97 protein-coding genes, 2 tRNA genes, 1 other RNA gene, 7 pseudogenes and 1 riboswitch (1 of these 108 running past the window's edge) are annotated in these 115343 nt (G+C 57.2%); of the genes and pseudogenes, 56 read left to right on the top strand and 51 right to left on the bottom strand.

From position 1 onward, the window contains the following. From BMX68_RS12515 to BMX68_RS12505, 3 genes are all read left to right on the top strand, one after another. Nucleotides 1-550: the 3' portion of an NAD-dependent epimerase/dehydratase family protein gene (locus BMX68_RS12515; RefSeq protein WP_017133185.1), read on the top strand. 344 nt of this gene lie to the left of the window's left edge; 550 of the gene's 894 nt are visible here — the last part of the coding sequence; its start codon lies off the left edge, out of view; its stop codon occupies nt 548-550. A gap of 175 nt (nt 551-725) precedes the next feature. Beyond that, nucleotides 726-2015, top strand: a complete 1290-nt coding sequence (locus tag BMX68_RS12510) for a hypothetical protein (protein ID WP_143063284.1) — start codon at nt 726-728, stop codon at nt 2013-2015. Nucleotides 2016-2027: 12 nt separating this feature from the next. Further along, the gene (locus tag BMX68_RS12505) at nt 2028-2507 is read left to right on the top strand and encodes a CesT family type III secretion system chaperone (RefSeq protein WP_017133183.1); all 480 of its coding nucleotides are present in this window, start codon (nt 2028-2030) and stop codon (nt 2505-2507) included. A gap of 178 nt (nt 2508-2685) precedes the next feature. Here the strand turns inward: BMX68_RS12505 and BMX68_RS12500 are convergent, their stop codons facing one another. The 5 genes from BMX68_RS12500 to BMX68_RS12480 form a co-directional block, all read right to left on the bottom strand. Next, nucleotides 2686-4608, bottom strand: coding sequence for a HAMP domain-containing methyl-accepting chemotaxis protein (locus BMX68_RS12500; protein WP_017133182.1), 1923 nt, complete (start codon nt 4606-4608; stop codon nt 2686-2688). A 182-nt stretch (nt 4609-4790) separates the two neighbouring features. After that, the gene (locus BMX68_RS12495) at nt 4791-6620 is read right to left on the bottom strand and encodes a gamma-glutamyltransferase family protein (protein WP_176987692.1); all 1830 of its coding nucleotides are present in this window, start codon (nt 6618-6620) and stop codon (nt 4791-4793) included. 179 nt (nt 6621-6799) lie between these two features. Continuing rightward, nucleotides 6800-8257: an MmgE/PrpD family protein gene (locus tag BMX68_RS12490; RefSeq protein ID WP_211208502.1), complete on the bottom strand. Its 1458-nt coding sequence runs from the start codon at nt 8255-8257 to the stop codon at nt 6800-6802. Between the two features lie 61 nt (nt 8258-8318). Beyond that, nucleotides 8319-9179 carry an amidohydrolase family protein gene (locus BMX68_RS12485; RefSeq protein ID WP_017133179.1) on the bottom strand — a complete coding sequence of 287 codons (861 nt, stop codon included), beginning with the start codon at nt 9177-9179 and terminating at the stop codon, nt 8319-8321. 233 nt (nt 9180-9412) lie between these two features. Then, a complete protein-coding gene (locus tag BMX68_RS12480; RefSeq protein ID WP_017133178.1) occupies nt 9413-10273 on the bottom strand; it encodes an HpcH/HpaI aldolase/citrate lyase family protein in 861 nt (286 codons plus the stop codon). A 125-nt stretch (nt 10274-10398) separates the two neighbouring features. Here BMX68_RS12480 and BMX68_RS12475 point away from each other — a divergent pair, with 125 nt between their 5' ends. From BMX68_RS12475 to BMX68_RS12465, 3 genes are all read left to right on the top strand, one after another. Beyond that, nucleotides 10399-11289 carry a LysR family transcriptional regulator gene (locus BMX68_RS12475; protein ID WP_017133177.1) on the top strand — a complete coding sequence of 297 codons (891 nt, stop codon included), beginning with the start codon at nt 10399-10401 and terminating at the stop codon, nt 11287-11289. A 147-nt stretch (nt 11290-11436) separates the two neighbouring features. Then, a complete protein-coding gene (locus tag BMX68_RS12470; protein ID WP_017133176.1) occupies nt 11437-12651 on the top strand; it encodes a CaiB/BaiF CoA transferase family protein in 1215 nt (404 codons plus the stop codon). A 134-nt stretch (nt 12652-12785) separates the two neighbouring features. Continuing rightward, on the top strand, nt 12786-14150 hold the full coding sequence (locus BMX68_RS12465; RefSeq protein WP_017133175.1) for a short-chain fatty acid transporter: 1365 nt from the start codon (nt 12786-12788) through the stop codon (nt 14148-14150). A 301-nt stretch (nt 14151-14451) separates the two neighbouring features. Here BMX68_RS12465 and BMX68_RS12460 read toward each other — a convergent pair whose 3' ends face one another. From BMX68_RS12460 to BMX68_RS12430, 7 genes are all read right to left on the bottom strand, one after another. Continuing rightward, entirely contained in the window at nt 14452-14973 is a 522-nt protein-coding gene (locus tag BMX68_RS12460; protein WP_017133174.1) for a DoxX family protein, read from the bottom strand. A 150-nt stretch (nt 14974-15123) separates the two neighbouring features. Continuing rightward, nucleotides 15124-16170 carry an FkbM family methyltransferase gene (locus tag BMX68_RS12455; RefSeq protein ID WP_218145910.1) on the bottom strand — a complete coding sequence of 349 codons (1047 nt, stop codon included), beginning with the start codon at nt 16168-16170 and terminating at the stop codon, nt 15124-15126. A gap of 45 nt (nt 16171-16215) precedes the next feature. Beyond that, a complete protein-coding gene (locus BMX68_RS12450; RefSeq protein ID WP_017133172.1) occupies nt 16216-16950 on the bottom strand; it encodes an ABC transporter ATP-binding protein in 735 nt (244 codons plus the stop codon). A gap of 1 nt (nt 16951) precedes the next feature. Beyond that, nucleotides 16952-17773, bottom strand: coding sequence for an ABC transporter permease (locus tag BMX68_RS12445; protein ID WP_017133171.1), 822 nt, complete (start codon nt 17771-17773; stop codon nt 16952-16954). 5 nt (nt 17774-17778) lie between these two features. Next, the gene (locus BMX68_RS12440; RefSeq protein WP_143063283.1) at nt 17779-19026 is read right to left on the bottom strand and encodes a glycosyltransferase; all 1248 of its coding nucleotides are present in this window, start codon (nt 19024-19026) and stop codon (nt 17779-17781) included. Nucleotides 19027-19202: 176 nt separating this feature from the next. Next, complete coding sequence (locus tag BMX68_RS12435; RefSeq protein WP_017133169.1) at nt 19203-20384, bottom strand: glycosyltransferase family 4 protein; 1182 nt, start codon at nt 20382-20384, stop codon at nt 19203-19205. An 80-nt stretch (nt 20385-20464) separates the two neighbouring features. Beyond that, a complete protein-coding gene (locus tag BMX68_RS12430) occupies nt 20465-22834 on the bottom strand; it encodes an AGE family epimerase/isomerase (RefSeq protein ID WP_082712641.1) in 2370 nt (789 codons plus the stop codon). Between the two features lie 457 nt (nt 22835-23291). Between BMX68_RS12430 and BMX68_RS12425 the strand changes: the two genes are divergently transcribed. Genes BMX68_RS12425 through BMX68_RS12415 form a run of 3 tightly spaced genes read left to right on the top strand, consistent with a single transcriptional unit; the run spans nt 23292 to nt 28877 of the window. Then, nucleotides 23292-24098 carry a response regulator transcription factor gene (locus tag BMX68_RS12425; RefSeq protein ID WP_017133168.1) on the top strand — a complete coding sequence of 269 codons (807 nt, stop codon included), beginning with the start codon at nt 23292-23294 and terminating at the stop codon, nt 24096-24098. Further along, nucleotides 24098-26500, top strand: a complete 2403-nt coding sequence (locus BMX68_RS12420) for a hybrid sensor histidine kinase/response regulator (RefSeq protein WP_017133167.1) — start codon at nt 24098-24100, stop codon at nt 26498-26500. Before BMX68_RS12425 ends, BMX68_RS12420 begins: the two co-directional genes overlap by 1 nt. A 1-nt stretch (nt 26501) precedes the next feature. Next, nucleotides 26502-28877 (top strand): TonB-dependent receptor, encoded by a 2376-nt coding sequence (locus BMX68_RS12415; protein ID WP_026013307.1) that lies wholly within the window; start codon nt 26502-26504, stop codon nt 28875-28877. A gap of 80 nt (nt 28878-28957) precedes the next feature. Here BMX68_RS12415 and BMX68_RS12410 read toward each other — a convergent pair whose 3' ends face one another. From BMX68_RS12410 to BMX68_RS12390, 5 genes are read right to left on the bottom strand one after another with little or no spacing between them, the layout of a single operon-like run. Then, the gene (locus BMX68_RS12410) at nt 28958-29914 is read right to left on the bottom strand and encodes an isoaspartyl peptidase/L-asparaginase family protein (protein WP_017133165.1); all 957 of its coding nucleotides are present in this window, start codon (nt 29912-29914) and stop codon (nt 28958-28960) included. After that, on the bottom strand, nt 29911-30687 hold the full coding sequence (locus tag BMX68_RS12405; protein WP_017133164.1) for an amino acid ABC transporter ATP-binding protein: 777 nt from the start codon (nt 30685-30687) through the stop codon (nt 29911-29913). The genes BMX68_RS12410 and BMX68_RS12405 overlap by 4 nt, the downstream gene beginning before the upstream one ends. Further along, nucleotides 30684-31778, bottom strand: coding sequence for an amino acid ABC transporter permease (locus BMX68_RS12400; protein WP_026013306.1), 1095 nt, complete (start codon nt 31776-31778; stop codon nt 30684-30686). The genes BMX68_RS12405 and BMX68_RS12400 overlap by 4 nt, the downstream gene beginning before the upstream one ends. 2 nt (nt 31779-31780) lie before the next feature. After that, on the bottom strand, nt 31781-32926 hold the full coding sequence (locus tag BMX68_RS12395) for an amino acid ABC transporter permease (protein ID WP_017133162.1): 1146 nt from the start codon (nt 32924-32926) through the stop codon (nt 31781-31783). 39 nt (nt 32927-32965) lie between these two features. Then, nucleotides 32966-33997: an amino acid ABC transporter substrate-binding protein gene (locus BMX68_RS12390; protein WP_017133161.1), complete on the bottom strand. Its 1032-nt coding sequence runs from the start codon at nt 33995-33997 to the stop codon at nt 32966-32968. A gap of 145 nt (nt 33998-34142) precedes the next feature. Between BMX68_RS12390 and BMX68_RS12385 the strand changes: the two genes are divergently transcribed. Next, nucleotides 34143-35024 carry a LysR family transcriptional regulator gene (locus BMX68_RS12385; protein ID WP_017133160.1) on the top strand — a complete coding sequence of 294 codons (882 nt, stop codon included), beginning with the start codon at nt 34143-34145 and terminating at the stop codon, nt 35022-35024. A 66-nt stretch (nt 35025-35090) separates the two neighbouring features. On the opposite strand, the pseudogene BMX68_RS12380 reads toward BMX68_RS12385, so the two are convergent. The 6 genes and pseudogenes from BMX68_RS12380 to BMX68_RS12355 form a co-directional block, all read right to left on the bottom strand. Next, nucleotides 35091-36130 (bottom strand): annotated as a pseudogene (locus BMX68_RS12380) (DMT family transporter). Between the two features lie 305 nt (nt 36131-36435). Next, complete coding sequence (locus BMX68_RS12375) at nt 36436-36906, bottom strand: Lrp/AsnC family transcriptional regulator (RefSeq protein ID WP_017133158.1); 471 nt, start codon at nt 36904-36906, stop codon at nt 36436-36438. Between the two features lie 26 nt (nt 36907-36932). Beyond that, a complete protein-coding gene (locus tag BMX68_RS12370; protein WP_017133157.1) occupies nt 36933-38237 on the bottom strand; it encodes an NAD(P)/FAD-dependent oxidoreductase in 1305 nt (434 codons plus the stop codon). Between the two features lie 74 nt (nt 38238-38311). Further along, a complete protein-coding gene (locus tag BMX68_RS12365; protein WP_017133156.1) occupies nt 38312-39151 on the bottom strand; it encodes a transporter substrate-binding domain-containing protein in 840 nt (279 codons plus the stop codon). Nucleotides 39152-39253: 102 nt separating this feature from the next. Further along, a complete protein-coding gene (locus BMX68_RS12360) occupies nt 39254-40024 on the bottom strand; it encodes an amino acid ABC transporter ATP-binding protein (protein WP_017133155.1) in 771 nt (256 codons plus the stop codon). Nucleotides 40025-40039: 15 nt separating this feature from the next. Then, the gene (locus BMX68_RS12355) at nt 40040-41005 is read right to left on the bottom strand and encodes an amino acid ABC transporter permease (protein ID WP_017133154.1); all 966 of its coding nucleotides are present in this window, start codon (nt 41003-41005) and stop codon (nt 40040-40042) included. A 304-nt stretch (nt 41006-41309) separates the two neighbouring features. On the opposite strand from BMX68_RS12355, the pseudogene BMX68_RS25930 reads away from it, so the two are divergent. From BMX68_RS25930 to BMX68_RS25485, 6 genes and pseudogenes are all read left to right on the top strand, one after another. Beyond that, nucleotides 41310-41693 (top strand): annotated as a pseudogene (locus tag BMX68_RS25930) (IS21 family transposase); the annotation flags it as partial. Beyond that, nucleotides 41682-42084: pseudogene (locus tag BMX68_RS25925) on the top strand (ATP-binding protein); the annotation flags it as partial. The pseudogenes BMX68_RS25930 and BMX68_RS25925, both read left to right, overlap by 12 nt. 250 nt (nt 42085-42334) lie before the next feature. Then, nucleotides 42335-42823 carry an Hcp family type VI secretion system effector gene (locus BMX68_RS12340; protein WP_017133151.1) on the top strand — a complete coding sequence of 163 codons (489 nt, stop codon included), beginning with the start codon at nt 42335-42337 and terminating at the stop codon, nt 42821-42823. A 9-nt stretch (nt 42824-42832) separates the two neighbouring features. Next, a complete protein-coding gene (locus BMX68_RS12335) occupies nt 42833-43810 on the top strand; it encodes a hypothetical protein (RefSeq protein WP_017133150.1) in 978 nt (325 codons plus the stop codon). Beyond that, nucleotides 43803-44177 (top strand): hypothetical protein, encoded by a 375-nt coding sequence (locus BMX68_RS12330; RefSeq protein WP_017133149.1) that lies wholly within the window; start codon nt 43803-43805, stop codon nt 44175-44177. The genes BMX68_RS12335 and BMX68_RS12330 overlap by 8 nt, the downstream gene beginning before the upstream one ends. 296 nt (nt 44178-44473) lie before the next feature. Further along, nucleotides 44474-44581 (top strand): annotated as a pseudogene (locus BMX68_RS25485) (integrase core domain-containing protein); the annotation flags it as partial. 457 nt (nt 44582-45038) lie between these two features. Here BMX68_RS25485 and BMX68_RS12315 read toward each other — a convergent pair. The 3 genes from BMX68_RS12315 to BMX68_RS12300 all read right to left on the bottom strand — a co-directional run bounded on the left by BMX68_RS12315 (nt 45039) and on the right by BMX68_RS12300 (nt 48089). Beyond that, nucleotides 45039-46076 carry a hypothetical protein gene (locus BMX68_RS12315; RefSeq protein WP_017133147.1) on the bottom strand — a complete coding sequence of 346 codons (1038 nt, stop codon included), beginning with the start codon at nt 46074-46076 and terminating at the stop codon, nt 45039-45041. Beyond that, complete coding sequence (locus BMX68_RS12310) at nt 46054-47241, bottom strand: Arm DNA-binding domain-containing protein (protein WP_051000664.1); 1188 nt, start codon at nt 47239-47241, stop codon at nt 46054-46056. The genes BMX68_RS12315 and BMX68_RS12310 overlap by 23 nt, the downstream gene beginning before the upstream one ends. A gap of 482 nt (nt 47242-47723) precedes the next feature. Then, a complete protein-coding gene (locus BMX68_RS12300; RefSeq protein WP_026013303.1) occupies nt 47724-48089 on the bottom strand; it encodes a hypothetical protein in 366 nt (121 codons plus the stop codon). Nucleotides 48090-48231: 142 nt separating this feature from the next. On the opposite strand from BMX68_RS12300, the gene BMX68_RS12295 reads away from it, so the two are divergent. Together BMX68_RS12295 and BMX68_RS12290 are read left to right on the top strand one after the other, a co-directional pair. Beyond that, on the top strand, nt 48232-49068 hold the full coding sequence (locus BMX68_RS12295; RefSeq protein ID WP_017133143.1) for a hypothetical protein: 837 nt from the start codon (nt 48232-48234) through the stop codon (nt 49066-49068). Between the two features lie 167 nt (nt 49069-49235). Further along, nucleotides 49236-49856, top strand: a complete 621-nt coding sequence (locus tag BMX68_RS12290; RefSeq protein ID WP_017133142.1) for a recombinase family protein — start codon at nt 49236-49238, stop codon at nt 49854-49856. Nucleotides 49857-49858: 2 nt separating this feature from the next. Here BMX68_RS12290 and BMX68_RS12285 read toward each other — a convergent pair whose 3' ends face one another. The 4 genes from BMX68_RS12285 to BMX68_RS26380 all read right to left on the bottom strand — a co-directional run bounded on the left by BMX68_RS12285 (nt 49859) and on the right by BMX68_RS26380 (nt 53901). Continuing rightward, nucleotides 49859-50866 (bottom strand): hypothetical protein, encoded by a 1008-nt coding sequence (locus BMX68_RS12285; protein ID WP_017133141.1) that lies wholly within the window; start codon nt 50864-50866, stop codon nt 49859-49861. A 590-nt stretch (nt 50867-51456) separates the two neighbouring features. Next, the gene (locus BMX68_RS12280; protein ID WP_017133140.1) at nt 51457-51801 is read right to left on the bottom strand and encodes a hypothetical protein; all 345 of its coding nucleotides are present in this window, start codon (nt 51799-51801) and stop codon (nt 51457-51459) included. Between the two features lie 97 nt (nt 51802-51898). Then, on the bottom strand, nt 51899-52159 hold the full coding sequence (locus tag BMX68_RS25480; protein WP_143063282.1) for a hypothetical protein: 261 nt from the start codon (nt 52157-52159) through the stop codon (nt 51899-51901). Between the two features lie 701 nt (nt 52160-52860). Beyond that, nucleotides 52861-53901, bottom strand: a complete 1041-nt coding sequence (locus tag BMX68_RS26380) for a hypothetical protein (RefSeq protein WP_017133138.1) — start codon at nt 53899-53901, stop codon at nt 52861-52863. A gap of 112 nt (nt 53902-54013) precedes the next feature. On the opposite strand from BMX68_RS26380, the gene BMX68_RS12270 reads away from it, so the two are divergent. The 3 genes from BMX68_RS12270 (at nt 54014) to istB (ending at nt 56810) form a co-directional block, all read left to right on the top strand. Continuing rightward, a complete protein-coding gene (locus tag BMX68_RS12270) occupies nt 54014-54277 on the top strand; it encodes a hypothetical protein (protein ID WP_017133137.1) in 264 nt (87 codons plus the stop codon). Between the two features lie 239 nt (nt 54278-54516). Then, the gene (istA, locus tag BMX68_RS12265) at nt 54517-56067 is read left to right on the top strand and encodes an IS21 family transposase (RefSeq protein ID WP_017133136.1); all 1551 of its coding nucleotides are present in this window, start codon (nt 54517-54519) and stop codon (nt 56065-56067) included. Continuing rightward, the gene (gene istB / locus BMX68_RS12260; protein WP_017133135.1) at nt 56064-56810 is read left to right on the top strand and encodes an IS21-like element helper ATPase IstB; all 747 of its coding nucleotides are present in this window, start codon (nt 56064-56066) and stop codon (nt 56808-56810) included. Before istA ends, istB begins: the two co-directional genes overlap by 4 nt. 171 nt (nt 56811-56981) lie before the next feature. Here the strand turns inward: istB and BMX68_RS25470 are convergent, their stop codons facing one another. After that, nucleotides 56982-57191 carry a hypothetical protein gene (locus BMX68_RS25470; protein WP_143013305.1) on the bottom strand — a complete coding sequence of 70 codons (210 nt, stop codon included), beginning with the start codon at nt 57189-57191 and terminating at the stop codon, nt 56982-56984. Nucleotides 57192-57481: 290 nt separating this feature from the next. Next, a riboswitch (adenosylcobalamin (AdoCbl) riboswitch) is annotated at nt 57482-57621 on the top strand. A 1-nt stretch (nt 57622) separates the two neighbouring features. Between BMX68_RS25470 and BMX68_RS12255 the strand changes: the two genes are divergently transcribed. Continuing rightward, nucleotides 57623-57835 (top strand): CbtB domain-containing protein, encoded by a 213-nt coding sequence (locus BMX68_RS12255; RefSeq protein WP_017133133.1) that lies wholly within the window; start codon nt 57623-57625, stop codon nt 57833-57835. An 18-nt stretch (nt 57836-57853) separates the two neighbouring features. Beyond that, a complete protein-coding gene (locus BMX68_RS12250) occupies nt 57854-58585 on the top strand; it encodes a CbtA family protein (protein ID WP_074862223.1) in 732 nt (243 codons plus the stop codon). Nucleotides 58586-58686: 101 nt separating this feature from the next. On the opposite strand, the gene BMX68_RS12245 is transcribed toward BMX68_RS12250, so the two are convergent. The 5 genes from BMX68_RS12245 to BMX68_RS12220 all read right to left on the bottom strand — a co-directional run bounded on the left by BMX68_RS12245 (nt 58687) and on the right by BMX68_RS12220 (nt 63985). Continuing rightward, complete coding sequence (locus BMX68_RS12245) at nt 58687-59196, bottom strand: flavin reductase family protein (RefSeq protein WP_026013302.1); 510 nt, start codon at nt 59194-59196, stop codon at nt 58687-58689. Nucleotides 59197-59199: 3 nt separating this feature from the next. Continuing rightward, nucleotides 59200-60234 (bottom strand): methionine synthase, encoded by a 1035-nt coding sequence (locus tag BMX68_RS12240; protein WP_017133130.1) that lies wholly within the window; start codon nt 60232-60234, stop codon nt 59200-59202. A 27-nt stretch (nt 60235-60261) separates the two neighbouring features. Further along, a complete protein-coding gene (locus BMX68_RS12235) occupies nt 60262-61245 on the bottom strand; it encodes a DUF1852 domain-containing protein (RefSeq protein ID WP_017133129.1) in 984 nt (327 codons plus the stop codon). A gap of 489 nt (nt 61246-61734) precedes the next feature. Beyond that, nucleotides 61735-63198 carry a methylenetetrahydrofolate reductase C-terminal domain-containing protein gene (locus BMX68_RS12225; protein ID WP_017133127.1) on the bottom strand — a complete coding sequence of 488 codons (1464 nt, stop codon included), beginning with the start codon at nt 63196-63198 and terminating at the stop codon, nt 61735-61737. A gap of 112 nt (nt 63199-63310) precedes the next feature. Continuing rightward, complete coding sequence (locus tag BMX68_RS12220) at nt 63311-63985, bottom strand: epoxyqueuosine reductase QueH (protein ID WP_026013301.1); 675 nt, start codon at nt 63983-63985, stop codon at nt 63311-63313. 182 nt (nt 63986-64167) lie between these two features. On the opposite strand from BMX68_RS12220, the gene BMX68_RS12215 reads away from it, so the two are divergent. From BMX68_RS12215 to BMX68_RS12195, 5 genes are all read left to right on the top strand, one after another. Further along, the gene (locus BMX68_RS12215) at nt 64168-65088 is read left to right on the top strand and encodes a LysR substrate-binding domain-containing protein (protein WP_026013300.1); all 921 of its coding nucleotides are present in this window, start codon (nt 64168-64170) and stop codon (nt 65086-65088) included. Between the two features lie 395 nt (nt 65089-65483). Next, a complete protein-coding gene (locus tag BMX68_RS12210) occupies nt 65484-67460 on the top strand; it encodes a type I restriction-modification system subunit M (RefSeq protein WP_074862221.1) in 1977 nt (658 codons plus the stop codon). Next, nucleotides 67457-68863: a restriction endonuclease subunit S gene (locus BMX68_RS12205; RefSeq protein WP_017133124.1), complete on the top strand. Its 1407-nt coding sequence runs from the start codon at nt 67457-67459 to the stop codon at nt 68861-68863. The genes BMX68_RS12210 and BMX68_RS12205 overlap by 4 nt, the downstream gene beginning before the upstream one ends. Beyond that, complete coding sequence (locus BMX68_RS12200) at nt 68863-72072, top strand: type I restriction endonuclease subunit R (protein ID WP_017133123.1); 3210 nt, start codon at nt 68863-68865, stop codon at nt 72070-72072. The genes BMX68_RS12205 and BMX68_RS12200 overlap by 1 nt, the downstream gene beginning before the upstream one ends. A 9-nt stretch (nt 72073-72081) precedes the next feature. Then, entirely contained in the window at nt 72082-72993 is a 912-nt protein-coding gene (locus tag BMX68_RS12195; protein ID WP_017133122.1) for a restriction endonuclease, read from the top strand. 174 nt (nt 72994-73167) lie between these two features. On the opposite strand, the gene BMX68_RS12190 is transcribed toward BMX68_RS12195, so the two are convergent. Both BMX68_RS12190 and BMX68_RS12185 read right to left on the bottom strand, forming a co-directional pair. Next, the gene (locus BMX68_RS12190) at nt 73168-74673 is read right to left on the bottom strand and encodes a YfjI family protein (RefSeq protein WP_017133121.1); all 1506 of its coding nucleotides are present in this window, start codon (nt 74671-74673) and stop codon (nt 73168-73170) included. Then, nucleotides 74670-74918 (bottom strand): helix-turn-helix transcriptional regulator, encoded by a 249-nt coding sequence (locus tag BMX68_RS12185; protein ID WP_017133120.1) that lies wholly within the window; start codon nt 74916-74918, stop codon nt 74670-74672. Before BMX68_RS12185 ends, BMX68_RS12190 begins: the two co-directional genes overlap by 4 nt. Nucleotides 74919-75279: 361 nt before the next feature. On the opposite strand from BMX68_RS12185, the pseudogene BMX68_RS12180 reads away from it, so the two are divergent. Further along, a pseudogene (locus BMX68_RS12180) lies at nt 75280-75613 on the top strand (cell wall hydrolase); the annotation flags it as partial. On the opposite strand, the gene BMX68_RS12175 reads toward BMX68_RS12180, so the two are convergent. From BMX68_RS12175 to BMX68_RS26365, 9 genes and pseudogenes are all read right to left on the bottom strand, one after another. Beyond that, nucleotides 75597-76376, bottom strand: a complete 780-nt coding sequence (locus BMX68_RS12175) for a hypothetical protein (RefSeq protein WP_074862217.1) — start codon at nt 76374-76376, stop codon at nt 75597-75599. The pseudogene BMX68_RS12180 and the gene BMX68_RS12175 sit on opposite strands and share 17 nt — an antisense overlap. Before the next feature lie 51 nt (nt 76377-76427). Beyond that, nucleotides 76428-76636, bottom strand: a pseudogene (locus tag BMX68_RS25465) (hypothetical protein). A 56-nt stretch (nt 76637-76692) separates the two neighbouring features. Beyond that, nucleotides 76693-77250, bottom strand: a complete 558-nt coding sequence (locus BMX68_RS26650) for a pyocin activator PrtN family protein (RefSeq protein ID WP_017133116.1) — start codon at nt 77248-77250, stop codon at nt 76693-76695. Between the two features lie 28 nt (nt 77251-77278). Next, complete coding sequence (locus tag BMX68_RS12165) at nt 77279-77593, bottom strand: hypothetical protein (RefSeq protein ID WP_017133115.1); 315 nt, start codon at nt 77591-77593, stop codon at nt 77279-77281. A 161-nt stretch (nt 77594-77754) separates the two neighbouring features. After that, nucleotides 77755-78144, bottom strand: a transfer-messenger RNA (tmRNA) gene (ssrA, locus tag BMX68_RS12160). A gap of 84 nt (nt 78145-78228) precedes the next feature. After that, nucleotides 78229-78510 carry a PA2433 domain-containing protein gene (locus BMX68_RS12155; protein WP_074862214.1) on the bottom strand — a complete coding sequence of 94 codons (282 nt, stop codon included), beginning with the start codon at nt 78508-78510 and terminating at the stop codon, nt 78229-78231. Between the two features lie 103 nt (nt 78511-78613). Continuing rightward, a complete protein-coding gene (locus BMX68_RS12150) occupies nt 78614-81421 on the bottom strand; it encodes an FAD-binding and (Fe-S)-binding domain-containing protein (protein WP_017133113.1) in 2808 nt (935 codons plus the stop codon). A gap of 80 nt (nt 81422-81501) precedes the next feature. Then, nucleotides 81502-82647 carry an FMN-dependent L-lactate dehydrogenase LldD gene (lldD, locus tag BMX68_RS12145; RefSeq protein WP_017133112.1) on the bottom strand — a complete coding sequence of 382 codons (1146 nt, stop codon included), beginning with the start codon at nt 82645-82647 and terminating at the stop codon, nt 81502-81504. A gap of 95 nt (nt 82648-82742) precedes the next feature. Beyond that, nucleotides 82743-82890: pseudogene (locus BMX68_RS26365) on the bottom strand (hypothetical protein); the annotation flags it as partial. Nucleotides 82891-83144: 254 nt separating this feature from the next. Here BMX68_RS26365 and BMX68_RS12140 point away from each other — a divergent pair. After that, entirely contained in the window at nt 83145-83912 is a 768-nt protein-coding gene (locus BMX68_RS12140) for a GntR family transcriptional regulator (RefSeq protein WP_017133111.1), read from the top strand. Nucleotides 83913-83973: 61 nt separating this feature from the next. Here the strand turns inward: BMX68_RS12140 and smpB are convergent, their stop codons facing one another. Then, nucleotides 83974-84456 carry an SsrA-binding protein SmpB gene (gene smpB, locus BMX68_RS12135; protein ID WP_017126797.1) on the bottom strand — a complete coding sequence of 161 codons (483 nt, stop codon included), beginning with the start codon at nt 84454-84456 and terminating at the stop codon, nt 83974-83976. 127 nt (nt 84457-84583) lie between these two features. Between smpB and BMX68_RS12130 the strand changes: the two genes are divergently transcribed. After that, on the top strand, nt 84584-85018 hold the full coding sequence (locus tag BMX68_RS12130; protein WP_017133110.1) for a type II toxin-antitoxin system RatA family toxin: 435 nt from the start codon (nt 84584-84586) through the stop codon (nt 85016-85018). After that, entirely contained in the window at nt 85011-85316 is a 306-nt protein-coding gene (locus tag BMX68_RS12125; protein WP_017133109.1) for an RnfH family protein, read from the top strand. The genes BMX68_RS12130 and BMX68_RS12125 overlap by 8 nt, the downstream gene beginning before the upstream one ends. Before the next feature lie 224 nt (nt 85317-85540). Here BMX68_RS12125 and BMX68_RS12120 read toward each other — a convergent pair whose 3' ends face one another. Continuing rightward, entirely contained in the window at nt 85541-86068 is a 528-nt protein-coding gene (locus BMX68_RS12120) for an outer membrane protein assembly factor BamE (RefSeq protein WP_017133108.1), read from the bottom strand. A gap of 97 nt (nt 86069-86165) precedes the next feature. On the opposite strand from BMX68_RS12120, the gene fur reads away from it, so the two are divergent. Further along, complete coding sequence (gene fur / locus BMX68_RS12115) at nt 86166-86570, top strand: ferric iron uptake transcriptional regulator (protein WP_026013299.1); 405 nt, start codon at nt 86166-86168, stop codon at nt 86568-86570. A gap of 75 nt (nt 86571-86645) precedes the next feature. On the opposite strand, the gene recN is transcribed toward fur, so the two are convergent. Further along, the gene (gene recN, locus BMX68_RS12110; RefSeq protein ID WP_017133106.1) at nt 86646-88319 is read right to left on the bottom strand and encodes a DNA repair protein RecN; all 1674 of its coding nucleotides are present in this window, start codon (nt 88317-88319) and stop codon (nt 86646-86648) included. Between the two features lie 232 nt (nt 88320-88551). On the opposite strand from recN, the gene grpE reads away from it, so the two are divergent. The 8 genes from grpE to BMX68_RS12070 all read left to right on the top strand — a co-directional run bounded on the left by grpE (nt 88552) and on the right by BMX68_RS12070 (nt 99079). Beyond that, nucleotides 88552-89118 (top strand): nucleotide exchange factor GrpE, encoded by a 567-nt coding sequence (gene grpE, locus BMX68_RS12105; RefSeq protein ID WP_017133105.1) that lies wholly within the window; start codon nt 88552-88554, stop codon nt 89116-89118. A gap of 100 nt (nt 89119-89218) precedes the next feature. Beyond that, nucleotides 89219-91135 carry a molecular chaperone DnaK gene (gene dnaK / locus BMX68_RS12100; protein WP_017133104.1) on the top strand — a complete coding sequence of 639 codons (1917 nt, stop codon included), beginning with the start codon at nt 89219-89221 and terminating at the stop codon, nt 91133-91135. Nucleotides 91136-91468: 333 nt separating this feature from the next. After that, nucleotides 91469-92593: a molecular chaperone DnaJ gene (gene dnaJ, locus BMX68_RS12095; RefSeq protein WP_017133103.1), complete on the top strand. Its 1125-nt coding sequence runs from the start codon at nt 91469-91471 to the stop codon at nt 92591-92593. Between the two features lie 10 nt (nt 92594-92603). Beyond that, complete coding sequence (dapB, locus tag BMX68_RS12090) at nt 92604-93410, top strand: 4-hydroxy-tetrahydrodipicolinate reductase (RefSeq protein WP_026013298.1); 807 nt, start codon at nt 92604-92606, stop codon at nt 93408-93410. A gap of 295 nt (nt 93411-93705) precedes the next feature. Next, entirely contained in the window at nt 93706-94842 is a 1137-nt protein-coding gene (gene carA / locus BMX68_RS12085) for a glutamine-hydrolyzing carbamoyl-phosphate synthase small subunit (protein ID WP_017133101.1), read from the top strand. A 103-nt stretch (nt 94843-94945) separates the two neighbouring features. Further along, nucleotides 94946-98167, top strand: coding sequence for a carbamoyl-phosphate synthase large subunit (carB, locus tag BMX68_RS12080; protein ID WP_017133100.1), 3222 nt, complete (start codon nt 94946-94948; stop codon nt 98165-98167). A gap of 2 nt (nt 98168-98169) precedes the next feature. Further along, nucleotides 98170-98646: a transcription elongation factor GreA gene (gene greA / locus BMX68_RS12075; RefSeq protein WP_026013297.1), complete on the top strand. Its 477-nt coding sequence runs from the start codon at nt 98170-98172 to the stop codon at nt 98644-98646. 28 nt (nt 98647-98674) lie between these two features. Then, nucleotides 98675-99079, top strand: coding sequence for a hypothetical protein (locus tag BMX68_RS12070; protein ID WP_017133098.1), 405 nt, complete (start codon nt 98675-98677; stop codon nt 99077-99079). 13 nt (nt 99080-99092) lie between these two features. Here BMX68_RS12070 and BMX68_RS12065 read toward each other — a convergent pair whose 3' ends face one another. Further along, nucleotides 99093-99401: a YhbY family RNA-binding protein gene (locus tag BMX68_RS12065; RefSeq protein WP_017133097.1), complete on the bottom strand. Its 309-nt coding sequence runs from the start codon at nt 99399-99401 to the stop codon at nt 99093-99095. Nucleotides 99402-99508: 107 nt separating this feature from the next. Here BMX68_RS12065 and rlmE point away from each other — a divergent pair, with 107 nt between their 5' ends. The 15 genes from rlmE to pnp all read left to right on the top strand — a co-directional run bounded on the left by rlmE (nt 99509) and on the right by pnp (nt 115030). Next, a complete protein-coding gene (gene rlmE / locus BMX68_RS12060; protein WP_017133096.1) occupies nt 99509-100138 on the top strand; it encodes a 23S rRNA (uridine(2552)-2'-O)-methyltransferase RlmE in 630 nt (209 codons plus the stop codon). A 201-nt stretch (nt 100139-100339) separates the two neighbouring features. Next, nucleotides 100340-102250, top strand: coding sequence for an ATP-dependent zinc metalloprotease FtsH (gene ftsH / locus BMX68_RS12055; protein WP_017133095.1), 1911 nt, complete (start codon nt 100340-100342; stop codon nt 102248-102250). A gap of 8 nt (nt 102251-102258) precedes the next feature. Beyond that, on the top strand, nt 102259-103110 hold the full coding sequence (folP, locus tag BMX68_RS12050) for a dihydropteroate synthase (protein ID WP_026013296.1): 852 nt from the start codon (nt 102259-102261) through the stop codon (nt 103108-103110). Nucleotides 103111-103126: 16 nt separating this feature from the next. Beyond that, nucleotides 103127-104464 carry a phosphoglucosamine mutase gene (glmM, locus tag BMX68_RS12045; RefSeq protein ID WP_017133093.1) on the top strand — a complete coding sequence of 446 codons (1338 nt, stop codon included), beginning with the start codon at nt 103127-103129 and terminating at the stop codon, nt 104462-104464. A gap of 66 nt (nt 104465-104530) precedes the next feature. Further along, complete coding sequence (tpiA, locus tag BMX68_RS12040) at nt 104531-105286, top strand: triose-phosphate isomerase (RefSeq protein ID WP_060783487.1); 756 nt, start codon at nt 104531-104533, stop codon at nt 105284-105286. Nucleotides 105287-105290: 4 nt separating this feature from the next. Further along, nucleotides 105291-105674, top strand: a complete 384-nt coding sequence (gene secG, locus BMX68_RS12035; RefSeq protein WP_017133092.1) for a preprotein translocase subunit SecG — start codon at nt 105291-105293, stop codon at nt 105672-105674. 29 nt (nt 105675-105703) lie between these two features. Next, nucleotides 105704-105789 (top strand) — tRNA-Leu (locus BMX68_RS12030). Nucleotides 105790-105885: 96 nt separating this feature from the next. Further along, nucleotides 105886-105962 (top strand) — tRNA-Met (locus tag BMX68_RS12025). Between the two features lie 143 nt (nt 105963-106105). Continuing rightward, nucleotides 106106-106564, top strand: a complete 459-nt coding sequence (gene rimP / locus BMX68_RS12020; protein ID WP_026013295.1) for a ribosome maturation factor RimP — start codon at nt 106106-106108, stop codon at nt 106562-106564. Nucleotides 106565-106611: 47 nt separating this feature from the next. Further along, nucleotides 106612-108093 (top strand): transcription termination factor NusA, encoded by a 1482-nt coding sequence (nusA, locus tag BMX68_RS12015; protein WP_017133090.1) that lies wholly within the window; start codon nt 106612-106614, stop codon nt 108091-108093. A 27-nt stretch (nt 108094-108120) separates the two neighbouring features. After that, entirely contained in the window at nt 108121-110646 is a 2526-nt protein-coding gene (gene infB / locus BMX68_RS12010) for a translation initiation factor IF-2 (RefSeq protein ID WP_017133089.1), read from the top strand. A 157-nt stretch (nt 110647-110803) separates the two neighbouring features. After that, a complete protein-coding gene (rbfA, locus tag BMX68_RS12005; RefSeq protein ID WP_017133088.1) occupies nt 110804-111220 on the top strand; it encodes a 30S ribosome-binding factor RbfA in 417 nt (138 codons plus the stop codon). 3 nt (nt 111221-111223) lie between these two features. Then, nucleotides 111224-112141 (top strand): tRNA pseudouridine(55) synthase TruB, encoded by a 918-nt coding sequence (gene truB / locus BMX68_RS12000; protein ID WP_017133087.1) that lies wholly within the window; start codon nt 111224-111226, stop codon nt 112139-112141. 142 nt (nt 112142-112283) lie between these two features. After that, nucleotides 112284-112553 carry a 30S ribosomal protein S15 gene (gene rpsO, locus BMX68_RS11995; RefSeq protein ID WP_002555121.1) on the top strand — a complete coding sequence of 90 codons (270 nt, stop codon included), beginning with the start codon at nt 112284-112286 and terminating at the stop codon, nt 112551-112553. A 371-nt stretch (nt 112554-112924) separates the two neighbouring features. Beyond that, nucleotides 112925-115030, top strand: coding sequence for a polyribonucleotide nucleotidyltransferase (gene pnp / locus BMX68_RS11990; protein WP_017133086.1), 2106 nt, complete (start codon nt 112925-112927; stop codon nt 115028-115030). Nucleotides 115031-115343: the final 313 nt, after the last annotated feature.

Here is a 115343-nt window from a genome sequence, read left to right as displayed (position 1 = left end):
CTATGACGAGAACAACCTGCCGCAGCCGACTGTCGACAAGGCGGCCCGCGTAGCCATCGACAACCTGGTTCTCGCCGCGGCGAAGTCCGGTGTGCGTTCGGCGGTGTTGTGCAATACCTTGATCTACGGTCACAGCTTGGGCGTGAGCCGCGACAGCGTGCAGTTACCGCGCTTGTTGGCACAGGCTCGCAAGAGTGGTGTGGTGCGCCATGTCGGCAGCGGCGCGAGCATCTGGTCCAATGTGCATATCGAAGATGTGGTAGCGCTGTACCTGCTGGCTCTGCAGAAAAGTCCGGCGGGTACGTTCTATTTCGTCGAAAGCGGTGAAGCGGCGTTTATCGATATGACCACCGCGATGGCCAAGGCCCTGAACCTGGGCGAACCACAAGACTGGCCGCTGGCGGATGCCGAAGCCGAGTGGGGGTATGAAATGGCCAACTACGCCCTGGGCTCCAACAGCCGGGTGCGCGGCACCAATGCCCGCGAGTGGCTGGGTTGGGCACCGAAGCGCACCTCGGTCACCGAGTGGATCCTGAACGAGATGATTTGACTGACGATGGGTCGGTATCGAGCATGATTCGATAGGATGGGGATGGAACCAGTTTGCGTGCTAGAACCACTCAGCAGCGTTCTACTCCTCTCGAATCAATCTCATGCCTCTATCGACGGGTTTAACTTTTAGGGGCGATCCCCGATATTTCAACACCGGTGATCGCAATCACACAGTGTCGGCACGCCGAGTCTTGGCCCCAGGCGACCCGCAGCATTTCAAGGCTACGGTCACCGTGCCCGTAGCGCAGATGAATGCGCTGCTGCTATCCAACCAGGCCATCGACGACACTTGGCGAATCCTCAATTACGGTTCGGGTAACCAGAGAAGGCATGTCCGGGCGACTCAGGCCGAGTCCTTCAAACGCACGGTCGTGAGCTACGATGCCGACAAGAGTCAAGGCTACCCCGGCTTTGCGCGGAGTGCGGCGCGGTTCGGGGCTGGCAACTGCGACCAGATGGCCATGGTGAATGCGTTGCTGTTGGCGAGCGCCAAAGATCAACACCAGCAGGTGTCCGTTGTGCTGGCCGCGGATGTTGGCCATGTCTTCGTGGAGGTCGGCGACTCGCGGGAGAGCAACAATACCGTGATTTCCGATGCCTGGCCGGAGTTCGGTCGAGCGTTGCGCCGCCAGGATTTTTCGTTGCTGGGCGCTCATCCCGAGGTTCTGTATCGTTATCAACCGCGCTACAACCCAGATGAGCGCGAGCAACTGTTACGCGGCCCCAAGGCCAGCCAACAGGAGATCGACAGGGAGTTTGCCCGTTTGCGACCGAACGAGCCATCGGACAAGGCACAACTGACGGATTTCTTGCTGGCAAACACCAAACTCTATACACAGGTCCATGCGTCGAAGAACCTGGGGCTGCGCTATGAGGGTGACTCGAGTCGGGGAGATGAGAGACGCATTGACCAGAATTTTTCGGAGCGCCAATTCCGCAAACGACTGGACCAGTTGGGTATCAACCCCTGGGACGGCACGGAGGTGCCGCATAACCCGCCACCGGCACCGATCGTCGCTACCCTGGATTTTCCGTCGCTGAATGAGCGCTCCCGTGGGCGCAACGCCTCGTCCAGGGTGCCGGCCGCTCCGCTGGGCCGCTCGGAGACGGTCGATACGCGTAGCAGCCCGGTCGTCACGCCTTATGTTGCGCCTCGGGACGATCGTCGTTGGGTGCCGCCCACCGACGCCCGGCATTACCGACCGCCCGTGGACAACGGCAATGCCTCCCGTGGACGGGTTCCGCCGCCGCGTGCCCGCGCAGAGTCGCTCAGTACCCGCGAGCGACCGGTGATTCCCCACTACGCGCCCGCTCCCGTGGAGCGTCGGCATGCGCCCTCGGTCAGCGTCCGGCGGGAGCGCGTACCCACCCACGACGGTGCTCGCTACCGTGACACGCCGCCGGCCCGTCGCGAACGTTCCAGCTCATTAATGGCGCGGGTGCGCAATTTTATCACTCGATAAGGTCAATAGCCGATGGCGAGCCAGTTGAAACAAGTACTGTCCCCGGTGTTTCACCAGGTGGGCGTCGATGAGCGAGCGCTGGAGCTGTCAGACAGCTATGTCATGACTTTGCCGAGCGGCCTGGTGCTGGAGTGGCGCGAGGCGCCCAATGATTTTCTGACGGTCAGTTGCCTGCTGCCCGTGTCGGAGCAACGCTTCGATGACCCGCAGACCCTGGCCATCCTGCTCCAGGCTAATTTGCTGGGGCTGGAGCACCCGCCGATCCTGACCGGGGCGATTGTCGAGCAGAAGAAAGTCATTCTGTGGAGCCGTCAACCCTTCCTCATGCTCGATCACAGTGCCATGCTGCGCCTGTTCGAGCGTTTCACGGAGCAGGCCGACAAGATGGGCAACTGGCTGGCGCTGACGCTGGAGGAGTTGGCGGCACGCGAACAGACCCCGCCACGCCCCGCGCAAGAGACCCCGTTGCGTGGAGCCGTGCCGCTCGCTTAAGGCGTTTGTAGCGTTTCGCCGAGGTGGGCCATTTGGAAGGTCAATCGGGTCCGGCAGCCCGAGTCGAATTACTTGTGGACGATAAGGCCAGGGCAAGACGCTCCTGCGACTACTTGGAGGTACAGCTACAACCCTTTATCTACAAGGCCTGTAGCTGAGTTTATCGATCTTTGGCGGTTCAGACCCGGAAGTGGCTGACCATCATCTGCAACTGATTGCCCAGGCGGGCCAGTTCGACACTGGAGGCGGCGGTTTCATCGCTGGCGGCAGCGGTCTGTTCAGACACGTCGCGGACATTGATGATGCTGCGGCTGATCTCTTCGGCTACCGTGCTCTGCTGCTCGGCCGCCGCGGCGATCTGCTGGTTCATCGATTGAATATTCGACACCGTGCGGGTGATGTTTTCCAGTGAGGTTCCGGCCTGGCGGGTCAGTTCGACGCTGCTATCGGTCAGGCCACGGCTGTTGTTCATCATGTTCGCCACTTGCTGGGTACCGTTCTGCAAGCCTGCCACCAGGCCTTCGATCTCTTCGGTGGATTTCTGTGTCCGTTGGGCCAGGCCGCGTACTTCATCAGCCACCACGGCAAAACCACGTCCGGCTTCACCGGCGCGGGCCGCTTCGATGGCAGCGTTGAGCGCTAACAGATTGGTCTGCTCGGCCACGGCCTTGATCACGTCCATGACGCTGCCAATCTTGTCGCTTTCGCGTTGCAGCACTGTCATGGCCTCGGTCGAGCGTAGCACTTCGGCAGCCAGGCGCTCGATCTGGGCAATGGCTTGGCCGACCACCCGATCACCTTCACGGGCTTCACCATCTGCCGCCGCCGCCGCGAGCGAGGCTTCTTCGGCATTGCGCGCGACTTCTTGCACGGTGGCAGTCATTTCATGCATGGCCGTGGCCACTTGGTCGGTTTCGATTTTCTGGTTGTTGACCCCGGCGCTGGTCTGCTCGGTCACCGCTGACAACTCTTCGGCGGCGCTGGCGATCTGGGTGACACCGTCGCGAATGCCGCTGATCAAGTCACGCAGGGTGCCGCTCATGCGCTGGATGCCTTGCTGCAGCACGCCCAACTCATCGCGGCGGCTGATCAGCAGCTCCTGTGTCAGGTCACCGGAGGCAATGCGCTCCACCACACCGAGGGTCTCGCGGATCGGCCGATTGATTTGGCGGGTGATGACCACGGCGGCAAGAATGCCGAATAGCAGGGCGAGCAACGTGCTGCCCAATTGCAGGTTGCGGGCCTGGGCACTTTCGCTGTCACGACGCTCCAGTTGGATCTGGTAGAGATCGCTGCTGCGTGCCACGATGCCATTGCCCTGGTCGGTCATTTCCTTGCGCGCCAGTATGACGGCGCTGTTGGCAGTCTTATAGGCTTGCACCGCGACCCGGTAATTGTCCAGACGTGTTTCCAACTGCTGCAGCTCATTCTGCTGGCTGCTGCTGAAATGCTGCTGGAGTTGTTTCAGGCCGGCAATTGTTTCATTTAGCTGGTTGATGGCTTTCTGTTCGGTATCCGGGGTACTGCTGGCGGTGTAGCCACGCACTTCGTAGCGGGTCAGGTGGAATTGTTCCTTGGCCTGGATAATGGCTTGGAAGCGCTCGAAACGACCTTCATCGTCCGGCGCCATTTGCAGGACGTTGTTGTGGATCGTGGCAATCAGTTTCTGGATGACCTCGGCGTTTTCGCCCATGGTCTGGCGAGCGCTGTTGCCGGTGCGATAAGCGTCGCGCATTTTGTTCAGCGACTGCTGGTAGCTACCAATGAACGCGGCCTGCTCGTTGAGCAGCTTGAGATTCTCCGGGCTTTTGAAGCTGCCGAGCAATTTCTGCTGCTGGGCGATAAAGGCGTCGAGGTTGACCTGCACGTTCTGTGCGGCGGTCTCGTCGCCGTTGGTCAGCATGTACTGCAAACGGGCCACGCGCAGTTTGGTCAGCGAGGCATTGAGCTGGGTGATGTCGCTCATCCAGTTACTACGGTCGATCAGGCCACCGAGGCTGGTCCAGCCTGTCAGGGCCAGAATAGTAGTAAGCACCAGGACCAGGCCGAAGCCCAGACCCAGTTTCAGGTTGATGCTGATATTGGCAAACCAGCTATTCATTGAATTCCTCCAGGAACGTAGTGTTGCTTGCTCGTCGGGTGGCTGGAAGGTGTTGTTTTTAGTGCCAGCTGAATTTGTTCGTAAGGGGTGTATCGGCGGCAGTTCCGATAGCTGAACCCTTTTTCTCTTGAACGGGTGCTTCACGACGTACAGTGGAGGGTGCTGTTTTGCGCGTTAGCTATTTAGTCCCCCAGCGCCTCGCCTTCGCGCCGTGGATCGGCGCCGCCGGCCCAGGAGCTGACGCCCTGTGGATCGCGTACACGCATGATCGCCTGAGTGCCGCTGGTCATCTGCGGTTCGTCGAGTTCATGGCCCTTGTTCTTTAGTGCAGTGATCAATTGTGGAGAGAACAGCCCCTGCTCCAGTTCGGTAGGGCCATTGCGGCTGCCGAAGTTGGGCAAGTTGATCGCCGCCTGTGGGTCGAGCTTCCAGTCCAGCAGGCCGACCAGGGTCTTGGCGACATATTCGACGATTTGCGAACCACCGGGAGAACCGAGCGTGCCAAGAAACTCGCCGCTCTGGCGGTCGAACAGCAGGGTCGGCGCCATCGACGAACGTGGGCGCTTGCCGGGCTCGACACGGTTGGCCACGGGTTTGCCGTTTTCGCTGGGGATAAACGAGAAGTCGGTCAATTGGTTGTTGAGGATAAAGCCCCCCACCATCAGGTGCGAACCGAAGGAGCTTTCCACCGTGGTAGTCATGGACACGGCTCCGCCCAGATCATCCACCGCGACGATCTGCGAGGTAGAGATGCGCATGGGCGAGCGGTCGGGGGCGAGGGCGACCTGGAGTCCGGCGGGTATGCCGGGTTCGGCCTTGCCCAGACTGCGTTCGCCGATCAGCGTGGCGCGCTGGGCCAGATACGCCGGGTCGATCAGACCGGCCACCGGTACCGCGACAAAATCGCTGTCGGCGACGTACAGGCCGCGGTCGGCATAGGCCAGTCGCTCGGCCTCGGCGATCAGGTGAACGGCTTGGGGGTGCGGCTCAAGACCGGCTGCGGTCGCGCTCTTCAGTGGCGCCAGGGGCGGCAGCGCCCAGTTTTTGTCTCGGGCCTCCAGCGCCTGCAAGGTGCCGAAAATCTGCGCGATGGCAATCGCACCGGAGGATGGTGGCGGCATGCCGCAGAGCTTCCAGCGCTTGTAGTCCGAGCAGATCGGCGTGCGCTCCTTAGCCTGGTAGCCCTGTAGGTCGGCCAGCGACAGGCTGCCAGGGTTGGCACTGCCGTTGACCGCCGCAACCGTCTCTTGGGCGATGGTGCCTTTATAGAGCGCGTCGCTGCCTTCCTGGGCGATGCGCTTGAGCCCTGCGGCCAGCGGCGGGTTTTTCAGGATCGTGCCGACGGCTTTCGGGCTGCCGTCGGCGTTGAGGAAATAGGCCGCCATGGCGGGGGATTTCGGCAGGAACGGACTGGCGGCAATCTGTTTGTGCAAGCGCGGCGAAATCGGGAAACCCTCTTCGGCCAGATGGATCGCCGGCTCAAACAGCCTGGCCCAGGGCAGCCGGCCATTGTTGCGGTGGGCCAGTTCCAGGGCGCGCATCACCCCCGGGGTGCCCACCGAGCGACCGCCGATCTGGGCTTGGGTAAACTCCATGGGACTGCCGTCGGGGTTCAGGAACAGCTTCTCGGTAGCGCCCGCTGGAGCGGTTTCACGTCCGTCATAGGCGCGCACCTGCTTGCCGTCCCAGACCATGATAAATGCGCCGCCGCCAATACCGGTGGCCTGGGGTTCGACCAGCGTCAGCACGGCTTGCATCGCGATGGCGGCGTCCACGGCGGAGCCGCCTTGACGCAGGATTTCCCGCCCGGCTTCAGCCGCCAGCGGGTTGGCGGCAGCCGCCATATGTCGGGTCGCATGTTGCGTGACCATCGCGGTGCGATAACCCGTGCCGATTTCCGGGGCAGCGGGCAGGGCTGTGCTGGTGGGCGGCGGGGCATGGCAGGAGACAAGCGAGAGCGCGATGGCCAGAGAGCAAAGCGGACGGAGATAGAGGCGAGGGGTGGAAATTATCGAGTGCACTGCGTAGGGCTCCTGCCTTGAACGTGCCTGGCACTATAGTCCGTGCCGGGACGGCGAAACAACACGGGTGTTGCGCGGATAGCGGCTGCGCGCCATGGCCCCGGCGCGATCTGGCAATCGCACCGGCTCACCCGACGTTTTAGGTTATGTGGCGCGGTGGTATTAACGGCTCAGGCCAGAGTCACCATGTGTTTGAAGAGTTCCTTCAAGTCATGTTGCTGGTCAAGATTCCAGGCTATTTGAAAAAACGCCTGGGATTGTTTGTCTTTCCATATGCCCTTGACCGAGCGCAGGAATTTTTCCTCGGTGCCCAGGCGGGTAAGCGGCTTGCCGCCGAAACCGGGAAGGTCATCGACCTGTTCGCTGATGACCCGGCCATCGTTTAGCGTCACCGTGACCCGAGTAGGCAGCCGTTGTGGGGACATTTGGGTCAAGGCATCGTCTTCCTCTACCGTGAGTTTTTTCAGTAGAGCCACCAGACGCGGGTCCTTTAACGCTGTATCCGAATAGCTGGAGTCCTTGATTTCATGGTCGAGCATCGCCCGCACCACAATGTAGGGCAGGCTATGGTCAGCGGTTTCCCGGGTCTTGGGGGCGAATTTTTCGGGTGACTCGGCCGAGTACTGATGGCCGGCATGGGAGGTGGCGATGACGATGGATTTGACCTTTTCCGTGTCCGGGATGGCCTTGCCCACTTTGGCGGCGGCGGCAATCGCGGTCTGCAACAGCGCCTGAGCCGGGTAGGGTTTGATCTGGCATTCAGCGATCTTGAAGGTCCCGGAACGGCCACCGAATTGCTCGGTGTCCAAAGTGAACGGTCCCGACACTTGTTTGAAGAACCCGGCATTGCCTTCGAATGCCGGCGCAGGCCCGGTGAGTCCAGCGCGGGCCAGTTGAGCGGCAAAAATGGCGGTGCGCCCGGCTTCGGCATCAGCCAGGCCCTTCCAGTTTGACAGTACTTGCAGACGGGTCTGGTTCATCGCCAGATGCCCGGCGAATGACAGATTGATGGCTTCGGTCAGCTGTTGGGTTGAGAGGTTCATGAGCTTGCCGGTCGCCAGCGCGGCGGATGGCAGGCTGAAGTTTGGATGATCCCAGCCGCGTGCGCTGATTTGCACCGTGTCGAGCAGGCGGCAATCGATTTCATAGGCCAGCGCTATGGCCAGGATCAACGCTTGACCGGAACTTTTTTGCGCCTCGGCCACGGCCAGGCAGGGCGTGATGTTGTCGCTTGGGTGCCCGACTTCTTTCCCGGCGTAGGAGTCGTTGAGATCGAAATAACGTACCGCCGCGCCGTTGGCGAAGGACGCCAGGTCCATGTTGCTTTTGCGCGTGCTGCCGATCAGTGTCGATACGCCGCCCGGTATCGCCAGCGCCACCTCGCGCACCTTCTGCACTTGTGGCTGGTTCAATGCACCGATCGCGCAGCCCATGGCGTCGATGAAGTGTGCTTTCACGCGCTCGACGATGTTGGCCGGTAGGCTGGCGTATTGCATAGCGGCCACGTAGTCGGCCAACTGTTCAGCGAGGGAGGGTGCAGACGCAAGGTTTTTATCCTGCGCGAATGCAAAGGCCGGGCTCAGGGCCAGGCAGGTCATTGTCCCTAGCAAGCGACGTCTATTGATCATGTACGGCATGAGCACTCCAGCTTCTTTTGTTTTTAGGGATGAATCCGTGGGCAAGCGTGGTTCAATCGGTAAAGCCGTAGAAGTGGGCTGGGTTGTCCACCAGGATGGTCTGGCGATGTTCACCGGCCCAGTCGTTCAGCAGATTGACCAGTTGAGCATCGTCGGGCTTGTGCTGTTCGGTGATGTGCGGCCAGTCACTGCCCCAGAACATCCGGGTTGGCGCCCATTGCACCATCTGCCGTGCGGTCTCCAGCGTCGGTGCATAGTTGGGCGCGCCGCTGTCGCTGTTCAGATAGGCTCCCGATAATTTGATCCAAGTCTTGCCGGCCTCCAGCCAGCGGCGTAGCAACCGTGCGGCGGGGTGAGCCAGCCCGGCGTGGGGCGGCAATCGGCCCATGTGATCGATCACCAGCGGTGTTGGCAGGTGGGCGATCAGTCGTTCATGCGCCACGAGTTGATCGGCTGCCGCGTGCAACTGGATATGCCAGCCCAGCTCGGCGATCCGGGCCGCCAGGGGCGCGAGGGTGTCCCAGGAGGCGACTGCATTGGCGTTGTTCCACAAACTGAAACGCAGCCCGCGAACGCCAGCCTGGTCGAGACGTTCCAGTTCACGGTCGCTGATATCGGTCGCGACCACGGCGATACCGCGTGCTTTGCCCTGGCTGCGGGCAATGGCATCCAACAGACAGGCATTGTCAAAGCCGTAGTGCTTGGCTTGCACGATCACCGCGCGACTGCTGCCCAGATGCTTTTGCAGCAAGCCATAGTCATCCCAAGTCATGTGAGTCGGGGTTGGCGTACCGGCAATGGCCGGGGCGAAACGCGCATCGAGGATGTGCAAATGGGCATCGCAGGCGTTGTCCGGCAACGCTGGCCGTGGGCGCTCGACGCTTGATGAATGAGGTACTGATGAGGCAATCATAAGCAGGGCTCCTGGAGCGGACGGGCGACAATGGTGCAAACAGCGGCGTCGGCCTGGCGGCGATCGCACCGTCGATGCGGGCGACGGCTGCCAGTCAGAGGCGGATGAGGTCTGCCGCTCACGTCGAGCCGCTCGCAAATCATGATCGCTCACGGGCTGCTCAATGCCACCTCTCTATTATTGTTTTTGCGGCGGCGTTGAAGTCGCCGCACTCACGCGTATCGCGCCGCGATCTAGCCGAGCAGGCCGGCGCTACGCGCTCGTGCCAGCAGTGTCTGGGCGCTGCGCACGAAGGGGCCGTCGACCATCTGGCCATCGACCCTATACGCGCCAATGCCCGCTGCTTCGGCTTTGGCGGCGGCCTCGACCACACGCGATGCGTGGGCGATTTGCTCGGCGTTGGGTAGAAACGCCTGATTGGCCAGGTCGATCTGGGTCGGGTGGATGCATGACTTACCGACATAACCCAAGCGCTGGGCAGTGTCGGCTTCAGCGCTGAAACCCTGGGGGTCGTCGATCCGGGCGAAGGCTGAATCGTAAGTCGCCACCCCGGCTTCACCCGCCGCCAGGCGCAGGCTCAGGCGGATCTGGTGCAGCGCCCATTGATCCTGGCGGTCGATGCCCAGCGGCTCGAACAAATCGGCCAGGCCCAATTGCAGACCGTTGACCCTGGGGCTGGCGGCAGCAATGGCCGCTGCATTACGCAGGCCCTTGGGGGTTTCGATAGTCGCCAGGATCGCGATGGGACGGGTCATGCCGTGCTGTGTTTCGAGCTCATCGAGTCGCTGGGCGAGGGCCTGAATCTGCTCGGCGGATTCGACTTTCGGCAGGTTGATGACCTGCATCGCGGTGCCGACCAGCGCGCTCAGATCATGCTCGTAATGGGGCGAAGACGAGTCGTTGACCCGTACCACGATGATTTTGTCGGTGGGCTCTAGGGTACCCAGGAAGTCGCAAAGCCATTGGCGCGCACGGTCTTTCGCGCAGGGATCGACCGCGTCCTCCAGGTCGAAGCTGACAGCGTCTGCCTTGGAAGCCAACGCCTTGGCGAAGAGTTCGGGGCGCGAGCCGGGCACGAAGAGTTTGCTGCGCATTGACGATCCTCGGTGTTCTTCTTATGGGCCACGCCGAAGGGCGACGCAACGGGATCTATATTGCAAATCAGAGGAAGATAACTAAAGTGACTATTACTTGAATTAGAGTCCAAAAAAAATTCACTATGGATACTCGCTATCTGGAAAGCTTCCTCCAAGTCGCTCGCCTGGGCTCCACCGCCGCTGCCGCCCGTCTGCTCAATCTCACGCCCACTGCCGTGGCGCAACGAATCAAAGCGTTGGAGCATGAGATCGGTGCGACCTTGCTGACCCGCGCCGGGCGCAACATGCAGGCGACAGCGGCCGGAATGGCGTTGATCGAACCCGCCGGCGAACTGGTGCGGCGTACCCGCGACCTGAGTGCTATCGCTGCGCTGGATGTGATAGCCGGAGATTTGCGCATTGGCTGCATCTCCACCGCCCTGGCGTATCTGGTGCCCAGGGTGCTGGCGACGCTGATCGAGCGTCACAAACACTTGCACACACACCTGGAACCTGCGGTGTCCACCGAGCTGTACCGCAAGGTGGTGGCAGGGGATATCGACGTTGGCTTGATGGTACGGCCTGGTTTTGATCTGCCTAAGGAGTTCACCTGGCGCGCACTGTACGATGAACCGTTCATTGTGCTGGCCCCCGCGCAATTGATTGGCCGTCAAGCGCATCAAGTGCTGGCGAGCGAGCCGTTCATTCGTTATCACCGCCGTTCATGGGGCGGCTTGCTGGCTGACCGCTATCTACTGGAAGCCGGTATTGCTCCTCGCGAACGTTTCGAGATCGATGCGCTAGACGCGATTGCCGCGATGGTCGGTGGCGGACTCGGCGTGTCATTGGTGCCACGTTGGCATCCGCTGCACGCCAACCTCGATGCACTGGCGCAACTGCCGCTACCGGGCGCGGGTTTGCGTCGGCCGATTGGCTTGCTGTGGAAACGCAATTCGCCGAAGGTCAATCTGATCAATGCGTTTTGCGAGGCGTTGTACGAAGGGGCATCCGGGCGAGTGGGACAATTGTTATAATCCAGTTTTATTTCACTCTGAAGCTATTGAAAACTATTTTTAATCTCTTGTCGCTGAGCTCAAACTTTATTCCAACGCCGTGCGGTCGCGCCCTCCAGCGAAACGACTGACGCCATACGAATTAAGCAGTACAGCGGAGATATTTTCATGAGTGAGCGCCTCACCCCCGCGTCACGCCTCGAACACTCGGGATCCGTTGGCCCCTTGAGTGGGATCAAGGTGTTGGACCTGAGCGCTTATATCGCCGGACCTTATGGCTGCTCGTTGCTGGCCGACCAGGGCGCCGAAGTCATTAAGATCGAACCGCCCACCGGCGACAACTTGCGCAAATACCCCTCGACCCTGTCCAGCGAAAGCCGTGCCTTCCTCGGCGTCAACCGCAGCAAGCTAGGGGTTGTGCTCGACCTCAAACGCCCTGAGGGCCTGGAGACGCTGCGGGCCTTGGTACGTGAAGCTGACGTGCTGGTGCACAACTTTCGCCCCCGCGTGCCGGACCGGCTGGGGATCGGTTACGAGCAACTCAAGGCGCTCAACCCGCGCCTGATCTATTGCGCCGTCACCGGTTATGGCGAAAGCGGTCCGCTCAAAGACAAGGCCGGATACGATCAGGTGCTGCAAACCATGACCGGCATGTGCGCCGCGCAAGGCAAACCAGGCGGTCCGCCGGAAGTGCTGTATGGCTCGGTGGTTGATTACTATGCCGCCGCGCTGGTCGCCGGGGGGGTATCGTCGGCTTTGTACGAGCGAGAAAAAACCGGGGAAGGCCAGTATGTCGGCGTGTCCTTGTTGCGTAGTGCCTTGACCATGCAATCGGCGCGGCTGATCTGGGCTGAGGGCGAACCGGCCAAAATGGATCGCGACATGCGCTCCGGTGGCATTACCGGTATTCATCCGACGCGGGAAGGGCACTTGTACCTCTCGGCCAACACCCCGCATTTCTGGCAGGCGTTGTGCGAGAAGACCGGCCTGTTGAACCTGCTCGATGCACGCTATGACAGCGTGCGCAAACGCGCCGAGCACCACGCGGTGATCGTTCCGCAATTGCATGCCAGCTTGCAGGCACGTACCGCGCTGGAATGGGAAATAGAATTTGGCGATGCGGTGCCCTGCGCCGCGGCGCGTCGGATCGAGGGCATGTTCGATCATCCGCAATGCCAGGCGGAGGACTTGATCGCCGATTATCAGCACCCGGTGGTAGGGCATTATCGCGGCTTCACCCGGCCCATTCATTATGGCCGCACCCCTGGCCCGCAGCCGTTCGCGGCGCCGACCTTCGGCCAGGATTCGGATCGGGTTCTGCGCGCCCATGGATTCACCGATGAACAAATCAGCGGGCTGCGTGACTGTGGCGCATTGCTGTAAGCCGAACCCTGCATGAACGGGTGCGTTGAGCGCCCTGGCTGTTCCATCCATAACAATCACAATAGGATTTTCTTCATGCCAAACGACCTGGTGCAACACTGCGCGTTAGTCCTCCACACGTGGAGGATGGCCAAATGACCGTGGCGCTCAACACACCTCGCAGCCTGCGTACCCGGCTGACGGACAACACGATCCGCGTGTTCGAACGGACCATTCCCGACCCGTTCGTATTAGCGATCTTCCTGACCTTTGTGATCGCCCTCGCGGCACTGATCTGGGGGCCGCAGGCGTCCGTCAGCAATGTGTTGTCCGGTTGGTACAAAGGCTTTTTCAATATTTTCACCTTTGCCTTGCAGATCACGTTGGTGCTGGTGCTGGGGCACGCATTGGCCCACGCGCCTATCGTGCAGCGCTTCTTCACTCGGCTGATCGGTTTGGCACGCACTCCGGCACAGGCCGGCGCGCTGATTTTCGTCAGCGTCGCGGTGACTTCGTTTTTCAACTGGGGTTTTGGTTTGGTGATGAGTGCCCTGCTGGCGCGTGAAATCGCCAAGCGTATGCAGGTCGATTTCGCCTGGATCGTCGCGGCGGGATTTTCCGGCTGGGTAGTCTGGGCCGGTGGCCTCTCCAGTTCGATCGTGTTGGCGCAGTCCACGGCCGGCAGCCCGATGAACGTGGTGGAAAAAGTCACCGGACAGGTATTGGGGGTGGGCGAGATGGTGTTTGCGCCGTTCAATATGGTGCCCACCCTGGTGATGCTACTCGTCATCCCGTTCGTGATGGCCGTATTGCGTCCACGGGGTGACGATGTTGTCGCACTGGATATCAGCAAGCACCCGGACCCGGTACCGGAACGTAAGCCCGAGGGGCCATGGACGTTCGCCCAACGCCTGGAGTACTCGTGGCTTGGTAGTGTGTTGATGGGCGCTGGCGGCATCGCGGTGATGGTCTTTGCCTACTTTGGCCACTTGCAGTTCACCGGCGTCAACGCGGTGATTTTCGTGATGTTCACCGCGGGTATCCTGCTGCATCGCTATCCGTTGGCCTATGCCAATGCGGTGAAGAACGCCGCCAGGCAGAGCGGCTCGATGATGCTGCAATACCCGCTGTACGGCGGCCTGATGGGGATCATGGAAGCTACCGGGTTGCCAGGAGTGATCGCCAATTCCTTCGTCGCCATTTCCAACGAGCACACACTGCCGTTCTGGAGCTACGTCTGCTCGCTGGTGGTGACGTTTCTGATTCCCAGCGGTGGCGGTCATTGGGCGGTGCAGGGGCCTTTCGTGATTCCCGCCGCGGTCACACTGCATGCCTCCTTGCCGGGAACTACCATGGCCGTGGCCATGGGCGAGCAGGTTTCCAACATGCTGCAGCCTTTCTGGGCGGCGCCGGTAGTGGCGATGGCCGGGGTAGGAGTTCAGCGCGTGCTGGGCTTTACGTTCGCGACGTTCCTGGTCGGTGCCGTCGTTTATGGTGCGGCGTTGCTACTTCTTTTGTAGCGGGGCGCAGGAGGAAGTTGTGCGGCGCCCTGGCGGCTACGAAGTCGAAGCTTGCGGCCGGTGCGATTGGTGATGAGGCGATCCCCGGTGTGTATCGCCATCACCGTCGAGGTCCTGGCGTCGGCGAAGTCTACAGCTGAGCCTTTTCATACCTCAGTGCTCCACGAGACTCTATTCCAAGCCGATATTTGTTGTCAGCCGCGCTCCCAAGTTTTTCTGAATCGCTACCGTAACCGGGTGAAAATTCTTTACTGGGAGCGCAACGGCTTCTGCCCGTAACTCCAGCGACTGGATACTGGATTCATCGGCCAAAAAAAGAGTCGAGGGTCCATCGATTCGAGCCAGCGAGGCCCAGAAATAGGGCGCAGAACATCGCGGAGGGTACGGAGTAGTCGAATGGCGACTTGATCCCAAACGAGATCGCCATGGCTGCACCGAACAGCAAGAGCAGACCTGCGCTGCCGAAGGCCGCCCACCGCTGCGCGAGTCCGAGTATCAGCGCAACGCCAAATAGGAGTTCCAGCACCGTCGAGGCAAAGCCGAGAAAGGCGATCGTCGATGCCGGTGCAAACGCATTGACTTTGGCCGCATAGCCCAGAAATCGCTCGAATGTACCCCAGGAAACTCCGCGATCTCCCGGATTGCCGTAGAGCCCGAGCCGATCGCAGGCCGATAACAGGAACGAGCCACCCAATGCGACACGGCTGCCCAGCGAAAGAAGATCGAGGGCAAGAGCACCACCTAGCGTCGCGGGTTGTAGCTTGAGAATCGGTTGACCCTGTGAAGTGCTTAGGATGCTGCGAATCTTTTTGGTTGTTATCATGAGTCCTGGTTCCTAATGTCCTGTGTTGCTAGTGGTCTGTGTGGTTAGTTCTCTTAGTCAATTTCGACGCCACACCCCCTGGCCTGCGTTGTCGGCAATCCGCAACCGCGCTGGCTTGTCTGCTTTCGCCGGCCTTCACCCTACGCGTATTCATTTTTGCGCAGGTCGTTCAGCAAAATAGTCACCGTGCTCCCCGGCAATAAAATCTGCGTAAGTCAGTGGCTCGGATAGCTGAATGGCCCCATCCGGGTGAAGAAATGGCATAAGCCGGCGAATGGAAAAACCTTCAGATTTCAACAGTTCCCACATATCATTTACCGCTTGCCGATATTCCTCAGTACCGTGGTCGAAGCTGTAGCTTGACCATTCGAAAATGATTCTTAATCGAGGAGAATGCCTGATCATAGCTTGTGCTCCCGCTATGACATACGGCTCAGCTGCTTCGACATCACAATGAAGCAGATCAACTTGCTTTGTGCCTATGATATCGTCCAAGGCCAATGTCTTGGCGTTGACTTTATTCATGATTCCTTTGCCGGGAAGCCACTGACCGTTATGATCGAGAATAGACGGTACAGAGTCTTTTGACCAAAATGGGTCTGCAGAGCTCGGTTGTTCTGTTACATTGAGTTCCAGGTGACCTCCACCGGCGAACTGATAATCAAACACAAATCCCAATTCTTCTCCTGTTTCTCGATAAACGGCACGATTGAACGCAGTCGTTCGATCGGGAATGCCCGCATACATTATCGTTTTTAGCAAAGTGGCAAAGACTGCCGGATTTGCTTCGAATGAAAAGACCTTGCCCTTGTTGCCGACAATTAAGCCGCCAAGGCTGGTGTAGTACCCGAAGTTTGCGCCTACGTTGACATAGGTGTCGCCGAGTTTCAGCGTCTCTTGCACTAGCCGAGTTGTCCAAGGTTCATGCACGCCATCACGAATGATCCCTATTGCAACGTCAACATTATAGGACGGTACGACGACGTGTCCTCCCCATCGGGTTCTAACCAGGCAGAGATCCCGCCCCAGGTAAGAAACGCTGTGATCGCTTGAGGGGTTCGAATGTATTTCGTTCAGGTTGCGATTAATCTTTCGAGCGGGAAGGGTCATATTTGTGATGACATTCCGTCCGCGTATCGCAAATTTCGCTGTGTTCTTTATACCTTTAATTAATGTTTTTATCCGATTGTCGACCAAAATCCTTCCCCTCATCTCTTGTCGATTAATCTATAAAATGCGCGATCAAACGTTTCTGCGATGTTTAATTTTTCGCAGATATAATTCAGGATCTTGATTGTCTTCCAATCTACCGTTGATAAGACGGATAGTGCGACTTGTCATACGTTTCAGCAGTTCTTCATTATGTGAGGCAAATAGAAAGCCTTCATTTCTTTGAATATAGTGTTCAAGACGATCATTTGCCTTATCTTGGAATGCCTGGTCAGCAACACCAATCCATTCATCTAACAGGAGAATATCTGCCGGCTCCACCGTGCTCATGGCAAATTGCAGGCGACTGTACATGCCAGGGGAGTAGGTTCCCATGGGCATGTCAAAGAACGCACCGATATCGGAGAACGCTTCAACGTCGGAAACATATTCCGATTCCGTGATGCTTTTAATCCCAAGAAGGGCATAGCGCATCTTTACATTCTGCCTTCCAGTCAGCGCCGGCACCGTACCCGCACCGATGGTAAGCAGAGTACGTATAGATCCATAAACCTCCACCGTGCCCGATACTGTCGGTAGCATCCCTCCTATTAATTTGAGAAGAGTGGTCTTTCCGTTACCGTTTCCACCGACAATGCCAATGCGTTCACCCCGGCGGACCTCAAGGGATATGTTTTCCAATGCCCTCAGGACGATGGACCCATTGCGTCGGCGGATTATCCGAGGATCTGTGCCAACGACCTCTTCCTTGACTCCCCTCAAAGGAATTTCGACAGTGGCGTTACAAATCCGAATTACGATATCCATGCTAAGACATCCATCTGTAGACAACAAGACAGCGATTTGCCGGAAAAAGAAGATACGACACAGTGAACCCCATCGCGATCAAACCGACGCTAATCAAGATCGAGGTAAGGGGAAAGTTTCCATCAATAATAGGGGATCGAGCCAGCTCTATGAGGTGATAAATTGGATTAAAGTCGACCAGCCATCTGTGAGACTCAAGGCGATCGGGTGCCCAAAGAATCGGAGTCACTAGGTATATCGCAAATAGGATTTGAGGTAAAAAACCCCGAAGGATCCTCACCCTGTCGAAGAGATAGGCTAGGGGAAGGGACCAAGTGAGCAAAACCAGCGTTAGCAGAAATAGACCTACGGCAAACGCTAAGTAACTAGCATTGAATATAGTTGTCGAGTTCGCAAAAAGAATAATTACAAACGATCCGCAGATTTTCAACAGCAAGGCAACTACAAATTCGTAAGTTGAAGAGAGATTGCTTATGAAGCCAGAAATGTTGGGGAACGATATGTAACGCATGGCCTTGTCGTTGGAATAGGATATGTCTGAAACGAAAATCGAAATACCTTGCCAGATGGAAAACGATACGGCGAAAAATGGAATGAATTTTTCCAAGGGCTCGTTGAAAACGAGCCCCATAACTGATCCCAAAAGGAGAACGTGGATCAATACCGAGATGAAGGGGGCGATGAGCCCCAACCCCGAATTGCGTTTGTTTTCCGCAATATCCGCCAGATAAAGCTGCCATGCCAGCTTTCGTTGTGATACGAGAACATGTATGTCTGTAAAAAAATCACGTTCAACCCATCGCCATTGATTGCGCTTTAGCATGGGGTTTAGTTCTCCTTTATCAGTCGCCTCGCCGCAGCAATGTAACTTGCTGAGCGATGCTCGACGCTAAATTTTTCAAGATAGTTTTTTCGAGCATTAATGCGATCGGCTCGATCACCGTCGGTCAGCAACAATTTTTCCGCCAACTCCATATGATTTCCGATTTCAAAAAAGGAAATCGCGCCGGGCTGATACCGATCCAGTTCGCCGAAACACTTCGTGCGTGAACAATATAAGGGGCGCAACATATCAAGTGCCAGAGCCGCGGGTCCTGATGACGTCTGACCCACCTCTGCATATGGAAGTACCACGGCGTCGCACGCTAACATCACCTGATTGAACTCTTCATTTCCAAGCGCACCGCAAAAATGCACTCGCTTGCTCAACCCTTGATGTTTTTTGATCACCTTGAGCAGTTTCTGGATATAGGGCCGTTCAACGCTTCCTCTGTCGACTCCCTCGGGGTGCAGACCGCCCACTACAAGTAAATGATAGTGGCTTGGCAATGCGCTCAAGGCTTTAATTGCGATTTCGATTCCCTTGTAGGGTGATAAAAATCCGAAGCAACCGACTAATGTAGCACCGCTGCCGATGTTCATCTGCGCCAGGATTTTTATTTTGGCAGCATCATGACTCATGTGTTCTCTAACGCCCTTGCTGATGAAAGCAAGCGGTTGGTGTGTAATGTTGTCTTTCCGGACGCCGAGCAATGTAAAGTTCTTTGCTTCACGCGCAGTTTGAACAATGTGATGAAATTTTCCAGGGTTTCTGCGGAATTTTGCAAATAACCTATTAAATACGTAGTTACCTCGCCACGCCCGCAAATAATCGACCATGCCCTGCCGGCTGAAATGGAACCTTGGGCTGTCAAAAGAAGGGACTGTATGGTAAGTAATGATCACCTTTTTACTCTTTCGAATTATGGCGTTTAGATTGCTCCAAATCTGCGTTGGCACGAAACCCAGAAGACCGGGTTCGAATTGAATGTTAATAATATCGGCGCTCTCAATTTTTTGCAGGAGAATATTAAATTCAGCTCGCGCCGCGCGTTTTGCATAGGGGGATTGGGATCTGAGAAGATCAACAGGCAATGACGCGATTTCTACATCGAAGTCATTCTGTTGACGCAAAGGCAGTTCCAGGAACTCAACGTATTGGGCTATTCCACACGCACGGCGATAACTGGAAACGATCAATAATTTTGGTAATTTCACTGTTTGATCAAACCGCGATTTTATATCTAAATATTCCATAAAGCTCCCCGCAGACGAATGGCTGCAGCATTGCATAGACCGATGAGCAAAGGTCTGTCGGATTCAGAACGATGACTTTTTGAGCGTCCGATGTAATGAAGCCATCAAGGCATTCAAATTTGGTGAATTGGAGTACGGGCCTTCAGTGAGGGTGGGCACCTGGTCTTCGGCACAGTTCATGTTGATGCCAATCTTTGCTGACGCGATAGATGACCGTCGGCAGGCATTGTTAACTCTCCTGGTTTTCCCCCAGACATCATTTCTCGGTACATTTCGGCGTATGCGCGACCCATAATCGTTCCCGAAAAGGTCTCTTCGAAGCGGCGGCGAGCGGCCTTGCCAAAACGTTCCGACTCAATCGTCTCGTGAGCCAGTCTATTTATGGCATCGGCGAGAGCCTGGACATCATTGGCCTTGACCACCAGGCCCGTTTCTCCCTCCAGGTTTACGAAGCTGGTACCTGTACCTATTTCGCAGGTGATCATTGGTTTACCGAACATGGCAGCTTCAACTAACGAGAGGCCAAAGGCTTCCGAACGCCTGTTTGACGGGAAGACAAATGCGCTACATTGTTCAAGCAATGCGGTCTTTTCTCGATCGGAAAGCGCACCTACAAAGTGTACATTTTTCAGGCCGAGTGTCGCGGTGCGTCTCTTCAGATCCTTTTCCATCGGCCCGTTTCCAACTATAACCACGTCAGAATCAATCCTTGCTGCAGCCTCCAAGAGGATGTGCAGGCCCTTGTAATAGCGAAGCACGCCAACAAAGAGAAAAAACGGCCTCGGAAATCGAGAGCGCCATGTTTCTTTTTCTTCTAACGTTGATGGAGGATAGTCGGCCTCATCCAGTCCAAGGGGTATAACCGTTGTCTTTGATTTGTAACGCTGCAGCACCAGGCTCGTTTCGATATAGCGAGGTGATGTCGCGACAATACGGTCAACGCTTGATAAGAACCGATGCATCAGTATCGTATAAATCCGCAACAAAAATTTTTGCTTGACGATATCCGAATGATAAGTGACCACTGTCGGCTTGCCGGGAGGGGAAGTTAGGTGAACGATGTCCATCATGGGCCAGGGAAAATGATAATGAATGATGTCCGCCTTTGAGGCCAATTCACGAAAATGTGTGATCACTTCCCGCGAAAAGCCGGTGGAGGCGAATTCAAAATCAAGCTTTGACTTATAAGCTATATGACCGCCAAACTCGATGGTGGCGTTTTCGGGATTTCTGCTCAGGGAAAGCACATCGGATTTTATGCCGTAATTCGCGGCTCCTCTGGCAATAGCGTGGATCGCACGTTCGATACCGCCAAAAGTATCCGGCCAATAGGTCTTATAGAAATGCAGAATCCGCATAACGCTCCTGTGCTGGCCTCGAATGGCGAGCGACTTTTTCGAAGGGTATATCCGTTGTGCCTGGTTTCCCTCGCATAGGCTCAGGGAGGCGTCGCGAGAGAGATTGGTTGGGCGCGTGGATCCCGGGTCTTTCCGGCTTGCGATGGCCCTTGAACCGCCCTGATCATGTGTTTGTCGAAGGGGGCGCGACATTTCAGCGACCGGCGTTGAGTTGCTGCGACATAATCGAGATATTGCGTAAGAGCGCTGACGAGGTGATAGAAGATCGAGGCGGGTACGTCTTCGGCCCTGGGTCTGCCCTTTTCATCGATCACGTCAATCCACAGACCCCGCGGGGCTTGTTCGATATGCCAGCGGAATAGACGCCCCACCCGCGCCTCGACTTCTGGCTTGAGATCGGGTCCTCCATTGCCATCGAGTGCAATAGCTGCCCTCACAGCCTCGGTCTGGGGCCAACTACGCGATTGGGTATCAAGCGCCAGGCCATGGCGAGAAACAGCGCCATAGGCGAGTTCCGTGGTGCGGTTCAGGCCGTTGGCAATGGCTGAGGCATACAGTTTGCGTGCGTGGCGGATGACATCTTTCTGACCGGATGCCGCGGCAAAACTAGACAAAAGATGGGCCCATTCAAAATGATGTCCAGGCTCCGTCCACTCGCCTTTTTCGCCCGGTGCGCGCTCCCAATCGTCGGTAAAATACTCGCCGAGTGTCCACGTCTCTGCATCGAAGAGGTGCTGGCGGAACAAATCGACAATTCGTGCGGCCTGCTGAAGATAATCCCGGTTCCCCGTTACGTCGTACCAGGCCAGGAACGACTCAAGTAGATGCATATGTGGATTGGATCGACGTAGGCCGGTATCCCCCGGTACTTCCAGAAAACCCCGCAGCTTGGAATCGGCAAGATACTGGTCGAGGAAGGTAAAGGTTTGCGTGGCAAGATCGAGCGCCTGCGGATGGCCCGCCCGATGGGCATGTGCCAGTGCCAAAAGCACGCAGGATTGATCATAGGCATCTTCTGTCCCATCGAGGACCGTACCATCAGGATTGAATGTCTTGATCCAGCCGCCACGATCCGTCCGGCCATTGGCCGTGATGAACTGTATACCGTGATCGATCAGATCATTGGCCGGTCCGTCCCAGCCCATTTCATGCGCCACTGCGAAGGCGTAGATCTGCCGCGCCGTGGTGCGCATCCGCTTGGGTCTGGTGATGGGGGTGGCATCGAAAGTCAGTGCCTCGTGGAAGCCGCCGTAGCGGCGGTCGACACCGACCGTCGACCAAAGCGGCAATGTTTCCTCGAACAGCCAATGGCGAACCCGCTTCTCATAGGCACCGATTAGCGGCAGGCGGTCCTGCGCCGGTGTGAACTGGGTTTCAAGGCGGCCGGTTTTCTCCAACTGCTCGACGATCTTGCGAACATTCTGACTTTCGGTGACAGGCGCAATGAATGTTGCATCGCAGGTCGACACGACAGCGAGATCGCGAAGGCCGATGGCGGAAAGCAGGCGACCATCGCTGCGCAAATAGCTGTTCTCGCAATCGATGGCGACGACATCGCCAACGATCACATTACCGTTGCTGTCGGTGGCGCTGACTTCGAGCAGCGATTGCCACGATCCGAGATCGTTCCAGCGAAAACGTGCCGGAACCAGCGCAATGTCTTGCGCATATTCCATGATGGCGTAGTCGAAGGAAATGGCCGCCACCTGCGCATAGAGATTATGTGGCAGATAGGTTCCACAGACGTTGCTTGTCGCTTCGTCGAGCGCTGCCACGGCCCCATCCCAGATCTTCGGCGCATGCGCCCGGAACGCATCGCGCATCGTGCTGGCACGGAAAAGAAAGATGCCGGAATTCCAGAGGAAATTCTTGGAGGCGAGGTACTGGGCCGCAGTTTCCTCATTGGGTTTTTCCACGAACTTTATAACGTCACGGATGTTTCCGTTCTGCGGACCCACCTCAATATAACCATAACCGGTTTCTGGCCTGTCCGGTTGGACGCCGAAGACCACGATACGACCGGCCATGGCCGCGTCTGTGCCGGCTTCTACAGTGTTCCAGAAACCGCGATCCGTGGTAATTTCGTGATCGGACGGAACGACGAGCACCAGATCATCGCCATGTTCGCGCAGCGTCGTCTCTGTTGCCAACACAATGGCGGCAGCCGTGTTACGTCCTATCGGCTCGAAAATCGCTCGCCCGCCCGACAAGTCGACGCCGCAAAGGTCTCGGCTGATGCGCTCCGCATGACGTTCTGAGGTGAGTAGATAAACCGGAACGCAGGTATCGCCTTCTCGTGCACTCATACGTTTGACCGTGCGCAAAAGCATGGAGCCCTGGCCGGACAGGTTGTGAAACTGTTTAGGGAAGTCTTCACGCGATAAAGGCCACAGACGTGAGCCCACCCCGCCGCTCATGACAAAGCTGATGATCGTTGCTTGTTGGGTCATTTTTATACAGCAATCAAATTAGTTGAGAAGGAGTCGGGATAATGGTTGTCGCCCTTTTTCCGTCCCGAGGTATCGAGCCACTTGATCTTCAGTCCCTGGACCGGACACCCAGGTGAACCCACCAAACCGAGTGCCCTCCATTGACAAGCTATGCCCCTTATTTGCCTGCCACTTGGCGTTATCATTCAGTGGATGGAGTTTTGTGACGCAAGTTGGCAGGGGCGTATTATCATCGCGAAAATTTGCCCAGGTCTTTGGGATAGCTGACGGAGCTTTTGTTGGAGAGGACAGAAAATAAAAAATCGGCGGCGCTAAGGTCTGACTCAATGCCGTTCGGTTCACCGACGGCATGTAGATAGATGTCGCCATCGGCGCCAGAGGCTCATGACATCTTGACAAGAAAAATACTAAGAGAATTTAGCTAATGGATGACGGGCGATACGAAAGGCGGCCGGCTATGGTGGGGCATGCAGCTGCGTTATCCGACCCGCTGCCACATATTCTGCTTATCGACGACAACCCGGAAGATATCCGCGCGACGCTCATTCTGCTAAAGACGCAATCATGGCGCCTTTCGGTGGCCTGTGATGCCAGCCAAGGCTATCAGCGGGCGTTGGCATTGCGTCCGGACTTGATCGTTCTGGATGTCTATATGCCGCAGATGGACGGTTTCAGCCTGTGTCGGCTATTGCGCGAGGCACCGGCTACCCGGCAAACACCCATCCTCTTCTTGTCTTCGGCGAACAGCTCTGTCGAGCGTCTGGAAGGGCTGACATTGGGCGGGGTCGACTATATATCGAAGTCCTGCGAACCCGAGGAGGTGCTGGCGCGCATCCGTATCCATCTGCAATTGACTTGGCGCGAACGACCGGCCCGCCAGTGCGACCCGACAGATCCGGCATTGGAAGGTGATGAGATCGTTCTACGTGCGGCGATGCGCCTGATTGGAAACCAACTGGACGACATGCCCTCGCTGGCTGAAATCGCACAAAAAGTCGGCACCCATGAGAAACGCCTCTCTCGTATATTCCGCGAGCATCTGGGACTGACGGTGTTCTCCTACATTGGCGATGCACGATTGCGTCGCGCTCAGGAGTTGCTGGCCGAAAGCTCCATGAGCATCCAGGATATCGCCGAACTGGTGGGTTTTCGCAGTGCCTGTAATTTCGCCACGGCGTTCCGACAGCGACGAGGTATGGCACCCAGCCAGTTCCGTCAGCAAGCCCAGGGCGTTGCTGACGAAGACTTGGCTGGACGCACATAGTGTTGCCGTTACAGTCTTTGCTGCTGATGGTGGGCTTGTTGTTCGCCAGCCTTCTGCATGCGGCTCAGGTGCCACTCTGCCAAGCTAATTATCTGAACGTGCTGTCTGCTACGCAGATTTTCGAAGACCCGCAAGCAAGGCTGAGTTTGGAGGACGTTACGCAGCTTCCCGCCGCGCGTTTCAAGGCCACGACCACTGACTGGCCGACTCGGGGTTACAGCCACTCGGCGTTTTGGTTGCGGCTGCAGTTGACTAATTCGAGCGATATGAGCTGCTTGCGCTGGCTGGTGGTCGGCGCTCCACGCCTGGAAGATATCCAGGTGTACCAATGGAACGCCGGGCGCTGGAGCCGTTCGCATGCGGGAAGCGCCTATCCCCTGGACGAATGGCCGCAGCCGGCGGCGCGCCAGCCTGCCTTCCAGGTCTCGCTGCCGGCGGGAGAGACCGTCGTGCTGTTGGTCCGGGTGACCAGCACCTCACAGCTATTCCTCGGCCCACAACTCTGGGCGGAGCGAGTGCTTCTTCGAAGTCAGCAACATACCTATCTGGTCGATGGGCTGACGCTCGGCATTGTCTTATTGATCGTCCCGTGCGGTCTCATCGTTGGCTGGATTTTGCGTTCTCGGTTGTTGATGGTCAATGCGAGCGCGGTACTCGGCTATATTCTGCTGACTTGTATCGTAAACGGCTATCTGGTGTTTTGGCCCGCCGCGCTCGGCTGGGCGCGAGAGTTACTGACGTTCGCCAGTGTCGCCACGTTCGCACTTTTTCTTGCTTATATGCGCGTGCTGCTACAGGTCTCTCGGTTGCCCGGCATCATGGGGTGGATATATGGCGTGCCCCTATTGGGTTGTGCGCTCGGTAGGCTTTGGTGGTTGAAGGTCGATTCGGTTCAGGGCGCGTATTTTGTCCAGATGTCCCTCTTGAGTTTCTACGGGGTGTTGCTGCTTACGTTATTTTTTGGCTGGCGAAGAAGGCTGACCTACAACTGGATGGCGTGGTTGGTCTCGGGGCTGCTGTTGCTACAACTGGCGATTCGATATTTTTTCCGGCTGGATCAGTTGCCCTGGCAGTCGCCCGAAGACAAATACGATTTATCCTCGACCTTGCCTGGCGTGGCTTTGCTGGTGTGTACATTGATCATGGAAGTCAGCTGGAGTCGAAGCCGGGAAAAGCACGCGCTGTCCAGCCTGGAACAACAACGACAAGCCGAGCATGAGCGTCTTGAAAGCACCGTGGCACTGCGCACCGCGCAGTTGCGTGAGTCGCTGGCGGCACGCAGTGGGTTGATGGCTCGGATCAGTCATGACCTGCGTTCGCCGCTGGTGCGCATCATTGACTATGCACGCCTGTTGCGTGCCGGGCCAAACCGGGATTATCAGGCCAATATCGAGCGCAATGCTCGCCAGCAACTGGAGCTGATCGACGAGATGCTGGAGTTCTCCCAGGGAGAGCTGGAGCAGATGCAGCTAGCTCTCGCGCCAGGGTATCTGTACGGCTTCCTGCGGGAGATCGAGGACGAGGCAGGCTTTCTCGCATCGCGCCAGGGCAATAGCTTTGAGGTCGTTCTGTCGGATGACCTGCCGGTACTTGTGCAGGCGGATTTCAAACGCCTTCGGCAGATACTGATGAATCTTTTGGCAAACTCGGCGAAATTCACGCGCAACGGACATATTCGCTTCGAAGTGACTTGTTGCCCAGGAGCGACCCCTGAGACTGTGGAGTTGTGCTTCGGTGTAGTCGACACAGGAATCGGCATTGATCCGGGAGAGTTCGACCAGTTACTTCAGCCGTTTCGCCGTGGACGCAATGCGCAACGCTACGAAGGCTGCGGGCTGGGCTTGTCGATCGTCACTCAATTGCTGGAACGTATGAACAGCCGGCTGGAACCGCAGACCACGGAGCAGGGCGGCAGTCGCTTCAATTTCCGTCTCCAGTTGAAATATGCGCGAGAACAGGAGCTGGAGAACGGCATCCTCGATAACAATACCGCGCCCTTTGATGGACAGGGTAAACATATCCTGTTGGTCGATGATATCGGGCAGAACTGCGAATGGCTGTACGACCTGTTGGCCGGTTACGGCTTTGAGGTGAGCATTGCGGCGACCGGACAAGAGGCTTTGGTCGGTCTGGGAGAACAGCAGGTCGATCTATTGATCAGCGATCAGATAATGCCCGGTATGAGCGGTTGGGAACTGCTGCGACGCGTGCGCGGTCGGTGGTGCAGCTTGCCGGTGATGCTCTATTCGGCGGTCCCGGCCCGCCGGCCCAACGATCATCCGGCTGATCTGGTATTCGATGCGGTATTGCTTAAGCCTGCGGATAGCAGCGAATTACTGGCTTGCGTCAAGGCACTGACCCTCTCAGATACAGTGCGGCGCGCCAGGGCAGGGGAGCAATAATATGCTCGGTTTGGGAGGGAGATTGCTCTTGCTCGGCAGCCTGTCAACAGTGCCCTGGGCGTCGGCCAATGTGGTGGATGAGGCGCTGGCGCGACGCATGTCATCGTCGCCAAACAAGCTGGTGCTCGACGAGACGCCGGTGACCGCTCGGCGGCGCGAGGAAAACCCGCAGCAAGTGCCGATCGCCATTAACGTGCTTTATGGCGAACAACTTGAGGAGGCCGGCCTGCATAGTCTGCAAGACATTCAGCAGCGGGTGCCCGGACTGGTGGTGTCTGGCCACGACAGCCGCTATACCGGTATCGGCCTGCGTGGGTTTGGCGCTAGCGCATACAACGATGGCTTGGAAGGCAGTGTCGGCACCTACGTCGATGGCGTTTATCTGGCGCGCCAGGGCATGGCACTTACCGAGTTGCTGGATATCGAGCGCATCGAAGTGCTGCGTGGACCGCAGGGCACGTTGTTTGGGAAGAACACCACCGCTGGTGCGTTGAATATTGTGACTCGACAACCGACTTTTTATCCCGAAAGCCAGCTTGAAGCCAGCTACGGCGAGCATGGCATGCGCCAGTATCGTGGGACGATTTCCGGGGCGGTGCTCGACGATGTGCTGGCCGGGCGCCTGAGTATCTTTGACCGCACGGTCGACGGGCGAGTGGAAAACCTGGTGGACGGAGCCCGGCTCGGTGATGCGGACAGCCAGGGGCTGCGCGGGCAATTGCTATGGACGCCGAACGTGGACTTCAGTGCGCGCCTGATGGGGGATTACGCTCAGCAGAACGAGGCCGGCAATGTCCTGCTGGTCAATCACTACGGCACGCAGACACGCGAGCGGGCCAAATTCTTCGGTTATCCGCTGTCGGAGCCCGACCCTTACCGGCGCCAGACGCGAATCGACGCACCGGGGCGTCCCCGCACCCTACAAAACGGCCTTTCGCTGGAGTTGAACTGGGACCTGGACGATGCGATGCGCTTCACCAGCATCACGGCTTACCGTGACTGGGACTACCGCGCCGGGCGCGACGGCGATAGCAGTGCCCTGGCGGTGGCGCAGTCAGACACTGAGCTCGGGCACCGGCAATTCAGCCAGGAACTACGGCTGTCCGGCGCGGCAAGCTCGTCGCTCGATTATGTGGTCGGACTGTACTATTTGCGTCAGCACCTTGACCGTGAAATTGACGTCGAATTCGGCAAGGATGCCGCGCCCTGGTTCGTTGGCGACCAACTGGCGGTATTGCACGACCTTTATGGCATCACCTTTACCGATCCCTCCCAGGTTCCGGCCTTACTGTTGGAGGGCGCCCGACAGCGCTTTGACGGCGAGCAGCGAAGCGACAGTCGAGCCCTCTACGGTCAACTTTCCTGGCGCCCCCTCGAACGCCTGGAGCTGACCGGCGGGCTGCGTTACAGCCGCGAGCGCAAGGACGGTTGGATTTCCCGAGACACCAGCAACCTCGCTTCGCTGGCCGGTTTGCCTGCGACTTTCCAAGCGGGTGGCCAACTGTTGCGTGACATCGCTCTGGGTGGCGGCTATTACCGCCAGGATTCGATGGCGCAAGGTAACCTTTCCAGCCTTCTGAGTGCCAGCTATCGCGTTAGCGATGCGGTGATGGGATACGTCAGTTGGTCGCGTGGCTACAAAGCCGGCGGGATCAATTTCGATGTGGTCGGTCCATTCACTGCGCCCACCTTCGATGCCGAACGTGCGACGTCGCTGGAGCTGGGCATGAAGACGCGCTTTTGGGATGAGCGGGCGATGCTCGATCTCGCCCTCTACCAGACGGATGTCGACAGCTATCAGGCGCTCACTTATAGCCCCCCGGCCTCCCTGTTCGCGCCACCGCTACGCGACAACCTGATCAATGTCGGCAAGGTGCGCCTGCGCGGTATCGAACTGGATTCAGCCTGGCAACTGCATCCCCGGCTCAACCTGCGCGTGGGCCTGGCCTGGAGCGATGCGCGCTATCGCAGTTTCGCCAACGCACCTTGCCCGCCGGGCTCGGGGCAGTGGACCTGCGACCTCAGCGGTGACCGGCTATACAACGCGCCAGAATGGAATGTCAGCAGTGGCTTGGACTATACCCATCCACTGCCCTACGGACTGGAAGCTTACAGCGGTCTGGATTACAGCTTCAGGAGCGGGTACTACGGCACTCTCGAAAGGGGCGAAGGGAGCTATCAGCCCAGCTACGGCCTCACCCACTTGCGCGTGGGGCTGCGTAGCCAGGACCGTACATGGGAGGTGGAAGGCTGGGTGCGTAACCTGTTCGACCGTCGCTACATCACCGCCGTTTATTCGCTGCTAGGGGCCGGCGACTATGGGGTAGTGCCCGGCGATCAACGGACAATAGGCACCACCGTTCGGATGCGTTATTGATTGCCTCTGACGTTTATTGCATGCGGCACCGTCTCACTATAGCTGTAGCCGCTGGCGCAGCCCGGCGGCTACACAAGCCTCTAACAATGAAGACGATCATCCCCGGCATAGATCGCAGTATGCAAACCGCCCTCGGCATCGCGCCAGGCGCGGTACATGCCGGGGGTATTGAAGCTGAGCACCGTCTCACCGGAAGGCGAAACCGCCACCACTCCGCCGTTACCTCCCAAGTCCTTGAGTTCGCCCAACACGACTTGCTCACAGGCCTGATTCAGGCTCGCGCCGGTCAGGCGCACTCGGGAAGCGATGTTGTGGGCCACCACCGTGCGTATAAAGAATTCGCCATGGCCGGTGGCTGAAATCGCCGCGCTGCGGTCGTCGGCCCAAGTACCGGAACCGATCAGCGGCGAATCGCCTATTCGCCCATAACGCTTGTTGGTAATGCCCCCGGTAGACGTGGCGGCGGCAACATGCCCGTGACTGTCCAAAGCCACCGCGCCGACGGTCCCGAACTTCTTTTCGACACCGCCCGGCTCCAACGATACAGTCTGCGGCTGCTCTTGTTGCGCGGCCCATTGGCGAAGGCGTAGCGGGGTGTCGTACCAACTGTTGCTGACGTGCTCCAAGTCCGCTTGTTCCGCCAGGAAGCGGTCAGCTCCGACACCGGCCAGGAGCACATGCTCACTATGCTCCATCACTGCCCGTGCGCCGCGAATCGGGTTGCGCAGGTGATGAATACCGGCCACGGCCCCGGCTTCCAGATTGGCGCCATTCATGATTGCCGCGTCCAGTTCATGGTCGCCGTTTTGGGTAAACACCGCGCCCTTGCCTGCGTTGAACCAGGGGCACTCTTCCAGTTCCACCACACTGGCTTGTACCGCGTCCAGGCTGCTGCCGCCCCGCTCCAATACGACCACTCCGGCTTTGAGCGCTTGTAGCAGCGCCTGGTGAATCGCGTCCTCGTCGGTCGGGTCGAGCAGGCCGGGGGTCAGTACACCGGCGCCGCCATGCAAGGCCATCGCAATTGAATGGGTCATAGCGTGTGTACTCCGTGATCAATAATCTGGCTCAAGAAACGTTGGGTGCGGGGGGATTTCGGCGCGGAAAAAAATCGTTCGGGCGGTGCCTCTTCGACGATTTCGCCCTGGTCCATAAACACAATGCGGTCGGCGACCTTACGGGCAAAACCCATTTCGTGGGTGACGCAAATCATGGTCATGCCCTCTTCGGCCAAGCCGGTCATCACCTCCAACACCTCGGCGATCATCTCCGGGTCCAGGGCCGAGGTCGGCTCGTCGAACAACATGACCTTGGGCTGCATACACAGTGCCCGGGCAATGGCGATACGTTGCTGTTGGCCACCGGAAAGCTGCGCTGGGAACTTGTTGGCGTGGTCGCGCATCTGGACCTTGTCGAGCAAGCCCAGCGCTCGCTCAATGGCCTGGGCTTCTGGTACGCCGAGGTTAGAAGTTTGCGGCAGGGTGCAGTTCTTCAACACCGTCAGGTGGGGAAACAGGTTGAAGTGTTGAAAGCACATGCCGACCTGGCGGCGAATCCGCTCCAGACCTTTGACGCTGGCGTTGAGTTCTTCGCCCAGCACTTCCACCAAACCCTGCTGATGCTGCTCCAACTGATTGATGCAGCGAATCAGGGTGGATTTGCCGGAGCCGGAAGGCCCGCAGATCACCACTTTTTCACCGGTTCGCACGGTCATGGAGACGTTTTTCAACACCTGGGCATTGCCGAACCATTTGTTCAATTGCTCGATGCGCACGATAGGTACGGCATCAACCTTGGCAGTCACTTTCATGAGCGGCTCTGCTCCATTCGTTGTTCAAGGTGTCGGGCATAGCGCGACAGTGCAAAACAGATGACGAAGAAATAAAGTGCCAGGAACACGTAGATCTCATGGCCGTAGTTGACCCATTCCGGCGCTGCGGCGGTGCTCATGGCGATGCCGACGATGTCCAGCACACCGACGATCATGACCAGCGTGGTCTCCTTGAACAGGCCGATAAATTGCGTGAGCAAGGGCGCGATGGATTGCTTGAGCACTTGCGGCAGGATGATCTGCCCCATGGCTTTCCAGTAACCGAAGCCCAAGGCCTGCGCCGCTTCGTACTGGCCCCTGGGCAGATTCTGCAAGCCGCCGCGCAGGGTCTCGGCCATGTAGGCGGCGGTGAACAGGATCAGCACCAACTGCACGCGCAGCAGAATGTCGAACGCCGAGCCGGGTGGCAGGAACAACTGGATCATCAGCGAAGCCATGAACAGCAACGAGATCACCGGCACCGAACGCACCAGCTCGATGTACAACACGCTGAGCAGGCGAATCACCGGCAATTTCGAGCGTCTACCCAACGCCAGCAGGATCCCCAGCGGCAGCGCAAAAACCATCCCCACCACGCCGAGAAACACGGTCACCAGCATCCCGGCGAACTGGGTCGAGGACACGGGCGTCAAACCGACACCACCCTTGAGCAACCACCACATCAACACTGGCAGCACGGCCAGGTAGCCCAATAACAGACGCCGATCCAGGCGCTTGAAAAACAGTAGGACAAACGTGGCGCCGGCCAGTATCAGCGAAAGGCTGACTCGCCACTGCTCGGCCTCTGGATAAAAGCCATAGACAAACAGGTTCCAGCGCTGGGTAATCGGCAGCCAGCAAGCGCCGGCGGGATTGCAGTCCTTGCCGCTGGTGCCGACGAAAGTGGCGTTGAACACCAGCCAGTTCAGCGCGGTCGGGATGCACCAGGCCAACAGGGCGATTGTGCCCAGGGTCAGCAGGCTGTGGCCCGGACTGGGAAATAGCTGGCTGCGACTCCAGGATAGGGCCCGTTGTGTCCAAGGCAAACGCGGCGGCAATTGGATGGGCAGGACTGGATTTATTGCGCTCATGTTCAGTGTCCCCTCTGGCTGATATGATGGTTGTAGAGGTTCATCGCCAGGGAGATCAGCAAGCTGATCAGGCAGTAAGTCCCCATCACCAGAGCAATGCATTCGATGGCCTGGCCGGTCTGATTCAAGGTGGTGCCGCCGGTCGAGGAGACCAACTCCATAAAGCCGATCACCACCCCCAGCGAGGAGTTCTTGACGATGTTCAGGTAGGTGTTGGTGACTTGCGGAATCATCGGGTACACCGCTTGCGGAACGATCAACTGACGCATAGTCGGACCTTGCTTGAAGCCCAAGGCCTTGGCCGCTTCATATTGCCCCCGATGCACCGACTCGATGGCGCCCCGGACAGTTTCCGCAATGTAGCTGGCGCTGTAGAACGATAGGGCCAGGCACAGCGCCAACAACTCTGGCACCAGGACGATCCCACCCTTGAAACCGAATCCACGTTTCACCGGGATTTCCCACTGCCAATGGGCGCCACTGATCCAGTACACCAATAGCGGCAACAACAATCCTCCAGCCAGTAGCAGCGGCCAGCGGGGCGGCGTGAAATCTCTCCAGGCGCCACGACGCTCCTTGAAACGACACGCCAAATAAGCCAGCAGCATGCCCAGGGCAATCAAGGCCAGACCCCAGCCGACCAGATTGCCCTGTCGCGGCCAAGGCAGCATCAAGCCGCTGTTGTTCAGATAGACCACGTCAAACAACGACACCGACTGCTGGACCCCTGGCAACGCCAGGGCCAGGCCGTACCACCAGACCAGATGCACCACCAGCGGCACGTTGCGCAGGAACTCGATGCAGGTGCTGCTCAGGTGCCTGATCAGCCAGTTCTGTGAAACCCTGGCCAGACCCAGCGCGACACCCAGCAGGGTCGCCAGCACGATACTGAGCGCCGAGACCAGCAACGTGTTGAGCAGCCCTACCCAGTAGGCCCGTGCGTAACTCGCGTCCGGGGTGTAGTCGATCAGCGAGAAACTGATGTCATAGCCCGCACGCTGAGACAAAAAGCCGAACCCGGAGGCGATGTTCAACTTCGCCAGGTTCGCCGCCGCGTTGCTGACCAACAGATAGAGCACCGTCGCTACCAAGACCAGGACCAAGCCTTGCTGCAAGAGGCTCATGATGCGAAAACGAGGAGTCAACATGACCGGCATTCCGTTCGGTTAATCAAGGGTACGCAACCATCAACGAATCGGCGGCGCATACAGCAACCCTTGGTCCTTCCAGCTTCGGTTGAGCCCACGCGGGAAGTTCAGCGCGGTCTGTTGGCCGAGGTTACGGTCATAAATTTGCGCGTAATTACCTACCTGCTTGATCGCACGATAAGCCCACTGGTTGTCGAGGCCAAAGGCTTCGCCGACAGTGCCTTGGCTGCCGAGCAAGCGAGCGATATCCGCTGGCGCCTCTTTTTTCCCGCGCAACTCATCGACGTTGTTGGACGTGACGCCCAGTTCTTCGGCGGTCATCAGGGCGTAGGCGGTCCAGGTCACGATGTTGCGCCAGGTGGTGTCGCCCTGGGCCACGAACGCGCCCAGGGGCTCCTTGGAAATCACCTCCGGCAACAGCGCATAATCCTTGGGATTGCTCATCTGTGTGAGGCGCGAGGCCAGGCCGGACAAATCATTGGAAATGGCATTGCAGCGCCCGTGCTGGAACGCGGCGAAGAGTTCCGGGCTCTTCTCGATGACCACGGTCTTATAGGTCAGGCCGCGCTGGCTGAAATAATCCTCCAGATTCTGCTCGGAGGTGGTGCCCGGCGACAGGCAGAAGGTGGCACCGTCCAGGTCCGTAAGCTGCTTGATGCCGTCCTTGGCATGGGTCATAAAACCCTGGCCGTCGTAGAACCAGACGGTGGTGAAATCCACTCCCAGGCTGGCAATCCGGTCGGCGGTCCAGGACGTGGCACGCGAGAGAATGTCGATTTCGCCAGAGGCGAGGGCGGTGAAACGGTTTTTCGCGGTGGTAGCCAAATACTCGACCTTGTTCGCATCGCCCAATACGGCGGCGGCCACGGCGCGACACAGATCGACGTCCATGCCAGCCCAGTGGCCTTTATCGTCAATCAGCGAGAAACCGGGCTTGTCGCTGGCCACCCCACAGCGCACCGCGCCGTGCGCCTTGACCTTATCCAGCACACCCGCCTCGGCAGTGCCGGCCAGGGTCAACGCCAACGCCGAGGTTGCGAGTAAAACCTTCACCTTGTTCAATTTATGCATATTATTTGCCCTTGAGAGTTTTTCTTCTTGTTCACCCACGGACGGCAGGTGGCGTGTTTACGCACAATAGACACTGGGGCGGGCATTGGGATAGCAACTCTTGATCCACTATGCTGGCCGCGCTATCGAATTTTGGAATAACTTTATGAATATCGACTGGTATGAAGATTTTCTCGCCCTAGCCGATACCGGCAAGTTCACGGCGGCGGCCAGCATGCGCGGCTCATCGCAGTCGGCATTGAGTCGGCGCATTCAATTACTGGAAGCGCGCCTGGGGACCACCCTGATAGATCGGGACAAGAATCCAGTACGCCTGACCGCCGCCGGCGAAGCCTTGTTGCCCAACGCCGTGGAACTGGTACGCATGGCCCGCGACTGCGAGCAAAGTGTGAAAATCGTCAACCGCCCCTTGACCTTCGCTTCGTTGCACACCTTGGCCTGCAACTTTTTCCCGGGCTGGATCAGCCGCCTCAACCGCCCCGAAACACCACTATTCACCCGCATCGATACCGGCTATCGCAGCACCGATGACTACTACATGGCACTGATGTCGGGACGTTGTGACTTCATCCTGTTCTACCGCGATGCCAAGACCGGCCCCTACTCACGGCAAAGCGAGTTCGAGGTGAAATCGCTGGGTCATGACGAACTGTATTGGGTTGCCACGCCGGCCTTGGCCGAGCATTGCGCGCGCACCGACGAACCGATCCCGTTGTTGAGCTACGCGCGCAGCGCGCAATTGCATGAACTGTCGCGCACCCAGATCAAGCGCCACCCCCAGCCCCAGCGCTTGCGCCAGGTGTTCGAAGCCACCGTCTCGGAAGCCCTCAAACCGATGGTGGCCAGCGGTCAAGGCGTGGCGTGCATGCCCCACAGCATGGTCGCGCCACTGATCGAACGACAGGAGCTGGTGCGCCTGTACCCCGATATGGAGTCCGATCATCTGGAAGTGATCCTGGTGCGCTGGCGGGATAACCGTAATCCTCATACCGAGGCTTTTTGGCAACGACTGGTCGAGGAGTGTTGAGGATTTGGAGGGGGGGGAGGTGGCGATAGGCGGCGTGCGCCTCGACAAGAGGACGGGTTCTGCTGCTCAGTGTCGGTGCCTGTGATGGATATCGGGAAAGTGAGCATGACTGTGTCGGATGGGAGCATGGTGATGTAAATGGCTATGAGGTTGAGTGTCGCCCCACTCAAAGGCGTGCTTATGTTGATGTTGTTCGTCGTGAACGTGCTGATGGTCATGCGTCTGCGGATTATGTTGATGTTCGTGTAAATGACTCTCGGTGAGATGTATCCAGACTCCAATCGCCATTAGGCCCGCAGCGCCCCAAAACACCCATGACACGGTTTCGCCTAGAAACAGGATTGAAATAGCTGCTGCTAGGAATGGTGCGGTAGAGAAGTACGCCCCCGTCCGCGCTGTTCCGAGCCCTCGCAAAGCCAGCACGAAAAGTACCAGGCTTACGCCGTACCCTAAGAAGCCTACGAGCAGCGTTGGCCCGAGCAGAGAAAATTCCGGGAGATGCATTCCCAGGGCAATCCCCAAAGTGCAGTTGATGACCCCGGCGACCAGGCCCTTGATGCCTGCGATGAACAACGCATCCGACGCTGAAACCTTCCGGGTAAGGTTGTTATCGATAGCCCAACAAAAACAGGCGATTGCTACTGCGAGCGGACCCATCCACCCGTGGATCTTTGGTGAGGTTTGAGGCCAGCCCAACAACCCCCCCCCTGCAACAATTGCGATCATTGCAATGACGATTCGCCTATCGGCGTTCTCCTTGAAAACCATCCATGCAAGAAGGGCGGTCAACACCGTCTCAAGGTTCAGCAACAGCGAAGCCGTGGTGGCAGATGTCAGGGAAAGTCCGAACATCAACGCCACCGGACCCAGCACTCCACCTAATGCAATAGCGCCAAGGAGCCATGGCCATTGCGATGTAGTTAAGCCGGAAGGCTGCCAGCCGCGATCACGGATCAGTCTGCTGACCGTCAAGCCTAAGCCGCTTCCCAGGTACAGCAACCCGGCGAGCAGGACTGGAGAGACGTTAAGCCCCAGAACCTTGGCCAGAGGGGTGCTGGCGCCTTGAGTGCAGCAGCACTCAAGGCGTAGAAAATGCTTTTGGTCATCATCCAATCCGTAGCAAGGGTATTGATGTGACACACGATACTCGTCGCAAGCGGATAGCGTGTTGAATCGCCGTTTGGGGGCGATGAAAAACGTGGGGCCCCGAGGACGACTTAAGCATACGGGGTGGAAACCTGCGACATCGTGGTAGCGACGGGCTTTCGAGCTTACTGAAACTTCAGCGTTGAAATGGCAAGGATCAAAAAAAGGTCATCGATTTAACAGACGATAAATCACCCGTGGAAGGGAGCTTGCTCGCGAAGCGGACAGTACATCCAAAATACCTTCGCAGTGGCGAGATGACCCTCTACAACATCAGGCGCCGGTTGAATTTGGTTTCCATGACGATATAGGACGATGTATGGGCCACACCCTTGATCAAGTTGATCTGCGTGAGTTCGCCGTTGAGCTCGCCTAACGTATGGGTGGCGACGTGAATGATAAAATCCGATTCGCCGGAGACGGCATAGACTGCCTGGACCGAATCCATCTTACGCAGTGCGGCCATGACATCGGTATAACTTTTGTTGGTGCAGGAGGTCATGGTGAAGCAATTGACGGTTTGTTGCAGCTTGTCCTGGTTGATTCGGACGCTGTAGCCGGTGATCACGCCAGCCTTTTCCAGGCGATTGATCCGCTCCTGCACCGCTGAGCGCGAGACCCCAAGCTTGCGTGCCAGAGAGGCCGTTGGCTCGCGGGCGTGAAGCTGCAAAAGCGCAAGCAGTTGCTTGTCCTTCTCAGTCAAACGAAACAACGAAGTGGGACGCTGCTCATCCATGGATAGGTTCGCACTCTTGATAGGGTTCAGTGTCTAGCCGCTCGGCGTGTCGAGCGCGCTTCCTGGAACATATCCATCAGTTTTAATCCGGCGTAGACCGTCTGCGCTGCGGCAGGCCCAAAAGGTCCACCATTCCACTCCAGGCCATAGGCATCGAACAGACGGTAACGATCAGATTCGTCGCAAATCGCCTCGGCGACAACCCGTGCACCGATTGGCGCGGTGTTCATACCATGACCACCAAATGATGTACAAGCCCACAGCCCCTGGCCCAGCATACTTATGTGCGGCATTTTGTGGCGAGCGTAGCCCATCAGTCCGGACCAGGCTTTTTCGATTTTCAAGCCGCGCAATTGTGGGAAGACGTTGAGAATATCGTTGGTCAGCATGTGCGCCAAACGCTTTTCATCCTGCACATCTCGCGTGGTGATGTGCCCGCCCCAGAGCAGGCGATCACCCTCGACCACCCGGTAGTAATCCGAGGCACGGCGACTATCACCAACGGCATCGGTGGTGCGTATCGAATCCCGCAGCCGGTCGCCCAAGTGTTCGGTGAGCACCACATACGTCGCAATCGGCAAAAAAGCGCGCCGCAATCGGCCGAACTCAGGGCCGCCATAGCCGCCACAGCAGTGCACCACGTTGCCGCAGTCGACCATCCCTTGCTGAGTCATGACTTGATGGCGGTTGCCTTGGCTTTGCACCCCAATCATGGGCGAATTTTCATAGAGAACGCCGCCCTTGGCCTCAATCAACTCGGCCAAGCCCAGGCAATAGTTCAGTGGATGGAAGTGAAACCCATGGCTGTCGCGCAACCCATGAAAATAGCGTTCAGTATTCAATCGCGTCCGGATCGCCTGGGTATCCAGATACTCCATGTCGAAATTGAACGCCTTGGCCATCCGATCACGTAGGCGTTGGAGATTATCGCCATCGTCGTAGCGCAATACGCTCAGCTTACCGCTGGTGGGCGCGCAGCCCTGTAACTGATGCTGATCGATCATCTTGCGAACGATGTCCACGCCTTCTAGAGAAAGCTTGAACAGCGCACATGCCGTCTCAGGGCCACACCGGCGCTCAATTGATGACAACCCTTCGGACCAGCCCTGCAGCACGAAGCCGCCATTGCGTCCGGAAGCCCCCCATGCAACCCGCGCGGCTTCCAGCAACACCACCGAGCGTCCCCGGGAAACCAGCTCCCACGCGGTGCTCAACCCTGCCAAACCGCCACCGATCACACAGACATCAGCCTGAACATGGCCAGTGAGTGTCGGGCGCGGCGATGCGTATCGCATCGTAGCGGTGTAATAACTGTTGCTGTATTGGGACATGAATCGGTCATCCTTTGGCAGGAGCAAAAACATGCCGTACACCCGCCGTCAGGATGGGTGTACAAGCGTGTTGGTTATTGCACGGTGGTGAGGTCGTTGCCGTACCACTTCTCGGAAAGTTTCTTCAGCGTGCCGTCGGACTTCATGTCTTCGACGATCTTTTTCAGCTCAGCCGAAAACGCTTCGTCGCCCTTGTCGACCGCTAGCGCCAGAGGTTCGTAATACGCCGGTTTGCCTTGCGCCTGAACGATGGGGTAGCCATGTTCCACGGCGCCTTTGATCGTCGGCAGTGCAGACAGCGTGGCATTGAGTCGAGTGCCATTGCCCAGGCGCAAGTCATCCAGCGGCCCCATGCTGTCGCCGTAAGTCCGGACCTCACCTGGCTCTACCTCATAGCTGAAAGGCGGAACACCTACCGCATCGATCTTTAACCGGCGATTGATGTAGTCCTCGGAAGTGGTGCCTGCCTCCACACCGATCACCTTGCCGTTAAGGTCAGCGACCGTGGTCCCGGCGGCATCCTTATGCACCGCAAACACATACGGGGTGTAGTAATAGATTGCAGGGAAATCCAGGACACGGGCACGCTCGGTAGTCGGGGTCATGGAACCCACCGATATGTCCCAACGGCCTGACCAGCGCCCTGCGGTGATGATGCCCCACTCCGGCGTGACGAACGTCACCTTGGCGCCCAGGCGATGGCCGATCTCGGTAGCCACATCAATATCGAAGCCTTTTAGCGCATTGTCGTCTCCCAGGAACGACTGCGGCGGCCAGTTAGCGGCAGTCGCTACTTTCATGACCTTGCTTTGATGGATGCGGTCGAGCGTTGCGCCAGCCCAGGTAGAGCCTGTGGTGACGAATACAGCGCTGGCGACAGCTGCGGCAGCGAAGAAGCGAGTGACAGAGGTCATCGGTAAGTCTCCAGGTGTTGCAGGTTGACGCGGATGGTCAGGCTTATCCGCTGATGAGTGCATGGCGATTGCGCCGACTGCGTCCTGGCGCCCCTGCGGCCATTAATGGCTGAGGATTTGCGAAAGGAATTCCTTGGCCCGTTCGTGTTGCGGGTTATCGAAGAAAGCCTGTGGTTCGCCCTGCTCGATGATTCGCCCCTGGTCCATGAAGATGACCCGGTCAGCCACCCGCCGAGCGAAACCCATCTCGTGGGTCACACACAGCATGGTGATGCCTTCCTCTGCCAGCTCGCCCATTACGTCGAGCACCTCCTTGACCATCTCTGGGTCAAGCGCCGAAGTTGGCTCATCGAACAACATGATCCGGGGTCGCATACAGAGGGCGCGGGCAATGGCGACACGTTGCTGCTGCCCGCCCGAGAGTTGGCCGGGATACTTATCGGCCTGGTTACCGATTCTCACTCGCGTGAGATATTCATGCGCCAGTTGGCGGGCTTCTGCCTCGCTCAGCTTGCTCACCAGACGCGGCCCCAGTATCAGGTTTTCCAGCACGGTCAAATGCGGGAATAAATTGAATTGCTGGAAGACCATGCCGACATGCCGCCGAACGGCAGCCACACTCGCCGCGCTACGGGTCAGTGCCGTGCCGCTGATGAGCACTTGGCCTTTCTGGAAGTCTTCAAGCAGATTGAGGCAGCGGATGAGTGTCGATTTGCCCGACCCGGAAGGCCCGCAAATGACGAGGATTTCCCCGCAAGCAACGTCCAGGTCGATGTCTTTGAGAACGTGAAAATCGCCATACCATTTTTGCAGCTTGCGAACTGACACAGCTGATCGAGGGGTAGGGCGGAGGGGATCGAGGGCGCCATTCATGGTGTTGATCCTTGTTCAGCGGTGAGCACGGTCAAAGCGCTTCTCGAGGCGAGACTGGACGGTCTCCAGGACAATCGACAACAGCCAATAAAGCACGGCGGCGGTGATCAGCATTTCCAGATGCCGGAACTCGGCACGTCCCTGTGTACGCGCCAGGAACATCAACTCCCAGACCCCAATGACCGACACCAACGAGCTGTCCTTGAGCATTGAAATGAACTGGTTGCCTGTTGGCGGAATGATCAAGCGCATGGATTGCGGCATGATCACGCGGGTCATGACCTGAAAAGGCGTCAAGCCGATAGCCCTGGAAGCCTCCCATTGGCCGCGTGGAATGCTATGGATGCCAGCACGGAAGATCTCGGTCATGTAAGCGCCGTAGCAGAGCGACAACGCCAGGACACCAGCCGGAACCGCACCGACTACATAACCAAGCTGGGGAATGCCCAGGTAGATGAGATAGATCTGGATCAGCAATGGCACGCCGCGAAAGAACGAGGTGTAGAAGTTCGCAATTGCAATCGCAAAGCCGTTGGAAGATAACTTTGCCGTCGCTCCCAACAGCGCCAGGACGAAGGCAATGCTGATAGAAATAGCGGACACGTACACCGTGGTGAATACCCCTTGGGTGATCATGAATCCGACTTTGCTGAGGATGAAGCTGTAAGACAAATTGAAGCTGTCGAAAAACAACAGGAACAATAGAAGCAGCTCGCCCCAGACGGTGATGATCTGTGCCCGCAATGGGAATCGGCCTAGGATAAACAGGTTGGCGACCAGCGTGACGGTTAAGGTGAACGCCACAGCGAGATCACGCAACAGGGGCGACGTGAGGTCGGCAACGATGGGGGCCATCAGCTTTGCTAAGCCACCCTCTCCAGCGCCAGCAAAGAACGCGATGACAAATATCGCAACAGCAACCACCCCCATGAACGCGATGTTGTCGGTCGCCCGACTTCTAATGATGTTGTCTTTGTACATCGTCTTTCGTCCCCTAATGGAGTAGAAATGCCAACGTGTTCCATTTCCATTATGGGGGTGCAACCTGCTGTGGAATATCTTGCGATTTGTGCTTATTTTGAGATTTTTTTGAGCATTTACAGGGTGTATAACTGTAAATATGACGGTATTACCTTTTCAGCACACGGGTTGACCAAACGTCTGTTTCATCTGTGACGTGGGAATAAGAGTAATGTCTGCGCCGAGCATTTCTTGAATGTTGAAAGGCGCTTCAAGTGAACGAGCCCCATGAAAGGCAGGACCCCGCTCCTCCCTTAAGATAGCCGCTGAGACCGTCGAGTGCTTCCACGCCAACCAGCGCGTGGCTAGCCATCTGCGCTCGCCGCACAAAGGCCGCCACACCACCCAAACCGAGCACATGCCCAAAAGTCCCCGCGAACATGCCGAACGGACGCCGCAGCAATTGATCCACTGGGCAGAGCAGACAGGCTCGAGTGCGGCTGGCGTCATCGCCTACATCCTCGCGCGCCGAATCTACCCGCGGCACGGCTTCCGCGCCTGCCTGGACATCCAGCGCCTGAGCAAGCAGCACGGCGAAGATCGGCTGGAAACCGCTTGCCAGCGTGCACTGGCACTGGGCGCGTGCAGTTACAAGAGCCTCGAATCGATCCTGCGCCAAGGCCCGGAACGGCTGCCGCTGGTCCACAAAGCTTGCCGCGACGGTTACAGCGTGCGCTATTTACGCCTGTCCCGCTTGATGGAAGAGCTGGGCTTGGCCCACGGCGACGTCCGCTTCGCGAAACTGATGGCGAGTTATACCGAGACCGACTTGCTGATCCTGGACGACTGGGGCTTGGCGCCGTTTACCGCAGCGCAACGGCGCGACATGCTCGAACTGCTGGACGACCGTTACGACAACCGTTCGACACGGTGACCAGCCAAAAATAACAGTGGACAACGGGCATGCACTGATCGGCGATCCGACCTTGGGCGACGCGATCCTCGACCAGCTGGTGTACAACGCTTATCGAATCGAGCTGAAGGGCGAATCGATGCGCAGGCGCGCAACGAAATTGACGACGGCAGAGGCTTCAGACTAACAATGCAAACCTGCGTCGGTGCGCTCCGGCTGCTTGTCCGAATGAGCGTGGAGCGAGTGTCCAGATGTTGGTGGGCCGAGTGTGCGGATGGCATGGAGTCGGCAACCTGAGAATATGACTGCCGAGAACTAGTGCGCGATAATTGCCGAGATAGGTAGTCTTTCCGGAACTGACGTTGTACTTTACTGTCACAACGGAGCTTTATTCCAAATTTACGGATGGCAAATTAGCTACCAAGGAGAGGTAGAGGATGGCTTTCGACGCGTTTATTCAGATCGCAGATATTCCAGGCGAATCTGTGGACGAGAAGTACAGCAACTGGATTGAAATTACCGGCTATAACTTTGGTGTCAGCCAAAGCACCTCCGCCACCGCAAGTTCCTCAGGCGGTGCTTCATCCGATCGTACCACCATGACCAACTTCACCTTTACCAAATACCTCGACAGCGCCAGTTGTAAGCTGATGCAAGCCAGCTGCACGGGTCAGCACTTGAAGGACGTAAAGCTGGTGCTCTGTCGAGCGGGCACCGACAAGCTCAAGTATTACGAAGTGGCGCTTGAAGAAGTCATCATCGCTGATTATACGCAGAGTGCGAGCTCCGGTATTCCCATGGAAATCGTACAGCTCAATTACGGCCGGATGAAAACCACTTACACGCTGCAGAAACGTGTCGATGGCGCTGCGGGCGGTAACGTGACCGGTGGATGGGACCGGATCAACAATAAAAAGTATTCGTGAGGCACGACCATGGCCGAAGTACGATCCTTTATTAATGCCAGAACACAGACCTTCGACTCTCTGATAGCGAACCTTGTGCTGCCAAAGAATGCTAAGGCCAAGTTGGTTGCCCTCAACTCCCATATCTCGGGCGGTGTTGTCCTCGCAGGCGATCTAGTGATTGTGGGCGACGCGTCCACTCCATCCTCTACCGCGCAGGAAGCCGCGCTGATGGCTAAGGCTGCTGAGGTACACACAGCGTTGATGGTAAACGGAGAGGGTGCAGACGACTTTTTTCTAGAGAACTTTGAACTGCTCAAGACCACGATTTCCTATACCTCTATGGGTGTTGGTGCTGCAAGTGATGGTTGGAGCAAACACCTGAACTCCATCAAAGAATCGCTTCAAAGCATTGAGAAATTGTACCGGGAACACATGGGCTCCGGCACCATGACCCAAAGGGACGCCTTCTATACCAAGAGAACAGAACTGTTCATGAAGCTTGAAAAGCAGCTTGACAGTTTCGCTGCATTTGGATCTCGGTTGCGTAACGAAGGCTCGATAAAGAGACTGCTGGGGCTTTCGACGAACAGCTACATGCATACAGGGGAAGTTGCAGGTTATGCTGATAAAGTGTCTGGCGTGGCCAAAGCTTCTAAATGGATCAAGAGAGGAGCTTATATCGGCACCGCACTTGAAGTCGGCTCCTCCGGACTTGCCATTCAGAAAGCTTGCACGCTAGGTCGCGAGGAGCAGTGTCGTAAGGTGAAATATGTTGAGGGTAGTTCACTGTTGGGCAGCGCCTTTGGGGCCGGTGCTGGTGGATTTGTAGGAGGGGCAATTGCCGCCACAGCTTGCGTCGCAATCGGTATTCCTACGGGCGGTGTGGGTGCACTTGCATGCGGCGTGGTTGGAGGTGTTGTAGGCGGTTGGGGGGGAGGAGAACTAGGCGAGTCGCAAGGTGAAAAGCTCGGGGAGATTTTTTACGGGAAAATGATAAATGACTAGCGCCCAAATAGGTTTGTCCGCTGGATTTGTACTAGTATCTATCGGGGTGGTGTTACTTGCTGTAATACTGATCGCTCATAAATACGTTGAAAATATCGAAGATCGCCTCCCGAACTGCTCTTATATAAAAGACAATAAACGTGTTTGGTCAAGCGCTGGCTTGCTCGGAAAGGTTATGAGAGGGGGTATCATTGCAATGGCATTAATTATGCCGAAGATGCATGTTGAAAGAGGTTTGGTCGACGCTCAAGAGTTGAATAATCTTCCGAAGCGTTATAAGTATCTTCTCATAGTGCCTCTGGTTACGTGTTGTGTGTTGCTTGTTTTTCTTATCGTGCTGAGAATAATGGAAAAATATGTCGCGTAGTCAGGTGGTGGGTGCAAAGTCATATAGCAGTTTAATTGTAGTGAGTAATCTAATGTGCGATCAGCTCTAGGCAGATTATCTATTGCATCCCAGGCCTTGACGCCTCATTAAACGTCTGTTTATAGTCCAATGCTGCTATCCCGGATATTTACTCAGGTTGAAATTGAAGTAAAGGTCGCCGGGGTTTGGAGGTGGCTGGAAGCCGATCACCGGGCTTATCGATGGATACGCTGCGAGCGTAGCCGTTACCCTTTCAAGATATGGCGCGACCTGACTCTCGGTGCTCTCGGCAGTGGCGTAACCTGGCCATTGCCTTCGAGCATTACAACGAGCAGCATCCGCACAGCGCCTTGAACTATCGCTCGCCGAGGGAGTTCAGGCGCTTGGCGGCAGCATCAATTTAACAGGGAGTTGGTGTCCGGTTTTGTAGGGGCAAGTCCAGTTCCATGGCGGTTGAGAGTCAGATATGAAGGGTTGCGCTGCATGGTAGGCACCGGAAATGAATCGCCTGAATGTCACACCTCAGTGGTGCACTAGCCGAAAATGCTAGCGCCGGGGGGATTTAAACCCGCATCTAATCCAGTGTTTCCGGGTCTTCCAGCGCGATTGCTGTCATAACGCTGTCATTACTGTAATGAGTCACACATAGCTCGATAAGCTTGCCAAAAAGTGCCAGACAGTTCTGCAGGTCATGAACAAAATTTTCGAAATTATTCGACGAGATCACGACATTATCTGCATGCGCTAGGGTGTGCCGAAGGTCTTTCCAGCTTTTAACGTGCGCTTTCTCAAGGACACCGGATTCGCTTATGTCCGTGAGGATGGTAGATACTGTTTTTGTTTTCAAATTTCCTAAAAAATTCAGGATGGTTTTTTTCCAGTTGGTGGAATGTTAGCCGCTGACGATTTAATGAATTTTCGGGTGTCTGAAATCTCTTGCAAAGTTTTGGCGTCTAAATCCGTGTTTGTCGAAAAATAGTTTTTTACCATTCCCTCTATATTTACACAAAGCACGAGTGCAGCAGCTTCGGTGTTAGCCTTAGATATTTCTTTGAGACGGTGCCAGTAATTAGCTAAATGGTTAAGACCTTTGTGTCTTGCTTTCATGTACATCTGCAGGAATTTATCTAGCTCGGCCTCCCTTCTTGGAAAGATATCGACGATGGGATCTGCCATGGTATAAGTGTTTTCGCTAACTCTCCCTTGAATGAAAGCTTCATATGCGGTTCCATTTCTCGCAATAATGAACGAGGCTTCGAGAAGCTGTCCAGTTGCAATGCTGATCCCCTCCAGAAGATAGAATAGTGTATCTAATATAATCGGATCTTTGCTGTCCGCAATCTCAATATCTAGCTTGTTGCCTTTTTGTATCATCTCAATAGTTCTTGTTCCTTGCGAAAGTGCCAGTTTCGCTAGCTCCATAGACCCTCTGCCGTTATCTATGAACTCATTGAATGGCAATCGGTAGATGCCATTTACCGCTATCAATGCTCTGCCGCCAGGGTCTGGCTGTTTCAGCTGTGTAATTGATCGAGCGTTGTTGAGGCGGAGCTCTAATACCGTGCCTGAGGGGTATGTATCGATTCCTTGTTGTACGAGGATGCGGTTGTTTTTCCATGTTCTACCGGAGGCGTCCTCCGCCTCTAATGTGAAATATCTTTCTTCTGGAATTATGCCTGGATGGTCGCTCCATAAGAAATTCATCATTTTTATGGATCCCGAGGTGGTCGAGGCAGAATACATTTTGACTTTTAAATTTTTCTTCTCGTCAAAAAATAAACAGCCAGGCCCGTTGAAAACCAATGGAGAGTTGGGAGTATTCTGAGTAAGGGTGATGTTAAAGCACTCGATGGTGGCTTCACGCCCCGCGATAGAGTCAATTTTCGTCTGGTCGAACATGATCAGTCCTTTGAATACTCGGTGTTGAGCCCCATTTTAGCTCTGCTTTTGAGCCTGAGGATTCATTAGTGTCCGGCATCCACCTTCCGTATACCCTGGCAATCATTGTCCAGTCCCTGTGCCCCATCTGCTGAGCTACCCACATCGGATGCTCACCCGCTGAGAGCATCATGGATGCGTAGGTGTGGCGAGTTTGGTAGGGGCGGCGGTAGCGCACGCCGGACTTCTTCAGCGCGTGTGCCCACATTGTTTTTCTGATCGGTCCGTCTCCCACCCAGCGCTCGCCGGTCCTTGGGTTTTGGAAAACCTCTGCATCCGCAAGAAAAGTGAAGGCTTTCTGAGCCTTTAGCGCTTCCATGGCCGGCCCTAGTAGCTTAATGCTTCGCTTGCCCGAAATCGTCTTCGTTACCTCGGCTTTACCCTTGGCTGCCTGGGTCATCGCTCTGGAGACGTGCACTTCGCCGCGCAGCCAGTCGATATCACCCCAATCGAGCGCTACAAGCTCACTGGTGCGCATGCCGGTCCAGAACGCAAACTGGACCATGTTCTGTGCCTGGCCGGTGAGCGCTTCCGCTATCGCACGCTGCTCCTCGGCTGAAAAAGGGTCCACGTCGTCGTCTTTTACTTCGCCCTTACGCGCGTAGGTCCAGCCAGCCAGTGGGTTGATGTCGATCAGTTCCTCGTCGACCGCGTCGTTCAGCGCAGAGCGTAGGCAACTCTGGATGTTGCTCAGCGTCTTATTACTGACCTTCTGGGTGTCGAGCCAGTCGCGGATCGTCTTCCGCTTGAGCTCAACGACCCTGGTCGGGCCCAGCGCTGGGATCATGCGCTGCTCCACTATCTTCCGATAGCCCTCAAAGGTGCTGCTAGAGACGTGCTTTTTCTTTCCGGTCAGCCAGCGAGTGAGGAAACCAGCCACGTCTTCCCGGCAGACCTCTGGAGCGAACCGCGCCGCTCGCGGGGAGTTTGGAAAAGTAGCTAAGTAATCAAATACGCCTGTAGCAATGTCATGCTCAATAACATTCTTGTAACGCTCTGCGAGCTTTAAATTAGTGGCGGTAGGCTTGAGCGAGAAGCGCTCACGGCACCTAACCCCGCGGTACATGAACGTGATTTCGATACTCGAGTCCGAGACCGCCCGAACTCCCCGCCCATCTCTACCCATGTCTCATATCCTTTCACATCAATTAAAACCCGGCCATCTGGGGCCTTGATCCATATTTCTCCGAGTCGCCAAATCCCGTCGCGAAGTTTCGAGCGGATAGCGTCTTCGGAGTAGCCAGACTCGCTGGCGAATTTCCTGACGGTCACGTAGCGCATATGTCGTTAATCCTGACTCGTCAGGGTTTGCGACTGCGCGCAGGATGACGTATCTGTTAGTTGACTCCGGCTCGCTGGAGAAGCGCTGTCTTCAGGCTTGTCGTTGACTTCTTGCATGTAAATGCAGCGGTTAACCCTGTGTTGGTTCATTTTCCGAGTTCCTTTGAGCTACCCGGATAGGCTACGGGCGGCTGCCCGGCGTGTGTTTCGCTTTCAGGCAACAAAAGCGACGGAATTTGAAATCAGGATTTCCCAGCCGGGGAAAGTGGGCGAGCCTGCGCGGAGTGACGTGACGCGAGTCAGGTTGCAGGTTGTCCTTTAAAACCCTCAGGCCTGCTGCAGCCTTTTCTGTTCGTATGCAATGCGGTTCATTACGCAAACTGGAATTGCGAACCCTTGGATATTTGTTTTGAGGGTTTCGCAACCGTCTTCGACGATTCCGCAGGGCACACCCCGACGGAAACGCATTCCCCTCCCGACGTAATTCCGCAGGATGATTTCCCAGGACTCGTCGTCGTAACAAAAGCCCGAGATCTCAGCCCAGTTCGCCGTAACGCCGCTTCCAACAATCCCTGCAGCTGTCAGACAGAAAATTTCTACTTGGTTTTCCTGTGTCACAGGTACGGCGTAAATCCGGCCGTTCGGTGCTACTGGAGGGAAAGTCTGTCCATTGCCTAAGTGGCGAAATTCCATAGTGATGCTCCGAATGCATGAGGTTGCACGACACGCTATGCCAAGGTCTGGAAATCCCAAGCCTGCGGAGCTCATAAGCTTATGCCATTGGGTTTCCTGGACGCCTTCGTAAGCTGTGGCAATCAAAACAAGGAGTGACGCCATGGGTAACAAATCAACAACGATCCGAATCGGCTTTCTGGCCGCGACAGTAGCTCTTCTGGTTGGGTGCTCTGGCACCCGCGGGGCTAGGACTGTGCAGCTTCCTGAGCCGGAGGATGTACCGAGGGAAAAATGGTCGGATGCTATGCATGTTCTGACCGCCATGGGGATTTCCGGGCAGCGTGACATTCCAATCGAGCTGGTAGAGGCAGTTCATGGCGCGAGCCCAGCCGCCGGCTCTGGAGAAGTACTCGGGGATGCTGGATTAGGCGCGGGTAGCTTCGCGTCGCCACCTACAGGGCTGAGTGGTGGCGCGGCAGCGGGAATTGGCTTGGGTTTGATGCTATTAGGTGGGGCGAGCGATCCGGCGCGCGCAACTCAGGTTGTCGCGTGGGTACCCGCTGACCAGGTAGGCTCGTCGGACGCGGCATCTGCTCTTGCATTGCGTAAAGTCGAAGACGCTCGTAAGAAAGTTTTTGCCAATGGCCTATCGAAGCTGTCAATGCAGACAGGTAAATATCCTGATGGTCATGCCCGCAGCTATGCATCCTTGGCAGATAGCTACGCAGAGCGGCCCATTCCATACATTGATGAGTTTTCTAAATCGCCGAGCTTTCTGAGATCTTCACTCAGCTACGGACCGATCTTCATCCGTGACAACCAGTTCACGCTTGATGCCTACAAGAACGACATGACGACTTCGGAGGCCATGCAGCTTGTATCACAACACTTGCCTGAGTGGATCTACATCTACCACCCTGGCCAGCGGCTGAGGAAAAACTCGATCCCTGCGGCAATCTTCAATCAGGGCAGGGCGCTCTACTTCGTAGGGAAATAATTCTGCTGGGCTGTAGCGCCGTGGGGTTTCGAAAATCTGCGGCGATTTTTTGGGTATGCCTATCCAGATACAGGCTTATTTTGCCTTTTTCGGACTTTCCGCTTGATAAGTAACACCCATAGTGCAACAGCATTAGTAGAACGTCCTAACTGATACAGGCACCTATCATGTTCATCCGCGCATACCTCCGAGCCTCCACCGTCGAACAAGACGCCGGCCGTGCCCGGGCCTCGCTCGAGCAGTTCGCCAGCGACCATAACAAGGTCATTGCAAGCGTGTACTTGGAGAGCGCCAGCGGCGCCACCGCCGACCGGCCTGAGCTGCTGCGCCTGCTCAAGGATGCTCGTAAGGGTGACGTGTTGCTGGTGGAGTCGATAGACCGCCTCTCCCGCCTCCCAGTGGAGGACTGGCAAAAGCTAAAGGCTGCGATCGATTCCAAAGGGCTTCGTATCGTTGCGCTCGACCTGCCAACCAGCCACCAGGGAATGCAGAACACCAAGGGCGACGAGTTCACCGGGCGGATGCTGGGAGCGATCAACTCAATGCTGGTGGAAATGATGGCAGCCATCGCCCGCAAGGATTACGAGCAGAGGCGCGAGCGCCAGGCACAGGGCATCGAGAAAGCAAAGGCGGCCGGCAAGTACCAGGGCAGACCAGTGGACGCCGATCTGCATAAGCGTGTACGAGAGCTTCTGGCCGCCGGCCTAGGAATCCGAGCTACAGCACGACACGCTGATTGCTCCACAACCACCGTAATGCGTATTCGGGATGAAGAGAAGACACTGTAAGGTCAATCTGAATCTGGCGTAAAACCTGAATCAACCTGACCGTGCAGTGCGTAAAATTCAGTTGCTGGCGGCAAGCCTGTGGCAGTCGTTCCCAGGATGCTTGCAGTAATCACTTTGCCGTCTTTCACGCGGGCCAGAGCATGCAAAAAGATCGGGGTCTCTCCGATGAATGACGACATAATTTCGTTAATTCCGCCGGCTGCGTGTTGACCCTTGAAGAGATCCACCTTGATCGGATCTTCACTTCCCACCTTCACAACATCTAAGCGCCACTTGTCGCCAGCACTCTTGATTGAAGTGACGTAGTAGTTTCCGTCAATCCGAGTGGGGGTAGTAACTTCTCGCTCTCTTTGGCTTAGCTGAACAATCTGATCACGCTCAAAAACCGCATTACCAGCGGTAACCTTCGTGGCGTCGGGAGTGCTTTTCACGATCGTAATCAGTGCCTGATTGGTATCGGCCAACGCCGATGCCATCTTCTGATTATTTTCAATTAGCCGGGTCTCTAGACTGCTGCGATTGGACTCAGCAGCAATGGCCAATTCGGTGCTTTGCTGGTTGGCATGACCAAAATACAGCGCGGCGACCAAGGCAAGACCCACTACCGTAATGACAATCTGACCACCGGTCATTTTATCGATCATTTTCTCACCCAGTTTGTTGAAGGTTTCCTGCAAATAGGCCTGGATGTCGCTAGAGCCCTCCGCGACGCTGAAGGTTAGCTCAAGGGCTGATCTATCCTCCTCCGTCAGCGCGCGTGCGCCCTTAGAGTACACGTTATCAGCGAAGATACGATTTATGACCTGCTGGTATTCCAGAAGCCCTTTCATGAGCGGGGTCGTCACAGTGCTGTGATAACGCCCCCCTTCTACGTCTAGCTCAAAAAGTGGCCAGCCGTCGAATTTAATCAGGTAAGAATCTTCATCAGACAAGACTCCAGCCAACGCCTGCTCCAAAACCGCCAGTGCGTCCGACTCGCTACGAATTACTACTTCCCTTACTTCACTCATGTAGCCTTCCCTGGTTTATTCGACGGGCCGACGAGTGTCTGCCGCTAAGCCGCTTAATTATAAGGGACGGATTGAAGCACATTGCCAGCATTTGGGAAATGCCGCCTGAGTCGCAGGAAGAGCTTCAGAAGCGAAATGAGAAAACGAGATCTCATGGCGACGAAAAAGGCCTCGTTGGATGTACCTAACGAGGCCTCAGTCTGATCTTTTGCTGTCAGCCTGCTGTCACAAGAAAACCGAGCTGACAACGTATAGGCGCCATAGCCTTGATTTATATGGTGTCCCAGGGCCGGTTCGAACGGCCAACCTTTCCCTAGGGGGGGCAAAATTTTCCGTTGTTTAAAAAGGCCCCCCTGAAAAGGGGCTACATCAGCGCGTTGGTGAACTGCTTGGCGCTGGCCAGGGCATTCGGGCAACCGCTCCCCATGCAGGGTTCAGTACCACCACAGCGCTTAAACCCGCGATGAAGTGACCAAGTAGCGAGGCAGTTTTGCGCACTGTCGAGCAGCAGTGACATCCTTTACGAATTCTAACCAGGCTGTATTCGCCGCCTGGGTAGCATTCCGGTCGCCTGGAATGTGCTGGCTCGTCTAACGGCCCAGGTGCCGTAGCAATACCCTGATAATTCTGGCGCGCAGGAGAAAGCTTGCGACAGACACCGCAAGCCTCATACCGCCCGCCAGTTCGCCTAAACGGGCGAACGCAACGATATTCACCAAGGCAAGTACCATGATGCCGTGGTACTCAGCATTGGCCTTGCCGGCAGCCAGAGCCTGATGTTCGGTGAGCATCCACTTCTGCGACAGACAGAAGGGGCATACGGACGACTCCGGGTCACGGCCGCCCACGGGTATTCCATTGATGTAGAACGGCACGCTAGTGACCACCTTTGGAACCATCATCTTCTTGCAGCACTGGCACTTAACTTTGCTCATGACGTGAACCTGCTGGACTTGGCACATGCCTGAACGTTACCCGAGCACTGGCGAATCCCAAGCCACCACCATGCGCATCTGCCGATGTGCTGAGAAATCAGTCGGTGTGATGCTTCTTATCGAGATGATCTGCGACCTTGTAGCCAATCACCGCAGCCACTCCCAGCGTGCCGACCACGCCGATGACCGCATAAACCAGTAGCTCAATCGAGTCCATGTCTTGCTCCTTCTGGGCTGAAAATTTGCACTGAATACAGCTTCTCATCTGCCATGCCAATCCCAAGGTTTTTATCCTCCTGAAATGCGTTCCGTCGGCTCTTGGGTGACTAAATTCCAAAGCGACCAGAGCACCGCTCATATCCGCTCCGCGACACGTTTCAAAAAAAACATGCTCACTTCCCATCTATTACTTATGGGAGTCTGACGGTTCACCTCCCATAGAGTGATCTGCCGATCTGAGCGAAGGGGTGTCGTGAAGGGGTGTTGTCTCTGTAACCCGCATGAATACTGGGTTTCAGATCTTTCACGAGCTTTGTACAAGATAATTGGCGTTGTGAAGGGGTGTCGTGAAGGGGTGTTGTCTCTGTAACCCGCATGAATACTGGGTTTCAGGTCTTTTACGAGCTTTGTACAAGATAATTGGCGTTGTGAAGGGGTGTCGTGAGTAGGTGTCGTCGCTGCCGCTCTATGGATACAGGGTCTCCACAGTTCGCAATGTCCATGGCGGCAGCGGGAGAACGACAGTAGATGACAACTGAGCATCAGAAGGTATCCGCCAGGTGCGCACAGTGACAACACATGGTGGGCAAATGACGACTCTCCGGGCCAGCGAAAGGGCGCGAGCAATGAATGTGTAGCAGATGACGACGATGAGTTGCATTAGAAATCCCGCTACTCAAATGGTTAGGCTGGCTGATCGGTTTTTTGCCGGGGGACCACTGTGGGAAATTGCACCTCACTTGACCAAGCGTTTGCATTCCACTTGACCACCTGTTTGCATCGGATTTGACCAGCCGTTTGCATTGGATTTGACCACCCAAAGCACGCAGTGGTGGAAAGCTAAAAAAGCGATGTGGGTGGCACCTTTTGAGGCTCGCCGTCAACGATGCACATCCATCCCCAGGTTCTGAGTGCTGACGTTTTGTGGAACTCTTTCACTAAGTCCCCCGCGATCTCGCCGACGTCGTCTCGCAAGGCAAACTGCGGACGCATCGCGTACATGACGTCCAATCCCATATCGCCGGCTAGAAGCTTGCACATCAATCTGGTGCGTAGCTTCCAAGGAAGGCTCTTTCCACGTCGTTCCGGATGATGGAAGACCATGGCGTTCAGATGAGCTGACGCGTGAATGTAGTCAGTGCTACTCATCCAAACCTCTAAATGGGCAGGTACACCAAGGGGCAACACATTGAAGACTAGCCAGTCGATCAAGACCACTGCGACCCCGCGTGCTTGTAGCTCCATGGCGAGCATCAAAAGCACTTTGTGCAACGAATCTGCTGCTTTGATAGCCAAGGCACGACGGCCCATCTGATCTGCTTCCATCACTATGGCTACCAGCGCCGCTAGGCTATCTAAACTCGCCCTGCGCTCAAGCTTTTCTAGCAGGTTTTGAGTGACCAATTCGCGCTGTAAATTGCCCCACGCCGTGTCGCTGGCGGTTCGGAACAACACCCCCTGTACTTCGGCATTCAACGTTCCAAAAAAATGGTCGAAATCGATTTCCTCTTGCTTGATGCTTAGCTTGAGCAGTGTCCATAACGGATGATTCAGATCGCGAGAAGATCCCGGTGCCTGAAGCTCTACCTTGGCCAAGGTCTTGGCCTTGGGCGATACCGTTTTTTGCTCGTACCTTGACCACTTGCTTCGGTAATGCCGAATCGTGCCATTGCTATTCCTTCGAAACGAATCCGCTTCGAAATGCAGCTCAAGCGCGTAGGCCGTTTTGAGACCTGTCCGCTGCCTCAGCCCCTCGAACCAATAGCCCACGGCGAGCATTTCCACAGTGTTACTGCGGGGGTTGGTATTTTCCGGTACTTGTTCGCGCACATTATCTGCGAAATCCGAATAAATTTTCGCAATTCGTTTGAAGTCAGTCACTTACAAATTTCCAGCTAATGTTTGTACCGTAAAAAATGTAGAAGCCTTACGGCTGGAGTGCAAGAACGTCGTTTATTACTATTAACTGTGACCAAACCGGACATTAAGTGCGATGCGCGAGCCTCTTGAAATCCACAACCTGGCATCCGAATTAGAGCTTGATCTCAAAGATCGATATGGCCTGATGGTGGGAGGCAGTGCGTTGTGGAGAGAGCTGGGATACGCCTCGTATGACGCGTTCCGAAAAGCCAAGCAGCGTGGAACTATCGAAGTGCCACTTTTTGAAGTGCCTAATCGTCGAGGCTTTTTCGCCCTGTCCAAAGAAGTCGCCTGCTGGATAGCCACGCATCGCTGCGCTAGACAGCAAGCCGTATAAATCAAACAAATAGGAGTTTCACAATGAGCCCAGGCTAGGAGTTAGCCGGTGGAATTGGGACACAAAAAAGCCCAGGGGTGGAGCCCTAGGCTTTTTTGATGGTGTTAGGTTTTGAGCCCTACGCACCACCATTCTGTGTTCCCTCCCGTTCGACGTCAAGTCGGCCACCTTCCGTTTGTCTGCAATATTCACACGGCGCGATTTGTGAGGCTTCGACACGCCTATCGCGAGGAGGACACATGAGGCTGCCAGTACAATCGCAGCGCGAGGTGCTGCGTCTCGCATGCGACGCCAGCTTGTCAAACAGATCAATCGGTCGCTTGGCCAAAGTTTCCCATAATACAGTTCGCACTATGCGCGATCAGTTGAAGTTGTGCGGACAAACCTGGGAACAGCTGCGACACCTGGACGATAAAGCGCTTGCGGAATGCCTACATACTCAGCGCAGGCCCACAGCGCAGAGAAAAGTGTACCCATCTTGGGTCGCCATTCACGAACAACTGAAACTGCCAGACATCACCCTTGAATTGCTTTGGCAAGAGTTTCGGGAAACGGAGCCAGATGGCCCCTCATACGCCCAATTTACAAGGGTTTATCGTGAGTGGCTGAATAAGCAAAAGCTAAGCATGAGGCAGATCCACCTTCCCGGCGACAAGTGCTTCGTGGACTTCTGCGGACGGACTATGCCTGTGACAAACCCGGACACAGGAGAAATTGCCCAGGCTCAGGTATTCGTGGCTACGCTAGGAGCTTCCGGCTACATATTCGCCACGGCAGTGGACAATCAGACGACGCCGAATTGGCTCAGGTGCAATGTTCTGGCGCTTGAGTATTTCGACGGGGTTCCACGCTTCATTGTCCCCGACAACTTGAAATCGGCGATCACAAAAAACACTCGGGATCAGGTCGTTCTGAACCGTGCATACTCCGAGCTTTCCGAGCACTACGGATTCAAGATATTTCCGGCCAGGCCTCGCAAACCGAAAGACAAATCGCTAGGTGAAATTGCTGTGCAAATCGTACAGCGGTTTGTGCTGGCAAGGCTGAGAACCAGGACATTCTTCTCGCTGGAAGAGCTAAACGAACAGATTGGATACTGGGTCGATCAGCTCAACAACCGGGTGACTCGAACGTACCCTAAGAGCAGGGCCACTCGGTATCTTGAACTCGACTACCCCGCGCTCGGCTCTCTCCCAGAACAGCGGTACAGCTACAGTCAGTGGGTCTACCAGATTCGCGTGGGCACTGACTACCACGTCGCATTTGAAGATCACAGCTACTCAGTCCCCTATCACTTTGCGAACCTGCTAGTTGATTTGCGCGTGCGCGACGATTGGCTGGACATCGTGTACCAGCGCCGCGTCATAGCCTCGCATAAGGTCAACAGACAACGAGGATTCAGCACTTTGAGCGAGCACTTGGCACCCAACCATAGTCGGTACCAAGACTCGCAACCAGACGCACTGATGGCCTGGGCTGAATCTATAGGCCAGGAGACGTTGCGGTACGTGAAAGACAATCTCGCTCTGCGCCGAGACTTTGCGACTGGCATGAAGGCAGTCATAGGCTTGAAGCAAGATGTACGCAAAGGGGACATCTCCGCCTCCCGGCTGGAATCAGCCTGTGCGTATGCTAATAACCTGAACATCCTCAGTTCAGAGCGCCTGCGGGCAATCATTCGTAACGAGTCCGATCTGCGGCCCAGCCCCCAACGATCCGCCCCTTTGGTCGAACACGCCAACATTCGTGGCGCCGAATATTACGCAACACAAGGAGATGAGCCGCTATGAAACCGGTATTCAACACTGTTCAGAATTTGGTGAGCCTTGGGCTGCACGGCATGGCCGTGGCTTACGAGCGTCAACTGGAAACCCCGGCATTATTGAAAGAGGCGTTCGACACAAGGCTCGGATTGATGGTTGACGCCGAAAACAGCGAACGAGAAAGCAGGAAGATTGCGCGTCTGTTGAAAGCTGCAAGGCTTCGTGAGAGCGAGGCCACGATGGACACGATTGAATTCAAATCATCCCGTGGCCTAGACCGGAATACCGTAATGGCTCTCGGGGAGTGCGACTGGTTGATACGGCGGCAGAACGTAATCATAACGGGGGCAACTGGCACCGGAAAGACTTGGCTGGCTTGTGCCCTGGCGAACCAAGCCTGCCGCTTTGGACGACCAACGCTGTATCGCACAGCAACCAAACTCTTTGAAGAAATCTCCCTGTCTTACGCGGATCACACCATGCCGAAACTACGACGGCAATTGATTCGCGCAGAGCTGCTGGTCATCGACGACTTGGGCATAGGCGGCATCGATGCTCAGCTCGGCCCGTTTCTGCTAGACGTAATTGATCAGCAGTCACAAAATGGTTCATTGCTGATCACTAGCCAGTATCCGAAAGAAAAATGGTATGACTTATTTTCCGACCCCACAATCGCGGACGCGATTCTCGACAGAATCGTTCACAAATCCCACTTCATCGAGTTGAAAGGTGACTCAATGCGTAGGGTGAAAAGCCGCCGACGCGCTTGAAGGACACTGTTCGCGCCTGGGCTGGTCAGGTCGAATGCAATTGGTCACGTCGAATGCAAACGGGTGGTCAAGTGCAATGCAATCTTCTGAATTCAGAGCACTTTTGGCGTGTTCCGTAAAGGCTCAATCATTTTGGGGTGCTTACGAGCCAACGCCACTGAAGCGACGCTGTCAGAAGGGATCGGGGCCACCCTCGACGCCGGTAAACGTGATCTCAGGAGGTACGCCTGTTCGCTGCCACCCGAATTGATAATGCAGCCACTGATACGCACCTTCTTGGCGGTCAGCTACGAGCAACAGCGTCCATCCGACCCGGAGCAGCAGATTGGCATTTTCTTCATTGCGGGTGCTGATCAGTTGAGTTGTCTTGTCGATGCTCATCAGATGGCCTTCAAGCTGGGATGATCTCGATACGATAGCTCAAGCAGCCACTCATCTCGACCATAGGGCGTTGGGGGTATCCACGCCCATGAATGAAGAGTCGGCAGTTCTCGTCTCAAAGTTGACAGCGGTCACAGATAGAAATCGGAGAATAGCGGGCACTCTTGCATGGGAAGTGTCGCTAACAGCATTCCTTTAAATCCTGCGCAACCTTATTTACGCCCGATCAGCGTCGCGAAAGCTTGGTGAGAATTCATGTAAGCCTCATCGCAGAAGGGCTACACTAACCGAGTTGTATCTTTATGTTACGAAGCAAGAAGTCGGTCAAAATCCGACGCGGTCGCGCCACTGTGATCGGCTCCACGCCGAAAGCCAGACCTTTCTTCGACCCTCCTCACCATTACCGGGACGCGAAATCCCAAGAGGTACTCATGGCTTATACCGCTACTACTGATACAGACATCTCCATCCCGACGATCCCTCTTGGCGAAGTGCTTCCGTGGGCGATCTTCGGTGGGCTGTTGCTGATGTTGGCAATCTACTTTGTCGGTGCCGAACAAGGTGCTACTGCGATTTTCTCCGGTGCCTACGTTCATGAGTTCGTGCACGACGGTCGTCATCTTCTGGGTTTCCCCTGCCACTGATTATTTGAGGTCTTTCACATGACTGGTCGTTTACTCGTCAGGGGCATGCTCGTCGGTCTGATTGCGGGCCTGCTGGCATTCGGGTTCGCCAAGGTGTTCGGTGAGCCGCAAGTGGACAAGGCGATTGCCTTCGAAGAAAGCATGGCGCACATGCACGGTGACGCCGACGAAGAGGAAGAACTGGTGAGCCGCGACATGCAAGGCAGCGTGGGGCTACTGACCGGCGTCGTCGTTTACAGCGTATCGCTGGGCGGCATTTTCTCGCTTGTATTCGCCTACGCGCTGGGCCGAATTGGTCGCATTGGCCCTCGTGGGCTCGCGGCGCTACTGGCACTGGCCGCGTTCGTGGTGGTGTTCCTGATCCCGGGCCTGAAATATCCACCGAACCCGCCATCCGTGGGTAACCCGGACACCATCGGGCTGCGCACCCAGCTGTTCTTCCTGATCATGTTGGTGTCGTTGATCGCTGCCGTGATTTCGGTCAATGTCGGACGCAAGCTGATGGCCCGAAACGGCACTTGGAGTGGCGCCATCAGTGGGGTCGCGCTTTATCTGGTGATCGTCTCGGTCGCCGCGTACCTGTTTCCGACCATCAATGAGGTGCCGGAGAACTTCTCTGCCGTACTGTTGTGGAAATTCCGTACAGCGTCGTTGGGCATTCAGGTCGTACTCTGGACGAGCCTGGGTCTGATTTTCGGCAAAGTGGCCGAGCATGCGCTTTACCCCTCCCTACAGGCTTCTCGCGTTTAAGCCAGCGGTCACGTCGGTAGCGGAGCGTTGATTATTCCGTTACCGACGTGGCGGCAGATCCTTTGTAACATCCAAGTCCCCGAACCTGCGCACGTAACGGCTCAAACCGTGCTATGTGTGGCGAGGTTGCGGTATTGCCCTTTGAAGTACAGCAACGGCTGTCCCGCAGTAGCTTGTTGCAGGTTCATCGCTTTCACTTCACCAATCACGATCACGTGATCACCTGCCACGTGCTCTGCGTGAATTTCGCAATCCAGCCAGTGCAAACTGCCAGCGATGATCGGATTACCCAGAGGCGATTCCTGCCAGTCCACCCCGAGCCATTTGTCCGTACCCCGCCGAGCGAACTGGTTGGAAATATCCACCTGCTCGCCCGACAGGATATTGACTGCGAATCGTCCTGCCCGGCGAATCCTGGGATAGCTCGCCGAACTGGACATGACGCTGAATGACACCAGTGGCGGACTCATCGACACGCTGTAGAACGACTGACAGGTGAAGCCAATCGGCTCGCCATCAACGTGCGATGAAATAACCGTAATACCCGATGCGTAGTGCCCGAGCGCTTCGCGAAAGCCCAAGGGCTCGATTGATTGACCAGGAAGTGACATCGCTCAACGCCCGTTCGAAAGTTCTCTGCGCACGATCTCTGCGCCGGCATTCAACGCGTTCAACTTGCCGCTGGCCACTCGACGAGGCAACGGCGCCATGCCGCAGTTGGTGCAGGGATAGAGTTTGTCCGCATCGACGAACTGGAGTGCCTTGCGCAGGGTATTGGCAACTTCTTCAGGCGTTTCAATAGCATGGTTAGCCACGTCGATTGCACCGACCATTACTTTCTTGCCGCGAATGAGTTCGATCAGATCAATCGGCACATGGGAGTTGTGACACTCCAGAGAGACGATATCGATGCTGGACTTTTGCAGCTTCGGAAACGCTTCTTCGTATTGTCGCCACTCCGAGCCCAGCGTCTTCTTCCAGTCGGTATTCGCCTTGATGCCGTAGCCGTAGCAGATGTGCACGGCGGTTTCGCATTTAAGTCCTTCAATGGCCCTTTCAAGGGTGGCAACACCCCAGTCATTGACCTCATCGAAAAACACGTTAAATGCAGGTTCATCGAACTGAATGATGTCGACTCCGGCAGCCTCCAGCTCTTTGGCCTCCTGGTTGAGGATCTTGGCGAATTCCCAAGCCAGTTTTTCACGGCTCTTGTAATGAGCGTCGTAAAGGGTGTCGATCATCGTCATCGGCCCTGGCAGAGCCCACTTGATAGGCTGCCCAGTTTGCTGACGCAGGAATTTTGCGTCTTCAACGAACACAGGCTTTTTCCGAGCAACGGCGCCCACCACTGTCGGCACGCTCGCGTCGTAACGATCACGAATCCTGACCGTTTCGCGCTTCTCGAAATCAACGCCGTCGAGGTGCTCAATGAAAGTCGTCACGAAATGCTGGCGAGTCTGCTCACCGTCACTGACGATATCGATGCCGGCCAGCTGTTGTTCATGCAGAGAAAGGCGCAACGCGTCTTGCTTACCCTCGACCAGCTCATCGTCCTGCAGTTTCCAGGGTGACCAAAGTGTCTCGGGTTGGGCCAGCCAGGAAGGTTTGGGCAAGCTACCAGCCGTCGACGTGGGCAACAGTTTTTTCATGGGGGATAACCTTAATGTTCTAAATAATCAGAAAGCGCAGCTAACGGACCATTGCTCAAGCACGGCTTGATAGGGCTTGATGAATTGTTCTTCGGCAAACTTGCCTTGCTCGACTGCCAGCCGACTACGCTCTTCTCGGTCATACACGATGCGAGTCAGCGAGTAATCCTGGTTCTTCAGACTAGGCTGATAGGATTTTCCAGCCGCCGAATTCGCGTTGTAGATCTCAGGCCGGTAGATTTTCTGGAAGGTGTCCATGGTGCTGATGGTGCCAATCAGTTCCAGATTGGTGTAGTCACCCAGCAGATCACCCGAGAAGTAAAAGGCCAATGGTGCGGCGCTGTTGGGCGGCATGAAGTAACGAACCTGCAAGCCCATCTTCTTAAAATACTCGTCGGTCAACGAGTACGCGTCCTGCTCGTACTCAAAGCCCAGCACAGGATGCTGGTTCTCGGTTCGATGGTAGGTTCTGGTGCTCGACACACTGAGGCAGATCACAGGCGGCTTGGCAAAATGCTCTTTGTAGGCACTTGAATTGACGAACGACTTGAACAGCTTGCCGTGCAAATCGCCAAAATCTTCTGGCGTGCTGAAACCGGCCTGGTTCTTGTTGTGCTCCAGCAAGCGCACGCTGAAATCGTAGTCCCGCACGTAGGACGAGAAGTTGTTGCCCACGATGCCGTTGATACGCTCGCCGGTTTTTTGATCAACAATCGTCGTTTTCAGCACCTCAATCAGCGGTATGGTGTGGTCTCGACTTTCAGCATCGATATTCATTTCAGCGGAAATGATATCCAACTTGACCGTGTAACGATCCCCCTTAGGGTTATCCCAATGCGCCAGAGCGTTGAAGCGGTTATCAATCATCTTGAGCGTGTTGCGCAAATTCTCCTCACGGCTCGCACCTCTGGCCAGATTGGCGAAGTTGGTCGTGATCCGAGTATTGTCGGAAGGAGTGTAATGCTCATCAAAGCTGATGCTGTTGATGGAAAAAGTGAATTCTTTGTTCATCGTGCCTGACACCCTGTTCGTCGCGCCAGACCTGAATTTGCTGATTGCCTTTCAGATGTGGCCATCGTTCCGTTTTCTCACGCCACAGCCTTTAAATCGCCGGTCGTGAAGAGCTGGGCGCATTTTATGCGGGGTGCCTGTATGAATAAAAACGAATTGATTTCAATAAAATATTAGGAACGCTCATGATTGCGCAGCGGAGCGGCGCCAAGGGGATTGTGGAATCTCAGTCTGGGGTTACCGCTGCGTTTGCCGAGAGGAATCGCTGTAATCCCTCTTTTCGATAACCTTGAAAAATATCGCTGCGTACCAGAATGTCCTGGGCTCGTACGTAAAAGTATTCGTGCTCGGCAATGGTGACCCGGCCATACCTGCGTGCAACCTTGTAGCGGGTTCGCCTGACTGATTCGATGACCGGAGGCGCTATCGACTGCTTCTGCGGCATCGAGCCGTTACTTTCCTGGCTCAGTGCCTGCCGTGAGTTCGACGTCAATCGGATGTCCCTCTGGTCTGGCTAGCGTCAGCTTCAAACCACCGTGGCCAGGAGCTGCTGTGACGGCTGCCCTGTTCAACGCAAGGAATCAGTCGATCCGTGAGAATCTGAATTTGGCGAACCGATTTGGCAGTCCGGTACTTCACGCTGTGGATGCACTCGCGATCCCCAAACTCGCACCTGTTGAGGTGAGTGCCGCCGCAGGGGCCATTGGACAAGCCTTTCGGGCATGTCTCAGGGCAGATATACAGCGTGTCCTCTAGTCGACACTGCCCACAAGTGTCGCAGCCTACCAACGGGCGTTTTAGGCTCCGCTCCAACTGGCGCAGTAAAGACGCCCCTCTGTATGACGACCATACCGGGCGGCGGACGGCCCACCCCAAAGCCTTGCCGAGCAATTTGGTGCGGCTGAACAGACTCGAATGAAAGCCCGCCAACACGTGATAGCGCAGCGTTTCTTTCGACGTCGCCTTTACGCTGGACTCACCCAGATACCAGCTTGCTCCAGGCGGATTGAATGTGACTGCCAACTGGCCTGGCGGCTGCCAGCTGTCCGCCCAGGCTGCTGACCAGTGTTCCAGCGAGCCGATGTTCTTCTCCCAAATGGCAATTCTCTGCTCCAGAGCCTCAAGCTCTTGCGCGGTATGGATGCCAGACAGATGAATTCCCGCATACCCCATCAATCGCAAGCCAACGATCTGGAGGGCCAGGCGATCCGTGCAGCGTGACCGAGCATGCTCCTTGGAAACAGCTGCTTCAGCCGCAAGTACACCAAGCATTGGAGGGCTGACCACGATGCCTGGCACACTTTTCAGCAAGGATGCGCGCTTCTCGGTTAGCCCCATCACGCAAGCCAGCAGAGGCTTGGCCGTTTTCTGCCTGGTCATCCAAGTAATCGCCTCGATATGCTTCTTGGCATCGAAACCCAACTGGAGTGTGAGAAAATCTGCACCGGCAGCAAGCTTCTTATGCGCTTTGAGATACTGGGCGCAGCCTTCCTCTTCTCGATATTTAAATGGATTGAGTGCAGCCCCCAACAGCCAGTCCGGGCGAGCCGCGCGTGCGATTTGCAAGGCAGGCACCGACTCCAGATAACGCACCGGGTGCTGGCCGGGCTGATGACCTGGCAACCGGTCGCCACTGATGAGCAAGAGCTGATTTACACCCAGGCGATCCATTCTGTCCAACTCAGACAACAGGTCGGAACGCTCACGGTCTTTGCCAGAAAAGTGGATGAGTGCTGGAGTTGGCCCCTTGAGGGCAGCGCATGCATCTACGGGAGCAATATCGAATTTGCCACCGACGCGATCTGCGACAGCAGGAACGAGCGGCCATTCGTGAAGGCGCGATTGCTCCATCAGCGCTTCAAAAGCGGTAAAGCGCTCCGACGAAGGTTTGGGCACATACTCAACGACGCACGTAAACACGCCATCTAGCAGCGCCTTTTTCAACACACTCATTTTTTATCCGTATCGACGGGATCTGAACACTCAGCCGGGCATCCTCATCGCTTCCAACCACAAAATAAAGTGAGGAGTTTTCCTCATGCCTATGAGTACGGTTTCTCGAAGATCACGACTGAGCTGAACTGTCTTCGTCCTCATCCCCGTAATACTTCACGCCGATCCGGATGATGTCTCGCCCCTGATCCTTGCGATGGTGATTTGTGTCTCGCAACGAGTAGATGCAGCCGCAGTACTCTTGCTGATAGAAACGCTCGCGCTTGCTGATCTCGATCATTCGTGTCGAGCCACCACCCTTGCGCCAGTTGTAGTCCCAGTAGGTGACACCGGGGTATTTCTGCGCGCTGCGAATGCCGCTGTCCGTGATCTGCTTCATGTCTTTCCAGCGGGAAATACCCAGCGAGCTGCTGATCGTGCTGAAGCCGTGCTCGAAAGCATAAAGCGCCGTCCGTTCGAAGCGCATATCGAAGCACATGGTGCAGCGCACACCGCGTTCCGGTTCATGCTCCATGCCCTTGGCACGCGCAAACCAGTTATCGGTGTCGTAGTCGGCATCGACAAACGGCACGTTATGGTCTTCGGCAAAACGGATGTTTTCATCCTTGCGCAGCAGGTATTCGCGCTCAGGGTGAATGTTCGGGTTGTAGAAAAAGATCGTGTAGTCGATCCCCGACGCCGTGATCGCCTCCATCACCTCTCCCGAGCATGGCGCGCAGCAGGAGTGCAGGAGCAGTTTGTCGGCGCCGTTGGGCAGGGTGAGCAGGGGGCGCTTTACTGCTGTCATCGCGAACGTCCCTCGCTTATCTCCGCGCCAGCTATGCGTCCAATGTGGGGAAATTCGAAGGTTTGGGCCAAAGCCATCAGTGTGTTTCCAATCCGTTTATCTAGTAGACCAATTGTCGGCGCTTGATCTATGGTGAGACAAACTAATTTTATTACTCACAAACTCAAATTTTATTCATAGTCATGATCGATATTCGTCATCTTAAAACCGTACAAGCCATGCGGGACACCAGCAGTCTGGTGGAAACGGCTGAGCGTCTGAACCTGACCCAGTCAGCCATTTCCCACCAGCTCAAAGAGCTGGAAGAACGGATGGGGATGACGCTTTTTACTCGTAAATCAAAGCCGATGCGCTTCACCAGCGCAGGCCTGAGATTGCTGAGATTGGCCGACGAAGTGCTGCCATTGCTGCGCGAAGCCGAGCGTGATTTCAGCCGGTTAGCAGGTGGTTCGGCTGGGCGGTTGCATCTCGCGATCGAGTGCCACAGCTGCTTCCAGTGGCTGATGCCAGCCATTGACGCTTTCAGGACATCATGGCCGGAGGTCGAGATGGATCTGGCATCCGGATTCTCGTTCGCACCGCTACCTGCCTTGGCCCGTGGAGATCTGGATTTAGTCGTGACGTCCGATCCGATCAACCTGAACGGGATCACCTATGTGCCGCTGTTCACCTATGAAGCATTGCTGGCTGTGGACAATCACCATCCGTTGGTGGAGAAGAGCGTCATCGAGCCAAAAGACTTGAAGCCACTCACGCTGATCACCTATCCAATCGAACGAGACAGGCTCGATATCTTCACCCGTTTTCTTGATCCCGCCGATATAGAACCGCTCAACGTTCGAACTTCCGAGATGACGGTGATGATGATGCAATTGGTGGCTTCCGGCAGAGGCGTTTGCTGCCTGCCCAACTGGGCGCTTCACGAATACACCTCGCGCGGATATGTCACTGCCCGGCGCCTGGGTAACAAGGGGTTGTTTCCCACGCTTTTCGCGGCAGTGCGCTCAGACATGCTGGCTACGCCTTATATGAGCGATTTTCTGCTGACTGCGAAAGACACGTCCTTCTCAACGCTCGCGGGGATCAGTGCGGTTCGGGAATAGTGGGATACAACCAAGGCTGGAAACAAAAGGGTATCTGGGGCATGGCCTGGATACGCTGATGCATCGGGGTTTCTCATCATTCAGGTGTCAGCAATGGGTCGATTTCTGCGGGTCAAGGCATACGCGTGCGCTGGTCAAATAGGATGCAAACAACTGGTCAAGTCGAGTGCAAATGGGTGGTCAAATCCATGCAATTACGCACACTGCATAGACTGCTAAAACCCCGTTTCGAGAACACATTGCAGCAGACATATCGTTGCTGGCTAACGTTCGAGTGCGGCCTTAGCACCTTTGAGTATTCGGAGCGGAGTGAAAATAGGCCGTCGGTTCTGTGACAGGGCGCCAGCTCTAAGGGGTAAACTTGCGTTTTTGCCCGTACTCCAAGGAGTTATTGCGTGAACACGGAAAATCATTCCCAGACGGCCGCGTTTCTATGGTCCATTGCCGATCTGCTGCGCGGTGACTTCAAACAATCGCAATACGGTCGCATCATCCTGCCATTCACCCTGTTACGGCGCATGGAGTGCGTGCTCGCACCGACCAAGGGTGAGGTGATCAAACAAACCTTCGCTCAGGAAGGCCGTCCGGACCAAGTGCGTGAGATGATTCTGCTGCGCGCTGCCGGCCAGCAGTTCTTCAACGGCTCGCCGCTGACCCTTGGCACGCTGTCAGACACCCAAACCGCCGCCGACCTGATGAGCTACGTGCAGGCCTTCAGCAAAGACGCCCGCGAGATCTTCGAACACTTCCACTTTGAAGACTTCGTCCAGCAACTGGAAACCGCCAACCTGCTGTACCAGGTGGTGCAGCGCTTCGCCGCCACGGATCTTAGCCCCGAGTTCATCAGCAACTTCGGCATGGGTATCATCTTCGAAGAGCTGATCCGCAAGTTCGCGGAAAGCTCCAACGAAACCGCCGGGGAGCACTTCACCCCGCGCGATATCGTGCACCTCACCACCTCGCTGGTGATCACCGATCAGGACCACAAGCTCGCGCCCAACAGCATCGTCACCATCTATGACCCAACCGCCGGCACCGGCGGTTTTCTGTCTGAGGGTGATGAGTACATCCAGTCCATCAGCGAGAAGGTCAGCGTGTCGCTGCACGGCCAGGAGCTCAACCCCGAGTCCTACGCCATCTGCAAGGCGGACATGCTGATCAAGGGCCAGGACGTGGCCAGCATTAAGCTCGGCAACACCCTATCCAACGACCAGCTTGCCGATAAGCGCTTCGACTTTATGCTCAGCAACCCGCCCTTCGGCGTGGAATGGAAGAAGGTGCAAAAGCAGATCACCGACGAGCACACGGTGAAGGGCTTCGACGGCCGCTTCGGCCCTGGCCTTCCACGGGTGTCCGACGGTTCGTTGCTGTTCCTCCTGCACCTGGTCAGCAAGATGCGTGACCCGCGCGACGGTGGCTCGCGCATCGGCATCATCCTCAACGGCTCGCCGCTGTTTACCGGCGGCGCGGGTTCGGGTGAGTCGGAGATTCGCCGCTACCTGCTGCAGAACGATCTGGTCGAAGCCATCGTCGCGCTGCCCACCGACATGTTCTACAACACCGGCATCGCCACCTATGTGTGGATACTCAGCAACCACAAGGCCGCTGCGCGAGAGGGCAAGGTGCAGTTGATCGACGGCAGCCAGCACTACGCCAAAATGCGCAAGTCGCTGGGCAGCAAGCGGCAGTACATTACCGAGGATCAAATCAGCGAGCTGGTGCGCCTGTATGGCAGCTTTGAGCAAACCGCACAGAGCAAGATCTTCCCCATCGACGCCTTCGGCTACCGCCGTATCACCGTCGAGCGCCCGCTGCGCCTGAACTTCCAAACCAGTGCCGAGCGCATCGCTAAGGTGCTGGAAGAGAAAGCCCTGCAAAAACTCGACAGCGCCGTCCAGCAGCATCTGCTGGCCGCCCTGCAAACGATGGACGCCAGCGTGCTGCACCGCAACCGCGAGCAGTTCAGCACGCTGCTGAAAAAAGCCCTCACCGCTCATAGCGTCAGCCTCAGCACGCTGGAGCTAAAAGCCCTGATGAGCGCCCTGAGCGAGCGCGACTCCGAGGCGGATATCTGCATGACCAAGGGCCAGCCGGAAGTCGATGCCGGCCTGCGCGATAACGAGAACGTGCCGCTGGGCGAGTCGGTTTACGACTACTTCCAGCGTGAAGTCATCCCCCATGTGCCGGATGCCTGGATCGACGAGAACAAGACCGATGCGCAGGACGGCGAGGTCGGTATCGTCGGCTTCGAAATTCCCTTTAACCGCCACTTTTATGTCTTCAATCCGCCGCGTGCGCTGGCTGAAATTGACAAAGATTTGAAAGCCTGCACCGACCGTATCAAGCAGATGATTGAGGGGCTGTCGGCATGAGCTTTCCTAGTTACCCGGCATACAAGGATTCTGGCGTAGAGTGGCTGGGCGAGGTGCCGCAGAATTGGTCGGTTCACTCACTTAAACGCACGGTGTATGGGTGCGTAAACGGCTTGTGGGGTGATGAGCCCGATGGCGAGAATGATATTGCAGTCATCAGAGTTGCCGACTTCGAGCGATCTTTTTCGACTGTTGGGCTCGATAAGCTGACCTACAGAAGTATCACACATAAAGAAAGACAATCGCGACTTATCAAATCAGGTGATTTGCTGATCGAGAAATCTGGGGGCGGAGAAAAAACGCTGGTCGGCTGTGTTGTTTTGTTCACGCATGAGTTTGATGCAATTACTTCAAATTTCGTGGCGAGAATGCGACCGCTATCGGAGTTCGATAGCCAGTTTCTTTGTTATGCCTTCGGCAATCTTTACCATGGCCGGGTTAACTACCCTTCGGTGAAGCAGGTTACTGGTATCCAAAATCTTGATGCTGAGTCCTACTTGCAGGAGCGGTTTTGCTTTCCTTCGCGAATCGAACAATCTCAAATCGCCCGTTTCCTCGACCACGAAACCGCCCGCATCGACGCGCTGATTGAAGAGCAGCAGCGCCTGATCAAACTGCTCAAGGAAAAGCGCCAGGCCGTGATTTCCCACGCAGTCACCAAAGGCCTCGTCCCCACGGTGCCGATGAAAGACTCCGGGGTGGAGTGGCTAGGCGAGTTGCCGGCGCATTGGGAATTAACCGCCGTGAAATATGTGGTTCAGGACATGAGTCAAGGATGGAGTCCTCAGTGCGACAATTATCCGGCTGAGGATGGTGAGTGGGGTGTATTAAAAGTTGGGTGTGTAAATGGTGGAATGTTCAATCCTGCTGAAAATAAGCGCCTACCAGATGAGCTTGAGCCAGATGCGGGATTAGCCATCAAGCAGGGCGACTTATTGATATCAAGAGCAAATACCCGAGAGCTTGTTGGCAGTGCTGCTGTTGCAGTCAGCGATTATCCATGGCTAATGCTGTGCGACAAACTCTATCGATTGCGTTTAAACGCTGAGAGAGTTGCTCCTGAGTTCTTGGCTCTATACCTCGGATCAAGTGCTCCTAGGAGTCAGATTGAATTGGCTGCAAGTGGTGCAAGTGACTCGATGCAAAATATCTCGCAGTCCGTCGTGATGGATATGTCTCTTACCTTGCCGCCACTTAGCGAGCAGAAGATCATATTGCAATGCCTAGGCGACACGCTGAAGATTTCTGATGAGTTGGTTGCCGAAGTCACCAATCAACGTTGCCTGCTCCAAGAACGCCGCTCCGCCCTAATCTCCGCCGCCGTCACCGGCAAAATCGACGTGCGCGGTTGGCAGCCACCGGCCAGCGCGCCAACTCCCGAATTAGTACAAGAGGCCATGTAATGGCGGACAGCAAGGAAGCGCAGTTTCAACAAGACATTATCGGCGCCCTGGCCGCCCAAGGCTGGCTAGTCGGCACCACCAGCGGCTACGACCGGCGCACTGCGCTGTATACCGAAGATGTGCTGGGCTACTTCAAGGACGCCTGGCCGGAGCGTTGGGACAAGTTCGCCAAGGCCAACCCGAATGATCCAGACGGCGTGCTGGTGCAAAAACTGGTGCGCGAGCTGGAACAGAGCGGCACCCTGGATGTGCTGCGCCATGGCTTTAAGCTGCCGGCGGTAAAGGTGGAGCTGTGCAGCTTCCAGCCCGACCACGGCATGAACCCGGACACCCTCAAGCGCTACCAGTGCAACCGCCTGCGCGTGGTGCCGGAGGTGTCCTACTCGCCGCATGCGCGTGAGGCTGGCAGCGGCGGGCAGAGCTACAACCCACGGCTGGATCTGGTGCTGTTCGTCAACGGCATCCCCACTGCCACGCTGGAGCTGAAAAGCGAGTTCAAACAGTCGGTGGAAAACGCCAAGCGCCAGTACCGTTACGACCGCCCTGTAAAAGACCCAATTACCCGTAAGCCCGAGCCGCTGCTGACCTTTAAGCGCGGCGCGCTGGTGCACTTTGCCGTCGGCCAGAACGAGGTGGCGATGACCACCAAGTTGGCGGGTAAAGACACCTTCTTCCTGCCATTCAACCTCGGCAGCGCAGAAGGCGGCGCGGGCAACCCGCTGCCAGAGGATGACAGCCAATACGCCACCAGTTACCTGTGGCAACGCCTGATGCAGCCGGATGCCTGGCTCAAGGTGCTGGGGCGCTTTCTGCACCTGGACAAGAAAACCAGCGAAGGCTTCGACGGCACGCCGGTAACCAAGGAAACGACGATCTTCCCGCGTTACCACCAGTGGGAAGTGGTCAACCAGCTGATCAACACCACCCGCGCCGAAGGGCCGGGCAAGCGTTATTTGATCCAGCACAGCGCCGGCTCGGGCAAGTCCAACTCCATCGCCTGGACGGCGCATCAGTTGGCCTCGCTTTACGACGATGCCGGCCAACGGCTGTTCAACTCGGTGATTGTGATTACCGACCGCACAGTGCTGGATAAGCAGTTGCAGGACACCATCTACCAGTTCGAGCACGCCCAAGGCGTGGTCAAGCAGATCAACCGTGAAACCAGCAGCCAGAGCAAATCCGAGCAGCTGGCCGAAGCGCTGGCCGAGCAGACGCGCATCATCATCGTCACCATCCAGACCTTCCCCGCGCTGTTCGATGCCCTGGACAAGTACCCCAAGCTGGCCAGCGGACGCTATGCGGTAATCGCCGACGAGGCGCATTCCTCGCAAACCGGTTCATCGGCCAGCAAGCTGAAACAGATCCTTGGCAGCGATGCCCTGGAAGGGGAAGAAGTCAGCGCCGAAGAGCTACTGGAAGCCGCCGTGCAGGCGCGCCAACCGAACGAACGCATCAGTTACTACGCCTTTACCGCCACGCCCAAGGCCAAGACCCTGGAGCTGTTCGGTCGCCCGGCCGACCCAACGCTTCCGGCCAGCTCCAGCAACAAGCCCGAGGCATTTCACCTGTACTCCATGCGCCAGGCCATCGAGGAGGGTTTTATCCTCGACGTGCTGCGCAACTACACCACCTACAGCACCGCCTGGAAGATCGCCCACCCGGATGGCGAAGACGACGAGGTGGACAGCAAGAAGGCGCGCATCAAACTGGCCCGTTGGGTGCGTTTGCACCCGTACAACATCAGCCAGAAGGTCGAGGTGATCGTCGAGCACTTCCGCGCCAATATCCGTGGCCTGCTGAATGGCCAGGCCAAGGCCATGGTGGTGACCAGCAGCCGTCAGGAGGCGGTGCGCTACCAATTGGCATTGAAAGCCTATGTGCAGCAGATGGGCTACAACGATGTGCACCCGCTGGTGGCCTTCTCCGGCAGCGTGTTGCCGGATGGGGTGATCCCCGAAGAGGTGACGGAAAGCAGCAGCCTACTCAACGCTGGCCTGAATGGCCGCGACCTGGCGCAGGCGTTCGACACCCAGGACTTCAACGTGATGATCGCCGCCAACAAGTACCAAACCGGCTTCGATCAGCCCAAGTTGTGCGCCATGTACGTGGACAAAAAACTGCAGGGCGTGGACTGCGTGCAGACCCTGTCGCGGCTGAACCGCACCTTCGGTGACAGCAAGCAAACCTTCATCCTCGACTTCTTCAATGAGCCGCAGGACATCCTCGACGCCTTCTTGCCGTACTACACCAAGGCCGAGCTGACCGACGTGACCGACCCGCAGATCATCTATGACCTGCAGAAGAAGCTGGATGCCGAGGGCATCTATCACTGGCAGGAGGTCGAGGCGTTCGCCATGGCCTTCTTCGACCCCAAGGCGGCCGCCAGCAAGCTCAGCTACTACTGCACGCCGGCCAAGGAGCGCTTTGCCAAGCGTTATGCCTTCTCCGTTGAGTCGCGCCAGCAGGCGCTAGACTTCAAACGCACCGCCGAGGCCAATGGCGACAGCGCCGGCCTGAAAAAGGCCGAGCACGCACTGAAAGAGGCCGGCGAGCAGGTGGACCAGCTCGACCTGTTCCGCAAGAACCTGCAGAGCTTTGTGCGCCTGTATGAGTTCCTCTCGCAAATCGTGCCTTATGAGGACCGCGAGCTGGAGCAGCTGTGCGTGTATGCCAAGCACCTGCACCCGCTGCTGCGCGTGGATCGCCTGCAACAAGACGACGTGGACGTGGGCGAGCTGCAACTGAGCCACTACCGCCTGAGCAAGCGAGCCGAACACCAGCTGCGGCTGAGTGAGGGGGAAGGCGAATACAAGCTAAAGCCGGGTAGCGATGTGGGCAGCGGTAAGCCGCATGACCCGGAGAAGAAGCGCCTGTCGGAAATCATCGACGCGCTGAACGATATCTTCGGTGCCGAGGTGAGCGATGACGACCAACTGCAGTTCCTCACCGGTATCGCCCAGCGCATCAGCCGTCAGGAAGATGTGATGGCTCAGGTGAACAGCCACTCGGCGGAGCAAGTAATGCACGGCCTGTTCCCCAAGCGTGTGCTGGATACCGTGTTGGACGCCATGACCGACCACGAGAAGCTGTCGCTGGAAGTGCTGGATAACGAGACCAAGAGCCGGGCGTTTGCGCTGGTGATTTTGAAGATGCTGAAGACGGCTGCGGGGCTCGATGAGAATGGCTTGCGCGGCGGCCTACAAGGTTAGGGAGTGACGATGGCAATTCCGGATTTTCAAAGTGTGATGCGGCCGGTGCTTGCCACCGTACAGAACGGTGCGCCGCTGCCGCTCAATGAGTTGCGCGAGCGGATGGCCGATCAGTTCCAGCTGACCGAGGATGAGCGCAAGGAGCGCCTGCCCTCCGGCCATCAGACGGTGATCAACAACCGTGTGGGTTGGGCGCGTACCTACCTGAACAAGGCCGGACTGCTGTGCATTCCCGCCAAGGGCATGGTGCAGATCACTGCGCGTGGCCGGGACGCTTTGGTCAGTGGCCCCGAGCGCATCACTGTGAGCTGGCTGAAGCAGTTTCCCGAGTTCGCGGACTTCCATACCGCCAAGCCTCAAGTAGCTGATTTACCTGCTGCGCTGGACATTGAGATTTCCGAGACCACGCCGGATGAGCAGTTGGCCGAAGCGCATCAGGCATTAGTGCAGTCACTGGCAGACGAGCTGCTGGCGCAAGTGCGGGCAGCGACACCTAGCTTCTTTGAACAGCTGGTGGTCGATCTGATGATCGCCATGGGCTACGGCGGTTCGCGCAAGGAAGCCGGCAAGGCGACTCAAGCGACCAATGATGGCGGTATCGACGGCATCATCAAAGAAGACAAGCTCGGTCTTGACGTGATCTACCTGCAAGCCAAGCGCTGGACCAACACGGTGCATCGCCCGGAGATCGACAAGTTCATCGGAGCCTTAACCCGCCAGCGAGCGCGAAAGGGCGTGTTTATCACCACTTCGGACTTTTCCGATGGTGCCCGTACTGCAGCGCTGGGGCTGGATATCAAGGTGGTGCTGATCGACGGTGTTGGGCTGGCGCGTCTGATGGTGGAGAACAACCTGGGGGTGAGCGTTAAGCAGGTGTACGAGGTGAAGCAGCTCGACAGCGACTACTTCGCAGAGGATTGAGTCACAACCCAGGAAGCCGGCTCACCCAAGTAAGTATGAACTCGGAGATTACTGTTGTTGTGGCAGTTTTTATCCCTGCCAGGGGTAAGGGCGACCTACGAAACCTACAGAACTAGGTTTCGTAGGTTTTGTAGGTCGTCCTATCGGTCTTTTTAGTGAACAGGTTGGGTTGAGCTACGTTTTTCGCCACACATAGCGAATCGATGGGCGTCCACCTTTTTCTCCGGCCACCTCGTAGCCAACGATGAAGTCATGTTCAGCTAGAACGGTGAGCGCATTATTTACCGCGTCCTGCGTGCCTAATCCTGTCCAATCCTTCTGGCGCACCTCTCGGGCAGTAAATGGCTCGGGCAATTTCTGCTGGCGCTCCAGAATCAGTAGCGCAGCGATTAGTGGTGCGTTGATTGCCGCTCCGTACAGCCGCTGGGCGTGGCTCATCAGGTAGTTCGCCCAGTTTATGGCGCGGTCAGTGGACTCAGCGCCCACGGCTTCCCGTCCGCCTTCAATCAGCTCAAATAGGAGGGCCAAGCCTGCAATGGTTTTCGGCATTTTCAGGTAATGGGATTGCAATGCGGGGTGAAGATGATCGCTCCGGCTTGCTTGCATGTGGGAGGTATACCAGGCGATAAACTTCTCCTGGGCTTCTGGAGTAAATCTGAGGGCAGAGTGAGGCTCATCAGGTATCTGGTCGAGCTGTTCGATAACCTCCGAGATGCGCTCAGCGGCGATTTTGTTCGGCCAACGGTCGATATAACGCCACTCTCGAACATCGTCGGGATATACCGCCAGCTGCAGGCGCTGAATCAGGCCGTCATCCAGTTCGCCGCTGACGGCAGCGTTTACAAGGGACGCAATTCGTGAGGGTTGAATCCCACCGATCAACGATAAACAACATGACTTGATATAAATGGTTCCTCGGCCGATACGGTCATAGGTGAATGAGCCGTTGCCGTCGAAACATTCCAAATAAAATGCTCGCGCAACCGAACCGTCTTCGCTCTGCATCGTTGCCAGCCAGCCCCCCAGCTCGTCACGCTCAACTACTAGGCCGTTTGGATTCTCGTTGAGCAGCTCGCCGAGTTTTTCGACCGTTGCATCGTTGACGATGTAGCGCCGCTGAATTGGGGGCGGGTTCTCGCTTGAGTGACGTTTCAGTTCTTCCTGAGCTGCATTCTCGTCACCCCCACTGTAAAGCTTTCTGGCTTTTACCCTGGCTGCATTGCGCTTCATGTCGTAAAGCTCGCTAGCGGCCTTGTGCTCGGCTTGAGCTTGGCTATAGCGTTCTCGCGCTTTGGCATCCAAGGCGCGCAATGGAAGCAGGGCCTGTTTGAGTGCCGGCGTTTTCATCGCAGATGGTCGCCCGATGATGACGCCCCACTGGTTTGGAACGACCATCCAGTCATCCTTCTGTTTCGGGTAGACGCTGAATTTGCGCCCAACTACTGTGCTGACTGCCACGATAAGCGCGACCCCAACAAAATCAGGTGGGCACTGGGTACGCTCAGCAACATCCCGCACGTACTCCTGAAGAGCAGTAGGCAATAGTTCATCAAACCAGGGCATGACCCTGGCCAACCCGCTCGGTAGTGGCTTTGGCGCAATGTTAGGGTTCATGTATGCGGCAAATGCCGGCGCGGGCATCTCTGCTAAGAACGAAGGTATCTGCTCGTGTGTAGTCATTGGTCTTCTCGCCCGGCGAGATCCAGAGCGATACCATCACGCTCGCTGATCTTGCTCTCCAGCCAGGCTTCCACCTCTGCGACAACGAAGTAAACCCCAGCCTGTTTGCTCGAGCCAAATTTGATGGGGCGAGGGAAGCTGGCATCGGTTTCGCGTAGCTTTTCTAGTCCGGAGCGGCTCTTGTCAAAGCAGTGCTGAAGAGAGGTGTGACTGATCAGGTATTTCTTGGGGGAATGTGTCGACATGTGTGGGGCTCTGTGTGTAAGTCGACTCCTATTAAATATCCTGTCCGGTCAGTTGGGGGGCGATTTCAAACCAAAAAAGCGCCGGAAAACGTTCTGTCGATTGTTGAAGTAAAGGCGACAGCCGCGGATGGGCTTTGCGGTTAGACAGGCTGTCATAAGCTGGCATAACCCAGCCGAAACAGCCCTGAAAGGCACAGAAAAGTCACTGTAGTTATTAGGTAACTACCTGATTTATAACGGTAATTTTTTTTGTTGGGGGGGCCGTATCCAGCCCTTGTATTTCGCGGCTTCACGCTACGACGTCCTGCCGCAGTCTTCGTCGTCTCTGCCGTGCCCTTGCTGGCTTGAGTCATTGCGCGGCTGGACGATCCGCAACCGGGTGGAGATGGACCTGCACAACGACGGCAAGCCAGACTGGCGGGGCGGGGCTAGGCCGGTGTGTGCCTGAAGCCAGATGCTGGAACAAGAGCGTTCCGAACCACGCGTACTTGAGTGGTGCGAGGCCAATTCCTGCGAAAGAGCTCACCCGAGCGCGGATTGCCGCTGACCATGTGATCGACAGCACGGCCCCGGACCCAACCGGCGGTGCCACACACTATTACGCGACGACGATGCCGAAGCCGCCGACCTGGGCAAAAGGCGCCAAGCAAACGCTGAAAGTCGGGCACCACATCTTTTTTAAGGATGTGCCGTAACGGGGCCCTCTTCATCTGCCCTGAAAACTAACGACGCCGTGTATCCCGTGAAGCAGTAGGCGCATTTCAGTTTTGATCCTTCCTCCAAGCGCGATATGAATACTTCCAAATCCTTGCCGCATTTACCACAAGGGGCCATTATTTTCGATCCGAGCTTTATCATGCCGTCTTCTATCAAGATGCGGTGTTCGTTTTTGCATTGATCGTTCTGACATAGAATGGATTTGTTGTTTTTCACATAGTGAGAGGTGTAGAGGATTGGCTTTCCGCACGCTTCACATTCAAAATTTTCATAAGGAATCCCATAGATTATGAGATTTCCAGTAGTAAGTCGTTCGAGAGCCAAGAAAATTTCATTGAGTTTAGGTTTATTTATTTTGTAGTCTTTGGCTTTGGTGGGTTGTGATAAATGAAGAAAACTGCCCAATGTATTGTAATAGCTCGTCAGTAATGAATTCTTTATGTTGGGCGAGTTAATCACTAAAGGCTCAGTACCGTTAGCGTTGGAAATTGTTAGGCGTAAATCCATGTCCGCATATTGATCGAACATGGACAGCATTTTCATAGCTTTGTTTGGCTCCCATTTTTCAATTATGGTTTTTGGAAGACTGTCCACCCCGTTTAGAAGTCGTTCGTAAACATGAGCTTCTAATAAAAATCTCAATTCTAGACTGGCATATCGAAGTTGCTGGGATTCTTCTTCTTCCAAGAGTTTACGGGCATTGTCCAAGTGGAAAGTTTTGTCATAGGTCCTTTTGTCCATACAGCCTCCATACCTTGCATTGATAGTCATACCGCTGGCTGAGACCGATTATCACTCGGACGCCATCAGCACCGCGAGCGTCAGCTTGATGAACTCTTCATTCTTGTCGATGGTGTCCAGGGCGCCGCGCACATTGTCGGAGACTTCTGACGATCCTTGCTGCTCCACCCAGTTGGACAATCCATAATGGCTGCCTCGAGCGCGAGCTGATTTTCGTTGATCTTGTAAAGCAGACTGGGGAGCAGGGCTGAGTTGGGCATGGGAGGTCCGATTTTTGAGATGAGAGATGTGATTTTTTGGCTGTTCTGCTACATCCCTAGTTCTCACTTTTTAGCATTCTAGACTTTTTGATTCGAAGATCGCACCACTCGATTACCTCTACTCTAACCCAGGCCACAGCTCGACCACCTAGTTTAACTTGTCGTGGAAATGTACTCTGACTTACCATTTTGTAGATCGTACTAGTCGACATACCTGTAATTCGCTTTACTTCAGCTAGCCTAATGAAAAGGATCGGTTGTCGACTAAGATCATTTGACTCTCTAGGTTGAGAAAATGTATCAGTCTCAGGTTTTTCGAATTCGCGCGGCTCTTGGCTTAAGGATTTGGTAGCCTGCTTCCTCGTCCGATCAAGCTCAAGCTTGGCTCTATCTCGCTGTCGATCAATGTAATCAGCAAGATCCGACAGATGAACGCCTCGTGCAGTTTTTTCGTTCAGCTCCATGGAGACAATCAGTAGGTCAATCTCACCTGAGGAGACCTTTGTTCGTAGATTTGCTGGTGTCAGATGAGTGAAATAGTCGGCGCATACCCGACTCAAGGACACAATCGTCTGGCCATGATATTGAGCCATTAAGAGAAAAAGAGTGTTCATCGCTCGACTCCCTCGCATAACGGCGGCATTAATCTACCGGTGCGGTTTGTTCCATCCTTCGGATCCAAGCATTTTGCCACTCTCTCTGCTCAAGTCGACTCACGAAGAATCTCAAAGCGCCGGCACTCATTGCGACGATGATAGTTATATATTCGAAGCGTTCACCGTATACGCCTGCAATCGCCAGCGCGGTCATCGCGGCTAGCCCAGCGGCCGTAGAAGCCAGTATGCAGTCTTTGACTTCGTTCGCTACGGGTCTTGGGCCTTTGGTCGACGTCACGAAAGCCTCGGCTTCCTTCGCGCGTGAATGATAGCTGTCAGGTCCTTCTGCGTTTTCATTCATCTTTGCACCGCTCCTGGTTATCGCCTGAGCTTAGCGCGAATGCAGGAGATGATCATCGCAGATGCTGCCATTAAACTGGCATAACCGAGCCAAAACCACCCATTCAGGCACAAAAAAGGCACTTGCGATAAACGCTAAGTGCCTGATTTGTATAGCTAATTTGGTGGAGCCGGGGGGATTTGAACCCCCGTCCGCCAGTACTCCGCTGTCGGTACTACATGCGTAGCCGTGTCTATTAAGTTAACCCTCAGCGACCCGACGGGCAGGGTGCTTTGGGCGAGTTGTGTAAGTTTTAGCCGCTTCGTCCACAACGTACTGCACGGCGATTCTGTTCTATATGACAATCATTTTGGGTTTACAGACATCCCCTGATGATTGCTGGACCCGAAGGTGCCAGGAGTGCATGTCAGCTGCAATTAAGCAGCGAGAGCAGCACCGTAGTGGTCGTCATTGGCAACTATAAGTAGTTGCAACAGTGGATTTACGAGTTCTGTTACCAACTCGGCATGCACCTAAAGTTTCGCAACCGGCGTCGAATCCTAAACGGCCCCGAACCTGCTGTGCATTACCAGCAGGTAGCCTCAGTGTACCTCAATGTGGCTCCAAAGGCCATCCCGATCGGCAGGCCGACGGTTTTACCGGGCACCCTTCTGGCTGTTCTGGATTTTCTGGATCGCCCTTTGCGTAATGACGATGCATTCCTTGGAGCCTGCAGCGGTGTCTTTCGTCTGGGCAGCCTGGGCTTGCTGGATGTCGCTGTCGATCTGGCCCCTCAGGTCGGCGGCCAGGACGCTGGCCTTGGATGTGTTGATATTTTGCAGGTTGCTTGCGCACAGATCCTTTTCGCTGTCGGCAAACGCCGGGGCGGCCAGCAGTGAAGCGATAACCAACCAGCCGGGCAGTACGGAACGTTTCATGGCTATCTCCTTGAACCGGGGTTCAGGTATCGAGACTGGCGCCTGGGCGCGTGGGGCCTTTGGGTAGCGCCTGATCAGTGGACTGCCCTGGTTGGTCAAGGTTCTACTTTTTTGCCGTGGTCACCCGATCCACCAGGTAGACCAGTCCGTGATAGTCGATCCCGCCATGCTGGCTGAGGCCGATTTCACAGGTGCGGCTGGTGGAGATGCCTTCCGCGCAATATTGCACGGCGTCCTTCAAGGTCCGCAGCGAGTGGGCATTCAGTTCCGGGGTGGTGAAGCCTTTGTCGCCGGCAAATCCGCAGCAGTGGATACCTTCGGGGATCACCACGTTGTGGCTGCAGCGTCGCGCCAGGTCGATCAGTGCCTGGCTTTCCCCCAGGTGCTGGGTGCTGCAGGTCACGTGGACGGCAATCGGTGTGTCCTGGGGGGTGAAGGTTAGTTTGTCCACCAGGTGTGTGCGAATGAAACGTACCGGGTCGTAGAGGTCGAGGCGACTGTCGCTCAGGTCCTGGACCAAGCGCAAGGTGCATGGGCTGGTATCGCAGTAGATCGGGTCGAGGCCGCCGCGGCTGGCATGGAGCAAGGCGCCGATCAGTTCCTGGCGCTTGCGCTCGGCCTGTTCGGCGTAGCCCTTGGATGCGAAGGGCTGGCCACAGCACAGCCGTTCGGGGTTGTCCGGAAGTACTACTTGGTAGCCGGCCTTTGCCAGCAGGCCGCAGGTCTTGTCGAACAGTGACATTTGTTCTTTGTCACCTGCCGCCGGGCCCATCACTCGTGAGACGCAGGCGGCCAGATAGACCACCCGTGACCGCTGGTCATCGAGCGCCGGACTAAAACGCACCGCCCGCTCCGGTTGCGGCAGGGCGGTGCTCCACTGTGGAACACGCCCGTTGGACAGGCGCGTCAGGCTCGATGAGAGCCTGCTCAGGCGCGGCGCTCCGAGCAGCATGCGGGCGCCATTGGCGACATGCAAGGTGAGGCGGGCGCCCTGTAATGTGGTGGCGAAGTGTGTTGCCAGCCAGTTGGCGGCTGTCACATGGGTTGCCTGGTGGCCGCGCAGTTTTTTCATCAACTCGCCGGTATCGATGCCCACCGGGCAGCGTTGCGCACACAGGCCGGTGGCGGCGCAGGTGTCGATGCCCTGGTATTGATAGGCGGCCTCGAGTTCCGAGGTGTCGATGCCGGCGCGTTTCTTCGCCTGGATATCACGCCAGATCACGATGCGCTGGCGAGGGCTCAGGGTCAGTCCTTTCGACGGGCACACCGGTTCGCAGAAGCCGCATTCGATGCACTTGTCGATGATTTCGTCGGCGGCGGGCAACAGTTTGAGGTGCTTGAGGTGAATCCGTGGGTCGTCGCTGAGTATCACGTCCGGGTTGAGAATGCCTTGGGGGTCGAGCAGGTGTTTGATGGCCCACATCAGTTGGTAGGCGTCGCTGCCCCATTCCAGTTCGACAAAGGGCGCCATGTTGCGACCGGTGCCGTGTTCGGCCTTGAGCGAGCCGCCGAACTCCACGGCTACCAACTGCGCGACGTCGTCCATGAACGCCTGATAGCGGGCGACTTGTGCTGGGCTGTTGAAACCCTGGGTGAAGACAAAGTGCAGGTTGCCTTCCAGGGCGTGGCCGAACAGGATCGCTTCGTCGTAATGGTGCTTGTCGAACAGCTCGATCAGGCGGTTGACGCCGATGGCCAGTTGTTCGACGGGGAAGGTCACGTCTTCGATGATTACCGTGGTGCCAGTTTCACGCACGGCGCCGACCGCTGGGAAGGTGCCCTTGCGGATGGCCCAGAGCCGGGCGTTTTCCACCGGGTCCGCGGTGAAGTCGACCTGCTTCTCCACTGGGAACGGCGCCAGTGAGGTCATGATCCGTGCCAGTTGCTCCTGCAATAGCGACGAGGAGGCAGCGCGGGATTCGATCAACAGCGCGCAGGCATTGCTCGACAGTTGTTGGACAAAAGCCGGCATTCCGGGCTGGCCCTGCACTGAGCGCAGGCTGCTGCGGTCGAGCAGTTCGACAGCGGACACCGGCTGGCTCTTCAGTACGGTAACGGCGGTGCAACAGGTTTCCACATCGGGGAAGACGATCAATGCCGACGCTTTGTTCGGGTGGTCGATTACTGTGTCGTAGGTCACCGCGCTGATAAAGCCCAGAGTTCCCTCGGAACCGACCAGTAAATGGCTGAGGATATCCAGCGGCTCGTCGAAATCCACCAGGGCGTTGAGGGACAGGCCGGTGGTGTTCTTCAGGCGGTATTTGTGACGGATCTTCGCGGCCAGTTCGGTGTTGGCGCGGGTTTCCCGAGCGAGGTCATCCAACTGTCTGAGCAGTGGGCCGTGGCTCTGGCGAAAGGCGACGAGGCTGGCCGGGTCCTCGGTGTCCAGGCGGCTGCCGTCAGCCAGCACCAGGCGAATTCCCGCGAGGGTGTGATAGGTGTTCTGCGCGGTGCCACAGCACATGCCACTGGAGTTGTTGGCGACAATGCCGCCGATCTTGCAGGCATTTATCGAGGCGGGGTCCGGGCCGATTTTGCGGCCAAAAGAGGCCAGCCAGGCATTGGCCTGTGCGCCGATGACGCCCGGTTGCAAGCGGATTTGACGGCCCTGGTCGCGTATTTCCCGGCCATTCCAGTTGTCGCCGAGGACGATCAGCACCGAGTCGCTGCTGGCCTGGCCCGACAGGCTGGTGCCGGCGGCGCGGAACGTCACCGGCACCTGGTCGCGGTGGGCCAGCTTGAGCAGTTCGACTACTTCATCTTCGGATTCGGCCCGGATCACCAGCTTGGGGATCAAGCGGTAGAAGCTGGCATCGGTACCGAAGGCCAGGGTCGAGAGTGCATCCTCGAAGCGGCGCTCGCGGGGAATCAGTTGTTTCACTGAGTGGAGGAACGGGGCGGGCAGGCTCATGCAAACTCCTCACGGGTTGGTGGCATCTGGTGCGCCATGTGCCCCGTTCAATCAGCCGGTGATTCGGGTGGGCACGAGGTTCAGGCGCCCAGTTCGCGGACCAGCAAATCGCGGTTGATCGCGCCGATGGACTTGGCGCCGGTGAGCACCATGGCCACACGCATTTCTTTTTCGAACAGATCCAGCAGGTTCTTCACGCCGGCTTCGCCCGCGACGGCCAGGGCGTAGAGGAAGGCACGACCGATCAGGACGGTGTCCGCGCCGAGGGCGATCATGCGCAGCACGTCCAGGCCGCTGCGGATGCCTGAGTCGGCAAGGATCTTCAGGTCGCCTTTGACGGCGTCGGCAATCGCCGGCAGGGCGCGGGCGCTGGACAGCACGCCGTCGAGCTGACGGCCACCATGATTGGAGACCACGATGCCGTCGGCGCCGAACTTCACTGCGTCCTTGGCATCCTGCGGATCGAGAATGCCTTTGATGATCATCGGGCCGTCCCAGAATTCGCGGATCCACTCCAGGTCCTTCCAGGAAATCGACGGATCGAAGTTGGCGCCGAGCCAGCCGATGTAGTCGGCCAGGCCCGTCGGGTTGCCACGGTATCTGGAGATATTACCCAGATCATGGGGCTTGCCCAGCAAGCCGACGTCCCAGGCCCACCGAGGATGGGTCATGGCTTGCCAGGCACGCCGCAGTGGCGCGTTCGGGCCGCTCATCGCGGCGTGTGCGTCACGGTAACGGGCGCCCGGTACGGGCATGTCCACGGTAAAGACCAAGGTAGTAACGCCCGCTGCCTTGGCGCGTTCCAGTGCGTTGCGCATGAAGCCGCGATCCTTCAGTACGTACAGCTGGAACCACATGGGCCGGTCAATGGCCGGGGCTACTTCCTCGATCGGACAGACCGACACGGTCGACAGTGTAAAGGGAATGCCCTTGGCCGCCGCCGCGCGCGCAGCCTGGACCTCACCGCGACGGGCATACATGCCGGCCAGGCCAACCGGTGCCAGCGCCACGGGCATGCTCAGGGTTTCGTCGAACAGGCGGGTTTCCAGGCTCAGTTCAGACATGTCCCTCAGTACGCGCTGACGCAGGACGATGTCGGCCAGATCCTCGACGTTATGGCGCAGGGTGTGTTCGGCGTAGGCCCCGCCGTCGGCATAGTGGAACAGGAACGGCGGCAGCTTGCATTGGGCGGCGGCACGGTAATCGGTAGCGGCGGAAATGATCATGGGAGCTCGCAACGTTGGGTGAAAAAGCAGTTGCCGGGGTGTCGACAGCCCTGACATGTGTCACTTTGGTGCACCAGCATGCCGGTGAAGACGTAGGCTTGGGCGAGGGTGATGCTGCCTGCGACATGACCCTTGAGGCGAAATACCCCCAGGACGAGGGAGAAACACGATGGGAATAACGACAGCGACAGCAGATAGGCCGAGGTTGCCGAGAGGACTATAGAGCTGTTGCCAGGTTTGCATATGGAGTGGCCCTTAATGGTTCCTGGTAGGCGCTGATCAGCGAATGTAAATTGGTATTACCAATTTACATTCGCTGTGAGCTAGGTTAAAAGCCCTATTAGGCGCGTGTCAATTTGCCGTGCTGAAGCTTTCGTCGGCGAGGCGCAGGAAGGGGCTGGGTGGGTGTTTTTGCGCTGTCCGCTAGGGGCCGGTGCGGCCTCAATAGACCCGAATAAGGGCCTCCGCCAAGGGTTTGGGGCTGCGAGGAGTCAGTAATGGGGTTTGATCAGGTTCGTCAGCGCCGTTTGTCTGACGATATTGTCGAGCAGCTTGAGCGGATGATCCTCGAGGGCGCGTTGAAGGCCGGTGAGCGTCTGCCGGCCGAGCGTGCGTTGGCCGAGCAGTTCGGCGTCTCGCGCCCCTCGTTGCGCGAGGCGATCCAGAAGCTGGTGGTCAAGGGCTTGCTGGTCAGTCGCCAGGGTGGTGGCAATTATGTGGTGGAGACGCTGGGTTCTACCTTCAGCGACCCGCTGCTGCATTTGCTGGAAACTAATCCGGAGGTCCAACGCGATCTGCTCGAATTTCGCCATACCCTGGAGGCGTCTTGCGCCTACTACGCGGCATTGCGGGCGACCGAGGCGGATCGAGAGCAGTTGCAGATTGCGTTCGAGCTATTGCAGAGCTGCTATTGCCGCGAGGGAGAAGTGAGTCGAGCGGAGGAAGGCGAAGCTGACGCGAACTTCCACCTGGCAATTGCCGAAGCCAGCCACAATGCGGTGCTGCTACACACGATTCGCGGGTTGTTCGATTTGCTCAAGCGTCACGTGGTGATCAATATCGGCGGCATGTATAAACAGCGCACCGAAACCCGCGATAGGTTGATCAGTCAGCATCGGGAACTGTATCTGGCGATTGTCGAAGGTCGGGCGGAACAGGCTCGTGAAATCTCCAGTCGACATATCCTGTATGTGCAGGAAGTGCTGGAAGAAGTGCGTCAGGAGGCGCAGCGGGTGGCGCGAGCGAAGCGGCGCAAGGGAATTTGACGAGGTCGAGGGGCGAGCCCCTCGACATGCCAGGCCACCCCTTTTGTGGTGGCGCAGGGGCTCAGTCGTCCTTACCTTTATTGCGCACCGCGCGCTGTAGTTCGCGACTGGCATCGCGCTCGCGTTCGGTATCACGCTTGTCGTATTCCTTCTTGCCCTTGCCCAGGGCAATCTCGCACTTGACCAAATGCTTGCTCCAGTACAAAGAGAGGCAGACGCAGGCGTAACCTTTCTGTTGCACGGAAGCGAAGATCTTCTCCAGCTCGCGCTGGTTGAGCAGCAGCTTGCGCGTGCGCGTCGGGTCGGCGATGACGTGGGTGCTCGCGGTGGTCAGCGGCGTGAAATGGCTACCGAACAGCCAGGCCTCACCGTCCTTGAGCAAGACATAACTGTCGACCAGTTGCGCCTTGCCTGCCCGCAAACTCTTTACTTCCCAGCCGGCCAGGACCAAGCCAGCCTCGAACCGTTGTTCGACGAAGTAATCGTGGCGCGCCTTTTTATTTTGCGCGATGGTCCCCGTGGGGTGTTTCTTCTGTTTAGCCATAGGGGCGGCATTATAGGGGGTTGCGCGTCAGTCGGCTACGGTGAAGCTGCGTGCTTGAGCGCGTAGGATGAATCCCGGACAATGCGCTCACTTTTGTTTGCCGCCCAGCTGTGGAATCAACGCTGACATGACGACCCATATTCAACGTTCGGCCCTACTGCCTTATCCGGCACAGGCGCTTTATGACCTGGTGAACGACGTCGCGCGTTACCCGGAATTTCTACCGTGGTGCTCGACGGCCCAGGTGCTGGAAAGCTCCGACGTGCACATGCGCGCCACACTGGGGGTCGCCAAGGGCGGCTTGAGCCAGCAGTTCGTCACCCGCAATACGCTGGTGCCGGGGCGGTCGATTGAGATGAATCTGGAGGAGGGGCCGTTCACCCAATTGCATGGTGTCTGGGTGTTCAAGCCGCTAGGGGAAAAGGCCTGTAAGATCAGCCTGGATCTGACCTTCGATTATGCCGGGCCTATCGTGCGGGCGACCCTTGGGCCGCTATTCAACCAGGCGGCCAATACTCTGGTGGATGCTTTCTGTCAGCGAGCCAAAGAGTTCCATGGCTGACTCCTGGGTTTCGATAGAGGTGGTATACGCCGAGGTCGGGCGTCAGTGTCTGTTGGCGATTTCGGTCCCCGTGGATACAACGCTGCGTGGTGCTGTCGAGTTGTCGAAAATGGCGCAGCAGTTCCCTGGGATTGATCTGTCGAGTTGCCCACTGGGGATCTTCGGTAAAGTAGTCGGTGATCCCGACGTTCGGATCGTGAGGGAAGGCGACCGTATCGAGATCTATCGACCCTTGTTGGCTGACCCGAAAGAAGCGCGGCGCCTGCGAGCGGAAAAAGCAGCCAGGAGCAGGGCCTAGTGGCCTGTATGGTGAGTTCTATGAGTCCATTTCGGCGCCATAAATCCCTGGCCTGCGTTGCTGTTCCTCGCCATAGCCCGGCTATGACTCGTCACAGCGCCTTGGCCATGGGCTTATGGCATTCGACCTTGAGCTAACGAACTCACCGTACAGGCCACTAGAAGCTCACTGGTGCATGGATAATAGAAAGCCCGCCATTCCGGGCTTTCTATTGTGTCGGTTTATTACCGTGGCGACGTATCCAGTGGTTCCGGGGTTGGAACCGGCACGGTTTTTACGCCGTCGACATCTTTCTGGATCTGCTCAAGCAATGAGCCTGGTTTGGCCGGCTTCTCTTCCTTTGGCTTTTCGGCGTTCTGGTTGGGCGCATCGACGGTGGTGCCGCTGTCCTTGCCGAGAATGGCTTCGTCGCGACTCATGCCGGGCATGAAGTCGCCGGACAGGCTGGCCAGTTGGTCATTGTCGTTGAAAATCAGACTGACCCGTTCCTGTTGGCGTTCACCGCCACCAGGTTGCAGGCTATACAGGTAATCCCAGCGATTGGCGTGGAAGGTATCGGTCAGCAGGGGGTTGCCCATGATAAACCTTACTTGATTGCGGGTCATTCCCGGACGTAACTGGTCTATCATGTCCTGCGTGACGACATTGCCTTGCTGGATGTCGATTTTGTAAACCCCAGGGAATGAACAACCGGCGAGTGCGAGCAGTCCCACTAAGGTAAAGCTGGTTAGCAAGAGCTTGGTGTTTTGCATCGGTGGGCGACTTCCACTATCTTGGCTGGGACAACGTAAACCCCGATCATACCTGTATTAAGAGATGCTGCGAAGCAGCGTCGCGAGAAAGCTGACCATGGTTGAAAATAGCGAACTACGTAAAGCCGGCCTGAAGGTGACTCTACCGCGGGTCAAGATTCTGCAAATGCTCGACTCCGCCGAGCAGCGTCACATGAGCGCCGAGGACGTCTACAAGGCGCTGATGGAGGCTGGCGAGGACGTTGGTCTGGCCACGGTCTACCGTGTTCTGACCCAATTCGAAGCGGCTGGGCTGGTGGTTCGCCATAACTTCGATGGCGGTCACGCGGTATTCGAACTGGACGACGGCAAGCATCACGACCATATGGTCAACGTCGAGACCAGTGAGGTGATCGAATTTTTCGACGAAGAAATCGAGCGACTTCAGAAGGCAATCGTCGAAAAGTATGGCTTCGAGATGGTTGATCACAATCTTGTGCTGTACGTGCGCAAGAAAAAGTAAGCATATCGTGCGAGCTTAAGATTCGCGAAACGAGCAAAGGCGACCCAAGGGTCGCCTTCGTGTTTTTTGCCGCTCCTAGATTTTTGCGGTGATGACCATCTTTTTTGCGTGAGCCAGGGATTCCTTGGTCAGGTCGATGCCTCCGAGCATGCGTGCGACTTCCTCGATCCGTTCGGCCTTGCTCAGCTTCGAGACCGCCGTGCGGGTGGCGTCGCTGCCGCGCATTTTGTGCACGAATAGGTGGTGGTGCCCTTGCGCCGCCACTTGTGGCAGATGGGTGACCGTCAGCACTTGTCCGCGTTCACCGAGGCGGCGCAGCAGTTGGCCGACAATTTCCGCCGTCGGGCCGCCGATGCCCACGTCCACTTCGTCGAATACCAGGGTTGGGATGCGCGAGGTCTGCGCGGTAATCACTTGGATGGCCAGGCTGATCCGCGACAGTTCGCCACCCGATGCCACCTTGGCCAGGGCTTTGAGGGGTTGGCCGGGGTTGGCGCTGACCAGCAGCTCGACCTGTTCCAGCCCATAAGGTAATGGCTCGCTGCTGGCGTTGGCGTGCAGTTCGATGCTGAAGCGCCCGCCGGGCATGCCCAGGCGCTGGATTTCCTGCTCGACGGCACCGGCCAGGCCGGTAGCGGCTTGGCGGCGCAGGTCGCTGAGTTCCTGGGCGCGCTCCTGATAATGCCGAGTGTAGGCGGCCAACTCCTCGCCGAGGCGCTCAATGGCTTCGTCGTTGGCATTCAGAGTCTCGACCTCATCCAGCAATTTCTGCTGGAGGGTGGCGACTTCGGTGGGCTGAATACGGTGCTTACGGGCAAGGGTGTAGATCGCATCCAGTCGTTCTTCGAGCTGTTGTAGGCGTGCCGGATCGGCATCGAAATGGTCGAGGAAGCGGTTCAATTCGCCGACGGCTTCCTCGACCTGGATCTGCGCGCTGGCCAGCAGGTTGGTGGCTTCACCGAGTGCGCCGGTGCCGTTGCTGACACTGCTTAGGCGATTGAGGCTGGAGGACAGGGCATTGAGTATGTTGCCAGAGTCGCTTTCGCTGCACTGCTCGACCACTTGCCGGCAAATGCCGAGCAGGGTTTCAGCATTGGTCAGGTGCTTGTGTTCCTGCTCCAGGTCCTCCAGCTCGTTTTCGCCCAGACCCAGATTTTCCAGCTCTTCGAGCTGATAGCTGAGCAGTTGGTGGCGGGCCCGTTGTTCATCACCGGAATTGGAGAGGCGCTCCAGCTCATGGCGGGTCTGGCGCCAACGCTGGGCCGCGAGCTGTACCTGGCGAGCGAGATCGGTTGCTCCGGCATATTCGTCGAGGAGGCGACGATGAGTGTCGGTCTTCAGCAAGGATTGGTGTTCGTGCTGGCTATGGATGTCGATCAGCAACTCGCCCAGGGCCTTGAGATCTCCCTGGGGGCAGGGCGAGCCATTGATATAACCCCGCGAACGGCCTTCGGTGGTGATCACCCGACGCAGGATGCAGGGGCCGTCATGGTCCAGGTCGCGTTCGGCCAGCCAGCTACGGGCTTCTGGAATGTCCTCCAGGTCGAAGGTGGCGAGAATGTCGGCCTTGTCCGCACCGGGGCGCACCACGCCGCTGTCGGCGCGATCGCCCAGGGTCAGCCCGAGTGCGTCGAGCATGATCGACTTGCCAGCGCCGGTTTCGCCCGTGATGACGCTCATCCCGCGATCCAATTCCAGATCGAGATGCTCAACGATTGCATAGTTATGTACGGACAGGTGCACCAGCATGAAGGCCGCTCCCAGGCTTTATGTCTGGTTATTTATACAGTGTTTTGATTTCGACTGACAATGCCTGGACTTAGCTCGATTTGCTTGAATGACTGTTTTTTTTAGCGCTAAGGGGAATGTACCGCTCGCTCCGTGGTATGCATTGGAGCCCTTGAACCTGGAAAATGCGGCCCCATATACGTGGGCAGAAGCGCGGGCCCGGCTCGCGGACGATATTGAAAGGAGGTTTTTTATGGCTGACGAACAGAATCTGGATTCGCAAAATCAAGAGGCCAACCAGGCTGCCGAGGTTTCGAGCGACGACCTGGCAACTCGCGTGCAGGTGCTTGAAGAGCAATTGGCTGCCGCGAATGACCAAGCGCTGCGCGTCGCCGCCGACCTGCAGAACATCCGCCGCCGTGCCGAGCAGGATGTCGAGAAGGCGCACAAGTTTGCGCTGGAGAAGTTCGCTGGCGACCTGCTGCCGATCATCGACAGCCTGGAGCGTGGCTTGGAGCTGTCTAGCCCGGACGATGAAAGCATTCGTCCGATGCGCGAAGGCATCGAGCTGACCCTGAAGATGTTCCACGACACGCTCAAGCGTTATCAGCTGGAAGCCATCGACCCGCACGGCGAACCGTTCAACGCCTCGCTGCACCAGGCCATGGCCATGCAGGAGAGCGCCGACGTCGAGCCCAACAGCGTCCTGAAAGTATTCCAGAAAGGTTACCAGCTCAATGGTCGTCTGCTGCGCCCAGCGATGGTCGTGGTGAGCAAGGCCGTTGCACCGGTTTCGCCGACGATTGACGAGCAGGCTTGAAATCGGTCGCAAGGCCCCCATTTGTAAGTCAAGCGTTTAAGTGCTACCGCAGTTGGCGATAACCGCTGCGGCAAAAAAATCAAAATTTCGGGAGAGTGAAATGGGCAAAATTATCGGTATCGACCTGGGGACCACCAACTCGTGTGTCTCGGTCATGGAAAACGGCCAGCCAAAAGTCATTGAGAACGCCGAAGGCGCGCGTACCACGCCTTCGATCATTGCATACGCCAACGACGGCGAAATCCTGGTCGGCCAGTCGGCTAAGCGCCAGGCCGTGACCAACCCGCACAACACCCTGTACGCGGTGAAGCGTCTGATCGGTCGCCGCTTCGAAGAGGATGTCGTCCAGAAGGACATCCAGATGGTCCCTTACAAGATCGCCAAGGCCGACAACGGTGACGCCTGGGTTGAAGTAAGTGGCCAGAAAATGGCTCCGCCACAGATTTCGGCCGAAGTGCTGAAGAAGATGAAGAAAACTGCCGAAGACTACCTCGGCGAGCCTGTGACCGAGGCGGTAATCACCGTTCCGGCCTACTTCAACGACAGCCAGCGCCAGGCGACCAAGGACGCCGGACGCATCGCCGGTCTTGACGTAAAGCGCATCATCAACGAACCGACCGCGGCCGCCTTGGCCTACGGCATGGACAAGGCCCGTGGCGATCACACGGTGATCGTTTATGACCTGGGTGGCGGTACCTTCGACGTTTCCGTGATCGAAATCGCCGAAGTCGATGGCGAGCATCAGTTCGAAGTACTGGCGACCAACGGTGACACCTTCCTCGGTGGCGAAGACTTCGACATCCGTCTGATCGACTACCTGGTGGACGAGTTCAAGAAAGAAAGCGGCATGAACCTCAAGGGTGACCCGCTGGCGATGCAGCGTCTGAAAGAAGCTGCCGAAAAAGCCAAGATCGAGCTGTCGTCGAGCCAGTCGACTGATGTCAACTTGCCGTATATCACCGCAGATGCTACGGGTCCGAAGCACCTGAACGTGAAGATTTCCCGCGCCAAGCTGGAATCGCTGGTCGAAGACCTGGTTCAGCGCACCATCGAGCCTTGCCGTATCGCCTTGAAAGATGCCGGCATCGATGTCGGTTCGATCAACGATGTGATTCTGGTTGGCGGCCAGACTCGTATGCCAATGGTGCAGAAGACCGTTGCCGACTTCTTCGGCAAGGAAGCACGCAAGGATGTCAACCCGGATGAGGCCGTTGCCGTGGGCGCCGCCATTCAGGGCGCGGTACTGGCCGGTGATGTCAAGGACGTCCTGTTGCTCGACGTCAGCCCGCTGACCCTGGGTATTGAAACCATGGGTGGCGTGATGACCGCGCTGATCGAGAAAAACACCACGATTCCTACCAAGAAATCGCAAGTGTTCTCGACGGCCGACGATAACCAGGGCGCCGTGACCATCCATGTGCTGCAAGGTGAGCGTAAGCAAGCGGCGCAGAACAAATCCCTGGGCAAGTTCGACTTGGCCGAGATTCCACCGGCTCCACGTGGCGTGCCGCAAATCGAAGTGACCTTCGACATCGATGCCAACGGTATCCTGCACGTAGGTGCCAAGGACAAAGCGACCGGCAAGACCCAGTCGATCGTGATCAAGGCCAACTCCGGCCTGTCTGACGAAGAAATTCAGCAGATGATCCGCGACGCCGAGGCGAACTCCGAAGAGGACCGTAAGTTCGAAGAGCTGGCCGCTGCCCGTAACCAGGGCGATGCACTGGTTCACTCGACTCGCAAGATGATTGCCGATGCCGGTGACAAGGTTTCCGCCGAGGAGAAGACCGCGATCGAAGCTGCCGTGGTTGCTCTGGAAGCCGCCGTCAAGGGCGACGACAAGGCTGCTATCGAAGCCAAGGTCGAGGAGCTGTCCAAGGTTTCCGCTCCGGTTGCCCAGAAGATGTACGCCGAGCAGGCCGAGAAACCTGCGGGCGGCGCGGAGCCGGCCCAGGAAGAGGCTCATAAGGACGACGTCGTCGACGCTGAGTTCGAAGAAGTGAAAGATCACAAGTAAGTCTTTACTACAGGCAGCTTGTTGATCGGCCGGTTGACTGCTCTGTAGCGGTGGCTGGTAGGATGTCGCCGCGCGGGGGCTTGCTCCCGCGTTGGTGTGTCTGGAATACGCAAATTTTTACAGCATGCGACGGCGGTCGGATGCTGGCGGTAGGGCCGGGAATGTTCCTGCGTTCCGGTTGAAGTGACCGCTTCTGTCGATCGATCCTTCGGTCGTTTAACAGAGAACAGGATCGTTGAATTGACCTGAGTCGGGCCGAACCCGTGTCGGGCTCGACTGGTTCGGCATGGCTCCAGGAAGGGGCGCCGAACGTCCTCAAGAGTGCAAAGACTTATGGCAAAGCGTGACTATTATGAGGTGTTGGGGGTCGAGCGTGGCTCCAGCGAGGCAGAGCTGAAGAAGGCTTATCGGCGTCTCGCGATGAAGCATCACCCGGACCGAAACCCAGGTGACAAGGTATCGGAAGACCTGTTCAAGGAGGCCAACGAGGCCTATGAGGTGTTGTCCGATTCCAGCAAGCGCACGGCCTACGACCAGTACGGCCATGCCGGTGTCGACCCGAGCATGGGCGGCGGTGGCGCGGGCTTTGGTGGGCAGAACTTCTCCGATATCTTCGGCGATGTGTTCAGCGATTTCTTCGGGGGCAGTCGTGGTGGCTCCCGTGGTGGCGCTCAGCGCGGCAGCGACCTGCGCTATACCCTGGAGCTGAACCTGGAAGAGGCGGTTCGCGGTACTACTGTGAATATTCGTGTGCCGACGCTGGTCAACTGCAAGCCGTGCGACGGCTCCGGCGCGAAGAAGGGCTCGGCACCGACCAGTTGCCCGACCTGTGGCGGTATCGGCCAGGTACGGATGCAGCAAGGTTTCTTCTCGGTACAGCAGACCTGCCCACGCTGTCATGGCCAGGGCAAGATCATTTCCGACCCGTGCGACGCCTGTCGCGGTCAGGGGCGTGTCGAAGAGTACAAGACCCTTTCGGTGAAAGTACCGGCGGGTGTCGATACCGGCGACCGCATTCGCTTGTCCGGAGAGGGCGAGGCGGGTGCGCAGGGTGGTCCGACGGGCGACCTGTACGTGGTGATCAATGTGCGCGAGCACGCGATCTTCCAGCGTGACGGTAAACACCTGTTCTGTGAAGTGCCGATCAGTTTCGTCGATTCGGCCTTGGGAGGTGAGTTGGAGATTCCGACTCTCGATGGTCGGGTCAAACTGAAAATTCCGGAAGGCACCCAGACCGGCAAGCAATTCCGTATTCGCGGCAAGGGTGTAGCTCCGGTGCGTGGCGGCGGCGCGGGCGACCTGATGTGTCGCGTGGCAGTCGAGACGCCGGTCAACCTGAGTCGTCGCCAGCGCGAGCTGCTTGAAGAGTTTCGGGCCTCTCTGGACGGTGACAGTTCGCACTCTCCCAAGGCCAGCGGCTGGTTTGAAGGTGTGAAGCGCTTCTTTGGCGACCTGTAAGGAGCGAGTCATGCGACGTATAGCTGTGATGGGTGCCGCCGGGCGCATGGGTAGGATCCTGGTCGAGGCGGTGCAGTTGCAGGTGCCGCTTGGCGGTCTGACGGCAGCTGTGGTGCGGCCGGGCAGTTCTTTGGTCGGTGCCGATGCCGGCGAGCTGGCTTCGCTGGGGCGGATCGGTGTGCCGTTGTCCGATGGGCTGGAGAAAGTGGCTGAAGAGTTCGATGTGCTGATCGACTTCACGCTGCCGGAAGTGATGCTGAAGAACCTGGCGTTCTGTCGTAAGGCCGGCAAAGCCATGGTAATCGGTACCACTGGGCTGACTACCGAGCAGAAGCAATTGCTGGTGGAGGCGGGCAAGGACATTCCCATTGTCTTCGCCGCCAATTTCAGTGTCGGGGTCAACCTGTCGCTGAAGCTGCTTGAGCTGACCGCCCGGGTGTTGGGCAACGATGCCGATATCGAGATCATTGAAACCCATCACCGGCACAAGGTCGACTCGCCCTCGGGCACCGCCATGCGCATGGGCGAGGTCATCGCCAATACGCTGGAGCGTGATCTACAGAAAGTCGCGGTCTACGGTCGCGAGGGCCATGTCGGGGCGCGGGCGCGTGACACCATCGGCTTCGCCACCGTGCGTGGCGGCGACGTGGTCGGCGATCACACCGTGTTGTTCGCTGCCGAGGGTGAGCGGCTGGAGATCACTCACAAGGCTTCGAGCCGCATGACCTTTGCCAAGGGTGCCGTGCGTGCGGCGCTTTGGCTGGAGGGCCGTGCGGCGGGTCTGTACGACATGCAGGATGTGCTCGACCTGCATTGATGGGGGGGGCAGCGGTACTTGTGGGGTCGGTAAGCTGGCTCCACAACCTCCCCAACGTTGTGACTCCCCAGCCTCCCGTTCAGTCCGCCTGGCGACGCCCTGTCGCATTCCCTGACCTTTAAGGCTCATTAGCGGTGGACCAAAAAAGCCTTTTTCTGTAAGCTACAGCTTTAGTGTGTCCACTAAAAGCGCGCAGGATAATTCAGTGAAAGAAGCGGGGTGACGTGTCCATACGTCATTCCGCTTTTTTACAACCTGCGATCGCCCCTTCAGGCTTTATTTACGGGAGGTCTTCTTGACTAAGCCAGCCATACTCGCCCTTGCTGATGGCAGCATTTTTCGCGGCGAAGCCATTGGAGCCGACGGTCAGACCGTTGGCGAGGTGGTGTTCAACACCGCCATGACCGGCTATCAGGAAATCCTTACCGATCCTTCCTACGCCCAGCAGATCGTTACCCTGACCTATCCGCACATCGGCAATACCGGTACCACACCGGAAGATATCGAGTCTGATCGTGTCTGGTCGGCGGGTCTGGTGATTCGCGACCTGCCACTGGTCGCAAGCAACTGGCGTAACACGATGTCCTTGTCCGATTACCTGAAAGCCAATAACGTCGTGGCGATCGCCGGTATCGATACACGCCGCCTGACCCGCATCCTGCGTGAAAAAGGCTCGCAAAACGGCTGCATCATGGCCGGTGAGAATATTTCCGAAGCAGCGGCAATTGCCGCCGCGCAGGGCTTTCCCGGCCTCAAGGGCATGGACCTGGCAAAAGTCGTCAGCACCAGGGAAAAGTACGAGTGGCGCTCGACGGTCTGGGATTTGAAGACCGACAGCCACGCGACCCTCGAAGCCGTTGACCTGCCTTACCATGTCGTGGCCTACGACTACGGTATCAAGTACAACATCCTGCGCATGCTGGTAGCGCGTGGCTGTCGTGTGACCGTGGTGCCGGCGCAAACGCCTGCCAGCGACGTACTGGCCCTGCAGCCGGACGGTGTGTTCCTGTCCAACGGTCCGGGCGACCCGGAGCCTTGCGATTATGCGATCCAGGCCATCAAGGAGGTATTGGAAACCGAGGTCCCGATATTCGGTATCTGTCTGGGCCACCAACTGTTGGCCCTGGCCTCTGGCGCCAAGACCCTGAAAATGGGGCACGGCCATCACGGTGCCAACCACCCGGTGCAGGATTTGGATTCCGGTGTCGTCATGATCACCAGCCAGAACCACGGCTTTGCCGTGGATGAAGCGACGCTGCCGGGCAACGTCCGGGCGATTCACAAGTCGCTGTTCGACGGTTCCCTGCAAGGCATCGAGCGCACCGACAAGAGCGCGTTCAGCTTCCAGGGCCACCCTGAAGCAAGCCCAGGCCCGAACGACGTGGCACCGCTGTTCGACCGTTTCATCAATGAGATGGCCAAGCGACGCTGAATGAGTGGCCTGAGGACGGCCCCGAAACCGGCGGCCCCTCAGGCTCTTCAAAGATTGTTCAAGACGGCTTGCCGACTGACCCGCGGATTTGAGTGACCCACCCATGCCAAAACGTACAGACATACAAAGCATCCTGATTCTCGGTGCTGGCCCGATCGTGATCGGCCAGGCCTGCGAATTCGACTACTCCGGCGCCCAAGCCTGCAAAGCCCTGCGCGAAGAGGGCTACCGCGTCATCTTGGTGAACTCCAACCCGGCGACCATCATGACCGACCCGGCCATGGCGGATGCGACCTACATCGAGCCGATCAAGTGGCAGACCGTTGCCAAGATCATCGAGAAAGAGCGTCCGGACGCCCTGTTGCCCACCATGGGTGGCCAGACCGCCCTGAACTGCGCCCTGGACCTGGAGCGTGAAGGTGTCCTGGCGAAGTTCGGGGTGGAAATGATCGGCGCTAATGCCGATACCATCGACAAGGCCGAAGATCGTTCGCGCTTCGACAAGGCGATGAAGTCCATCGGCTTGGCCTGTCCGCGCTCCGGTATCGCCCACAGCATGGAAGAGGCCAATGCGGTCCTCGAAAAGCTCGGTTTCCCGTGCATCATCCGTCCGTCCTTCACCATGGGCGGCACCGGTGGCGGTATCGCCTACAACCGTGAAGAATTCGAAGAAATCTGCGCCCGCGGTCTGGACCTGTCGCCGACCAAGGAACTGCTGATCGACGAATCGCTGATCGGCTGGAAAGAATATGAAATGGAAGTTGTCCGCGACAAAAAGGACAACTGCATCATCGTCTGCTCTATCGAAAACTTCGACCCGATGGGCGTGCACACCGGTGACTCGATCACCGTCGCGCCGGCCCAAACCCTGACCGACAAGGAATACCAGATCCTGCGTAACGCCTCCCTGGCGGTGCTGCGTGAGATCGGCGTGGAAACCGGCGGCTCCAACGTCCAGTTCGGCATTTGCCCGAACACCGGTCGGATGGTGGTCATTGAGATGAACCCGCGGGTGTCGCGTTCCTCGGCGCTGGCCTCGAAAGCCACTGGCTTCCCGATCGCCAAGGTCGCGGCCAAGCTGGCCGTGGGCTACACCCTCGACGAGCTGTCGAACGACATCACCGGCGGCAAGACTCCGGCGTCCTTCGAGCCGTCCATCGACTATGTAGTGACCAAGCTGCCACGTTTCGCTTTCGAGAAGTTCGCCAAGGCCGACGCACGCTTGACCACCCAGATGAAATCGGTAGGTGAGGTCATGGCCATCGGCCGGACCTTCCAGGAATCGCTGCAGAAGGCCTTGCGCGGCCTGGAAGTCGGTGTCTGTGGTCTGGACGAGAAGCTCGATTTGAGCAACCCCGACAGTATGGGCGTGCTCAAACGCGAACTGACCGTGCCGGGTGCCGAGCGTATCTGGTACGTGGCGGACGCCTTCCGCGCCGGCATGACTGTCGAAGATATCTTCGGCATGAACATGATCGATCCATGGTTCCTGGTGCAGATCGAGGACCTGATCAAAGACGAAGAGAAGGTCAAGACCCTGGCGCTGTCGGCCATCGACCACGATCTGATGTTCCGCCTCAAACGCAAGGGCTTCTCCGATCAGCGTTTGGCCAAGCTGCTGGGCGTGACCGAGAAGAACCTGCGCACCCATCGTCACAAGTTGGAAGTGTTCCCGGTCTACAAGCGCGTCGACACGTGCGCGGCCGAGTTTGCCACGGACACCGCCTACCTGTACTCGACCTACGAGGAGGAGTGCGAAGCCAAGCCTTCGAAGCGCGACAAGATCATGATCCTGGGCGGCGGACCGAACCGTATCGGCCAGGGTATCGAGTTCGACTACTGTTGCGTGCACGCGGCACTGGCGCTGCGTGACGATGGGTATGAGACCATCATGGTCAACTGCAACCCGGAAACCGTTTCCACTGACTACGACACCTCTGATCGCCTGTACTTTGAGCCGGTGACGCTGGAGGACGTGCTGGAAATCGTCCGTGTCGAGAAGCCCAAAGGTGTGATCGTCCAATACGGCGGCCAGACCCCACTGAAGCTGGCGCGTGCCCTCGAAGCGGCTGGCGTGCCGATCATCGGCACCAGCCCTGACGCCATCGACCGTGCCGAAGACCGCGAGCGCTTCCAGCAGATGGTCGAGCGCTTGAACCTGCGCCAGCCGCCGAATGCGACCGTGCGCAGCGAAGACGAAGCCGTGAAGGCCGCCGGTAAGATCGGTTATCCGTTGGTGGTGCGTCCGTCCTACGTGCTGGGCGGGCGGGCAATGGAAATCGTCTACAAAGAAGAAGAACTCAAGCGCTACCTGCGTGAGGCGGTCCAGGTGTCCAACGACAGCCCGGTGCTGCTGGACCACTTCCTCAACTGCGCCATCGAGATGGACGTGGACGCGGTCAGCGACGGCACCGACGTAGTGATCGGCGCGATCATGCAGCACATCGAGCAGGCTGGCGTTCACTCCGGTGACTCCGCCTGCTCGCTGCCGCCCTACTCGCTGCCGGCGCATATCCAGGACGAGATGCGCGAGCAGGTCAAGAAAATGGCCCTGGAACTGGGCGTTGTCGGCCTGATGAACGTGCAGTTGGCTTTGCAGGGCGAAGACATCTACGTCATCGAAGTCAACCCGCGTGCCTCGCGCACCGTACCTTTTGTTTCGAAGTGCATCGGGGTTTCCCTGGCGATGATCGCTGCCCGTGTGATGGCCGGTAAGACCCTGAAGGAGCTGGGCTTCACCAAGGAAATCATCCCGAACTTCTACAGTGTGAAAGAGGCCGTGTTCCCCTTCGCCAAATTCCCTGGCGTGGACCCGATCCTCGGCCCGGAAATGAAGTCCACCGGTGAAGTGATGGGCGTTGGCGACACCTTCGGCGAAGCCTTCGCCAAGGCTCAAATGGGGGCCAGCGAAGTACTGCCGACTGGCGGCACTGCGTTCATCAGCGTGCGCGATGACGACAAACCACTGGTTGCTGGCGTGGCTCGTGATCTGATCAACTTAGGCTTCGAAGTGGTTGCCACCGCCGGTACCGCCAAGCTGATCGAAGCTGCCGGACTGAAAGTGCGCCGGGTCAACAAGGTCACCGAAGGGCGTCCGCACGTGGTCGACATGATCAAGAATGACGAAGTCACCCTGATCATCAACACCACCGAAGGGCGTCAGTCGATTGCCGACTCGTACTCCATTCGTCGTAACGCGCTGCAGCACAAGATCTATTGCACAACTACCATTGCTGCTGGCGAAGCCATCTGCGAAGCGCTCAAGTTCGGTCCAGAAAAGACCGTGCGTCGCTTGCAGGATCTACACGCAGGATTGAAGTCATGAGCATAACCAAGTACCCAATGACTGTTCAGGGGGCCAAGGCCCTGGAAGAGGAACACGCTCACCTGACCAAGGTTGTCCGTCCGAAGCTGAGCCAGGACATCGGCACGGCCCGCGAACTGGGTGACCTCAAGGAAAACGCCGAGTACCATGCTGCCCGCGAGCAGCAGGGGATGGTCGAGGCGCGCATCCGTGATATCGAGGGCCGCATGCAGAATGCGGTGATCATCGATGTCACCACCATCGCGCATACCGGCAAGGTGATTTTCGGCACCACGGTCGAGATCGCCAACGTCGAAACCGACGAAAGCGTGACCTACCATATCGTTGGCGAGGATGAGGCTGATATCAAACTGGGCAAGATTTCGGTGGGTTCGCCCATCGCCCGTGCCCTGATCGCCAAGGAAGAAGGTGATGTCGTGACCGTCAAGACGCCCGGCGGCGTGATCGAGTACGAGATTGTCGAAGTCCGCCACATCTAAGCAACGGCGCCCGCTGCCTGTGGGCGCGATGCTCTGGCAACTGGCCCAGATACTCTGGGTCGGTGGCCTGTGGTTACTTCATGTTGGGCTGTTGCCGGTTCTGGCACAGATCGGCCTGGCGCCGCTGCTGATCAATGAAATTGGCGGCGTGCTGGGCTCTTTATTGGTGGGATTTGCCGCAGTCTGTGTGAGCGTGCAAGTGCTGGTGTTGGTTCAGGCCAAAGGATGGGTAAGCCTGTGGCGCGATATTCGCGGACAGTTGCTGCTGATGGCGTTGTATGCGTGTGGGATGTATTACGCGGTGCGGTACTGGCAGCCGGAGGCGTTGCGCTGGCAGTTGTTTAGTTATCTGGTGCTTGGCTTGTCTGGCCTGGTGCTTGCCCTGCAGCCCGTCCCTGGCGAGAGCCGCAGGGCACGCGAAGCGTACCCTTGACCCCTTGTCTACATCACTTGAAGCGGTGAACGTTCGACAACTGCTTGTTGACGCTGAAATTCTTGCGATAAATCAGTGCCATCTTGCCGATGACCTGCACCAGATCAGCTTTGCCGACTTTGCACAGTTCGGCGATGTTCGCCAGGCGAGCTTCGCGATCGAGGATGTTGAGCTTGATCTTGATCAGTTCATGATCGCTCAGCGCGCGTTCGAGTTCGGCTAACACACCTTCAGTCAAACCGTTGTCAGCCACAGTCAATACTGGTTTCAGATGGTGGCCGATGGACTTGTACTGTTTCTTCTGCTCTTGAGTGAGCGGCATAATCTGACCCCTGCGTCTGATCTTGTAAAAAAGCGGCGGCCAGTTTACCCGAGCGAGTCCGGGACCGCCCAGTTAATCGCGATTCGACTATTTTTTCGAGGTGGCCCGTGGCCCGTTCCAAGACTAGCCTTAACTGGCTGAAAGAGCATTTCAACGACCCATTCGTCAAAAAGGCGCAAAAGGACGGCTACCGCTCCCGTGCCAGCTATAAACTGCTGGAGATCCAGGAGAAGGACCGGATTATCCGTCCGGGCATGAGTGTGATCGACCTCGGCGCCGCGCCGGGTGGCTGGTCGCAAGTGACCAGTCGTCTGATTGGCGGCCAAGGGCGACTGATCGCTTCCGATATCCTCGATATGGACAGCATCCCCGATGTGACCTTCATCAAGGGCGATTTTACCGAGGACGCCGTACTGGCGCGGATCCTTGAAGCTGTCGGAAATTGCGAGGTTGATCTTGTGATTTCCGATATGGCCCCCAATATGAGTGGTACGCCCGAAGTGGATATGCCGCGTTCGATGTTCCTTTGCGAGCTGGCACTTGATCTCGCCGGACGTGTCTTGCGTCCCGGTGGTGATTTTTTGATCAAGGTTTTCCAGGGTGAGGGCTTCGACGAGTACCACAAGAACTTTCGCAAGCAGTTCGACAAGGTACAGACACGCAAGCCAGCATCGTCCCGCGATCGCTCCCGCGAGCAGTATTTGCTGGGTCGCGGCTTTCGTGGGCGGAGCGAGTAAGGCGAGGTTTTTTACCGGGGTGATAGGAATTTCGCATTTCGCCTCGTGAACATAAACGAATATCGTGTAGTCAATGTTTCACAAAGGGTTACAGACGGCGCCTGCGAAGCTGTAGGTAATGTAGTAAGTTATGCCGGTGAATATCATGCGAAGCGCGCGCCACAAGCGGAGCTGGCTTCAGAGGGTAGTTAATTGAACGATATGGCAAAGAATCTGATCCTGTGGTTGATCATTGCGGCTGTCCTGGTGACGGTGATGAACAACTTCTCCAGCCCTAACGAGCCCCAGACCCTCAACTATTCCGACTTCATCCAGCAGGTCAAGGATGGCAAGGTCGAACGCGTTGCCGTGGACGGTTACGTGATCACCGGTAAGCGCAACGATGGCGACAACTTCAAGACCATCCGCCCGGCGATCCAGGACAATGGCTTGATCGGCGACCTGGTGGACAACCACGTGGTGGTCGAGGGCAAGCAGCCTGAACAGCAGAGCATCTGGACCCAGTTGTTGGTGGCCAGCTTCCCGATCCTGGTGATCATTGCGGTGTTCATGTTCTTCATGCGCCAGATGCAGGGCGGTGCCGGCGGCAAGGGTGGGCCGATGAGTTTCGGCAAGAGCAAGGCACGACTGCTGTCCGAAGACCAGGTGAAAACTACCCTGGCCGATGTTGCCGGCTGCGACGAAGCCAAGGAAGAAGTCGGTGAGCTGGTCGAGTTCCTGCGCGATCCGGGCAAATTCCAGCGTCTGGGCGGTCGTATCCCGCGCGGTGTGCTGATGGTCGGTCCTCCAGGTACCGGTAAGACCTTGCTGGCCAAGGCCATCGCCGGCGAGGCGAAGGTGCCGTTCTTCACCATTTCCGGTTCCGACTTCGTCGAAATGTTCGTCGGTGTCGGTGCCAGCCGTGTGCGCGATATGTTTGAGCAAGCCAAGAAGCACGCACCGTGCATTATCTTCATCGATGAAATCGACGCGGTCGGTCGCCATCGTGGTGCCGGCATGGGTGGCGGTCACGACGAGCGCGAGCAGACCCTCAACCAGTTGCTGGTGGAGATGGACGGCTTCGAAATGAATGACGGCATCATCGTCATCGCCGCGACCAACCGTCCTGATGTGCTGGACCCGGCATTGCTGCGTCCAGGCCGCTTCGACCGCCAGGTGGTAGTCGGCTTGCCGGATATTCGCGGTCGCGAGCAAATTCTCAAGGTCCATATGCGCAAGGTGCCAATGGGCGACGACGTCGCTCCGGCGGTGATTGCCCGTGGCACGCCGGGTTTCTCCGGCGCCGACCTGGCCAACCTGGTTAACGAGGCCTCGCTGTTCGCTGCCCGTACCGGTAAGCGCATTGTCGAAATGAAGGAATTCGAGCTGGCCAAGGACAAAATCATGATGGGCGCCGAGCGCAAATCCATGGTCATGTCCGAGAAAGAAAAACAGAACACCGCCTACCACGAAGCCGGTCATGCGATCGTCGGTCGGGTAGTGCCCGAGCACGATCCGGTCTACAAGGTCTCGATTATCCCGCGCGGTCGTGCGCTGGGCGTGACCATGTTCCTGCCGGAAGAAGACCGCTACAGCCTGTCCAAACGGGCCTTGATCAGCCAGATTTGCTCGCTGTACGGTGGTCGTATCGCCGAAGAGATGACCCTGGGCTTCGACGGCGTTACCACCGGTGCTTCCAACGACATCATGCGTGCCAGTCAGATTGCCCGAAACATGGTCACCAAGTGGGGCCTGTCGGAGAAATTGGGTCCGCTGATGTATGCCGATGAAGACCAGGAAGTGTTCCTGGGTCGCGGCGGCGGCGGTCAGAGCACCAGCTTCTCCGGCGACACGGCCAAGCTGATCGACTCGGAAGTCCGTAGCATCATTGACCAGTGCTACGGCACCGCTAAGCAGATCCTCACCGATAATCGCGACAAACTTGACGCCATGGCCGATGCGCTGATGAAGTATGAGACCATCGATGCCGAGCAGATTGACGACATCATGGCCGGTCGCGTACCCCGCGAGCCGCGTGATTGGGAGGGTGGTTCGGGCACTTCGGGCACGCCGCCTGTGGTGCTGAATGAGCGTCCCGATGCGCCGATCGGTGGCCCTGCTGCTGATCACTAAGGTTTGAAATGACACTCGTGAAGTCCCCGACCCGGTTGCCATGTGGCAGCCGGGTTCTCGATTTGGCCCGGACGCATGTCATGGGCATTCTCAACGTCACCCCAGATTCCTTTTCCGATGGTGGGCGTTTCAGTCAGTTGGAAGCGGCTTTGCGGCATGCCGAGGGCATGGTGCAAGCGGGCGCGACGCTGATCGATGTCGGCGGCGAGTCGACTCGGCCTGGAGCGCGTGCAGTATCGCCGCTGGAAGAGTTGGAGCGGGTCGCGCCGATTGTCGAGCGTATCCATCGAGAGCTGGATGTGGTCATTTCGGTCGATACCTCGACACCGTCGGTGATGCGCGAAACGGCACGCCTCGGCGCGGGTCTGATCAATGATGTGCGCGCCCTTCGACGCGATGGCGCGCTGGACGCGGCGGCGGCTACCGGGTTGCCGGTGTGCCTGATGCATATGCTCGGGGAGCCGGGCGACATGCAGAACAATCCGCACTATGGGAATGTCACTGAAGAAGTGCGGGCATTTCTTGTCGAACGCATGCGTCAGTGCGAAACGGTAGGTATTGCGGCTGAACGGATCATTCTTGACCCAGGATTCGGCTTCGCCAAGACTCTGCAGCACAACCTCAGCCTGTTCAAACACCTGCAAGTCTTGCATGCACTTGGGCGGCCCCTGTTGGTAGGCGTTTCGCGCAAGAGCATGATCGGCCAGGCTCTCGGGCGTCCGGTGGGTGAACGCCTGTATGGTGGTTTGGGGCTGGCGGCGCTGGCAATGAGCAAGGGCGCACGGATTTTGCGAGTGCACGATGTGGCCGAGACGGTCGACGTCGTCAACATGCTTGCTGCCGTTGAAGCGGCTGAATAAGAACGATGGAGTACTTATGAAAAAGAAATATTTCGGCACCGACGGTATTCGCGGTCGTGTCGGGCAATACCCGATCACCCCTGATTTCATGCTCAAGCTGGGCTGGGCCGCTGGCATGGCGTTCCGCAAGCTGGGCACCTGCCGGGTACTGGTCGGCAAGGACACGCGCATCTCCGGCTACATGTTCGAGTCCGCCCTGGAGGCCGGCCTGTCGGCCGCAGGCGCCGATGTGTTGCTGCTGGGGCCGATGCCAACACCGGCCATCGCCTACCTGACACGGACTTTTCACGCCGAGGCGGGGATTGTCATCAGTGCTTCTCACAATCCCCATGACGACAACGGCATCAAGTTCTTCTCCGGCGAGGGCACCAAGTTACCAGATGAAGTCGAGTTGATGATCGAGCAATTGCTTGATGCGCCGATGACCGTGGTCGATTCGGAAAAGCTCGGCAAGGTTTCACGGATCAATGACGCGGCCGGTCGTTATATCGAATTCTGCAAGAGCAGCGTCCCGACTGGCACCAGCTTGTCGGGCCTGAAGATCGTGCTCGATTGCGCGCACGGTGCCACCTACAAGGTCGCTCCGAGTGTGTTCCGCGAGCTGGGGGCGGATGTCGTCGCCCTGTCTGCGCAACCCAACGGGCTGAACATCAACGATAACTGCGGTTCGACCCATATCAAGCCGCTGCAGGCTGCCGTGCTGGCCGAGAAGGCCGATCTGGGCATTGCCTTCGACGGCGACGGTGATCGGGTGTTGATGGTCGACCATACCGGTGCCGTGGTCGATGGTGACGAGTTGCTCTTCATCATTGCCCGAGACCTGGCCGAGCGGGGTAAATTGAAGGGCGGTGTGGTCGGGACCCTGATGAGCAATCTGGGGCTCGAGCTGGCGCTCAAGGAGCTGGATATCCCGTTTGTGCGTGCCAATGTCGGAGACCGCTACGTGATCGCCGAACTGCTCGAACGCAACTGGCTGGTGGGGGGGGAGAACTCCGGGCACATCTTGTGCCTGAGCAATACGACCACCGGTGACGCGATCATCGCGGCGCTGCAGGTCCTGTTGGCGGTGCGTCGTCGCGGCGAAAACCTGGCCCAGGCGCGCCAGGCGTTGCGCAAGTGTCCGCAGGTACTGCTCAATGTGCGTTTCGGCGGTGACATCGATCCGGTCAAGCATCCGCAGGTGACGGCGGCTTGTGAGCGCGTGACCGAGGCCATGCAGGGGCGCGGACGCGTGCTGTTGCGCAAGTCGGGAACCGAGCCGTTGGTGCGTGTCATGGTCGAGGGCGAAGATGAAGTTTCGGTTCGCGGCCACGCCGAGGCTCTGGCAAAACTGGTTGCTGAAGTTTGCGCCTGAATTCGGCTTGCCAGTGATGATCTGGTTGGGTAATATCTGCGCCCACTTTGACCTGCGAGGTACAGCATGCGTCGCCCATTGGTAGCTGGTAACTGGAAAATGCACGGTACCCGCGCCAGCGTCGCTGAGCTGATCGAAGGGCTGCGCAATCTGGCCCTACCGAGTGCTGTTGATGTTGCGGTATTCCCGTCTTGCCTGCATATCAATCAAGTGATTGAAGGTTTGAAAGGCAGGTCGATTTCGGTCGGTGCGCAGAACGCTGCGATAGACTCCATGCAGGGCGCTCTGACCGGTGAGATTGCGCCGAGCCAGTTGGTCGATGCAGGTTGCGCCTTGGTTCTGGTGGGGCACTCCGAGCGGCGCCTGATCATAGGTGAGACGGATCCCACTCTGAATCGCAAGTTCGCGGCGGCACAGGCTTGTGGTTTGATCCCGGTGCTCTGTGTAGGGGAAACCCTGGAGCAGCACGAAGCCGGCGAGACGATGGCAGTGGTTTCGTGTCAGTTGCATAGTATTATCGAGGAGCTGGGTATCGGTGCTTTTTCCAAGGCCGTTATCGCTTACGAACCGGTTTGGGCCATTGGCACCGGGCGGACAGCTTCGCCGCAACAAGCGCAGGATGTGCACGCGGCCATTCGTGCGCAGTTGGCGGCAGAGAATTCTGAGGTCGCACAAGGTGTGCGGCTTCTATACGGCGGCAGCGTGAAGGCGGCCAATGCGGTCGAACTGTTCAGCATGCCGGATATCGATGGGGGGCTCATTGGTGGAGCGTCCCTGAATGCAGATGAGTTCGGTGCGATTTGTCGTGCCGCGGGAAACTGAAAAAATGCTGGAAACAGTCGTGATCGTTCTTCATCTGTTGGGTGCGCTGGGCGTTGTTGCTCTGGTGCTGCTGCAACAGGGTAAAGGTGCGGACGCTGGTGCGTCTTTCGGGGCAGGTGCTTCAAATACTGTGTTCGGAAGCCAAGGTTCCTCTACCTTTCTTAGTAAGTTTACTGCTATACTTGCCGCAGCTTTTTTCATAACCAGCTTGGGGTTAGGTTACTTTGCTAAAGAGAAAGCTCATGAGCTGACTCAAGTAGGTTTGCCTAGTCCTGCGGTGTTGGAAGCGCCAAAGCAAAAACCGGCATCTGATGATGTACCGGTGCTCCAGGAGCAAAAGTCGGCTACTCCAGCGACTGACGTACCTCCGGCGACTGGGCAGAAGTAAAACGGGTTTGATGTTGTAAATGTTGTACTGCCGAGGTGGTGGAATTGGTAGACACGCAACCTTGAGGTGGTTGTGCCCATAGGGTGTAGGGGTTCGAGTCCCCTTCTCGGTACCAATTATCAAGAGAGCCCGCTGTAGCGGGCTTTCTTGTAGGTGGAAGGTTACATTGACCCTGTAAGGGATCGGTCGTATACTTCCGCCCCAGCTTTGTCGCGGGGTGGAGCAGTCTGGTAGCTCGTCGGGCTCATAACCCGAAGGTCGTCGGTTCAAATCCGGCCCCCGCAACCAGTTTTAGCGGAGCCCCTTTTCAGGGGCTTTTTGTTAGCTGGACACTTTATGACGCCGCTGTTCGACGGCGTTTCAGGGATGGGCGATTCGCCCATTTTTTGTTTATTTCAATAGCATGCACGTACATGCACGAGGGGGTTCAGGTGTCGAGCAAGCTAGAACAGTTGCAGGCCTTGTTGGCCCCGGTGGTCGTGGCCCTTGGCTATGAATGCTGGGGTATCGAGTTTTCAGCTCAAGGCCGCCATTCCGTGTTACGCGTTTATATCGATAAAGAAGGTGGTGTACTGGTAGATGACTGCGCCATTGTCAGCCGCCAGCTCAGCGGCGTGCTGGATGTCGAAGATCCGATCACCACTGAATACACGCTTGAAGTTTCCTCTCCTGGCATGGAACGCCCGCTGTTCACCCTTGAACAGTTTGCCTCGCATGCCGGTGATCAAGTGAAAATAAGGTTGCGCTCGCCCTTTGAAGGTCGACGTAATTTTCAGGGCCTTCTGCGCGGAGTGGAAGAACAGGACATTGTGGTGCAGGTAGAAGATCACGAGTTTCTGTTGCCGATCGATTTGATCGACAAGGCCAACATTATTCCCAGTTTTGACTGAGACGCGGATCCCGCGGATCCAATGGCTTGCGAAAGGCGAGGCGTACGATGAGCAAAGAAGTATTGCTGGTTGTTGAGTCGGTATCCAATGAAAAGGGTGTACCGGCAAGCGTAATTTTTGAAGCACTGGAAGTGGCCTTGGCCACTGCTACCAAAAAGCGTTTTGAGGACGAAGTCGACCTGCGTGTGGAAATCAATCGCCACACGGGTGCCTATGAGACTTTCCGTCGTTGGACTGTCGTCGAGGAGGCCGATCTGGATGATCCGGCCGTGGAAACCTGGCCAAGCAAGGTCGCGTTGACCCACCCTGGCGCACAAGTCGGCGATGTTGTTGAAGAAAAGATCGAGTCCATCGAGTTTGGTCGCATCGCTGCTCAGACCGCCAAGCAAGTCATTGTGCAGAAAGTCCGCGAGGCCGAGCGTGCTCAGGTCGTCGACGCCTATCGTGAGCGCCTGGGGGAAATCATCTCCGGTACCGTGAAGAAGGTCACTCGCGACAACGTCATCGTTGACCTGGGTAACAATGCCGAGGCGTTGCTGGCGCGTGAGGACATCATTTCCCGCGAGACGTTCCGGGTCGGTGTGCGGGTTCGTGCGCTGCTCAAGGAAATCCGTACCGAGAACCGTGGCCCTCAGCTGATCCTGTCGCGTACCGCGCCGGAAATGCTGATCGAGCTGTTCCGCATCGAGGTGCCGGAAATCGCCGAAGGGCTGATCGAAGTCATGGCCGCCTCCCGTGATCCGGGCTCGCGTGCCAAGATCGCCGTCCGCTCCAAGGACAAGCGCATCGACCCGCAGGGCGCGTGCATCGGCATGCGTGGTTCGCGTGTCCAGGCCGTGTCCGGCGAGTTGGGTGGCGAGCGTGTGGATATCGTCCTGTGGGACGATAACCCGGCGCAGTTCGTGATCAACGCCATGTCGCCGGCTGAAGTCGCGGCAATTATCGTTGACGAGGATGCCCATGCCATGGACATCGCTGTCGGCGCAGACAATCTGGCTCAGGCCATTGGTCGCGGCGGTCAGAACGTGCGTCTGGCCAGCCTGCTGACTGGCTGGACCCTGAACGTGATGACCGAATCGGACATCCAGGCTAAGCAACAGGCAGAAACCGGTGACATCCTGCGCAACTTCATCGACGAGCTGGAAGTCGACGAAGAGCTGGCACAGGTGCTGGTCGATGAAGGTTTCACCAGCCTGGAAGAGATTGCCTACGTACCGTTGGAAGAAATGCTCAACATCGACGGCTTTGACGAAGACATCGTCAACGAGCTTCGCGCTCGTGCCAAGGATCGCTTGTTGACTAAAGCCATCGCTACTGAGGAAAAGCTGGCAGACGCCCATCCGGCCGAAGACCTGCTCTCGCTTGAGGGTATGGACAAGGATTTGGCGATGGAACTGGCGGTGCGCGGCGTAATTACCCGCGAAGACCTGGCCGAGCAGTCTATTGACGATCTGCTCGACATCGACGGCATCGACGACGATCGTGCCGGCAAGTTGATCATGGCCGCCCGAGCCCACTGGTTCGAGTAATTAGGCGCGGCCTGAGGAGAGAAGTGCATGACGCAAGTCACGGTGAAACAACTGGCCGATGAGGTCAAAACACCGGTAGAGCGCCTGTTGCAGCAGATGCGTGAGGCAGGTCTGCCGCACACCGCCGCCGATGAAGGTGTGAGCGACAGTGAGAAGCAGTCTTTGCTGACTCACTTGAAAAGCAGCCACAAGGCGAAAGTGGAAGAACCGCGCAAGATCACATTGCAGCGCAAGACCACCAGCACCCTGCGTGTTGCGGGTAGCAAGAGCATCAGCGTTGAAGTACGCAAGAAGAAAGTCTTCGTACAACGCAGCCCGGAAGAAATCGAAGCCGAACGCAAGCGCGAGCTTGAAGAACGTCGCGCCGTGGAAAATGCGGCTCGCCGCAAGGCTGAAGAAGAAGCCAAGCGTCGCGCCGAAGAAGAGGCGCGTCAACAGCCTGCTCCTGCTCCGGTGGCGGTCCCTTCGGTTGAGCCGGTTGCCGCACCGGTGGTGGCTGCCGAACCTGTGCGTGAAGCACCGGTTGCCGCACCCGCACCTGCAGCCGACACCCGCAAGCGTGAAGAACCGCGCCGCCCGGACAAGCCTCGCGCCGACGATAGCAATCGTCGTAGCGGTGGTGGCGATGGCGAACGCAAGAACGCCCCGCATCGTGCTTCGGTCAAGGAAAAGGCGCCGGCGCCACGTGTGGCTCCGCGCACTACCGACGAAGAGAGCGACGGTTTCCGTCGTGGCGGTCGCGGCAAGGCCAAGCTGAAGAAACGCAATGCCCACGGTTTCCAGAGCCCAACCGGCCCTATCGTGCGTGAAGTGAAGATCGGCGAGACCATCACTGTCGGCGATCTCGCTCAGCAGATGTCGGTCAAAGCGGCTGAAATCATCAAGTTCATGTTCAAGCTGGGCACTCCGGCCACCATCAACCAGGTACTGGATCAGGAAACTGCCCAGTTGGTTGCTGAAGAACTGGGCCACAAAGTGACCCTGGTCAGCGACACCGCCCTGGAAGATTCCCTGGCCGAGTCCCTGAAGTTCGAAGGTGAGGCGTTCTCGCGTGCCCCGGTCGTGACCGTCATGGGCCACGTCGACCACGGTAAGACGTCCCTGCTCGACTATATCCGTCGTGCCAAGGTAGCGGCAGGCGAAGCCGGCGGTATCACCCAGCACATCGGTGCGTACCACGTTGAAACCGAGCGCGGCATGGTCACCTTCCTCGACACCCCGGGTCACGCTGCGTTTACCGCCATGCGTGCTCGTGGCGCCAAGGCGACCGACATCGTGATCCTGGTGGTGGCGGCGGACGATGGCGTGATGCCACAGACCATCGAAGCCGTTCAGCACGCCGTCGCGGCTGGCGTTCCACTAGTGGTGGCGGTGAACAAGATCGACAAGCCGGGTGCCGACCTCGATCGCATCCGTAGCGAACTGTCGGTTCACGGCGTGACCTCGGAAGAGTGGGGCGGTGATACGCCGTTCGTTCCAGTTTCGGCGAAAGTCGGTACTGGCGTTGACGAACTGCTCGAAGCCGTTCTGCTACAAGCCGAGGTCCTGGAGCTCAAGGCAACGCCTTCGGCGCCTGGCCGTGGGGTGGTGGTTGAATCGCGTCTGGACAAAGGTCGTGGCCCGGTGGCAACCGTACTGGTCCAGGACGGTACCCTGCGCCAAGGCGACATGGTTCTGGTCGGTTCCAACTATGGCCGTGTACGGGCCATGCTCGACGAGAACGGCAAGCCGATCAAGGAAGCCGGTCCTTCCATTCCGGTCGAGATCCTCGGCCTGGACGGGACCCCGGATGCGGGCGACGAGATGAGCGTGGTGGCCGACGAGAAGAAAGCCCGTGAAGTGGCGCTGTTCCGTCAAGGCAAGTTCCGCGAAGTCAAGCTGGCTCGCGCCCACGCCGGCAAGCTGGAAAACATCTTCGAGAACATGGGCCAGGAAGAGAAGAAGACGCTCAACATCGTCCTCAAATCCGACGTCCGTGGTTCGTTGGAAGCGCTGCAAGGCGCGCTCAACGGCTTGGGTAACGATGAAGTGCAAGTGCGTGTGGTCGGTGGCGGCGTCGGTGGTATCACCGAGTCCGACGCCAACCTGGCGCTGGCCTCCAGCGCGGTACTGTTCGGCTTCAACGTGCGCGCCGATGCTGGCGCACGCAAGATCGTCGAGCAGGAAGGTCTGGATATGCGTTACTACAACGTGATCTACGACATCATCGAAGACGTCAAGAAAGCCTTGACCGGTATGCTGGGCAGCGATGTCCGGGAAAACATCCTGGGTGTGGCCGAAGTTCGCGATGTGTTCCGTTCGCCGAAGTTCGGCGCAATCGCCGGTTGCATGGTGATCGAAGGTACCGTACACCGTAATCGTCCGATCCGCGTGCTGCGTGAAGACATCGTGATCTTCGAAGGCGAGCTGGAATCCCTGCGCCGCTTCAAGGACGATGCCTCCGAAGTGCGTGCCGGCATGGAATGCGGTATCGGCGTGAAGAGCTACAACGACGTCAAGGTCGGTGACAAGATCGAAGTCTTCGAGAAGGTTCAGGTTGCTCGCAGCCTCTGACTCGCACGCTTCAAGAGCCGCGATGGCCCGCCGCAGTTCGCGGCTCGGGTCGTCCCGGACTCTAAACGCAACGCCCGGTCCGGCTTCTGCCTGGCCGGGCGTTTGCCGCTTTCAGACCACACGGGTTTCACCGTGGGGCAGTAACAGGTAACAAGACATGGCAAAAGAATACAGCCGTACCCAACGTATCGGCGATCAGATGCAGCGTGAACTGGCGCAACTGATCCGTCGTGAAGTCAAGGACCCGCGCGTCGGCCTGGTCACCATCACTGCTGTCGACGTCAGCCGTGACGTCGGCCACGCGAAGATCTTCATCACTGTGATGGGCCAGGACAACCCGGACGATATCGCCCAGAGCATCAAGGTGCTCAACGCGGCGGCCGGCTTTCTGCGCATGCAACTGGCCCGCGAGATGAAGCTGCGCAGCGTGCCGCAGTTGCACTTCCACTACGACGAAAGCGTCGTGCGTGGCGCGCATCTGTCGGCGTTGATCGAGCGTGCCGTGGCCGAAGACAGCCAGCATGTCGGCGATGAGGCTCCGCAAGGCAATCCTCCAGCAGACGACCGGGAGTAATCGGTGGCTCAGGTCAAGCGTATCCGTCGTAACGTCAGCGGTATCATCCTGCTCGACAAACCACTGGGGTTTACCTCCAATGCCGCGCTGCAAAAGGTTCGCTGGTTGCTTAACGCCGAGAAGGCCGGTCACACCGGTAGCCTCGATCCGTTAGCTACCGGCGTGCTGCCATTGTGCTTCGGCGAGGCGACCAAATTCTCGCAATACCTGCTCGATTCCGACAAGGGTTATGAAACCCAGATGCAGTTGGGCAAGACCACCACCACCGCGGACGCCGAAGGCGAAGTTTTGCGGACTCGTCCGGTGACCGTTGGTCGTGCCGATATCGAAGCGCTCTTGCCGGATTTTCGTGGGAAAATCAGCCAGATACCGCCGATGTACTCGGCGCTCAAACGTGACGGACAGCCACTTTACAAGTTGGCTCGTGCGGGGGAAGTAGTGGAGCGCGAACCGCGTTCTGTTACTATTACGCGCTTGGAATTACTGGCGTGCGAGGGTGATACTGCCCAACTGGCGGTGGACTGTAGCAAGGGTACCTATATCCGTACCCTGGTGGAGGACATCGGTGAGAAACTCGGTTGTGGCGCCTACGTTGCCAGACTGCGACGGACCCAGGCCGGACCTTTCACCCTGGCGCAGACGGTCACGCTCGAAGAGCTGGAAGCGGTGCACGCCGAAGGTGGCAATGAGGCAGTCGACCGCTTCCTGATGCCGTCAGACAGCGGTCTGCAGGACTGGCCGTTGTTGCAATTCTCGGAACACAGCGCGTTCTATTGGCTCAACGGCCAACCGGTACGTGCCCCGGATGCGCCGAAGTTCGGCATGGTACGGGTGCAGGATCATAACGGTCGCTTTATCGGTATCGGTGAAGTGAGCGAAGACGGGCGCATCGCGCCGCGTCGACTGATTCGGTCAGAATGACCGAAACCAGCCCGCGTCATAGCGGGTTGGCGAGGGTGGCTGTCAACAGGCGCGGTCACTGCTCATTTATAGATACAGGGATTTGTCCCTGGCCTGTTGAAACTGTTTTCTTGAAACAGTTTCCTGATAAAAGGATTGCCTCATGGCTCTCAGCGTTGAAGAAAAAGCTCAAATCGTTACCGACTACCAGCAAGCTGTTGGTGATACGGGTTCGCCAGAAGTGCAGGTTGCACTGCTGACCGCCAACATCAACAAACTGCAAGGTCACTTCAAGGCCAACGGTAAAGATCACCACTCCCGTCGTGGTCTGATCCGCATGGTTAACCAGCGTCGTAAGCTGCTGGACTACCTGAAAGGCAAAGACGTAAGCCGTTACAGCGCTCTGATCGGTCGCCTGGGTCTGCGTCGCTAATCAGCGATGGCACTAAGGCTGGTTGTTTGCTGTGTGTCAGCGGGTTGTTCGCCGGCACATGGCAAGCTTCCGGCCTTTAGTGGTCTGTGTGGCTAGTGCTGTGAGTCAATTTCAGTGCCACCAGCCCCTGATCGGTGCTACTGCTCCTTGCCATAACCGGCTATGACTCGTCACAGCGCCTTGGCCATGGACGTGTGGCCTGCGAATTCGAGCTAACGAACTTAACCGCCCAGGCCACTGGTTTTATCTGAGTACCTGCTTTACCCGAAGATAGCATCCGGACAATGACAGTCGGGCCGATTCCCGGCGTTGCCCAAGAATTTCGCAAGAAGACAAGTTCCCCCAAGAGCCACAAAAGAAGGTAGGACACCGTGAACCCGGTAATCAAAAAATTCCAGTTCGGTCAGTCGACCGTTACCCTCGAGACTGGCCGTATCGCTCGTCAGGCCTCCGGCGCGGTGCTGGTCACCGTTGACAACGACGTCAGCGTATTGGTGACCGTTGTCGGTGCCAAGCAAGCGGATCCGGGCAAGGGCTTCTTCCCTCTGTCCGTGCACTACCAGGAAAAGACCTACGCTGCCGGCAAGATCCCTGGCGGCTTCTTCAAGCGTGAAGGCCGTCCTTCCGAAAAAGAAACCCTGACTTCGCGCCTGATCGACCGTCCGATCCGCCCGCTGTTCCCTGAAGGTTTCATGAACGAAGTGCAGGTTGTCTGCACCGTCGTCTCCACCAGCAAGAAAACCGATCCGGACATCGCTGCGATGATCGGCACTTCGGCGGCCCTGGCCATCTCCGGTATTCCTTTCGACGGCCCGATCGGCGCCGCTCGCGTGGCTTTCCACGAAAGCACCGGCTACCTGCTGAACCCAACTTACGAACAACTGAAAGCCTCGAGCCTGGACATGGTCGTGGCCGGTACTTCGGAAGCCGTATTGATGGTTGAATCGGAAGCCAAAGAGCTGACCGAAGACCAGATGCTGGGCGCCGTGCTGTTTGCCCACGACGAATTCCAAGTGGTTATCCAGGCGGTCAAAGAGCTGGCCGCCGAAGCTGCCAAGCCCACCTGGACCTGGGCTCCCCAGGCAGAAGCCAGCGAACTGCTGGGTGCTATCCGCGCCGAGTTCGGCGAAGCGATCTCCCAGGCCTACACCATTACCGTCAAGGCCGACCGTTACGCTCGCCTGGGCGAACTGAAAGACCAGGTGGTTGCCAAACTGTCGGGCGAAGAAGGCCAGCCTTCCTCGAGCGACGTCAAAGCCGCTTTCGGTGAAATCGAATACCGCACCGTTCGCGAAAACATCGTCAACGGCAAGCCACGTATCGATGGTCGTGACACCCGCACCGTGCGCCCTCTGAACATCGAAGTCGGTGTTCTGCCAAAGACCCACGGTTCGGCCCTGTTCACCCGTGGCGAAACCCAGGCCCTGGTTGTTGCCACGCTGGGCACCGCCCGTGATGCACAGTTGCTGGACACCCTGGAAGGCGAGAAAAAAGACCCCTTCATGTTGCACTACAACTTCCCGCCGTTTTCGGTGGGCGAATGTGGTCGCATGGGCGGTGCCGGTCGTCGTGAAATCGGTCACGGTCGCCTGGCGCGCCGTTCGGTCCAGGCCATGCTGCCGGATGCCGCCGAGTTCCCATACACCATCCGTGTGGTATCGGAAATCACTGAATCCAACGGTTCGAGCTCCATGGCTTCGGTCTGTGGTGCTTCCCTAGCCCTGATGGACGCTGGTGTGCCGATGAAGGCGCCGGTTGCTGGTATCGCCATGGGTCTGGTTAAAGAGGGCGAGAAATTCGCCGTGTTGACCGACATCCTGGGTGACGAAGACCACCTGGGTGACATGGACTTCAAGGTAGCCGGTACCGCCAAGGGCGTTACCGCGCTGCAGATGGACATCAAGATCAAGGGCATCACCGAAGAGATCATGGAAATCGCCCTGGGCCAAGCCCTGGAAGCGCGCCTGAACATCCTCGGCCAGATGAACCAGATCATTGGTCAATCGCGTACCGAGCTGTCGGAAAACGCCCCAACCATGATCGCGATGAAAATCGACACCGACAAAATCCGTGATGTCATCGGTAAGGGCGGCGCGACCATCCGTGCGATCTGCGAAGAAACCAAGGCTTCGATTGATATCGAAGACGACGGTTCGATCAAGATCTTCGGTGAAAGCAAGGAAGCTGCCGAGGCTGCACGCCAACGCGTCCTGAGCATCACCGCCGAGGCTGAAATCGGCAAGATCTACGTCGGCAAGGTCGAGCGCATCGTTGACTTTGGCGCGTTCGTCAACATCCTGCCGGGCAAGGACGGTCTGGTACACATCTCCATGCTGAGCGACGCTCGCGTAGAGAAAGTGACCGACATCCTGAAGGAAGGGCAGGAAGTTGAAGTACTGGTGCTGGACGTGGACAACCGTGGCCGTATCAAGCTGTCCATCAAGGACGTCGCAGCAGCTAAGGCGTCGGGCGCTTAAGCGCGTTTCGACTTCTCGCTGAGAAACACCACCCTTCGGGGCTAATGCCAGTCAGTTAAGCTGACTGGCATTTTTATTGGTGCGCCAAACATGGCGCGTAGCGCAACCAGTTTGACTACGCTGGTGAGGTGGAGGTGCAAGCTGAAAAATAAATTTGTGCTCCTTGCGCTGAATGCAGCAGAAAGGCTGGGCAAGTTTGTCCTCGTGTCCTATTGTTCACAGCGTCGGGTTGGATTGGTCCGGGCTCCACTGCCAGAACGTCAGGCCGTAGTCGCTGCCTTCTATTTCGGGGAAGGTCGCGCCCTGCTGGAAG

Source organism: Pseudomonas agarici (genome assembly GCF_900109755.1).
GTDB lineage: Bacteria > Pseudomonadota > Gammaproteobacteria > Pseudomonadales > Pseudomonadaceae > Aquipseudomonas > Aquipseudomonas agarici.
Note: the sequence above shows the minus strand (reverse complement) of the source record. Positions and strands in the feature narration are given on the sequence as shown.

Excerpts from the sequence above, each read along its gene's own strand:
- BMX68_RS12505 (WP_017133183.1), top strand. The coding sequence starts at position 2,028 with ATGGCGAGCCAGTTGAAACAAGTACTGTCCCCGGTGTTTCACCAGGTG.
- BMX68_RS12500 (WP_017133182.1), bottom strand. The coding sequence starts at position 4,608 with ATGAATAGCTGGTTTGCCAATATCAGCATCAACCTGAAACTGGGTCTG.
- BMX68_RS12490 (WP_211208502.1), bottom strand. The coding sequence starts at position 8,257 with ATGATCAATAGACGTCGCTTGCTAGGGACAATGACCTGCCTGGCCCTG.
- BMX68_RS12485 (WP_017133179.1), bottom strand. The coding sequence starts at position 9,179 with ATGATTGCCTCATCAGTACCTCATTCATCAAGCGTCGAGCGCCCACGG.
- BMX68_RS12480 (WP_017133178.1), bottom strand. The coding sequence starts at position 10,273 with ATGCGCAGCAAACTCTTCGTGCCCGGCTCGCGCCCCGAACTCTTCGCC.
- BMX68_RS12475 (WP_017133177.1), top strand. The coding sequence starts at position 10,399 with ATGGATACTCGCTATCTGGAAAGCTTCCTCCAAGTCGCTCGCCTGGGC.
- BMX68_RS12470 (WP_017133176.1), top strand. The coding sequence starts at position 11,437 with ATGAGTGAGCGCCTCACCCCCGCGTCACGCCTCGAACACTCGGGATCC.
- BMX68_RS12465 (WP_017133175.1), top strand. The coding sequence starts at position 12,786 with ATGACCGTGGCGCTCAACACACCTCGCAGCCTGCGTACCCGGCTGACG.
- BMX68_RS12460 (WP_017133174.1), bottom strand. The coding sequence starts at position 14,973 with ATGATAACAACCAAAAAGATTCGCAGCATCCTAAGCACTTCACAGGGT.
- BMX68_RS12450 (WP_017133172.1), bottom strand. The coding sequence starts at position 16,950 with ATGGATATCGTAATTCGGATTTGTAACGCCACTGTCGAAATTCCTTTG.
- BMX68_RS12445 (WP_017133171.1), bottom strand. The coding sequence starts at position 17,773 with ATGCTAAAGCGCAATCAATGGCGATGGGTTGAACGTGATTTTTTTACA.
- BMX68_RS12440 (WP_143063283.1), bottom strand. The coding sequence starts at position 19,026 with ATGGAATATTTAGATATAAAATCGCGGTTTGATCAAACAGTGAAATTA.
- BMX68_RS12435 (WP_017133169.1), bottom strand. The coding sequence starts at position 20,384 with ATGCGGATTCTGCATTTCTATAAGACCTATTGGCCGGATACTTTTGGC.
- BMX68_RS12430 (WP_082712641.1), bottom strand. The coding sequence starts at position 22,834 with ATGACCCAACAAGCAACGATCATCAGCTTTGTCATGAGCGGCGGGGTG.
- BMX68_RS12425 (WP_017133168.1), top strand. The coding sequence starts at position 23,292 with ATGGTGGGGCATGCAGCTGCGTTATCCGACCCGCTGCCACATATTCTG.
- BMX68_RS12415 (WP_026013307.1), top strand. The coding sequence starts at position 26,502 with ATGCTCGGTTTGGGAGGGAGATTGCTCTTGCTCGGCAGCCTGTCAACA.
- BMX68_RS12410 (WP_017133165.1), bottom strand. The coding sequence starts at position 29,914 with ATGACCCATTCAATTGCGATGGCCTTGCATGGCGGCGCCGGTGTACTG.
- BMX68_RS12405 (WP_017133164.1), bottom strand. The coding sequence starts at position 30,687 with ATGAAAGTGACTGCCAAGGTTGATGCCGTACCTATCGTGCGCATCGAG.
- BMX68_RS12400 (WP_026013306.1), bottom strand. The coding sequence starts at position 31,778 with ATGAGCGCAATAAATCCAGTCCTGCCCATCCAATTGCCGCCGCGTTTG.
- BMX68_RS12395 (WP_017133162.1), bottom strand. The coding sequence starts at position 32,926 with ATGTTGACTCCTCGTTTTCGCATCATGAGCCTCTTGCAGCAAGGCTTG.
- BMX68_RS12390 (WP_017133161.1), bottom strand. The coding sequence starts at position 33,997 with ATGCATAAATTGAACAAGGTGAAGGTTTTACTCGCAACCTCGGCGTTG.
- BMX68_RS12385 (WP_017133160.1), top strand. The coding sequence starts at position 34,143 with ATGAATATCGACTGGTATGAAGATTTTCTCGCCCTAGCCGATACCGGC.
- BMX68_RS12375 (WP_017133158.1), bottom strand. The coding sequence starts at position 36,906 with ATGGATGAGCAGCGTCCCACTTCGTTGTTTCGTTTGACTGAGAAGGAC.
- BMX68_RS12370 (WP_017133157.1), bottom strand. The coding sequence starts at position 38,237 with ATGTCCCAATACAGCAACAGTTATTACACCGCTACGATGCGATACGCA.
- BMX68_RS12365 (WP_017133156.1), bottom strand. The coding sequence starts at position 39,151 with ATGACCTCTGTCACTCGCTTCTTCGCTGCCGCAGCTGTCGCCAGCGCT.
- BMX68_RS12360 (WP_017133155.1), bottom strand. The coding sequence starts at position 40,024 with ATGAATGGCGCCCTCGATCCCCTCCGCCCTACCCCTCGATCAGCTGTG.
- BMX68_RS12355 (WP_017133154.1), bottom strand. The coding sequence starts at position 41,005 with ATGTACAAAGACAACATCATTAGAAGTCGGGCGACCGACAACATCGCG.
- BMX68_RS12340 (WP_017133151.1), top strand. The coding sequence starts at position 42,335 with ATGGCTTTCGACGCGTTTATTCAGATCGCAGATATTCCAGGCGAATCT.
- BMX68_RS12335 (WP_017133150.1), top strand. The coding sequence starts at position 42,833 with ATGGCCGAAGTACGATCCTTTATTAATGCCAGAACACAGACCTTCGAC.
- BMX68_RS12330 (WP_017133149.1), top strand. The coding sequence starts at position 43,803 with ATGACTAGCGCCCAAATAGGTTTGTCCGCTGGATTTGTACTAGTATCT.
- BMX68_RS12315 (WP_017133147.1), bottom strand. The coding sequence starts at position 46,076 with ATGTTCGACCAGACGAAAATTGACTCTATCGCGGGGCGTGAAGCCACC.
- BMX68_RS12310 (WP_051000664.1), bottom strand. The coding sequence starts at position 47,241 with ATGGGTAGAGATGGGCGGGGAGTTCGGGCGGTCTCGGACTCGAGTATC.
- BMX68_RS12300 (WP_026013303.1), bottom strand. The coding sequence starts at position 48,089 with ATGGAATTTCGCCACTTAGGCAATGGACAGACTTTCCCTCCAGTAGCA.
- BMX68_RS12295 (WP_017133143.1), top strand. The coding sequence starts at position 48,232 with ATGGGTAACAAATCAACAACGATCCGAATCGGCTTTCTGGCCGCGACA.
- BMX68_RS12290 (WP_017133142.1), top strand. The coding sequence starts at position 49,236 with ATGTTCATCCGCGCATACCTCCGAGCCTCCACCGTCGAACAAGACGCC.
- BMX68_RS12285 (WP_017133141.1), bottom strand. The coding sequence starts at position 50,866 with ATGAGTGAAGTAAGGGAAGTAGTAATTCGTAGCGAGTCGGACGCACTG.
- BMX68_RS12280 (WP_017133140.1), bottom strand. The coding sequence starts at position 51,801 with ATGAGCAAAGTTAAGTGCCAGTGCTGCAAGAAGATGATGGTTCCAAAG.
- BMX68_RS25480 (WP_143063282.1), bottom strand. The coding sequence starts at position 52,159 with ATGAGCGGTGCTCTGGTCGCTTTGGAATTTAGTCACCCAAGAGCCGAC.
- BMX68_RS12270 (WP_017133137.1), top strand. The coding sequence starts at position 54,014 with ATGCGCGAGCCTCTTGAAATCCACAACCTGGCATCCGAATTAGAGCTT.
- istA (WP_017133136.1), top strand. The coding sequence starts at position 54,517 with ATGAGGCTGCCAGTACAATCGCAGCGCGAGGTGCTGCGTCTCGCATGC.
- istB (WP_017133135.1), top strand. The coding sequence starts at position 56,064 with ATGAAACCGGTATTCAACACTGTTCAGAATTTGGTGAGCCTTGGGCTG.
- BMX68_RS25470 (WP_143013305.1), bottom strand. The coding sequence starts at position 57,191 with ATGAGCATCGACAAGACAACTCAACTGATCAGCACCCGCAATGAAGAA.
- BMX68_RS12255 (WP_017133133.1), top strand. The coding sequence starts at position 57,623 with ATGGCTTATACCGCTACTACTGATACAGACATCTCCATCCCGACGATC.
- BMX68_RS12250 (WP_074862223.1), top strand. The coding sequence starts at position 57,854 with ATGACTGGTCGTTTACTCGTCAGGGGCATGCTCGTCGGTCTGATTGCG.
- BMX68_RS12245 (WP_026013302.1), bottom strand. The coding sequence starts at position 59,196 with ATGTCACTTCCTGGTCAATCAATCGAGCCCTTGGGCTTTCGCGAAGCG.
- BMX68_RS12240 (WP_017133130.1), bottom strand. The coding sequence starts at position 60,234 with ATGAAAAAACTGTTGCCCACGTCGACGGCTGGTAGCTTGCCCAAACCT.
- BMX68_RS12235 (WP_017133129.1), bottom strand. The coding sequence starts at position 61,245 with ATGAACAAAGAATTCACTTTTTCCATCAACAGCATCAGCTTTGATGAG.
- BMX68_RS12225 (WP_017133127.1), bottom strand. The coding sequence starts at position 63,198 with ATGAGTGTGTTGAAAAAGGCGCTGCTAGATGGCGTGTTTACGTGCGTC.
- BMX68_RS12220 (WP_026013301.1), bottom strand. The coding sequence starts at position 63,985 with ATGACAGCAGTAAAGCGCCCCCTGCTCACCCTGCCCAACGGCGCCGAC.
- BMX68_RS12215 (WP_026013300.1), top strand. The coding sequence starts at position 64,168 with ATGATCGATATTCGTCATCTTAAAACCGTACAAGCCATGCGGGACACC.
- BMX68_RS12205 (WP_017133124.1), top strand. The coding sequence starts at position 67,457 with ATGAGCTTTCCTAGTTACCCGGCATACAAGGATTCTGGCGTAGAGTGG.
- BMX68_RS12200 (WP_017133123.1), top strand. The coding sequence starts at position 68,863 with ATGGCGGACAGCAAGGAAGCGCAGTTTCAACAAGACATTATCGGCGCC.
- BMX68_RS12195 (WP_017133122.1), top strand. The coding sequence starts at position 72,082 with ATGGCAATTCCGGATTTTCAAAGTGTGATGCGGCCGGTGCTTGCCACC.
- BMX68_RS12190 (WP_017133121.1), bottom strand. The coding sequence starts at position 74,673 with ATGACTACACACGAGCAGATACCTTCGTTCTTAGCAGAGATGCCCGCG.
- BMX68_RS12185 (WP_017133120.1), bottom strand. The coding sequence starts at position 74,918 with ATGTCGACACATTCCCCCAAGAAATACCTGATCAGTCACACCTCTCTT.
- BMX68_RS12175 (WP_074862217.1), bottom strand. The coding sequence starts at position 76,376 with ATGGACAAAAGGACCTATGACAAAACTTTCCACTTGGACAATGCCCGT.
- BMX68_RS26650 (WP_017133116.1), bottom strand. The coding sequence starts at position 77,250 with ATGAACACTCTTTTTCTCTTAATGGCTCAATATCATGGCCAGACGATT.
- BMX68_RS12165 (WP_017133115.1), bottom strand. The coding sequence starts at position 77,593 with ATGAATGAAAACGCAGAAGGACCTGACAGCTATCATTCACGCGCGAAG.
- BMX68_RS12155 (WP_074862214.1), bottom strand. The coding sequence starts at position 78,510 with ATGAAACGTTCCGTACTGCCCGGCTGGTTGGTTATCGCTTCACTGCTG.
- BMX68_RS12150 (WP_017133113.1), bottom strand. The coding sequence starts at position 81,421 with ATGAGCCTGCCCGCCCCGTTCCTCCACTCAGTGAAACAACTGATTCCC.
- lldD (WP_017133112.1), bottom strand. The coding sequence starts at position 82,647 with ATGATCATTTCCGCCGCTACCGATTACCGTGCCGCCGCCCAATGCAAG.
- BMX68_RS12140 (WP_017133111.1), top strand. The coding sequence starts at position 83,145 with ATGGGGTTTGATCAGGTTCGTCAGCGCCGTTTGTCTGACGATATTGTC.
- smpB (WP_017126797.1), bottom strand. The coding sequence starts at position 84,456 with ATGGCTAAACAGAAGAAACACCCCACGGGGACCATCGCGCAAAATAAA.
- BMX68_RS12130 (WP_017133110.1), top strand. The coding sequence starts at position 84,584 with ATGACGACCCATATTCAACGTTCGGCCCTACTGCCTTATCCGGCACAG.
- BMX68_RS12125 (WP_017133109.1), top strand. The coding sequence starts at position 85,011 with ATGGCTGACTCCTGGGTTTCGATAGAGGTGGTATACGCCGAGGTCGGG.
- BMX68_RS12120 (WP_017133108.1), bottom strand. The coding sequence starts at position 86,068 with ATGCAAAACACCAAGCTCTTGCTAACCAGCTTTACCTTAGTGGGACTG.
- fur (WP_026013299.1), top strand. The coding sequence starts at position 86,166 with ATGGTTGAAAATAGCGAACTACGTAAAGCCGGCCTGAAGGTGACTCTA.
- recN (WP_017133106.1), bottom strand. The coding sequence starts at position 88,319 with ATGCTGGTGCACCTGTCCGTACATAACTATGCAATCGTTGAGCATCTC.
- grpE (WP_017133105.1), top strand. The coding sequence starts at position 88,552 with ATGGCTGACGAACAGAATCTGGATTCGCAAAATCAAGAGGCCAACCAG.
- dnaK (WP_017133104.1), top strand. The coding sequence starts at position 89,219 with ATGGGCAAAATTATCGGTATCGACCTGGGGACCACCAACTCGTGTGTC.
- dnaJ (WP_017133103.1), top strand. The coding sequence starts at position 91,469 with ATGGCAAAGCGTGACTATTATGAGGTGTTGGGGGTCGAGCGTGGCTCC.
- dapB (WP_026013298.1), top strand. The coding sequence starts at position 92,604 with ATGCGACGTATAGCTGTGATGGGTGCCGCCGGGCGCATGGGTAGGATC.
- carB (WP_017133100.1), top strand. The coding sequence starts at position 94,946 with ATGCCAAAACGTACAGACATACAAAGCATCCTGATTCTCGGTGCTGGC.
- BMX68_RS12070 (WP_017133098.1), top strand. The coding sequence starts at position 98,675 with ATGCTCTGGCAACTGGCCCAGATACTCTGGGTCGGTGGCCTGTGGTTA.
- BMX68_RS12065 (WP_017133097.1), bottom strand. The coding sequence starts at position 99,401 with ATGCCGCTCACTCAAGAGCAGAAGAAACAGTACAAGTCCATCGGCCAC.
- ftsH (WP_017133095.1), top strand. The coding sequence starts at position 100,340 with ATGGCAAAGAATCTGATCCTGTGGTTGATCATTGCGGCTGTCCTGGTG.
- folP (WP_026013296.1), top strand. The coding sequence starts at position 102,259 with ATGACACTCGTGAAGTCCCCGACCCGGTTGCCATGTGGCAGCCGGGTT.
- glmM (WP_017133093.1), top strand. The coding sequence starts at position 103,127 with ATGAAAAAGAAATATTTCGGCACCGACGGTATTCGCGGTCGTGTCGGG.
- tpiA (WP_060783487.1), top strand. The coding sequence starts at position 104,531 with ATGCGTCGCCCATTGGTAGCTGGTAACTGGAAAATGCACGGTACCCGC.
- secG (WP_017133092.1), top strand. The coding sequence starts at position 105,291 with ATGCTGGAAACAGTCGTGATCGTTCTTCATCTGTTGGGTGCGCTGGGC.
- nusA (WP_017133090.1), top strand. The coding sequence starts at position 106,612 with ATGAGCAAAGAAGTATTGCTGGTTGTTGAGTCGGTATCCAATGAAAAG.
- infB (WP_017133089.1), top strand. The coding sequence starts at position 108,121 with ATGACGCAAGTCACGGTGAAACAACTGGCCGATGAGGTCAAAACACCG.
- rbfA (WP_017133088.1), top strand. The coding sequence starts at position 110,804 with ATGGCAAAAGAATACAGCCGTACCCAACGTATCGGCGATCAGATGCAG.
- rpsO (WP_002555121.1), top strand. The coding sequence starts at position 112,284 with ATGGCTCTCAGCGTTGAAGAAAAAGCTCAAATCGTTACCGACTACCAG.